Below are 115343 nucleotides of genomic sequence, written 5' to 3' on the forward strand. Positions count from 1 at the left end.
CCGACCTGCACGAATGGTGTAACCATGGCCACGCTGTCTCCACCCGAGACTCAGTGAAATTGAAATCGCAGTGAAGATGCTGTGTACCCGCGGCTAGACGGAAAGACCCCGTGAACCTTTACTACAGCTTGGCACTGAACATTGAACCTACATGTGTAGGATAGGTGGGAGACTAAGAAGCAGAGACGCTAGTTTTTGTGGAGTCGTCCTTGAAATACCACCCTTGTAGTTTTGATGTTCTAACGTTGGCCCCTGAATCGGGGTTACGGACAGTGCCTGGTGGGTAGTTTGACTGGGGCGGTCTCCTCCCAAAGAGTAACGGAGGAGCACGAAGGTTGGCTAAGTACGGTCGGACATCGTACGGTTAGTGTAATGGTAGAAGCCAGCTTAACTGCGAGACAGACACGTCGAGCAGGTACGAAAGTAGGTCATAGTGATCCGGTGGTTCTGAATGGAAGGGCCATCGCTCAACGGATAAAAGGTACTCCGGGGATAACAGGCTGATACCGCCCAAGAGTTCATATCGACGGCGGTGTTTGGCACCTCGATGTCGGCTCATCACATCCTGGGGCTGAAGTCGGTCCCAAGGGTATGGCTGTTCGCCATTTAAAGTGGTACGCGAGCTGGGTTTAGAACGTCGTGAGACAGTTCGGTCCCTATCTGCCGTGGGCGTTTGAGAATTGAGAGGGGTTGCTCCTAGTACGAGAGGACCGGAGTGAACGAACCGCTGGTGTTCGGGTTGTCATGCCAATGGCATTGCCCGGTAGCTACGTTCGGAACTGATAAGCGCTGAAAGCATCTAAGCGCGAAGCAGGCCTCGAGATGAGTTCTCACTAGACTTTTAAAGTCTCTGAAGGGCCGTTGAAGACTACAACGTTGATAGGCAAGATGTGGAAGCATAGTGATATGTTAAGCTAACTTGTACTAATTACCCGTGAGGCTTAACCATACAACGCCAAACGCGTTTTATAATTTACGTCCATGTAAATTACTAAAGCCGCACTACGTGCGTTAAAATCTGTTCCAGACAGATTTTTATGTGACAGTTTAAGCGAAGAAGTTAATATAACTAAAGTAGATTACTGAAGACTTTTTATTATCAGAATTCCAAATTTTAGTAAGCTCGATTGAATCGACCTTACACCAAATTTGCTTGGTGACAATAGCGTTTTGGACCCACCTGACCCCATGCCGAACTCAGTAGTGAAACGAAACAGCGCCGATGATAGTGTAGCATTTGTTATGTGAAAGTAGGACATCGCCAGGCTCCAAATTAAAGAAACCCGTTACAGCGATGTGACGGGTTTTTTGTATTCTATGCCGTCAGCCGTCAGCCGTCAGCCGTCAGCCGTCAGCCGTCAGCTTTCAGTCGTATAGCGTCAACCTAGACACCGTAGCGGGGGTTGAGTATCTGACACCCACGGATAAAAGAACGCCACGAACTCCTCAGAGCGTAATCATACAGCTTGCCCTTTTAATACCAAACATATTTAATTTATGATCTATTTTAATTACCTTCTTTTTATGATCTAATACCCATACATTTGTCATTATCATTGAGTTTAGCTTGTCTACTATTCCTAACTTCCCGTATACCAGAGATGCCCGATTAAAAACGCGTTATGAAGTTATTCGCCTCTTTCTCGAAGTAAAAAATCGTACTGTTGTCGCCAAAACCACACGCGTTAGCCGTAGACTGGTCAATGAGTGGGTTACTGCATACTTATCCGATGGACTTAAAGCGCTTGATATTAAAAAACAATCAGGTCGCCCTTGTGGCTTAACATTAAAACAAAAGTGCCAGCTTAAAGATTATATCTGTGCGCACGCAGTGAAAGAAGAAGGTGGGAGGTTGATAGGTGAAGATATACGCAAATACATTTACGATACATTTGGTGTCCAATACAAACTCAATAATGTCTACCGTTTGATGTGTGAGCTTAATCTTTCATGGATAACGTCTCGTTCTAAACATCCTAAACAGTCAATTGAGGCACAAAAAGACTTTAAAAAATTTCCATTATAATACGATCATCACAATTCCAGGCCACGTGGCGCTTGATAGAGTGGATGTGTGGTTTCAAGATGAAGCGCGATTTGGGCAACAAAATACCACCTCAAAAATTTGGGCTAAAAAAGGCACTAGGCCACGTGTTGTGAAGCAACAGCAATTTCTATCCACTCATATTTTTGGTGCAGTATGCCCCGCAACAGGGCAAACAGAGGCGATTATAGCCCCTTATTTGAGTAAGGATATAATGAAACAACACTTACAACTCATTTCAGATGCTACGCCATGTGTAGTGGTCAACTAATTTAGGACACCTGATAAGAGGTTTTTGTTAAAGTAGCGTTTCTCTTTTTCTAGCGGTGTTAAATAATCATTAAAACGGTGTGGTCTCACTGACTGATAATAGCCCCAAATATAATCAATAATGGCAGTCCGAGCTTCAGCAATATTCTCATAACCGCCCTTTGGCATCCATTCTGTTTTAAAGCTCCTGAAGAACCTTTCAGTTGGCGCGTTGTCCCAACAGTTACCTTTTCGGCTCATGCTCTGCTTCATGCCATTACAACTTGCCACGGATTCAGCAAACTTCTTGCTAGTGTAATGGGTGCCTTGATCAGAGTGAAACAACACCCCACTTGGCTTTAAGCGCGACTGATACGCCATCTGCAGCGCTTTGGTTGTCAGCATACTGTCAGGCGAATCTGATACAGCAAAGCCAACAATACGACGAGCATATAAATCTAAAACGATAGCTAGGTAGCACCAGCCGCCTTTAATGCGAACATAAGTGACATCACCTGTCCAGACATGATTGGGCGATGTGGGGCTAAAGTTACGGTTCAGTATGTTGTCATGAGCTTTGTGTTCTTCATCACAGTGCTTGTATTTATGCGTCTTTAACTGACAGCTTTTAAGCCCCATGCTGCTCATAAGTTTACCTACCATATAACGGGTCAGCTTGATGCCGTGTTCATTCATTAGTATAGCGGCAATGCTGCGAGCGCCTGCTGAGCGCTTTGAGTCGTTAAATATTTGGCGGACTAATGCTTTAGTTTTGACGGCTTCAAGGCTGATGGGCTTGGGCTTTAGTCCATAGTAGTAACTGCTCCTCAATACCCCAAACAACTTGCATAAAAGGCTTTTACTGGCCTGTTTGTCTTGCTCTGCAAGCTTGCTTATCAGCGATAGCCGTTCAGGCTGTCCAAGGCCAGCAGAGCAGAAGCCTTTTTTAATATGTCGCGCTCCATAGTCAGCCGCTTAACCTGCTTACGCAATTCTTGAAGCTCGCGCTGTTCATCCGTTAAAGCGTTGCCGACTTTAGGCGCTTGGCCACTCATTTCTTGACGGTACTGACTTAGCCATTTCTGCAGGGTAGATTTGCCAATACCCAGTGAGCTTGCCACATCAGGTATGGTGCGGTTGTGATCAGTGACTAAGCTAATCGCTTCTAATTTAAATTCTCGGGTATATTGGTTGCGTTTGTTGGTCATACTATTTTCCTTCTTTGGGTTAGTATAGCCTCTTAGCAGTTGTCCAATTTAATTATGCCACTACAATGTGGACGGCACGCAGTGGTTATTGTTGATCGCGCAAGCTGGCATATGGGTAATGTTGGTGAAGGGATTAAAAATGTGTCGGTGATACCGTTGCCTCCTTATTCACCAGAACTTAATCCGGTTGAGCAAGTATGGGCATGGATGCGAAACAGAGAGTTATCTAATCGTACTTTTTCAGATTATGACGACATTGTGGAGCAAGTAAGTAGAGCGTGGAATGTGTTTCGTTCAAATATTACTAACGTTAAGCATATGTGCTTTAGAGCATGGACAAATTTGATCACTTAATAAATAATATTGGTATAACTCTCCTGCATTTTAATCTTGAAAAACCCGAAACCCGCGAACCTATTTCCTCTATCAGCTATTGAAGTTTGATTTTATGACTGTTTCAAATTCATGACAGTGAGTAACTCAGCCATTACAAATTAACCTGGGTTTTACTTAAATACACCGTCAAAAACTGCAATAGTGGGTTAACTTCTATATGCTCTTGCCAAATTATTATACTAATAGGTGAAGTGCATGAACTCTTCCACAGATGCTGCGCAGTTTGGAGCATCGACAACAAGTAAATTGAAATGGAACTTTCATGATACCCAGTGGGTATTAAGTCTTTTTGGGACCGCGGTTGGTGCGGGTATTTTATTTTTACCTATCAATATTGGTATCGGTGGTTTTTGGCCGCTAATCATTTTAGCGTGCATGGCGTTGCCGATGACATTTTTAGCCCACCGTGGCTTAGCGCGTTTTGTATTGTCATCAAAGAATAAAGATGCAGATTTTACCGATGTAGTTGAAGAGCATTTTGGTGCTAATGCTGGTAGATTAATTTCTCTATTGTACTTCTTATCAATCTTTCCAATCTTACTTATCTATGGCGTTGGTTTAACCAATACAGTAGATAGCTTTATCGTTAATCAGCTTGGTATGGAATCCCCTTCTCGGGTGCTACTCTCAGGTGTGTTAGTTGCCGGTATGATTAGCCTTATGCTCGGTGGTGAACGATTGATGCTACGTGCTTTTGCAATTTTAGTGTATCCATTAGTGGGGATTTTATTGTTTCTATCCTTGTATTTGATCCCTAGTTGGCAAGTGCCCGATATGGCCTTTCCTGAGTTTGCAGGCTTTAGTAAAACACTCTGGCTGTCAATTCCTATAATAGTGTTCTCATTTAGCCACGCAGCAGCGATATCAAGCTTTGTGAACGTGCAACGAGGTCATTATGGTAATCAAGCGACAGCTAAGTCTGAGGCGATTCTAAAGCGCACTAGCTTGCTGTTAATTGTATTCGTGCTGTTATTTGTATTTTCGTGTGTACTATCTTTAACGCCAGAGCAAATGCTGCAAGCCAAAGCGCAGAACGTTTCAGTGCTATCTTACCTAGCCAATGTGACAGACAACTCATTTATTGCCACCTTTGGCCCATTGGTGGCATTTATTGCTATTACTTCATCTTTCCTTGGTCATTTTTTAGGTGCGCGAGAGAGTTTTAATGGACTGGTGACGAAGCAAACAAGTTTGTCGCTGAAAAACGCTGACAAAATTGGTGTTGCGATTATGTTCTTGGCAATTTGGTTTTGTGCCGTTAAAAACCCAAGTATCTTAGATATGATGGATCAACTATCGGGGCCAATTATTGCGATGATATTATTTATCATGCCAATGATTGCGGTATATAAAGTCCCTGCACTACAGAAATACCGTGGCCGTTTTAGCACCTTGTTCGTGTTAGCGGTAGGCTTATTAGCGGTAGCTGCATTGATTTATGGTTTTGTTGCTTAGCAAGTAGCTTTAGAGACTTTAGTTAGATTAAATAAAAGCCCTGTAGGTGACAAACTTACAAGGCTTTTTAGTTTACGCGATTGCAGCTAGGGCACGACCTCTAATATCAGTAGCAAAGGCTAGGCCTTTTTTTAAAGCTTGTTTCAGCAGCACTAATCGCATCAGCATCGTCATTCGCTGCAAGTACAGCTTGGCTTAGTGCATTATAGAGATTTTTAATTTGCGCTTGGTAGGCTGAATCAATCGCACTTTCAATAGTCGTCATTAGGTCTTTTTTATAATCAATTAAACTGAGAATGTTAAAACACAATAGCTGATATTGAGGAGCTTTGTTGATGTTACAGGTGTTAATTTAGGTTTATAAGCTAGCGCTCATAGTTTATTGTCCCAGCGGTAGGTCAGGTTTTTGCCTGACAATATGACGGAAAAATCCCGGTTTATAAAAATACCAATACCAAACCTGTAGGAGCGACTTCAGTCGCGAACATATGAGATAATGATTTTTAGTTCATTAATGGCTAAAGCCACTACCTACTCGCAGTAGAGCTTACGAGACGGGATAAATCCCGACCTACAAAAGAACACGAAGAGCAAATCTCTGTACAGCGCAAAACGCCTCGGCGTGCTGTGGTGTGATTATCTTTAATACAATACTGTGGCCTTTTTCGAGCTTAAAGCTCTTTGAGGAGCTTATCCATCAGTTGAAGTATTTTTAAATACAACTTAAAATTGATGGCTTGCAACGGTTAGGTCTTCTATTTAACCAAAGTAATAATAATGGAGATCAAATGGTTGATAAAGTAACCTTATATCTCGAAGATATATTAGAGGATGCATTTTATTTTCTGCAGAATGGTGATGCGAAGCAGGGTAAGTACTTGCTGAAAAAAGCAGCTAAAAAGTACCCACGTCATTACTTGACCTATTATGGGGTCGGTATAATGGCTGTACTCAAAGGTGATTATAACTTAGCTATACAAAACTTGCTGAAATCCATAGCAGTTAATGGTGAATATGCTTTAGCTCACTATAACCTGGCGATTAGTTATCAAAAAACTGGAAAGGTTGATTTATCTATTAAGCACCATGTTGCAGCATTGAAGCATGCGTCACCAGAAGATACAGACGTTATTACTGCGTCTAAAGAAATTATTGAGTTAGTTGAAAAAGGCTTGCCGACAGGTTTTACTATTGAACAGTACCTTGAAGATTCAGAACGTTTCGATAGGGGCTTTGAATTTCTCCAAACAGAGCAGTATGAAAAAGCTATTCCCTTGTTTAAAGTGATTGCATCAAATCAGCCTAAGCATGTGCAGGCTAAAGGGAACTTGGGGATTTGTTATTTAATGTTACAGGATTATATGCAAGCGCGAGATTACTTTGAGCAAGCGTTAGCACTTGATCCAGACTATGGACCTGCAAAGAAAAACCTAGCTGTATTGAACAATATAGAAACCGGACTATTGAGTAAGCCTTTGGATATGCAATCAACTTATTTTTATGCAGAAAAAGTAGCACGAGCTGATAAAATAACTTAGCAATCGAATGGTTCAAGCTTATCGCTTAAAGCTTTACTGCTTTCTTTGGTTCAAATAGGCTGAATGTTGTAATACTCAACTCAGCCTACGATGAGCAATGTAATTATTTGCTCATTTTATCAAGGCTTGGCTACTCGAAGTTTTCCATTGTCTTCATTAAATTAAATGGCTTATTTAATTTTTCTAAGCTAGAAAATTGTTCACGTATATCTTCAGGCAAAATAAAGTAATCAGCTTTAGTTCGCTCAAAAGTTAAAGGTATAGCCATAATTAATTGGTTGTACTTATCAAGCATGGTTTTATCGCTATCTTTTAAGGCCTGCAATTTTGCTGAAAGCAATGTGAAACGCTGTAACTCATCATGTGTGCATAAATCTTGCGTCTTTGCATAATGATAAGATAAAACACTACTAAGAACATTCCAGTCATCTGAAAGATGTTTAACGTCATCTGGAGTTATAACTATTGCTGTTTGCTGACATTTTTCAAGTTTCGTATCATATGCTTTTATTGAGCTATGGTATTCGATAGTTAAGTAATTAGTGATGTTTGGGCTCTGTGATATGGCAGATGCAGGGTAAAAGCAGCATAATAAGGGCAGTATATAGCTAGTTTTCATGAATTCTCACAAGTCCGTTTTAGAGAAGAGCAGAGTAGCAAACTAAAATAACCTTTTGTACCAGTTAATTGTAATTACCTTTGTAGGTCTGGCTTTAGTCTGACAATGTGACGGGATGAATCCCGACTTACAAAAGAACACCAATACCAAGTACTTCGGTGTCAGATATTTCATGCTTAAAGTCACTTATAGACGAAGGCTAAAACTGAAAACGACAAGCCAAAGTAAATGCATGGAACCCCGAGGTTTGGAGGCTCTGCACGCTACACAGAGGGTTAAATTTCTATTTAAGGTATGTAGTGCTAGTTGTTTCTAATTTCAAGTAATTAAGTATAGACTGGGCTAGTTGTTTTAACTTGTTTACTTATAAGGAAATTACATTGTCGCAGTCTCTTCCTATTCCAGCCCAGCGTTGGTTATCACTGTTATTGTGCGCAATTACCGCGGCCGCGATTACAGTATTTTTAAGTAACGTCAGTTTTGTACAACAAGCCTATATGAAGTGGGGCAGTATTTTATACGCCAATCCTGTGCTGCACTATAGTTTTGCTTTTCTTGCCGGCATTGGCATCAAGCTAATGCTGGATAAGTTTTATATCTCCCACGCTAAACGCAGTATTGGGTTTAACTGGAAGTACCCACCAACGACTATTGCTGTGTGGTTCTCGATAATTGCAACACTTGTATATGTGTTCATTAGTGAACGCTACCAAGGCTATTTATTGGACGATGAGCTGCTCTTTGCTAGTTTGAAGTACCTTCATATTGCTCTTTTTGCATGCGTGCTGTGTATTTCGTTTCAAGAGTTGCAGGTAAAAACCAAAAAAGTGAGTATTAAATCATGGGGGTTACTATTTCTATTGTTAGGCATGTTCTTAGTTATGTCTGGTTATTACGACATGCCATGGCCGCTAATTACGACATATATTTTACTTTATAGCATTGCAGTTATTCTGAGAGTGAGGGGGAATGGTAGCTCAGAAGTTGTATCCACGAATAATGACATTGCTTTGAGTGACTCTGATAATGAATTTAGTGATTTAGAAGACTTTAGAGCTTGGTTTAAAGATGGCTCAATAATTACAAGCACAGCTCAATTGGAGCAAGACTTACAGGTTTACGCTAATCGTATTACCGAGCGACTTCGCAATGGTGGTGATAAATATGAACAATATATGGCGCAGCATATTGCCCTATGTGGTCCATTTGGATGTGGTAAAAGTAGCATTGTCGCTGCAATAGCAAATGAGCTCAAAAAATCTAAAAAGGTAGAAGCTGAATTATCAAATGAAGAAAAGCTAAAAGTAGAACAACAAAACAAGATTAATTGGATACACAGCGATATATCAACATGGGGCGCAGCAAGCGGCAGTGTTGCACATGTAATACTGAGTCATATCATTGATGACATTAGCCCGCACTTAGACATGTGCTCCTTTCGTGCGCTACCTAAGCATTATACCGAAGCCCTAAAATCAGGCGGCAGCTTTTTTCAATTTGCATCCACATTACTTGCAGGCCCAATTGATATTGAGCAAAGCTTTCAAAAACTTAATGATGTTCTTGAAGTAACCAACCATAAATTACTGATCACCCTGCAAGATGTCGATCGTGGCACCGGTGATGAAAACGAAAAACGCCTAAATGATATAGCCGCGCTTTTAGATAGACTAAAGAATAGAGATTTAAGTAACATCAACTTTATCATAGCTATGGGTAATGAAAATGAAGTTGCTGCTGAAGTGATCTCAAAAGTGGCTGATTATAGAGAGGATATTGCAAAAAAGGATTTTACAGACCTATTAGTTGATTATATTTATGAGAACTTAACTAGGAGCAAAGTGCTTACTGTTACACCTTATTCATTGGAAAGCTTGGATGATGTTAGAAATAACAAAATAAGTAGGATTGGCTTTTATTTATCTGAAATAGCTGAGTTAAATAAATTGATTTCAAGTTTGCGAGTGCTAAAAAGAATACTTCGCCGAGTTAATGAAATTTGGTGGCATAATAATTTAAAAGGAGAGGTTAATTTTATATCTTTACTTATGGTTTTAGCGCTCAGAGAAGTTAAACCTAGCTTATTCTCTAACTATCTTAACTTTATAGATTCTACAAAACTTAATAGTGAACTTGTAGATGTTGAAAAATTTCTAGAAAAAGACACCCCTAGTGATCTAAAAGAATATTTAAAGGTAATGCTAAATATAAAAATTAATACTGTTGAAATAAAAGATAGCGATCCTCCAAAAGAAAGAGATATTTGGCTTTTAAACCCTAATAAAGAATATCTACAAACGGTGGGCTGTACTAATGATATGTCATATTATATTCAGCGTATTACACGACAAAGCATTTCGAATGGTGAGTGTATAGATCAGGATGTTATTAAAGATATTTTAAAACTAACAAAGTTGCCTTTATCTGAATTCGTGGAAGAGTGGCTAAGTTTTGATGAGTACAAACAAGAAAAGTATTCGCAATTTATTTTCCTTAAGTTTAGCGAAGATCAAACATTAGCTTACCAAGAGGTAGGAAATGATAATTTACCAGATACATTATCATCTACAGAATGTAGGCATGTAATAAAGTTTGTTCATTACTTAGCGAAAAATCTAACCATTGAAAATATATATGAAATTTTTAATAGATTATTATATGTACAAGATGCTAGGGAGCATTCAAATGCACTCATTAATTACCTTGGCTTTAATGAAAAGGACATACCGATTGAAATTGAGACTCTTATTTATAAGTTGAACTTAGATAAAGATAAAGGCAGGTATTTATTAGTTTGTTTGAAGCAAAGTTACAAATTATATCATGCAGAAAAGAGATTAGAGGGTGTTAGTGAAAGCGAAAAATTCCATTGTTTAGGGAAAGTTTTGAGTAATTCTGAACATCTTAAGAAGCCCGTATCCCCCTGTGTCAGGATAGTTGTCGCCTCTAACTTTTAATAGAGGCAGATATAATGAGACGTCGATTTACACAAGAATTTAAAGTTCAAGCGGTTGAAAAAGCATTATCTCAATGTGATGATGTTCGCTTAGAAGATATTGCAGATGATTTAGGTGTCGGTTATTCAACGTTACAGCGTTGGATAGCACTCGCAAAAAAACATCAACTTGAAACACACCAGACGGGTAGCCAAATGACAGCAGAAAAACGACCACAAGACTGGAGTTTAGAAGAAAGACTCAGCGCGATTATTGACTGTGGTCATTTAGATGAAACAGCCATTAATGAATACTGTCGTAATAAAGGGCTTTACCCGCATCATATTAAGCAGTGGAAGCAAGATTTTGCCCAAGGACCTACAACGAAACTAGCTAAATCAGACAGTAAACAGCTTAAGCAAGAGATAAAACAGCTGCAAAAAGAACTGAATCGTAAAGATAAGGCCTTAGCTGAAACAGCCGCTCTGCTTGTTCTCAAAAAAAAAGCGGATGCACTCTGGGGTTTCAACGAGGACGATTAACAACACTGGCTGAGCGACATGAATTAATAAAGCTTATTACAAACGCGCAGGATTCTGGGGCAAGGAAAGAAAAAGCATGTGAGTTACTTGGGCTGACGGTAAGAACCGTTCAACGTTGGATTGAAGCTGACAATATGACTGACAAGCGAACAAGTACGATAAAACGGCCACCAAACCGTCTCACAGAGTTAGAGCGACAGCGTATTATTAATACGGTTAACTCAACTGAGTATGGGCATTTACCGGCCAGTAAAATAGTCCCTAAGCTGCTTGATAACGGCATATGGATAGCGTCTGAAAGTTCATTTTATCGTGTCATGAAGGCACATAACTTATTAACACATAGAGAAAAAGTAAAGCCGGCAAAGCCGATGAAAAAGCCAAGAGCATTGAAGGCAGTGCGTGCAAATGAAGTGTATACCTGGGATATCACCTATTGTGTGCTCGGAGTTCAGCACTAGCAAGGATTGCTTTAATGAACTACAAGTCTATTTGAAATGCGTAAATTAAATAGCAGAAGCTAGCTAATTTGCGTCGCTACTTGGTTGTGCAAGTAGTTGAGTCTGGGCAGCGGTGACTCATTGTATGCTAATGAGGTGACGTAACCTGCTGACAACGGGAAGTGAGGCGAATTCGTTAAGCCAAGATGCTTCTCTAGACTGAGTATTGGACGGATGAAGAACATGAACCGATTAACCCGCATCTGTGGGCTGAAATGTCGCCACTGCCTACACGAATTAATAGGCAGTATGATACTAATAGAGTGTTATAGGTAGGTGCATTCTATTCGATTTAGTAGATGACAAATATGCATCTATTAATGGACAAAAGTTTACGTCACAATTTAAGCGTTTGAGTATCATCACCTTACAGCACGATAAGGTTAAAGACTGCGATCGGCATCCCCCCCAATATGTTTGAGTTCAAATAGGTGAACCGAGGAAGGCTTGCAGTGAATGTTAAGGGAGCAAGACCCCGATGACACGCAAGTTGGCGGAGCGTTCGTAGTAGTCCGAGATGGGGAAAGCCCATTACATGGCGAAGGGGCGCAGTTTAATTGATTTGCGTGAGCAAATTATCTGACCTTAATGGGGTGAAGACCTTTGATAATCAGTGAAATGCAACGTAAATTAGCAACATGGACAGCAACCGATAAAACGCATCGCGTTAATCGATTACTGCGCCTTATCAGTCACCCGCAATGGCTTTGCCAAGCGGCCGAGGTAACGCTTTCTTCAAAGGGGGCCAAAACACCTGGCATTGATGGGATAACGAAAATTCATTTACAGGCTAATCTGAATGACTACCTAGATGAAATCAGAGATGATTTACTCTCAGGTAATTATCAACCTATGCCTGCCAGAAGAATTTATATTCCTAAAGCCAATGGGAAGCAACGCCCTTTAGGTATACCAACCTTAAGAGACAGGATAGTGCAACGTGCCATGCTCATGGCGATGGAACCAATATGGGAAAATGACTTTCATTCATTATCTTATGGTTTTAGACCTGAGCGAAGCGTTCATCATGCCATTCGTACAGTTAAGCTACAGCTAACTGATGCAAATGAGTCGAGGGGACGTTGGGTAATTGAAGGAGATCTATCAAGTTACTTTGATACAGTTCACCATCAATTATTAATGAAATGTGTGCGAAAGCGTATTAGTTGCCAGAGATTCAATAAATTACTTTGGCGATTTATAAAGGCAGGTCACATTGAACGTAATTTATTCTGTGCTACAAGCGAAGGTGTACCACAAGGTGGTGTTATTTCTCCACTGCTATCAAATATCATGCTCAACGAGTTTGATCAGTATTTGGATAAATGTTACTTAGGCAAGAAAGCACGTAAAAATCGTTGGTACTGGAATCGTACTATTCAAGATAAGCGCAGTATTGCACTAAAGGAAAATAGACAATGGAACCCTGCGGTTGCTTATTGTCGTTATGCCGATGATTTTCTCGTGATTGTCAAAGGTAATAAACAACAAGCAGAAGCAATTCGTGATCAGTGTCGAAACTTCCTTGAAGGTAAGCTAAAACTTACGCTTAATATGGAGAAAACCCATATTACCCATGTAAATGATGGGTTTATCTTCCTTGGACATAGGATTATTCGAAAGCGTGGACCAAAAGGTAATATGCGTGTGGTGTCTGGTATTCCACATGGTAAAGCTAAAGCATTTTCTCATTCATTGAGCCAAGCTTTATCAGGAGATCATAGTTGTAGCAAGATAGACAAAGTTGAACAGCTCAATCGTAAACTTAAGGGCTGGTCACAATTTTATCGACACACTGATTATACCGCTAAAGTTTACAGTAAAATTGATCGTATTATTTTCTGGAAACTTGCTAAGTGGTTGGCGAGGAAATATCGCTGCTCTATTAAGTCATTAATGATGAAATGGATCAAACGGCCAACGCCAAATCAGGCAACGACATGGGTGTTGTTTGGTGAAAGTAATCGCGGTAATTTATGTGGTGCATCACTATTTAGGTTAGTGAGTAGTCCTAAATTACAATTTCGATGGCGATTACCCGAATCAAACCCATATCTTAGAGATGAAATTAGAAACACCGTCACGTCTCGCTATAACGATGTTGCAATGGCTGTTAGCCACAATTAAGCGGAGAGCCGTATGCGCTGAAAGGTGCACGTACGGTTCGGAGAGGAGAAGCAGAGAAATAGTTCGACTACGCTCTGCCTCTTACTCTACTACCAACGAGCGTAAAAGGGCAATTTTTATACTTATATTTAGTGATGGACATTTTTAGTCGAAAGGTTGTCGGTTGGCAAATTCACGACACACAATTAAGTGAATTAGCCGCAGATTTAATGAAGGATATTTGCAGTCGAGAGCAAATAAAGCGAGAGCAAGTTACGTTGCACTCAGATAATGGCAGCCCAATGAAAGGCGCGACATTGTTGGCAACATTACAGGAGCTAGGCATTGTGCCATCATTTAGCCGACCGTCAGTAAGTAATGACAACCCGTACTCTGAGTCGTTATTTAAAACGTTAAAGTATCGCCCAGAATACCCAGAAAAGGCATTTGAAGATATAAGCGCAGCAAGAGAATGGGTAAGCGGATTCGTTGATTGGTACAATAATGAGCACCTACACAGTGGTATAAAATTTGTGACGCCAAATCAACGTCATTCAGGTTTAGATAAAGAGATATTAGCCAAGCGTCAGCAGGTAAACGATGCTGCTAAATTGAATAACCCAAGTCGTTGGTCAGGAAAGTCACGAGATTGGTCAATGATAAACGAAGTAAATTTGAATCCTGAGAAAAAAGAAGAAATGCGGGCGGCATAAAATTTAACTTGAGGCGACAACTAACTTGAAAAACTCCGGTATTGAACCCTGACTCAAAATTAAACAATGCACCTAAATTACCTAATATTACAAGCTTATACACACTTTCTTATAAAATAGGCGTTTGTAATGGTCAACAAATTCTGTAGAGATTCTAAGCGGCATTTTTTAATTCATTATATTTCTGATGTGGCGTCATATAATTAAGCGTAGAATGCCTACGTTTGTAATTGTAAAACTGAATATAATTGTCCACCTCACTTATAACTGAATGATGATTTATAAATGACAGGCGATTCAGTCGCTCTGTTTTTAAACTTCTAAAAAATCGCTCCATTACTGCATTATCCCAACAATTACCTCGACGACTCATACTTTGCGTTATAGTTAGTTGTGATAACCGAGCTCTAAACGAGGCCGCAGAATACTGACACCCCTGATCGGAATGAAACATCAGTTGATTAAGAACCGGCTGTTGACGCTTAATAGCATTATTCAATGCTGCTATAGCCAATTCAGCATTTGGGCTTGTTGATAAGGCATACCCTACAACTTCCCTCGTTGATAAGTCTAACACACAGGCCAAGTAGCTCCACCCTTGATGGTTCCTGATATAGGTAATATCACCGACCCAATGCGTGTTATGTGAATCAGGGTTAAACTCTCGTTTTAAGAGGTTCTGTGCGTACTTATGTTCATCACCTGAGTTAGGGTAGTAATGTTTTTTCTTCGGCCTGATGGCTTTTATATTCAACTTTTTCATCAGTGCCGCTGTTTTATATATTCCAATCGTATGATTTAACGCATTCAGTTCAACGTTCACTCTGCGTCTACCATACGTATAACCAGAATCGTCAGCGATAGATTTAATTAACTCCAGCAGTGCCTGCTCTGACTTATTTGGCGCGACGGGCGCATAGTAATAACTACTTGTACTGACTTCTAAAGCACGACACAACTCAGATACCGTATAGCTTGGGGTCGCTTTCTTCAACGCTTTAATTACTTTAAATTTTGATTGTCGCGAATGAAGAAAGCGGTGGCTTTTTTTAATATATCATTATCCCTTAAAGCTCGCTGTAGCTGCTTCTCTAGCAATTGAATACGTTGCTGTTCTGGTGTGAGTGCTTGTACATTTCCCGGGCTCTTACCATCTAGCTCAGATAGATATTGTTGCTTCCAACGTGATACTGCTGACTTTCCTGCGCCAGACATCTCTTCAATTTGCTTATTGGTATAACCTTCTTCTACCATTAATTTGGCATATTCAAGTTTTTGTTGTGCACTGAGTGTTACTTTTGATTTTCTGGTCATAGTGATACCTTTTGGGTTTAGCTCATTTTACGCTATAAACCTGTCCAGTTTCATTAGACCATTACAGTTGGAATTGTTGAGGTCAAATAATCAATCATAATTCTCTGTGCAGCGCGAAGCGCCTCGGTGAGCTCTGTGGTGAAATTGTCTTTAAATTAAAAACCGAGCGAGGTTTTTCGTGGCTGAAGCCATCTCCTACGAGTGAAGTGCTAGGGTTACAACTTATCGCTTAAAACTCTACCGCTTATGGCTAAAATTCTCTGTGTAGCGCGAAGCGCCTCGGTGAGCTCTGTGGTGAAATAGTCTTTAAATTGAACACTGAGCGAGGTTTTTCGTGGCTGAAGCCAACTCCTACGAGTGAAGAGTCGGTCTTACAACTTTTAAAGCTCTACAGCTTGTGGCTTAAACATGCTGGGTTTCGCGTCGCTCTACCCAGCCTACGTCACTATACTCAACCCAGCCAACGGTGATTAATTTAACGCCGATCTGCTCTTAATCTGACGGCTGATAGCTTACAGCTGAAAGCTCTTATTCTTCTATCACACTCACCACAAAATACGGATTCAAATATTCATCTTTGGTGTTGTATAACAGCGGGCTGCCGTCGAGTTTAGTGACTTTTGCACCGGCGATTTCGGCTATCGCGTGGCCAGCGCCGGTGTCCCATTCACAGGTTGGGCCTAGGCGTGGGTAAATATCGGCGCTGCCTTCGGCGACTAAACATAGTTTTAGTGAACTGCCTTTTGAGACCATTTCCACCTCGTCAAAGCGTTTTACAAACTCGGCTAGATCAGGGGATGGATGCGAGCGGCTGCCGACAACACGAATTAACCCTTTGTTAGGCTTGGTGGTGACTTTAAGTTCAATGCGCTCATCACCATGGTCTTTAAATGCGCCGATGGCCTCAGCTGCGAGATAAGACACGCCTAGCGCAGGCGCATCTACTACCGCTAAGATAGGTTTGCCGTTTTCAATCAAGGCGATGTTAACGGTAAACTCACCGTTCTTTTTAATAAATTCTTTCGTGCCGTCGATAGGGTCAACCAGCCAATAGCGGGTCCACGTTTGGCGGATATCCCAGCTGATATCGGCACTTTCTTCACTGAGTACTGGGATGTCTGGGGTTAAGTGGGCTAGGCCATTGGCAATCACTTTATGAGCTGCTAGATCGGCGTCGGTTACTGGGCTTTCATCAGCTTTGTACTCAACGTTAAAATCCTTTTCGTAAATCCCCATAATAGCGCTGCCAGCTTGGCGGGCGAGGATCAGTATTTCTTCGAGCAGTTCCGTTTGGTTCATGACTTAACCTTTAATAATTTGCTGTTGTTTTAGATACGCTATCAGCTCTTGCACCGATTGGTCTAGGGTGTTTTTGCTGGTATCTAAAATTATTTCCGGTGAATTTGGTATTTGGTAGTCTGAATCAATACCTGTGAAGTGTTTTATTTCACCTGCGCGGGCTTTTTTGTATAAGCCTTTTGGATCGCGGCTTTCGCATACGTCCAGTGGTGTGTCTAAAAACACTTCGATAAATTCACCGTCATCGACTAAGTTTCTTACCATATCGCGTTCAGCGCGAAATGGGGAAATAAATGCGGTGAGTACCAATAATCCAGCATCGACCATTAGTTTGGCGGTTTCACCAACGCGGCGGATATTTTCGATGCGATCTTCGTCGCTAAAACCTAAATCTTTACATAAGCCATGGCGTACGTTGTCGCCATCAAGCAGGTAAGTATGAATACCTTGCTGGTTTAGTGCGCTTTCTAATGCGTTGGCTACGGTACTTTTACCTGAGCCGGAAAAACCAGTGAACCATAAGATAGCCGGTTTATGGCTTTTGTGTTCGCTACGTTGTGCTTTAGTAATGGCATAGTTATGCCAAACAATGTTCTCATCCATTGTAAAACTCTCTTATCAAATACTAAGTAGCGCTGGATTAAAACGGAAACACCAGCGGAATAAGGGTTAATACCGTTATTGAATAAATAATAGAAAGCGGTAAGCCCATTAATACATAATCTTTTAAGCGATAGTTGCCAGCGCTGTACACCATCAGGTTGGTTTGATAACCAAACGGTGAAATAAAACTTGCTGATGCACCAAATGCGACTGCCATAATAAACGGCAGTGGCTCAACATTAAAACCAATTGCTAATGCATAGGCGACAGGGAATGATAGCGCTGCGGCTGCATTGTTGGTGATAAGCTCTGTAAATATCACTGTCATCACAAATATGGCGATAAACGCTCCGTATGGGCCAAAGTCGCCCAATACATAAAACATCGCGTCAGATATTTGCCCCGCAAGGCCGGTGCCTATCATTAGTTTAGCAAGCCCTATTGCACTGCCCACGACTGCGAGTAACTCAATCGGAAAGCGGCGTTTTACTTCGCTGAGCTTAATCGTGCCTGTAAGCATTAAGCCAATCAACAAGACCAGCAAACCTTTAACTAAAGGCACAATGCCAAAAATGCTTAACGCTAACACGCCTGCAAAACCTACTAGCACTAAGTTTGATTGTTTCGGTGCTAAATGGGTTTGTAAATCAAGCCCTGAGATATACACAAATTCGCGCTTTAAGTTTGGTAAGTTGTAAAAGTCTTTACCTGGGGCAAGGATCAATGAATCGCCAGCCTGTAATTGTACTTTACCTAAGCCACCTTGTAAGCGGTCGTGGCCGCGACGAATGGCAATAACAGCAGCATGAAACTGTTCACGAAAACGAATTTCTTTGACGGTTTTGCCAATAAATTTTGACGATTGGCTCACTACCACTTCAACGAGGTGTTCAACGTCTTTTGCATGGTTGTCGTGGACAATTTTCAAACCGTCAAAACGGGTCAGTAGCGGCACTGATTTGATATCGCCAACAAACAATAATACGTCACCCGATTTAATAACTTGTTGTGGGGTAACAGCACAAATACGCTTATCGTCACGTAAAATCTCAGCGAGGAATAGGTCTTTTAATTCCCGTAAGCCGTTTTCTTCAACACTCTTACCAATCAGTTTTGAACCAGGCTCGACTTTACCTTCAAGGTAGAAGGGCACCACTTCTTGGTCGTTTTTGCCGTTATCGGGCAAGTATTTCAGCATCACTAAAATAGTGATCAGGCCCACACTTAATGCGCCTAAACCGACTAGGGTAAAGTCGAAAAAACCTAGCGGTGCCATGCCAGCATCAACGGCAAAGCCATTGACGATTAAATTAGTAGATGTACCAATTAAGGTAATTGTGCCGCCTAAAATTGCGGTGTATGAAAGCGGTAATAGTAGCTTAGAGGGGGAATGAGTCGGGCTGTCTTTAATTGCGGTGATTAGGGATGCGACAACCGCGGTATTATTGGTAAATGAAGATAAAAAGGCAGTCGAAAGCCCCAGCTTAGTCACAGAGCTGGTTAAACTTCCTTTTGATAATGATTGGGCAAGCTTTTGTACTAACGTGGTTTTTTCAACCGCGATAGAAACCAACACTAATAACACCACTGTTATAAGCGATGGGTTGGCGTAGTTGATCAGCATATCTTCAAGGTCTATTAAGCCACCAAGATAAGCAATGCCAATTGCGCCAACAAAAAGCCATGCTGGCTTTAGCCGCGTGCCAAAAAGGCACCCGACTAAAGTTAGCATAATGCCTGTTAATACCAGCTGTTGATACATGCTTTATACGTCCTTAACAGGCAATGTTGATTATTTAAGCTTAGTAATATCAAGCGCTTGCCAATGTGGGAAGTGCTTGCGTACTAAGGTATTAAATTCAACTTCAAACTCACTAAAGTTACCAGTTTGTTCTTGCTTAGCAAGTACATTCTCAATCATACCTGCCGCAACGGTTAAGTTAGACAGACGGTCGATTAAGATAAACGCACCGGTTTCGTGATTGTTGTGATAAGCATCGGCCAAAATAGTTTCGGTCAATTCTAGGGTAACAATCGCGATTTCGTTTAACTGCAGGCTATCTGCGCTGCCATGTTCAAGAGTATTCACGTCAATGGTGTGATCAATCTTCTTCACCATAGCCGAAGTATTTTTACTGCCTAGCTTAAAGTTATAGCTTTTACCTAGTACCAGTGGCGCTTCGTGCATCCACACAAGCTTCGCTTGTACTTGGTTAGTAACCGTCGCCGTTGAATCAGCAGGAACAATAACGTCCCCTCGGCTAATATCAATTTCAGTATTAAGGGTTAAGGTAATTGCTTGGCCAGCTTCGGCTGTGTCTAGATTACCGTCGAAGGTGACAATCTCTTTAATGCTTGAGGTTTTACCTGATGGTAATACTTTAATTGCATCGCCTACACGTAACTTACCTGAGGTTAAAGTACCTTGGAAACCACGGAAGTTTAGGTTAGGGCGTACGACATATTGCACAGGAAAACGCGCTTCAAAGCTGGTATCTGTTTCAGCCGCTGGTGAGTCTTCTAATAACTCCAGCAATGGTTTATCTGTGTAATACGGTGTGTGCTCAGAGCGTGTTACTACGTTGTCGCCTTTTAGCGCAGACATAGGTACAAACTTAATGTTAGCTACGTTAAGTTGCTCAGCAAACTTTAAATAATCGGCTTTGATTTTTTCATAAACGGTTTCGTCAAAATCAACGATATCCATTTTATTCACCGCAACAACAAACTGTTTAATGCCTAATGAATCACAAATAAAGCTGTGACGCTTAGTTTGTACTTGCACGCCGTAGCGGGCATCAACAAGAATAATTGCTACATCGCTGGTCGATGCACCGGTTACCATGTTACGTGTGTATTGCTCATGCCCTGGCGTATCAGCGATAATAAATTTACGTTTCGCGGTTGAAAAATAACGGTACGCAACATCAATGGTGATACCTTGCTCACGCTCCGCTTGTAAGCCGTCAACCAATAGGGCTAAATCGAGCTCTTCGCCAGCGTTACCTACTTTTTCGTTATCTTTGTGCAGTGCAGCTAACTGATCTTCATAAATTTGGTGACTGTCGTGCAGTAGGCGGCCAATCAGGGTTGATTTACCGTCATCCACGCTACCACAGGTCAGCATACGTAATAGGCTTTTGTCTTGTTGACGAGCAAGGTAAGCATCGATGCCAATTGCTCTTACTTCGTTCATTGTGTCGCTAGTATTGGTAGACATTAGAAATAGCCCTCACGTTTTTTCTTCTCCATTGAACCTGCTGAATCGTGGTCAATTACCCGACCTTCACGCTCTGATGACGTCGATAGCAGCATTTCTTCGATAATCTCAGTCAGTGTGCTGGCTGTTGATTCCACCGCACCGGTAAGTGGGTAGCAGCCTAAGGTACGAAAACGTACTGACTTCATCATTGGCACTTCGCCCTCAAAAAGCGGCATCCGCTCATCGTCAACCATGATCAAAGTACCGTCACGCTCTACAACAGGGCGCTCTTTAGCTAAGTAAAGCGGAACCATGTCGATGTTTTCTTGATAGATATATTGCCAAATATCAAGTTCAGTCCAGTTAGAAAGCGGGAATACACGAATGCTTTCGCCAGGGTTAACTTGGCTGTTATAGGTATTCCAAAGTTCAGGACGTTGGTTTTTTGGATCCCATCTGTGGTGTTTATCACGGAACGAATAAACACGTTCTTTCGCGCGTGATTTTTCTTCGTCACGACGTGCGCCACCAAAAGCAGCATCAAAACCATATTTATCAAGTGCTTGTTTTAAGCCTTGGGTTTTCATGATATCGGTATGCTTACCCGAGCCATGGGTAAATGGGCTGATATCAATCGCTAAGCCTTCAGGATTTTTGTGGACGAGCAAGTCAAAGCCATACTCTTTGGCTAGGCGATCACGAAATTCGATCATTTCTTTAAACTTCCAGTTGGTATCAACGTGAAGCAATGGAAATGGAATTTTACCTGGGTAAAACGCTTTACGCGCTAAATGTAAAAGTACCGATGAATCTTTACCGATAGAGTAAAGCATAACTGGGTTCTCAAACTCAGCAGCAACTTCGCGCATGATTTTGATACTTTCAGCTTCTAATTGCTGAAGGTGAGTTAAAGCCATTGTTAGTCGTCCTACTAAAATGATTAAAGTTAAAATCTAAAAAATTTAAATCGGTTAATGCTTATGCCACGCCAGTAAGCGGCTGTGCAAAGCTGCTGGTTTGGGCTTTTTCGCCAAACCAATGAAGTTGCTCATGTAATGACGCAACTTCACCAATAATTAATAATGCCGGTGAAATAATGCTGTGGCGCTCAATTAAGTCGGCCAGTTCACCTAATTTACCGGTCACTACGCGTTGATTTTTGCGAGTACCGTTTTCAATAATAGCCACTGGGGTATCTGCATCGCGGCCATGTTTTAACAACTGTGCTTGAATATGCGGTGATTTGATCACCCCCATATAAATAGCTAAAGTTTGGTTTGGTTTAGCTAGCGATTGCCAATCAAGTTCTTGGCCATCTTTTTTACAGTGACCGGTAACAAACTGTATGGCTTGGGCATGATCACGATGAGTAAGCGGAATACCCGCATAGGCACTACAACCGGCTGCGGCGGTAATACCAGGGACTATTTGATAGCTCACTTGGTTTTGCGCTAATACTTGAACTTCTTCACCGCCACGGCCATAAATAAACGGGTCGCCACCTTTAATGCGGCAGACTTTTTTACCTTGCTTGGCAAGGTCAACTAGCATTTGATTAGTGTCTTGTTGGGCGACACTGTGATCGCCTAAGCGTTTACCCACACAAATTAAATCAGCATCGCGGCGCACTAGTTCCATAATTTCATCAGAGACTAAATAGTCGTATACCACCACATCAGCTTGTTGCATTAATTGCAGTGCTTTTAGCGTTAACAACTCAGGATCACCAGGACCTGCACCAATCACATACACTTCGCCTTCAGGTTCAGGTTTAGCATCGAGTAATTGTTCAAGTTGCTCAGCAGCTGCGCTGGTATCGCCAGTTTGTACTTTACTAACGACCGATGAATCAAACACGGTTTCCCAAAATTGACGGCGATCAGCAAAACTCGTGAGACGCTGTTTTACTTTATCGCGAAAGCTGCCAACTAAACTAGCAAGCGGGCCGATGTGTTGTGGAATAAGCGTTTCTAACTTCTCGCGTAAGCGCCTTGCTAATACTGGTGCAGTGCCAGCACTAGAAATCGCAATGGTGATCGGATCACGGTCAACAATTGAAGGAAAAATAAAGCTGCATTTAGGCTGGTCATCCACCACGTTTACAAAAATGTTACGCGCATTAGCCTGTTCATATACCTGTGCGTTGACGTCTTCAAGATCCGTAGCGGCAATAACCAGCATCATGCCGTCAAGATGATGTTCATTAAAGTATGCTTCAACGAGTGTCACTTCATTATTATTGCCAAGCTCAACAAGTTCATCACAAAAATCAGGAGCAACTAAAGTAACAGCAGCGCGGGCTTTTAAAAATGCACGGCACTTTCTTAATGCCACATCTCCACCGCCAACAACCAATACTGGTTTGTTGTCGAGCTTGGTAAAGATAGGTAAATATTGCATTTGGTAAACCCCTTGAGATGAATCGCAGCATAAATGCTTTCAGAAACGCAGAATATAGCGCCGCAAGCGAAGTAAAAAATAATTAAAACCCAGTTGATATAACCAAAAGTTATATATGGTTGCTCGGTTTGGCTTAAGCCTTAGTTAACAGGTGATTGCGACGAGTTGCAAGTAGTATGGTGAGTCTATTTTTAGCTTAGAGTGTTTGGTTATTAGCTATAGCGAGATTTACTATTTTTGTTACTATAAGCAAACAATAAGGACGAATACAGGTGGGTTTATGACAACGCAATTAGGCGATGCGGCATTGGCCGTGCAATTAATGGATTTAACCAGTTTAAATACAGATGACACAGCTGCAACCACTCAAGAATTAGTCGCTAGTATTAAAGCTAATTTAGGTACTCCAGCAGCAGTGTGTATTTACAGTGAGTTTGTTGATGACGCCAAGCTTGCTTTAGCTGCGCGTGAGTTGAGTCATGTAAAAGTGGCGACGGTAACTAACTTTCCCTCAGGCAATAGTGAGCTAAGCGAGGTAATTAATGAAACATTAATTGCCATAGAACGCGGCGCAGATGAAATTGATTTGGTGTTACCGTATCAGGCATTAATCGCGGGGGATCAAGCCACGGCGCTGGAATATGTGCGTGCCAGTAAAGAGTGTTGTCCTGAACACGTACAATTAAAAGTAATAATAGAATCTGGCGAGTTAAAAACAGCGCAGTTGATAACCTTGGCGACAGAAATAGCAATTGCCGGTGGTGCTGACTTTGTTAAAACCAGCACCGGCAAAGTTGCTATCAATGCCACCCTTGAAGCAACCGAAGTAATGTTAAGTACGATTAAAAAATCGCAACGTGTAGTGGGTTTTAAAGCTGCCGGTGGCGTAAAAACGGTTGTAGATGCAAGTAATTACTTACAGCTAGCGACTGATATTATGGGAGAAAGCTATTTAAATCCGTCAACATTTAGATTTGGTGCATCAAGCCTGTTAGCTGATGTATATGCGGTACTGAATGACGCGTCATAGTGAACAAGAAAAATTACAACTTGAGCATGATGCCGGCAAGTTGTTCTTGCGTTGCTACGAACAGCGCTTTGGTATTCCAATGCGCCATATTTGGCATAATCAGCCGAGTAAACCGGATATTAGTTGTTATCGTAATGAGCAGAAGCTCGATATTGAAATAGCGCATTTATATGCCAGCGAAACAGAAGCGATGGCGGTGCTCGGCAGGCCATTATCTATCGGTATGCAACGAGATCTTGCTGATATGGCAATGCAACCAAGTGAGCAGCGGCTGCACTGTGCACTGCAGCGATTATTAGCACAAAAAGGAAAAAAGCATTATCAATCAGAGCAAACATGGCTGCTTATTCGTAACGCCAGTACTATTTGGCATAAAGCGGATTTTGAGGCTGAGTTACAGAATATAACGATACCGCTTAGCCATCCTTTTCAACAGATTTGGCTGCTTTGTGATTTTTATCAGGGTGAGCTGTTACGGCTGTTCTAAGTATTTGGATGGGATAGCAGCCAGCAATTAACTGGCTGCTAATTAACCTGAGCTAGTTAATTTTAAATATATTACCTAAGCTCTCAAGCCCTGACTTATTGGTTTTAGCAATGCATTGGCTTGCATCGAGTGACTTTTTGGTTGCTTCGTCGGCAAGTCCTGTCACTTTTAATTGTTTCTCTTGTTGGTACTCGCGCAGTGCGATAACTGTTTGACGATCGTACTTAACATCTTCAGTTTCAAATTCTTCATAATCGGGTTGGTTTTTTAAATAACCTAAACAAACTAGATTCATGCGCGACATGGCTAAATCCATCTTTTCATAATGCGGCATTCTATGCGAAGGAACATCGATTTTTGCTACTGGGGCAACGGCTTTTGACTTGGCAGCCGTGGTAGTAAGCGGCGGTGGTGCTTTGTATCCAGGTGCTAAGGTATTATTACTGTTATAGCGATAGTAAGTGGTAGGGACTTTAGTTTGTAAAAACTCAACGGCTTTGATTATCACTTCGCGCAGCGCTTTTTCTTTCGGGGTGTTTGACCAGCCACTTAAATTACCACCGACCAATGCACCACCAAAATTGGTTGCCGCACTGGTAAAATCAAAATCTTTGCTGCCTCCTTCGATGCTGGTGGCTGCTAAAATACGTGAGGTGCGAGTATCGATAAGGCGTAAATCAATCGCCATATGCGAGCCGGAAAAACCTGCCGATACTGAGCTAAACACATCACCGATAAAACCGCCAGTACCAACACTGGCACCTGAGCTGTCGTCATCAAATTCAGTTACCGCTGCTACCACCACGATTTCGGCGCCTTCAATTTCACCGTAAGCTGCCCCTGATGCAGCACTAACACGACCTGAAGCCGCAAGATCTTGCTCAGATAACACCGCATCTAGCGCTTGGCGTTCAAGTACAATAAAACGATTGGTACCTACCAAGGCGGTGGTGAGTTGGTCGGCCATGCCTTCACCTATTTCTTTTCGCCACCAATGAGAGTCATTCGATTTATCGGTAAAGCGTGCCACGGCAATACGCGCTTTTGGACCATTGTATTGTTGTTGAGCAACTTCATTAATGTTTGGTGAATCTTGGTTTGAGGTGACCTTGGTCGAGGTACTTTGGCAAGCGCTAAGACTGCTAGCAACGAGGGTTGCCAACAGTATTTTTTTAGTTGTTGTGAGCATATGATTTTCCTTAATTAATGTGCCAAATAGAAACAGTGAAGGTTTTTATTCTACAAATTGTTTTAAAGTTAATTTAAAGAAATCATAAGGTTAAAAATAGTACTGAGGCGAACACTTTGGTCACACAGACGAAGTTTTTGCATTCAGGTTGGTATTTTCCCGAAACTGCTTAGGCGAAACGTTATGCTTTGCCTTAAAGCAGCGAGCAAAGTAACTTTGTGAGCTAAAGCCGACTTTTTCAGCAATTAAACCTATGCTCAGATCGCTGTCGCTAAGTAACTTTTCAGCATACTCTAAACGAGTATTACGAATATAATCACTGGGAGTTAAATTGTAGAGTGCTTTCATTTTCAGTTGTAAGGCACGTGGGCTTAAATATAACCCAGCGGCGAATTCTTCAATACTAAACGCTTCGTTGTGGTAGTTATCATGGATGATGTTTTTCAGGCGCTCGGTAAATTGGTAATCTTTACTTTGTGTAAGCTGCGGATCGAGTACCAGCGGCGGTGTATTAGCTGCCAGCTGCTTTGCTAAGTGCCGATTAAGGACGGCACGAATACTCAGTAACCCTTGTACTCTACTGAGCAGTAATTGTGGCTCAAATGGTTTACTTAAAAAATCGTCTGCTAGTAAATCAAGGCCTTTTAGCCTGCTTTGTGTATCGGCTTTTGCTGACAATAATAACACCGGTATATGGCTGGTAACGTTATTTGTGCGTAGCGCATTAAGTAATTGGTAACCATCCATGCACGGCATCATCACATCGCTGATCACTAGATCTGGCATTTCTGTTTGGCAGATGGCTAAGCCTTGTTCGCCGTTAATGGCACTTAAGCAGTGGTACTCAGTGGCAAACAAATTCAGCAGTAGTTCGCGCATTTCGTGGTTATCTTCAACAATTAGTAGTTTTTGCGAATTGCTGGGGGGGGTTGCTTCATTTACTGGTGCTGTGAGCGAGGTTGCGCCATGCTCTGCTTCAGTCAAAGGCAGAGATACAGTAAAACAACTGCCTTTACCTACTTCACTTGTTAGTGAAATCTGCCCGCGGTATTGCTCTAGCAATTGTTTAACTAAAGCAAGGCCAATTCCACTGCCGTTTTGATTTTGTGCTGCAACACGCGTAAAGCGTTCAAAAATAATGCCTTGTTGGTGTTTTTCGATGCCAATGCCAGTGTCAGCTACCGCGATATGAGCCATGTCATTATGCACTGATACGCTGATATCAACTTGACCGCCTGAGTGGGTATATTTGAGGGCATTGCTCACTAAGTTGGTAATAATTGACGTGGCATGCTCTGGCTCAAGGGCTATGCAGCAGGAGCCTTGGCTGAGATCTGTCATTGTTACGCGAATACCTTTTTGTTCAAACAGCACCGTGAAGTCAGCAATCAGCTGCTCTATAAATGGGACTAAAGGATAGGGCGAAACGTAATGTATAGCGCAGCTAGGGCGTTGGCTTAGTTGTAATAGTTGATTTATTAAGGTCAGCAAACGTAGGCTATTGCGTTTGATCATCGATAATTGTTTTTGACTTGCCTGATCTTTATGGTTTAGCTGCAAGCTTTCAAGTGGCGCGAGTATTAAACTCAGGGGCGTTTTTAATTCATGGCTAATATTATCTAAAAACTGACTCTTTAAGCGATTCAGTTCACGGGCTTGATGGCTTGTTTGTTCGGCCAGCTTGGCGCGGTATAGTGAGGCCGCAATAAGCCAAATAATAACGCCAGTGAGAAGAGCATAACCGGCATAGGCAAGGCGACTTTGCCACCACGGCGGCACCACAGTAAAATCGAGCATAGCTTTAGCATTACTCCATTGGCCATACTGATCTTTTACTTTTAATTGCAGCTGATAGTCGCCTGCGGGCAGTTGCGGGTAGTTTATTTGTCGTTGTTGTGCGTTGGTATATAGAAATTGCTTATCGAAACCAGCGAGCTTGTATGCATATTGATATTGTTGAGGAGCCGACGGGCTATGTAAGGCTGAGAACTTAAAGCCGATCACGCCAACACCTTGGTTAAAGGTGAGTGTTTGTACATAGCTAATAAATTTCGCGGCTTGAGCCCCGTGCTCAGTGTATGGGGCGGTGGCTATCGCTTGATTATTAATTAGTAATTCGGTTAGCACGGGCTCAGGAGTTGCAGTTGCCAGCTGTAGCTTAAGCGGATCAAATTGATTAAAGCCGTTGATCCCGCCAAAAAATAGTTCACCGTTTTGCGCTTGATAAGCCGCGCCGAGAATAAATGAATTATGTTGCACACCATCACGGGGTAAAAAATGCTGCATATTTTGAGAGCTGGGCTGATAACGTGTTAAACCTTGGTTGCTTGCCAGCCACAGGTAACCTTTGGCGTCCTGTTTAATGGCAAAAATATTATCGTTTAGCAGGCCATCGTGCTCGGTGATCCGAGTTATCTCTGCCGTTGTTTTATTCAGTTTATTTAAGCCTCCAAAAGTCCCCACCCACAGTGTATTGTCATCTTGCAGGTGTAGGGCGGTAACCATGTTATGAGTTAAGCTATTGGGGTCTGTTTGATCGGCTTGATAATGGCTAAATTCATTGTTCTCGAGGGTGAGTTTATTTAAGCCAACTCGAGTGCCAGCCCAAATTGCATCAGCGAGGTTATCGTAAACGAGGCTAAATACGGTGTTGTTCGATATACTATTGTGTTGTTGCGAGTGCTTAAAATGCTTAACGGTCAAGCTATCTGGGTTAAACAGGCTTAAACCTTGATTGCTGCCCAACCATAAGTTGCCGTTTTGATCGCTGCTGATCGCATAAATGTTATTACTGCTGAGCTGGTGGCTTTGCACTGTGAATGATGTAAAGTCATCGCTTTCGCGGTTATAACGCAATAAACCGCCACCATAAGTGCCAATCCAAATACGCTGCTGGCTATCTTCATGAAGGCTGAATATATTGTTGTTGGTGAGGTTGCTGGTATCGACGTGATAGCGCACAAAGCCGTCTGTAGTTTGTCTATTTAGCCCGTTGCGAGTACCGACCCATAATTGCCCTTGCGAATCTTTAAGTAAGGCTCGGATAAAATCATGGCTAATACTGTTAGGGTCATCGCTGTGTTGTTGATGATTAAATTGATTTTGGCGCATATCGTAGCGTTGTAATCCATAACCATCGGTGCCTATCCACAGAATGCCTTGCTGGTCTTGATATAAAGACAGTAAGTAATCATTAACAAGTCCATGGCGTTGCTGTGGAAGGTGTTTAAATTGCCTAAAGCTTGTCAACGTTGTTTGATAGTTGGGATTATAATATAAGCCTTGGCCGTAGCTGCTAAGCCAAAGATGCTCGTTATTATCGATTAAAATATCGCTTATCCATATACCATCTAATTGTTTTATATCATTAAACTGCTCAGTTTCTAAATCAAAAACACTAAGCCCTGTTTTGCTGGCAATCAGTAGCTGTCCTTGTGGCGTGAGTTTTAGGCGCCATAGTTGCTTTTTGCTTGCTGAAAAATGGCTAAATTTAGCTGTTTTTGTATCAAATTTTATTAATCCATCATTACTGGCCAGCCATAAGTTTTGCTTAGCATCAATCACCATATCCTGAAAAATAATACTACCTTGGGTGTTTGGTGAGTAGGTAAAATAGGCAGCTTCATGCTTCGCTACATTGAGGCGAGTTAAGTGACCATCTTCATGGCCTAACCATAAATTATTATGTTGATCAGCAAGCATTGACCAAATGCGATTATCTTTAATCGCTAATGGGCTGTTACGATTAAAATGAGTGAATGTGCCGTTTTCTGTATTTAGGGCGTTTAGCCCTTGTGTCGCGGTAGAAAACCACAGCAGATTATTGTCAGTGGTAACACAGTCGGTGAGCCAATTACTCGATAGGCTTGGCTGGCTTGACTGTGACTTAAAGCGCTTAAATTCATAGCCATCAAAACGGTTGAGCCCACCTTGAGTAGCGAACCAATGAAAACCTTGGCGATCGGTGATACTACACGTGACAGAATTTTGTGTTAAACCCTGTTCATTAGAGAAGGTATCTAAATGTAAAGACAGTGCCAGTGTGCTGTTATGAAATAGCCATAAAAAACCAATAATGGTGGTATAGATAGTTGTTTTTATTGTTCGCACGGGCTTCCTAGCGCAGAGTAAAATCCCTTGAATTGAAACAATCATAAACTGCTTTTTAATCAATGTTAAGGTGGATTTTTCAATCTAGTGATGAGATTTTGACACGGCAAGATCATTATAAATTGAACTTATAGAATATGTAGTGATCAGATCAAGGCATAATAATCACCTTGGTCACGTAAAATATGAGCGCTACTTTTCTGAAACACTTTAATTCAATTACCGATCCTCGCATTGAACGCTGTAAAAAGCATGAGCTTATCGATATTCTCCTTTTAGCCATTAGTGCAGTAATCTCCGGTGCACAAGGATGGGAGGATATTGAAGACTTTGGGCATCTAAAACTTGATTGGTTAAAAAGATATGGCGCTTTCAACGCGGGTATTCCAAGACACGACACCATAGCCCGTGTCATTTGTCGGTTAAAATCAGATGAAATAGAGCATGCATTTCAATCTTGGATATCTTCACTTATTGAAACCACGGGTGCTGATATTATTGCTATGGATGGAAAAACTGCACGTCGTTCATTTACAACCAAAGATAGAAAAAGTGCTTTACATACCGTCAGTGCATGGAGCTGCCAACACCAGTTAGTTTTAGGGCAAACAGCCGTTGATAGCAAAACAAATGAAATCACAGCCATACCTGAGTTACTCACCATGCTAGATATTGAAAATAGCATCATTACACTTGATGCTATGGGCTGCCAGCAAGAAATAGCGAAACAAATAATTAAACAAAAAGCTGATTATATCCTAGCGCTCAAAGGTAACCATTCAGGTATGCAGAGTGAATTAGAAGCTTGGTGGCACAAGAGTGAGCGCGAAGGATTGACCAATAGCAACTATGATAAACATACCGAAATAAGCTCAGGGCATGGGCGCATTGAAACAAGGGTTTGTCAGCAATTGCTTATTGATAAAAGCTGGTTAGATAAAATCTACCAATGGTCTGGCTTAAAGAGTGTTATTCAAGTAACCGCTGAGGTTCACGATAAATCATCAGGTACAGACACGATAGAAACGCGTTGGTATATTAGTTCGTTAGCGTTAGGTGCGGAGCAAGCACTTAATGCGGTACGAAGCCACTGGCAGGTTGAAAGTATGCATTGGATGTTGGATATGAACTTTAGGGAAGATGAATCAAGAATCCGTAAGAAGCAAGGACCCCTTGTTTTTAACGTAATGAGAAAAATAGCCATGGCGTTATTTAAACAAGATACAACTAAAACAGCCAGTATGGCGAGAAAAAAGAAAATGGCAGGGCTAGACGATGATTATCGCTCAACCCTGTTAGAATCTGGGATTAAAATGCGCTAGCCGTGGAGATTTTGACTTATGGGTATCTTTTACACTTGTGTTAATGAATTGCGTAAGTATAATAGGCATCCACTTTGCAGGGGCGTAGTTCCAATTGGTAGAACAGCGGTCTCCAAAACCGATGGTTGGGAGTTCGAGTCTCTCCGCCCCTGCCAATTTTCCTGTTAGTGGGTAAAGTCTAGGGTTAAAAATCGGTTTAAATAAGTCTGTTTTTAAGTTTGGATTTTAATGGATTAACCCTGCCATAGTGTAGGGTTGTTGTGTCTGTAGTTAAGGTAATAATATTATGAGCACGAATGTAGAAACGCCATCAAGTGCGATGGATTCAGTAAAGTGGCTTGTGGCAATTGCGCTACTTGCAGGCGCAGTAGTTGGTAACTATATGTACGCAGACCAGTCTGTGTTATTACGTGCTATTGGTGTTGTTGTTGCGGTTGCTGCTGGTTTAGGCATTGCGGCTACAACAGAAAAAGGGCGTACCTTTCTTGCTTTTGCAAAAGAAGCACGCATAGAAGTACGTAAAGTAGTGTGGCCTACGCGCCAAGAAACTACCCATACGACATTTATTGTAATGGTTGCAACTGCGATTATGGCACTTATCCTTTGGGGATTAGATGGCATATTATTCCGCGCAGTAGGCTTTTTAACTGGATTGGAGATCTGATCCCATGTCGGATGAGAACAACGAAAAGAAACTACGTTGGTACGTAGTACAGGCTTTCTCAGGTTATGAGAAGCGTGTTGCACAAACTATTCTTGAGCATATCAAGATCGAAGGTTTGGAAGATAGTTTTGGTGAAGTATTAGTACCTACTGAAGAAGTGGTTGAGATGCGCGCAGGTCAAAAGCGTAAATCTGAGCGTAAGTTCTTTCCAGGTTATGTATTAATCCAAATGGATATGAACGATGCTAGCTGGCACTTAGTGAATAGCACGGCACGTGTTATGGGCTTTATCGGTGGTACATCTGACCGCCCAGCACCAATCAGTTCTAAAGAAGCAGACCGTATTCTTAACCGTTTACAAGAAAACGCTGAAGCACCTAAACCTGCTACATTATTTGAGCCAGGCGAAGTGGTACGTGTTGTTGATGGCCCATTTGCTGACTTTAGTGGTGTGGTTGAAGCAGTTGACTATGAGAAGAGCCGCGTAAAAGTGTCGGTACTTATCTTTGGTCGTTCAACACCAGTTGACCTTGAATTCGGTCAAGTTGAGCAAGATCGCTAATTAAATTAAATGGTTTATGCCAAATGTTTTAATGTTTGGTATAAAGCTTGAAAAAGGCCGCTGATTAACTTATAATCAGCGGCCTTTTTGTATTCAGAACAAGAGTTTCTTGATTTGCTTACAAAAAGTGAGAAACCAATTTTTAAACTGGGAAGCCGTTAGAGTACGCGTCCTCGCGCGCACAAGGCTAAGACCCACCTAATGAGGTATTTATAATGGCTAAGAAAGTTGAAGCTCTAATCAAGCTACAAGTTGCTGCTGGTATGGCTAACCCTAGTCCTCCAGTAGGTCCAGCACTAGGTCAACACGGTGTAAACATCATGGAATTCTGTAAAGCGTTCAACGCACGTACAGAATCTATCGAAAAAGGCGCTCCAGTTCCTGTAGTGATCTCTGTTTACGGCGACCGTTCATTTACGTTCGACATGAAAACGCCACCGGCTGCTTACTTACTAAAGAAAGCTGCAGGTATCAAATCTGGTTCAGGCCGTCCTAACACTGAAAAAGTAGGCACAGTAACACGTGCTCAACTTGAAGAAATCGTTGAGACTAAAAAACCTGACCTTACAGCTTCTGATTTAGAAGCTGCGGTTCGCACTATCGCAGGTTCTGCGCGTGCGATGGGCTTGAACGTAGAGGACTAAGATAATGGCTAAATTAACTAAACGTATGCGTACTATCCGCGAAAAAGTGGAAGCGACTAAAGATTACGAAATCAATGAAGCAGTTGCTCTTTTAAAAGAGTTAGCGACAGCTAAATTCGTAGAAAGTGTTGACGTTGCTGTTAACCTTGGTATCGATGCTCGTAAATCTGACCAAAACGTTCGTGGTGCAACTGTATTACCAAACGGTACTGGTCGTGACGTTCGCGTTGCTGTATTCACACAAGGCGCTAACGCAGAAGCTGCGAAAGAAGCCGGTGCTGAATTAGTAGGTATGGAAGATCTTGCTGAACTAGTTAAGAAAGGCGAGATGAACTTTGACGTTGTTGTTGCATCACCAGACGCTATGCGTGTTGTTGGTCAACTAGGTCAAATCTTAGGCCCACGTGGTCTAATGCCAAACCCTAAAACTGGTACTGTAACACCTAACGTTGCAGAAGCAGTTAAAAATGCTAAAGCTGGTCAAGTGCGCTACCGCAATGACAAAAATGGTATCATCCATACTACTATTGGTAAGGTTGATTTCACAGCTGAGCAACTTCAACAAAACCTTGAGTCGCTAATTGTTGCGCTTAAGAAGGCTAAGCCTTCACAAGCAAAAGGTGTTTACGTTAAGAAAGTAACCATCTCTACAACAATGGGCGCAGGTGTTTCTGTTGACCAAAGCACTTTAACAACTGCTGTTGTTTAATTGAGTGTTTACATGGCGTGAAATTTGTACTATAATTTTGCGCCATTTTGCTGATTAATTTAATTAATCGCAAAGTAAAGAATTCGGGTTGAAGTCCATAATTTCGAAGCGCCTTAGGGCAACGCGATAAATTGGGCTTCCGTCCAAGACCGTAGGTGGCTTCGGCCTTAATATTCACCTACGTAGACGGTGTGAATCCCCAGATAGATTTTTCCTAATCTTCTGGCTCTCGCCGTAAAAAGCATCTCTATCTTGTTTGATAGGGAAGAGTAGAACAGGGAAACCGATAAACGGTAACCCATTAAACCAGGAGTAACACCCATGGCTTTAAATCTTCAAGGCAAAAAAGCAATTGTTGCTGAAGTCAACGAAGCAGCCAATGGTGCTCTATCTGCAGTTGTTGCAGATTCTCGTGGTGTAACAGTTGGTGCAATTACTGCCCTTCGTAAAGAAGCTCGCGAAGCGGGTGTTTGGATGAAAGTTGTCCGTAACACTTTAGCAAAACGTGCTCTTGAAGGAACACAGTTTGAGTGCCTTTCTGATTCATTTGTTGGTCCAAGCTTAATCGCTTTCTCATCAGAGCACCCAGGTGCTGCTGCGCGTATCTTTTCTGCTTTTGCAAAAAAGAACGAGAAATTTGAGCTTAAAACGGCCGCTTTTGAAGGCAATGTAGTAGACGCAGGCATGCTTGCAACTCTACCTACATACGACGAAGCTGTTGCACGCTTAATGAGCGCTATGAAAGAAGCGTCTGCTGGCAAATTGTGTAAAACAATTGAAGCAGTACGTGTACAGAAAGCTGAGCAAGCTGCTTAATTTTAAGCTGTTTAATCAATCTTTCGGTGTAAAATTTTTTTGGACCTAGAGTCCGTTAATTATTAGGAAATTTGTAATGTCTGTAACTAAAGACCAAATCCTTGACGCAATTGCTGAAATGTCAGTAATGGACGTTGTTGCTCTTGTTGAAGCAATGGAAGAAAAATTCGGCGTAACTGCTGCAGCTGCTATGGTAGCAGGTCCTGCTGCTGAAGCTGCTGAAGAGAAAACAGAATTTGACGTAATTCTTACTGGCGCTGGCGCTAATAAAGTTGCGGCAATCAAAGCTGTTCGTAGCGCAACTGGCCTAGGCCTTAAAGAAGCGAAAGCTCTTGTTGAAGCTGCTCCTACACCTGTTAAAGAAGGTGTATCTAAAGAAGAAGCTGAAGCGCTTGCTAAAGACCTTACTGAAGCTGGTGCTGAAGTTGAGGTTAAGTAATTTAGCTTTTGCTAAGTTCGCTGTCTGAGAAATCAGGCAAGGGCTGGTGATTATATAATCACCGGCCTTTTTGCGCTATAGAGCGATGTATTCCTATCGCGCAAATAAAATCTGATTTTCTCTTTACTTTCAACGCTTTATAGTTTGCTAGTGTTAAAGTGAGAGTCTATTAGAACAACAATTAAATGTTGTACAATCTTGGCTTAGATGCCAGTTAAGTCTGTTCTTACAAGAACAGGTCGGGTCAAAGATCAGCAAGCTGAGGAACCCCATGGCTTACTCTTATTCTGAAAAGAAACGTATCCGTAAGGATTTTGGTAAACGTCCACAAGTTTTGGATATACCTTTCTTACTGTCAACGCAGTTAGAATCGTTTAAAAAATTCTTAGTGCCGGACGCTGATGGCGATCATGGTTTGGAAGCTGCCTTCCGTTCTGTGTTTCCAATCAAAAGCTACTCGGGAAATTCTGAGCTTCAATACGTAAGTTATCGTATTGGTGAGCCAGTTTTCGATGTAAAAGAATGTCAAATTCGCGGTGTGACTTATTCTGCTCCACTTCGCGTAAAACTACGCCTTGTTGTGATGGACAAAGAAGCGCCAGGCACAGTTAAAGACATTAAAGAGCAAGAAGTTTACATGGGCGAAATTCCGCTCATGACCGATACCGGTACTTTTGTAATCAATGGTACAGAGCGTGTTATCGTTTCTCAGCTACACCGTAGCCCTGGTGTATTCTTTGATAACGACCGCGGTAAAACTCACTCATCAGGTAAAGTGCTGTATAACGCACGTGTTATCCCATACCGTGGTTCATGGTTAGATTTTGAGTTTGATGCAAAAGATAACTTATATGTACGTATTGACCGTCGTCGTAAATTACCGGCGTCTATCATGTTGCGTGCACTTGAGTACACGACAGAAGAGATCTTAAATATCTTCTTCGAAACTACTGCGTTTGAAGTAACTGACGGTAAAGTTCTTATGGAACTTGTGCCATCACGTTTACGTGGTGAAACCGCTGCCTTTGATATTAAAAGTGAAGACGGTGAAGTGTTCGTTGAATCTGGCCGTCGTGTAACTGCGCGTCATATCAAGAGCATTGAGAAAAAAGGCATTAGCCATTTAGAAGTACCACATGAGTACATCATTGGTCGTGTAATTGCACAAAACTACGTTGATGAGTCAACGGGTGAAGTGATTGCAAACGCGAATGATGAATTAACTCTAGAGTTAATGGCTGAATTGGTTAAAGCAGGTCACACTAAAATTGATACTCTATATATCAATGAAGTGGACAGCGGTGCATATATTTCTGATACCTTACGTATCGATTCAAGCACTAACCGCCTAGAAGCACTAGTAGAAATTTATCGCATGATGCGCCCAGGCGAGCCACCGACGAAAGACGCGGCTGAAGCCTTATTTGAGAACTTGTTCTTCTCTGAAGAACGTTATGACTTATCTACTGTAGGTCGTATGAAGTTCAATAGCCGTGTTGGTTATGATACTGACACAGGCCCAGGCACATTAAGCAAAGAAGACATCGTGTCTGTTATGAAAGTATTAATTTCTATTCGTAACGGTCAAGGCGATGTTGATGATATCGACCACTTAGGCAACCGTCGTATTCGTAGTGTTGGCGAAATGGCTGAGAACCAATTCCGTGTAGGTTTAGTGCGTGTAGAACGTGCTGTACGTGAGCGTTTAAGCTTAGGTGACCTAGATGCGATCATGCCACAAGATCTTATTAACGCTAAGCCGATTTCGGCAGCGGTTAAAGAGTTCTTCGGCTCGTCTCAGTTATCACAGTTTATGGACCAAAATAACCCGCTATCAGAAGTAACGCATAAGCGTCGTATTTCTGCATTAGGTCCGGGCGGTCTAACTCGTGAGCGCGCTGGCTTTGAAGTACGTGACGTTCACGTAACTCACTATGGTCGCGTATGTCCAATCGAGACTCCTGAGGGTCCAAACATCGGTCTAATTAACTCATTGTCTACGTACGCACGTACCAATGACTACGGTTTCTTAGAAACACCTTACCGTAAAGTGGTAGACGGTGTTGTAACTGATGAAGTTGATTACTTATCAGCCATTGAAGAAGGTCAGTTTGTTATCGCACAGGCGAACTCAAACTTAACTGAAAACAATGAATTTGTTGATGAATTAATTCCATGTCGTCACAAAGGTGAATCAACCTTTATGGGTCGCATGGACCAGCAATATATGGATGTATCACCACAACAGGTGATCTCTGTAGCGGCCGCACTTATCCCGTTCCTAGAACACGATGATGCTAACCGTGCATTGATGGGTTCAAACATGCAACGTCAAGCAGTACCAACATTGAAAGCGGATAAGCCGTTAGTAGGTACTGGTATTGAGTTAACACTAGCGAAAGATTCTGGTGTAACGATTGTTGCAAAACGTGGTGGTGAAGTAATGTATGCTGACGCAAGTCGCATCGTTGTTAATGTACATGAAGAAGAGCGCATCCCTGGTGAAGCGGGCATCGACATCTACAACTTAACCAAATACACACGTTCTAACCAAAATACATGTATTAACCAAAAACCAACTTGTATGGTTGGCGAACCGGTTACTCGTGGTGACGTGTTAGCAGATGGTCCTTCGACTGACTTAGGTGACTTAGCCCTTGGTCAAAACCTGCGCGTGGCATTCATGCCATGGAACGGTTATAACTTCGAGGATTCAATCCTACTATCAGAGCGCGTAGTTGAAGAAGATCGTCTAACGACTATCCACATTCAAGAACTACAGTGTGTTGCCCGTGATACTAAGTTAGGTCCAGAAGAGATCACAGCAGATATCCCGAATGTGGGTGAATCTGCACTAGGCAAGCTTGATGAATCAGGCGTTGTTTATATTGGTGCTGAAGTTAAAGGCGGCGATATCCTAGTAGGTAAAGTGACTCCAAAAGGCGAAACGCAATTAACTCCTGAAGAGAAGCTACTACGAGCGATTTTTGGTGAGAAAGCGTCTGACGTTAAAGACAGCTCATTACGTGTACCAAACTCTGTAACAGGTACTGTAATTGACGTGCAAGTTTTCACCCGTGATGGTGTTGAAAAAGACAAGCGCGCGCTAGAAGTTGAAGAAATGCAACTTCGTGATGCGAAAAAAGACTTTAACGAAGAATTCCGTATTCTTGAAGCAGGCGTGTTAGATCGTGCTCGCAAGTTACTTATTGCAGCTGGTCAAGACGAAGACAGATTAGCATCACTAAATGCTGAGAAACTACTTACTCAAAGCCTTGCTGAAGAAGACAAGCAAGCTGAACTTGAGCAACTAGCAGCCCAGTATGATGAGCTTAAAGCTGAATACGATAAGAAGTTTGAAAACAAACGTCGTAAAATTACTCAAGGTGATGACTTAGCACCAGGCGTACTTAAGATTGTTAAAGTATACCTTGCTGTTAAACGTCGTATCCAACCGGGTGATAAGATGGCGGGTCGTCACGGTAACAAAGGTGTTATCTCGACTATCGTACCAGTAGAAGATATGCCATACGACGACAAAGGTCGTACCGTTGATATCGTACTTAACCCATTGGGTGTACCATCACGGATGAACATCGGTCAGATCCTAGAAACACATATGGGTCTAGCTGCACGTGGTATTGGTGAGCGTATTGAAGAAATGATGAAAGAACAACGTGAGCTTCATGAGCTACGTGACTTCATCAAGCAAGCTTATGAGATCGGTGAATCTCGTCAGGTTGTCGATATTGCTAGCTTCTCTGATGACGAAATCCGTCGTTTAGCTGAAAACTTAAAAGGTGGTTTACCAATCGCTACTCCTGCATTTGATGGCGCGAAAGAAAGCGAAATCAAAGACATGCTTGAGCTAGGTGGCTACCCTCGTAGTGGTCAGGTTACACTTTATGATGGCCGTACTGGCGATCAGTTTGAACGTCAAGTAACTGTAGGTTACATGTACATGCTGAAACTGAATCACTTAGTTGATGACAAGATGCATGCGCGTTCAACTGGTTCTTACAGCCTTGTTACTCAGCAGCCGCTGGGTGGTAAAGCACAGTTCGGTGGCCAGCGTTTCGGTGAGATGGAAGTATGGGCACTTGAAGCTTACGGTGCTGCTTACACTCTACAAGAAATGCTAACAGTGAAATCGGATGACGTGAACGGTCGTACTAAGATGTATAAAAACATCGTTGATGGTAACCATAAAATGGAACCAGGTATGCCAGAATCGTTCAACGTATTGTTGAAAGAAATCCGCTCACTGGGTATCAACATCGAGTTGGAAGAAAATTAAGCCAATTAGGTGCTACAGCTAGCCTGTAGCACCTGTTACGGCCGAATAGAATGTAGGGACGAGAATACCCGTCCTCAAGATTAACTCCGACAGGAGAGCTAAGGTGAAAGACTTACTTAAGTTTCTGAAGCAACAAAATAAGACCGAAGAATTCGATGCAATTCGCATTGGTCTTGCTTCACCAGACATGGTTCGTTCATGGTCATACGGTGAAGTAAAGAAACCTGAGACTATTAACTACCGTACTTTCAAGCCTGAGCGCGATGGCTTATTCTGTGCCCGTATTTTCGGACCAGTGAAAGATTATGAATGCTTATGTGGTAAATATAAGCGTCTTAAACACCGTGGTGTGATCTGTGAAAAGTGTGGCGTTGAAGTAACACTCACTAAAGTGCGTCGTGATCGTATGGGTCACATCGACCTTGCGAGCCCAGTTGCACATATATGGTTTTTAAAATCACTACCGTCACGTATCGGCTTAATGCTTGATATGACGCTTCGTGATATTGAACGTGTTCTTTACTTCGAATCATTCGTAGTAACTGAGCCTGGTATGACAACGCTTGAGCGTAGTCAGCTATTAGGTGAAGAAGAATACCTAGATGCACTTGAAGAGCACGGTGATGAGTTTGAAGCGAAGATGGGTGCTGAAGCAGTATTAGACTTGCTTCGTGAACTCGATCTTGCACAATTAATTGCTGAAATGCGTGAAGAGTTACCAACAATTAACTCTGAAACTAAGCGCAAGAAGATCACTAAACGTCTTAAATTAATGGAATCGTTCCACCAATCGGGTAATAACCCTGAGTGGATGATCATGACAGTGCTACCAGTATTGCCACCTGATCTACGTCCATTAGTACCACTAGATGGTGGCCGTTTTGCGACTTCTGATCTAAATGACCTTTACCGTCGTGTTATTAACCGTAATAACCGTCTTAAGCGTCTATTAGACTTAGCAGCACCGGATATTATCGTACGCAACGAAAAACGTATGTTACAAGAAGCGGTTGATGCGCTACTTGACAACGGTCGTCGTGGTCGTGCAATTACAGGTTCTAACAAGCGTCCGCTTAAATCTCTTGCTGATATGATCAAGGGTAAGCAAGGTCGTTTCCGTCAGAACTTACTTGGTAAGCGTGTAGATTATTCAGGCCGTTCTGTAATCACAGTGGGTCCTACACTTAAGCTTCACCAATGTGGTCTTCCTAAGAAGATGGCACTTGAGCTATTCAAACCATTTATCTATGGCAAACTAGAGCGTCGCGGCATGGCTACGACAATCAAAGCTGCTAAGAAAATGGTAGAGCGTGAAGTTCCGGAAGTATGGGATGTATTAGACGAAGTAATTCGTGAACATCCAGTATTACTTAACCGTGCACCAACACTTCACCGTTTGGGTATCCAAGCGTTTGAACCTGTGCTTATCGAAGGTAAAGCGATTCATTTGCATCCATTAGTATGTGCGGCCTACAACGCCGACTTCGATGGTGACCAAATGGCGGTACACGTACCGTTAACGATTGAAGCACAGCTTGAAGCACGTGCGCTAATGATGTCAACAAACAACATCTTATCGCCTGCTAATGGTGAGCCAATCATCGTTCCTTCACAGGACGTTGTATTAGGTCTTTACTACATGACCCGTGATCGCATTAATGCGAAAGGCGAAGGCATTGTATTTAAAGATCCAAAAGAAGCAGAAAAAGCATACCGTACTGGCAATGCTGAACTTCACGCTCGCGTAAAAGTTCGTATCAGCCAGTCAGTGAAGAACGAAAATGATGTAGTAGAAGATACTATCACGGTTATCGATACCACTGTTGGTCGTGCAATTCTGTCGCTTATTTTACCTAAAGGTATGCCGTTTGAGTCAATCAACCAAGCATTAGGTAAAAAGCAGATTTCTAGCTTATTGAATGAGTGTTACCGTCGTCTAGGTCTTAAAGATACCGTTATCTTTGCTGACCAAGTTATGTACACCGGTTTCCACTACGCAATGAAGTCAGGTGTTTCTATCGGTATTGATGACTTAGTTATCCCACCGGTTAAAGCACAGATCATTGAAGCAGCTGAAGCTGAAGTAACTGAAATCAACCAACAATTCCAATCAGGTCTTGTAACGGCTGGTGAAAAGTATAATAAAGTTATCGATATCTGGTCACGTGTAAATGAAAACTTATCACGTGAAATGATGGCCAACTTGTCAAAAGACACGGTTATCAATGCCCAAGGTGAAGAAGAAGAGCAACCGTCATTTAACTCAGTGTTTATGATGGCCGACTCAGGTGCTCGTGGTAGTGCCGCTCAGATCCGTCAGCTAGCAGGTATGCGTGGTCTAATGGCACGTCCAGATGGTTCAATCATCGAGACGCCAATCACGGCTAACTTCCGTGAAGGTCTAAACGTACTTCAGTACTTCATCTCAACGCATGGTGCGCGTAAAGGTCTTGCCGATACAGCACTTAAAACAGCGAACTCGGGTTACCTAACGCGTCGTCTAGTAGACGTTGCACAAGATTTGGTGATCAACGAAGACGATTGTGGCACAGAAGATGGCTTAACAATGAAACCGCTTATCGAAGGTGGTGACGTTGTAGAAGCACTTCGCGAACGTGTACTTGGTCGTGTTGTTGCTGAAGATGTTGTAATTCCTGGTACTAATACTGTACTAGTTGAACGTAACATCATGCTTGACGAAAAACTGTGTGACCTTTTAGAAGAGCATTCAGTTGATGAAGTTCGTGTACGCTCAGTTATCACGTGTGATAACGACTTTGGTGTATGTGCTAAGTGTTATGGTCGTGACCTTGCACGTGGTCATATCATCAACGCGGGTGAATCAGTGGGTGTTATCGCGGCACAATCAATCGGTGAGCCGGGTACACAGCTTACGATGCGTACATTCCACATCGGTGGTGCGGCATCAAGAGCATCTGCTGAGAACAATGTACAAGTTAAAACTAACGGTACATTGAAGCTTCATAACGCAAAATATGTATTAAACACAGACGGTAAGATTGTTATTACCTCGCGTTCTACGGAAATCACTATCATCGATAGTTATGGCCGTGAGAAAGAGCGTTATAAAGTACCTTACGGTGCGGTATTAACAGTTCAAGATAATGCTGAAGTTCAAGGTAACGACATTGTTGCTACTTGGGACCCGCATAGTCACCCAATCGTTCTTGAGCATAAGTCAAAAGTATCGTTCAGCGATATCGATGACTCAAATACTGAAGCACAGACAGATGAACTAACCGGTTTAACCCGTGTAGTTGTTAAAGATCTTGCTAAGATCAATGCGAAAGAGCCTAAGCTTATCATCGAAAGTGAAGAGCGCGGTCTGCAAGAAACTCGTCTTCCTTCATTCACTACGATTGAAGTAACTCACGGCGTTACAGCAAACCCAGGTGACGTGCTAGCACGTATTCCGCAAGAAGGTTCGAAAACTCGTGATATCACGGGTGGTCTACCACGCGTAGCCGACTTATTTGAAGCGCGTAAACCGAAAGAGCCAGCTATCTTAGCTGAGATCACCGGTACGATTAGCTTCGGTAAAGAGACTAAAGGTAAGAAGCGTTTAGTTATTACGCCAGCTGAAGGCGATCATTACGAAGAAATGATCCCTAAATGGCGTCAACTTAACGTGTTTGAGGGTGAGCAAGTGTCTAAAGGTGAAGTTATCGCCGATGGTCCAGAATCACCGCATGACATCTTACGCTTACGTGGTGTGACTCATGTTGCTAACTATATCGTTAACGAAGTGCAAGAGGTTTACCGTTTGCAAGGCGTTAAGATCAATGACAAGCACATTGAAACAATTATCCGTCAAATGATCCGTAAGTGTACGATCCTTGACGGCGGTCATAGTGAATTCTTAGCCGGTGAGCAAATTGAAGTGGCGCGCGTTAATATCGCAAACCGCGACTTAGAAGCTCAAGGCAAGTTACCTGCTAAATATGAAATCCAATTAATGGGTATCACAAAAGCATCACTAGCCACAGAATCTTTCATCTCGGCAGCATCCTTCCAGGAGACAACTCGTGTCCTAACCGAAGCCGCTGTAAATGGTAAGAGCGATGAACTTCGCGGTCTGAAAGAAAACGTAATTGTGGGTCGATTGATCCCAGCCGGTACCGGTTTTGCGTATCATCAGGATCGTATGGCTCGTCGTAAGCAGAGCAAAGTTGTTGTTGAAGAGCAAACAGTAAGTGCAGAAGAGGCAACTCAAGCACTGACTGACGCTTTAAACGCTGATTTATCTGGAAACCAATAAACTGAACTTAATCAATAGATTATGTTTTTGCAAGGCAGTTATCTACTGCCTTGCTGACGGTTTAGGTTGACAGCTCAATCTTTGCTCATTAAAATTCCGCCACCCATTTACCAGTGCGTTTAATACGGGCTTGTAAATAAAGGGCGGATTTTTTTATTTTTTCAGTAGTAATTTTAATTTCAGGAGCTATTTAAATGGCAACTATTAACCAGCTAGTGCGTAAGCCACGTCGTAGCAAGGTTACGAAAAGTAACTCAGCTGCGCTTAAAGCGTGTCCGCAAAAGCGTGGTGTATGTACTCGCGTATATACAACTACACCTAAGAAACCAAACTCGGCGTTACGTAAAGTAGCTCGTGTACGTTTAACTAACGGTTTCGAAGTAACATCATACATTGGTGGTGAAGGTCATAACCTTCAAGAGCATAGTGTAATCCTAATCCGTGGTGGTCGTGTTAAAGATTTACCAGGTGTGCGTTTTCACACTGTTCGTGGTGCACTTGACTGTGCAGGCGTTAGCGACCGTCGTCAAGCTCGTTCTAAATACGGTGCAAAACGCCCTAAAGGCTAATTGTTTTCCGTTAGTAAGGCCAAGCACTAAATATTTTTAATTATTGTTTTGGGTGATTGTTCCAAAAGGACAAACCTGAATAAACCGGAGATACAAAATGCCTAGAAGACGCGTAATAGGTCAACGTAAAATTCTTCCAGATCCTAAGTTCGGATCGGAACTTCTTGCAAAATTCGTTAACATCGTAATGTTAGACGGCAAGAAATCTACTGCTGAAAAAATCGTTTACGGTGCGCTAGATGTGGCTGCTGAGAAATCAGGCAAATCGCACCTTGAAATCTTTGAAACTGCACTTGAAAACATCCGTCCACAGGTAGAGGTTAAATCTCGCCGTGTTGGTGGTTCAACGTATCAAGTACCAGTAGAAGTACGTCCAGTACGTCGCAACGCATTAGGTATGCGTTGGTTAGTAGACGCTGCACGTAAGCGTGGCGAGAAATCTATGGGCTTACGTTTAGCTCAAGAACTTGTAGACGCTGCTGATAACAAAGGCACTGCGGTTAAGAAACGTGAAGACGTTCACCGTATGGCTGAAGCGAATAAAGCATTCGCACATTACCGTTGGTAATCTGTCCTTAACCTTTAAGAGGATTTTATGGCACGTACAACTCCACTTGAGCGCTACCGTAATATAGGTATTGTTGCTCACGTAGATGCAGGCAAAACCACTACAACAGAACGTATTTTGTTCTACACTGGTCTTTCTCATAAGATCGGTGAGGTACATGATGGCGCCGCAACTATGGATTGGATGGAGCAGGAACAAGAGCGTGGTATCACAATCACTTCTGCTGCAACAACGTGTTTCTGGAAAGGGATGGACGCGCAATTTGACGACCATCGTATCAATATTATTGATACTCCAGGACACGTAGATTTCACTATCGAAGTAGAGCGTTCTTTACGTGTACTTGATGGTGCGGTAGTTGTTCTTTGTGCTTCATCAGGTGTACAGCCGCAAACTGAGACAGTTTGGCGTCAAGCGAACAAATACGAAGTTCCAAGAATGATCTTCGTAAATAAAATGGATCGCACGGGCGCTGACTTCTTAACGGTTGTTAGCCAGGTGAAATCTCGTCTTGGAGCAACGCCTGTTCCAATTCAGCTGCCGGTTGGCGCTGAAGACGATTTTAAAGGTGTTATTGACCTCATAAAAATGAAAATGATTAACTGGAATGATGAAGACCAGGGCATGACTTTCACTTATGAGGCAATACCGGCAGAACTTCAAGATTTAGCTGATGAGTGGCGCTCAAACTTAGTTGAAAGCGCAGCTGAAGCATCTGAAGAACTAATGGATAAGTATTTGGAAGGTGAAGACCTGACGGAAGCAGAAATAAAAAATGCTTTACGTCAGCGTACATTAGCGAACGAAATCGTTCCAGTAACTTGTGGTAGTGCATTTAAAAACAAAGGTGTTCAAGCTGTGCTTGATGGCGTTGTTGAATATATGCCTGCACCAACACAAGTGAAACAAATTCAAGGTATCCTTGAAGATGGTACTGAGGAAGAACGTCCTGCTGATGACAACGCACCGTTTGCTGCACTTGCTTTTAAGATTGCAACAGACCCGTTCGTTGGTACTTTAACTTTCTTCCGTGTCTACTCTGGTACTGTTAAACAGGGTGATGCGGTTTACAACCCAGTAAAAAGTAAGCGTGAGCGTCTTGGCCGTATCGTTCAGATGCATTCAAACTCACGTGAAGAGATCAAAGTAGTCCACGCAGGCGACATCGCGGCGGCTATTGGTCTTAAAGACGTAACAACAGGTGAAACACTGTGTGATCCGAATTCTATTATTACGCTTGAGCGTATGGAATTCCCTGAACCAGTGATCTCTGTTGCGGTTGAGCCTCGCACAATCGCTGACCAAGACAAGATGGGGATCGCGCTGGGTAAACTAGCGGCTGAAGATCCATCTTTTCGTGTACAAACTGACGAAGAATCAGGCCAGACTATTATTTCTGGTATGGGTGAACTTCACCTTGATATCATTGTCGACCGTATGAAACGTGAATTCAGTGTTGAATGTAACGTTGGTAAGCCGCAGGTTTCTTACCGTGAAGCAATTCGTTCAACTGTTAAAGTTGAAGGTAAATTCATACGTCAATCAGGTGGACGTGGTCAATATGGTCATGTCTGGCTTAAACTTGAACCGATGGATATTTCGGATGATGATGCACCAATTTACGAGTTCGTTAACGAAACCGTAGGTGGTTCAGTACCGAAAGAATACATCCCTGCGGTAGATAAAGGCATCCAAGAGCAAATGTCTCAAGGTGTGCTGGCAGGCTACCCATTACTTGGCGTGAAAGCGACTTTATATGATGGTTCATTCCATGATGTAGATTCGAACGAAATGGCATTTAAAATTGCAGGTTCAATGGCAATGAAAAAGGGTGCGCTCGAAGCAGACCCGGTACTTTTAGAGCCAATGATGAAGGTTGAAGTACTCACTCCTGAAGCAAACATGGGTGATGTAGTTGGTGACTTAAACCGTCGCCGCGGTATGATCGAAGGCATGGAAGAGGCGCTAGGCGGACTTAAATTAGTCAACGCTCAGGTTCCGCTTTCTGAAATGTTTGGTTATGCTACTGATCTACGATCTGCGACACAAGGTCGTGCCTCATACTCTATGGAGTTTTTGAAGTACGCTGAAGCCTCGAAACATGTTGCAGATACAATAATTACAGCTCGCGCTGTTAAGTAATTTTTTAGCTCGGTTTGGTCCGCAGTGGACTGAACCTTTAATTTCTTTATAGGAATTTTTTAAGATGGCAAAAGCAAAGTTTGAACGCGTAAAACCGCACGTAAACGTAGGTACAATCGGCCACGTTGACCACGGTAAAACAACCCTAACTGCAGCAATCACTAACGTACTTGCAAAAGTATACGGCGGTGTTGCTAAAGATTTCGCATCAATCGATAACGCTCCAGAAGAGCGCGAGCGTGGTATCACAATCTCAACTTCACACGTTGAGTACGATACACCAACTCGTCACTACGCACACGTAGATTGTCCTGGACACGCCGATTATGTTAAAAACATGATCACTGGTGCTGCTCAAATGGACGGCGCTATCCTAGTTGTTGCTGCGACTGACGGCCCTATGCCACAAACGCGTGAGCACATCCTTCTTTCTCGTCAAGTTGGCGTTCCTTACATCGTTGTGTTCATGAACAAATGTGACATGGTTGATGACGAAGAGCTACTTGAACTAGTAGAAATGGAAGTTCGTGAACTTCTTTCTGAGTACGACTTCCCAGGTGATGACTTACCACTAATCGCTGGTTCTGCGCTTAAAGCGTTAGAAGGCGAGAAAGAGTGGGAAGACAAGATCATTGAACTTGCAGACGCACTTGATTCATACATCCCAGAGCCAGAGCGTGACATCGATAAGCCATTCATCATGCCTATCGAAGACGTTTTCTCAATCCAAGGTCGTGGTACAGTTGTAACTGGTCGTGTTGAAGCTGGTATCATCAACGTGAATGACGAAGTAGAAATCGTTGGTATCCGTGATACAACTAAATCTACTTGTACTGGTGTTGAAATGTTCCGTAAGCTACTAGACGAAGGTCGTGCTGGTGAGAACATTGGTGCACTTTTACGTGGTACTAAGCGTGAAGACGTTGAACGTGGTCAAGTACTAGCTAAGCCTGGTTCAATCAAGCCACACACTACATTCACTTCAGAAGTATACGTACTTTCGAAAGATGAAGGTGGTCGTCACACTCCATTCTTCAAAGGTTACCGTCCACAGTTCTACTTCCGTACAACTGACGTAACTGGTGACGTACAGTTACCAGAAGGCGTAGAAATGGTAATGCCTGGTGATAACGTTAAGATGACAGTAACTCTAATCGCGCCAATCGCGATGGACGAAGGTCTTCGTTTCGCTATCCGTGAAGGTGGCCGTACTGTAGGTGCTGGTGTAGTAGCAACTATCGTAGAGTAATAATTAACTTTTAAGTTAATTGTTAGAAAAAGGTCACTTCGGTGGCCTTTTTTAATGCCTACGATTTACGTCATGTGAAGGTGGCGCTGTTACCCATAGGCGTAGGTGCTTTGTAGCAACGTTCAATGAGTAATAATTAACTTATAAAGTTAATTATTAGAAAAAAGGTCACTTAGGTGGCCTTTTTAATGCCTGCGATTTGAGCTTTAAGTCATAAGCGGTAAGTTTTAAGTTGCCCGAGTACTTTTTAAGTGTTTGACATAATAATTTGCAACACTCAAACTTTTTGGCTTACCGCTTACCGCTTACCGCTTACCGCTTACCGCTTACCGCTTACCGCTTACCGCTTACCGCTTACCGCTTACCGCTTACCGCTTACCGCTTACCGCTTACTCCCGAATTACTGTAACGTTATGATATAACAAATTAAATTGATTATACCTTTCATTGTTATGTAACACAAAGTCACTTTTTCAGTAACAAATCCCGCCTAGTATAAATATTCTGATTATTACTAACTTTCTTGACCATAACGTATCAACGGAATTTAAAATGAAAATTAATAAAATTGCGACTGCAATTGGTTTAACACTGGCATTGTCTACAGCGGCAAATGCAGGTGTACTACCAGATAATCAAATGAAAAGTGATTGGTATAGCGCTGCACAAAGCAAAATAACCTCTAAACAGGCAATGGCTAATACCGTACCAGCAACAAAAGCAAAGAACGTGATCCTATTTGTGGGCGATGGTATGGGTGTATCTACACTAACAGCCGCACGCATCCTTGCAGGTCAAAAACAAGGGGCTTTAGGGGAGGAAGGCTTTTTGAGTTTTGAGGAGTTTCCATACTCTGCGCAAATAAAAACCTATAACGTGGATGCACAAACACCGGATTCAGCGGGCACTATGACAGCCATCATTTCTGGTGTTAAAACGGATGTTGGCGTTATTGGTGTTAATGAAGATATTGAACGTGGTAATTGTGCAACAGTCGCAGGTAATGAATTAATTACAGCCACTGAACTTGCTGAAATTAAAGGCCTAGCTACGGGTATTATTTCTACCGCACGCATCACTCATGCAACACCTGCTGCAACTTATGCAAAATCGGCAGATCGTAATTGGGAAGATGTTTCAGATATGCCAGAAGCTGCGGTTAGTGCAGGATGTGAAGATATCGCCTCACAGTTAGTAAATTTTGAAAAGAATTTAGAAGCGCGTTTTGCTGGCGTTGATGTTGATGGCCTTGAAGTAGTAATGGGCGGTGGTCGCCGTCATTTCTTACCAAAAGACCCTGCATTCAACTCTGCTGATGCAATGAGTGAGGTCGAAGGTGACCGTACTGATGAGCGCGACCTTACAGCACTGTGGCAGCAACAATACCCTGAAGGCAAGTATGTAGTCGACAAAGCTGGATTTGACAGCTTAACAACCGATACAACGCGTGCATTTGCGTTATTTAATGAATCGCACATGCAATATGAAGCCGACCGCAGCAATGATATTGCAGGCGAACCTTCATTGACCGAAATGACCACTAAAGCCATCGATATTCTTAAGAATAATGAGAAAGGGTTTTTCTTAACGGTTGAATCGGGTCGTATCGACCACGCCCACCATGCGGGTAATGCTTATAACGCATTAAATGACACCATTGAATTTGCCAATGCGGTTAAAGCAGCAGTAGAAAATACCGATCCAAATGAGACGCTGATTCTAGTAACAGCTGATCACAGCCATGTATTTACCATTGCTGGTTATCCAAAACGCGGTAATCCAATTTTAGGCCAAGTTGTAGCTGTTGGCAGCGATACAGCAACACTTGCGGCTGATGGCATGCCTTACACCACGGTGGGTTACGCTAATGGCTTAGGCTTTAGAGATTTAGGTGATGAAACCGATGCCGAAGCGTCATATTTAGAGGCTGCGGTTGCAGGGCGTGTTGATTTGTCTGCAATTGATACTTTAACACCAGGTTTTCATCAAGAAGCAACAGTCCCTATGGGCTCTGAAACCCATGCCGGTGAAGATATTTCATTGCACGCAACGGGTCCTGGTGCACAGTTAGCGCAAGGTGTAGTGGAACAAAATGTTATTTTCCACATTATCAATCAAGCGCTCGAACTAATAGAAGAATAATGGTGATCACAATGAAAAAACTTAACTTAATTTCTCTTGCGGTAGTTGTTGCCTTGGCTGGTTGCTCTGATGATGACGATAAAATTGACTCACTCACTGTTGAAAACACCCTTGCGGTTGGCTCTGAGCAATGTATCAATGGCGGTATTGAAACGCTAACCGGTGAAGACACTAATAAAAATGGTGAGCTTGATGACGATGAAGTAACTGCAACCTCTGTAGCGTGTAACGACCCTGCAACGTCATTAAATGCTCAGCAGCTAGCGCCGCTTACAACAAATACATGGTTTAAAGAAGCACAAACTAAGCTTGCTACTAGCGAAGATAATATTGCTAATATTGTTAAAGAATCGGGCAAAGCGAAAAATGTCATTCTTTTTGTAGGTGATGGCATGGGGATTTCAACAGTTACAGCAGCACGTATTTTAGCGGGTCAGTTACAAGGTAAAATGGGTGAAGAGCACCAATTAAGTTTTGAAACACTGCCGTTCTCAGGTTTTGCTAAGACCTACAACGTTGACGCGCAAACACCTGATTCAGCCGGTACGATGACTGCTATGGCCTCGGGTGTAAAAACCGATGTTGGCGTGATTGGTATTGATGAAGCCGTAGTTAATGGCAACTGTTTATCAGGCAAAGGTCATGAGCTAATTACGTCATTAGAACTTGCTGAAATTGCGGGTAAATCGACTGGGATTATCTCAACGGCACGGATCACCCATGCAACGCCTGCGGCCACTTATGCAAAAGCTGCTAATCGTAACTGGGAAGATATTTCAGATATGCCAGAATCTGAGGCGGCAAATTGTGAAGATATTGCCTCGCAACTGGTTAATTTCGAAGAGAACTTAACAGCACGTTTCCCTAGCGTTGATATTGATGGCATTGAAGTCGTAATGGGTGGCGGTCGCCGTCATTTCTTACCGAAAGATGCGGCATTTAATTCAGCAGATGCGGTAAGTTCAGTAGAAGGTGATCGTACCGATGGTCGTGATCTCACTGCAGAATGGCAAGCTAAATATCCAAATGGTCAATATGTGATGGACCAAGCGAGCTTTGATGCGATTGATGTGGTTAATACTAAACAAGTGTTTGGCTTGTTTAATGAATCACACATGCAGTATGAAGCAGATCGTAGTAACGATATTGCGGGCGAACCATCTTTATCACAGATGACAGCAACAGCATTAGATATACTAGATAATAACGATAAAGGCTTTTTCTTAACGGTTGAAGCTGGGCGTATTGACCATGCTCATCACGCCGGTAATGCCTATAACGCGTTAAACGATACCATAGAATTGTCAAAAGCGGTGCAAGTGGCGCTTGATAAAACCAGTATCGAAGATACATTAATTATTGTCACTGCCGATCATAGCCATGTATTTACCATTGCTGGTTACCCTAAACGCGGTAATCCAATTTTAGGTAAAGTGGTGGCTGTTGGTGAAACTGAGCCAAGTCTTGCTGCCGATAACATGCCGTATACCACCGTTGGTTATACCAATGGTGGTGGTTTTAGAGACCTAGGTGAGGAAACAGATGCAGAGGCAGGTTATAACTTTGCTCCTGTAACGGGCCGTGTTGATTTAACGGATGTAGACACGCAAAGCCCTGGTTTTCACCAAGAAGCACTAGTGCCTCTTTCATCTGAAACCCATGCTGGTGAAGATGTTGGTGTGTATGCCCGTGGTCCAGGTGCGCATTTAGTTACCGGTACTAACGAGCAGAGCTTTATTTTCCATGTAATGGATTATGCAGCTGATTTAGTAAAACAAGCCGACGAAAAAGTCGCTAACTAAACAGTTTTAGTGAAATAGGCTGAACTAAAAGAGCAACTCACATTTGAGTTGCTCTTTGTCATTAATTTGCCAAACAAACACTTTACAGTGATCTAAAGTATTACATCAAAAAGAGAATTCAGTGAAAAAACTAATCGCATCTTTACTGCTAATTAGCCCATTGGCCAGTGCCTCGCAGTGCGCACTTGAAAGCCAGTATGTACAAGCTAACTATCAAGTTAACAGTGAGCAAACAACAAATAATACACTCGCGCAGGCGCAGCAATTTACTTTGTGGCGAACGCCGCATCAGGTCGCGGAACAAGGCAGTGAGTTAGTCGAAGTATGGCAGCAACTGAGTAACCAGCAAATTCGGCCAATTCGTTATTTTCAAGCGCACCAGCGTGGTATTGAATACCAGCCAAGCGAAGTGCAAGGCGAGCAAGATTGGAGTACTAAATATCAGTTAGTAAGTGATGATTTTATTGCAAAAATGACTCTCAAGAGTGAGCAGGGCGAAGGGTGTGAACAACTGCAAAATTATCAATTAGTGCAAGGTGATACCAAGATAGAGCTTGCATGGTTGGTCAATAAAAAGCTGGTAAGCTCAATGCGTATTAGCAAACCACAGCTAACGCAAACACTAACGCTGGATAAGGTGAAATTTGATAAAGCGGCTGTGATGCAACAATTTGCCAACTGGGATAGCTTTCAAACCACCGATTACGCAGATATTGGTGATAACGAGGGCGACCCATTCTTAGCTAAAATGATTAACTTGGGCTTTATTGAGCACGGCGCCTCGGGTTTTTATGACGCCAGCGGCAAAGCACTAGGCGGTGGTCATAGTCATTAAAAGAGCGCTTGCGCGCTCTTTTAAATATTGCCTAGAAGCCAAAGCTCCAATTCACACTGGCTACGCGGCCAGTGCCCGCAAAGTAACGAGTCGCGGCAGGGTTAGTTTGGCCATAATAAGTGATATAAAACTTATCGGTTAAATTATCAATACCTAGGCTAAATGCGCCGTATTGTTGGGTTTGGTAATTAACTGATAAATCAACGGTTGTATAACCTGCAAATTCACCGCCGGTATTATAGTCACGATCAAATAGCTTATTAACTTGTAAGCGGCTGTCGATGTTATTGAACCACTGTTGTTGCCAAAATAAGTTAAGGCGTGTTGGTGAAATATTACTGCCGCCTAAATCACTTTCTACAATGTTATCGCCATCCCCATCGTATTGACCCTGAGTGTCTGCGTAGTTGGCACCAAATGTAGTCTCATCGTTTAAGTAATACTGAGCATTTGCTTCAAAACCATGAATTTCAGTGCGCTCACGTTGCACGCTATAAATACCATCGGCATCGGCTTGTAAACGTGAGCCTAAATCTGAGTCTGACTCAAAGTAGCTGGCTTTAAAACTAATTAAATCATTGTTGTATTCAAGGCCTACTTCACGGTTGTCTGAAATCACTGGTTCAAGGTTTAAAAAGCTTTCAACCGATAAACCTGGTTGGTTAATGCCACGCAATACTCGCCCTACATCAGCCATGCTAAAGCCTTCACTGTAGCTGGCATAAAAACGTAAATCTTTAGTGACTTGATAAACAACACCTACATTGCCCAGTAACTCGTTAAAGCTTGGCTCGCCACCTTCAACAAAGGTGCTGCCGTAAGAGGCGAGGGTAGTGAAGTCATCAACCTTTAACTTGCCGTATTCATACCGTGCGCCGACGTTGAAGGTCCAATCTTCAAGACCATCAAAGCGCAGCTGTGCAAATGGTGCAGCATTATTAAATTTTGTTTCTGGAACCCAGTTACGACCTGTTTGTGCTAGCTCTTGATAGGTTTCATCGCTTAATAAATCAAGCCCAGTCACTAAATCAAAATCACTGCCAGCAAGGTTATTTTTGGCATAGGTTAAGCGGCCACCGAACTTTTGTGATTTATTTTGAGACTGGTCGAAAATATCATCGCCATAAGCAGGATCTTGGAATGTCGCAAAGTTACCACCGCCGTACATGGCAGCAAAATCCTGCATAAATACTTGCAGTGATAAACTACCGCCAGCGATATTGTTATGTACATAGTCAACAGTGGCAGTAGTAACACGGTTACGCGGCGCTTCTCCTTCAATATTACCTTTTTCAGCACCAGTCGGGATCCCGTTTGTTACATCACCATTGGTTGCTAAATAGTCGCCATTCCCTTCAATGTTGTAATGGTTAAGCATCACTTGTAGGCTTTGTTCACTGTCTAATTGGTACTTGGCCTTGAAGAATAAATCTAGGCTGGTTGAGTCTTGGGTATCACCTTGAGCGCCATCGAGACCGACTAAATCGCCATTGCCATCACGGTACATACCCGTGCTGCGTGCAGATACACCCGCGACAATGCTTAAATCGTCTTTTTCTTGGCTAAATAAATAGCTGGCTTTATAGCTTTGGCTATCGCTACCACCGGTTGTTGGTGCACTAAATCCAGCAGTAACTTGATGATTATCATCGCCAGGGGTTTTGGTAATAATATTAATAATACCGCCACTGGCGCCCATGCCTTGAATTGCATTAGCACCGCTGATCACTTCAATGCGCTCGATCATCGCAGGGTCAATGGTATTGCCATCACGTGAGCCGTTGCGCAGCGGGTTTGATTGTGGCACACCATCAATCATATAAAGTGGTTCACGGCCGCGTAGTGTTTCACCTGCGCTGGTCATTTTTTGTCTGCTTGGTGAAAAGCTTGGTAATAAGTTACCAAGAATTTGCGAGAGATCTTGAGTGTGGGCTAATTGCTTGGCAATGTCAGCTGCGCTGATCACGCTAATTGTTGCAGGTACTGTACTTACAGGGGCAGTGCTACGAGTAGTGGATACTGTGATCTGTTCAATATCAGCTTGAGTATTAGCCAGTGCTGCTAAAGGTGTAAGTAAAAACGGTAAATAATATTTCATGGTCACAATATAATCACTATTTAAGATGGTAGTAAAAATTGTTCGTATTTATACATTTATTTAATACCATTATCAATATTTTCAACTCGAATCGTGCCTCACTGTTGTGATTAATTAAATGAAGCCTTGTGTTACCAGGATCAGTAACGGCTGATGCTACAAATAAAATTGGCTAAAATGGCTTTCCTCCTTTAACTTTAATAAATGTATTTTTTAAGGAGAATGAACCATGAGCGAAACAAAAACAAATCATCCCCATGGGGTTTTCTGTTGGTCAGAATTATGCACATCAGATTGGAAAAATGGTAAAGCTTTTTATACTGAACTCTTTGCTTGGGGGGCGGATGATCAACCGATTGGTGATGATCTTTATTACACTATGTTGCAAAAGCAAGATGATGATATTGCTGCCATGTATCAAATGCCGAACGAACAAAAAAATGCAGCGACGCCGAGTCATTGGTTAGCTTATATTGCGGTAGATAATATTGATGAAGTGGCTGCAAAAGCCAAACAATTAGGTGCTGAGATTATCGCAGGGCCGCATGATGTAATGGACGCGGGTCGCATGCTGTTACTCAATGAACCAGGTGGTGCGTTATTTGCTTTATGGCAAGGTAATAAGCATAAAGGATGCAAACGCTTAGGTGAGCTAAATACCCCGTATTGGCATGAGCTGGCAACGCGCAATAGTGCAAAAAGCCGTGAGTTTTATTGCCAGTTATTAGGGTGGCAATGTGTTGAAAAACCAATGGAAGGCATGAACTACACGTTATTCATAGTCGCTGATCAGCCGGTTGCAGGGATGCTTGAAATGACGGACGAATGGCCTGCGGATATTCCAGCTCACTGGATGATTTATTTTGCTGTCGATGATTGTGACAATTATGCCGCAAGGGCTCAGCAACTTGGTGGTGAAGTTTGTGTTCCTCCTACTGACATCCCTGAAGTGGGTCGTTTTAGTGTGATCACCGATCCACAAGGCGCTGTGTTTTCAATTATGACCTCGGCTATGGATGATGTGAAATGCAGCTAGTTACGGTTAATGGAATTGACTAAAAAAGCATTGTGGGGCTTTTTTTATTTTTCTTTGCCCCAAGTTCTCAATTAATAGTTGTATATAAAATGGGAGCAAAAATATGACAAAACACGTGGTAATTACAGGCGCAAACCGTGGCATTGGCCTTAATTTATGTCAGCAATATTTAGCAAAGGGCTATCAGGTTACGGCCGTGGTGCGTAATCCAAGCGATGAACTTAAAGAATTAGATGTTACGGTGATCAGTAATATCGATGTTGCCAATGCAGCAGACATTGCAACGCTTGAAAGCCAGTTGCATGGCCATAAAATAGATCTGCTGATCAATAATGCCGGTATTTTTTACCATGAGACGATGGCTGAAATGGATTTTGACACCCTCAATCAGCAAATTGCCGTAAATGCAGTAGCGCCGATCCGAGTGACTCATGCTTTGATCCACAGCCTAGGTGTTGATGCTAAAGTTGCTATGATCACCAGCCGCATGGGTTCAATTGCCGATAATAGCTCGGGTGGTTATATCGGCTATCGTATGTCAAAAGCTGCACTTAACGCGGCATCGGTCAGCCTAGCCCATGAATTAAAGAGTAAAAAAATTGCTGTTGGATTATTTCACCCTGGCTTTGTGCAAACGCAAATGGTTAATTTTGCAGGTGATATTTCAGCAGAGGAGTCTGCACAGTGCTTAACAAAGCGTATTGATGAACTCAATCTCAGTAATAGCGGTGGTTTTTGGCATGCAAATGGCGAAACTCTACCTTGGTAGATTTACCAAAATGCACAGTGAGTGCCGTTACATTTCAACAGTTGGTGGGTAAAAAGCCACTAACTGCTGAAATCTTTAGCTAATTTTTGATGCTATTATTTGCTATAATCTTTCTATTAAAAGCCTGAACAGCCGTATTTAGAGAACAGCACATGGAATTAGAGCAAGATAGCAGTTTAACCCTTCCGTTATTTCTTTTTGATGAGACTTTAAGTGAGCGAGATTTATCGACCCCAGATCTTTCGCTAAGCGTACTTTTAGATGACGACTTACTTACCCAGCTTTGTCAAAATCCAGCACAGGATAGCAGTATTGCTATTACTATTGCAGATTATATTATCGAAGCTCATAACCCGGCGTTTGCCGACTTAACAAGCGAAGCACATCACGCACAGCTAACGTTAACCCACGGGCCATTGTTAAGTGCTGTGCTCGATACGCAGTCAGAGCAAACATTTGTGTCACCGCAAATGGATATGATGCCGACCTTTGATCTGGGTGATGAGGACGAATAAAACGATGAAAAAGTCTTTTTTGCTGAGTGTATTTATTATTGTGCTCAGCGGCTGCGCTTACTTAGGCGCAGCCCATTACAATCAACTTTTTGGGCCAGAACAAACACAACAACGCATCGTTGAGCATACTACTGGTAGCGGTGCCGAGTTTTTACAGCACGTACAACCTGTGCTAGAAAGCCGCTGTGTTGTGTGTCATGGTTGTTACGATGCACCATGCCAACTTAAATTGTCATCGCCAGAAGGGATCGACCGTGGTTTAAGTAAAGAGCTAGTGTATGACGGCACCCGTTTGTTAGCCTCAACACCGAGTCGGTTATTGTTTGATGCCACGCAAACCGAGCAATGGCGCGAAAAAGGTTTTAAACCAGTGCTAAATGAGCGAGAGCAGTCGGAGCAAGCTAATCTGGCTGGTAGTGTACTGTATAACAGCTTAGTACTGAAATTGAGCTCGCCTTTACCAGAAGATGACATTCTTGATGATGAATTTGATTTTTCACTGGATCGCGAACAAAGCTGTACCAGCATGGGCGAGTTTGACCGCTTTGCAGATAGTCAACCGCATGCAGGTATGCCTTACGGATTACCCGGTATTTCACGGACTGAATTTAAGCACCTAGAAAAATGGCTTAAAAACGGTGGCAAAATGGCGCATATTAAACCGCCAAGTAAAGCCGTGATTGCACAAGCCCAGCGTTGGGAAAGCTTTTTAAATCAAGATGGTTTAAAACATCAATTAGCTGCACGCTACATATTTGAACATTGGTATTTAGCGCATATTTACTTTGTCCAAGATGGTGAAAAAAGTTTCTTTAAGCTCGTGCGCTCAAGTACGCCACCAGGGCAAGATATTCAGTTAGTCAATACGCGTCGTCCTTATGATGACCCGAAAGTTGAGCGTGTGTATTATCGTTTGATGCACGATAGATCAACCATCTTGGCAAAAACACACCTACCACTGGCGCTAGACGATACTAAACTGGCTCGTTTATACCAGCAGTTTATTGCCGCGGATTACACGGTTGAAAAAATGCCGAGCTATACCGTTGATGTTGCATCTAACCCGTTTAAATCTTTTGCGGCAATTCCAACGAAATCTAAATATCAATTTATGCTTGATGAAGCAGAATTAATTATCATGGGCTTTATCAAAGGGCCTGTATGCCGTGGTCAAATTGCCTTAAATGTTATTAATGATCATTTTTGGGTGGCGTTCGCTGCTCCTGATAAAGCCGCAACACCAGAAGTAGGGCAAATGCTAATGCAGCATGAAGATGCACTTGCATTGCCCGCAGCGGAAGAAAGCAATGCATTACCAATTTCTAGTTGGGTAAAATATTCTAAACGCCAAAGCACTTACCTAAAAGCGAAAGTAGAGTTGGCGAATCGTATGTTTGAAAACGGTGAGAACTTGACCACTGACGTGTTATGGCGTGGTGAAGGGGATAACGATAACGCAGCACTGACGATATTTCGCCATTTTGATAGCGCAACAGTCGTTAAAGGGTTTATAGGCCAAGAGCCAAAAACCATGTGGGTATTAGACTACGCACTGTTTGAGCGTATACATTACCTGTTGGTGGCGGGCTTTGATGTGTATGGCAATATTGGTCATCAGCTAATTACGCGCTTATATATGGACTTTTTACGCCTCGAAGGTGAGCAAAACTTTTTAGCTTTATTGCCAAAACAACAGCGCCAAGAATTAAAAGCAAATTGGTATCGCAAATCACCAACCAGTCTTACTGAATTCTTTAAAAGTGGCGAAAGCTTTAGCCAACCAACTGGCGTGGAATACCAAACTCAAGATCATCAACATGAGCTATATGGTTTAATTAAACAAACACTAAAGCCTGTGCTTAGCCCACGCTATGATTATACGCAGGTGCCAGAGCCGCTACAGCAGTTAAATAACATGCCTGCCAAGGCCGTTAACTTATTGCCGCAAATATCTTATGTGTTAGTCAAAGATGGTGACAAAGAGCACCAAGCCTATACCTTGATCCACCATAATGCGCACTATAATATTTCCAGCCTATTAAACGAAGAAGGGCAGCGGGCTTATGCAGAAGATACCGTCACTATCGTGCCGGGCTTTATTGGTGATTACCCGGAAGCTATTTGGTATTTGCACAACCCGCAACAGCTTGCATCATTTGCAGAGCAATTGCCTATGATGCAGATTGAAGCCGACTACAGCGCATTGAAAAGTCAATTTGCTATTCGTCGTACGCATCCACAGTTTTGGCAATACAGTGATATTTTGCATCGCGTTGCCAAGCAATATCGTGGCGTAGAATACGGCTTATTTGATTATAATCGTTTAGAGAATAGGTAACGCTGCAAGCTGCGAGTCATGCGCTTTTTCAAGCTCGTTGCTCGCAGCCCCAAGGCTAAATGGTTAACGTCATCATACTTGTGTATAACATTTATGGTTTGCACTCTAATCGCTAAAAATTTAGTGGCGGACTTTAATATCGCCTACACCAACTTCAACATTAATACTGTATTGGCCATCACCGCGGTAGTTACTGGTTGAGCTCACCATTTTACGGCTATGCTTAGCATCATTTTTCATTCCCGAGATCTTGGTATCACCTACACCACTATCAAGCGTGATCGATTGATAGTCGGCTAATGCACTGCTGATGCGAACCGTGCCTACACCAACGTCAATTGCCGCAGAGTTAGCAAACTTATTTACTTCAATATCACCAACACCCAGTGCTAAATCTATCGCCATAGCCTCCGGCATACTTACTAACCAAGTTTGTTGAACATCATCCTCAGCAATCGACAGGCTCAACTTATCGCTGCTTTGTTGATGTTTTAAGGTGATCTCTTCTAGTGCGACATCATCACTAAAGAAACTATTATTTTTAGCTTTTAGTTCAATAGATACAGTGACCTGATTGCTTTTGTTAGTGCTCAGTTCTAGGCTGCCAACGGGCACGTCAATGGTTAGTTTTTGCTGCCCGCTGATGTCAAAGGTATGCTCAATTTTATGCTCTGCTTGGGCAAATGCGCTACAGGTTAATAAAACGCTGGCTAAGGTAGTTATGCTTGCTGTGTTCATTTTTTTACTCGTTGTTGATGGTTTTATAGGTTAGACGTTGGCAGATTAAAAAAGGTTTAAACCCCGTGAATTTTATTCTATAGCCATACTAATTAAAGTCATGTACTTTCAAATTAAATTAAACTCGTCAGGCTAAAGGAAGCGCTGTGAAGTCAATCGAATTAAATAATGTTACTGCCAGCCTTGGCACCGATGAGCAAGCAAATTTTGTTGTAAGCAATCTAACGTGGCAAGTGACAAGCGATCAGCATTGGCTACTACTTGGTGGTAACGGCGCAGGTAAATCAGCTATAACAGCAGTATTACTTGATCAAGCTAATATTGTCAGTGGTACGCGAAGCTGTGATTTTGAGCGTACCGAAATAGTCTCTTCAGATCTGCAAAAGCAATTAATTGCTGCCGAGTTATTAGCGGATCAAGACGACATCAGCGATGGTAAAACCAGCCCTAAATTGGTATCTGAATTAATTTATCAGCAATCAAGCCCATATTTTGACGAGCAACTATGCCAACAGTTAATTACAGGGTTTGCTTTTGCGCCATTGCTTAAGCAGCGTTTGCGCGCACTCTCAACCGGGGAAACACGTAAATTGATGTTAATTAAAGCATTAAGTAATCGCCCCGAACTGATTGTGCTTGATGAACCGTTTGATGGTTTAGATGTTGAAAGTACTGAACTATTAAACACCATATTGGCAGATCTAAGCACCAGTATGACCATGGTCTTTGTACTTAATCGTTTAGACGAAATCCCAGCCTTTGTCAGCCATTATGGCTATGTGAGTGCCGGAGAGTTGCAGCATCAGCTCGCCACCCCTGATGACAAACAGCGTGATGATTTATTCAAACTATTACACTTAGAGCATACGGATTTAACCATCCCTAACAAAGACGTGGCACACAGTGCCCCAGAGTTTAATGAGCCTGAGTTAGTAAGATTGCGAAATGCTATGGTCAGTTACAGTGGCAAGGTTATTTTTAGCCACTTAAATTGGACAATCAAAGCACGACAGCATTGGCAGCTCAGTGGTAAAAATGGTTCTGGCAAAACCTGCCTACTTAATTTAATAACTGGCGATAATCCCCAGTGCTATAACAATGATATTAAGGTGTTTGGTTTTCAGCGTGGCAGTGGCGAGAGTATTTGGCAAATAAAACAGTACATCGGCTATATTTCCAATGCCTTGCATATGGAGTATAGAGTCAGTATTTCAGCACTCAACACCATAGTATCGGGCTTTTACGACAGCATTGGCTTGTATCAAAAGCCAACTCAAATTCAGCTTGATATCGCCATGCAATGGTTAGCGTTATTAGGTTTGAGTGAATTAAAAAACACCCCATTTACGCAACTGTCTTATGGCGATCAACGCATGCTATTGATTGCCCGCGCCATGGTAAAACACCCAACATTATTAATTCTAGACGAGCCATGTTTAGGGCTTGATGAAGCCAATCGACAGCGTGTTTTATTGTTGATTGAAAAGATTTGCGCCGCAGGCAGTAGCACAGTGATTTATGTAAACCACCATGCGAAAGATAAAATCACCGGTATTGAGCACTATTTAGATATGGCTGATTTTAGATAAGGAAAAGGTTCTAGGTTTTAGGTGCTAGGCGCTAGGAAAAACCAGAGCAGCTCGGCGTTAAATTTACCGCCGTAGGTTGTGGTTGATAGTCATTAGTTCTTTTTGGCCGTTTGCATCCAGTGGTGGTCAAATTTAAATCAATCAATAAACTCGTTACTTCATTTTTCGATACGGCTGTTAAGTAAGTAACTTACGGCAAATATATATTAGCGCAGTAGTCACCAATATATTCCTCTAAAGCGCTGCGTCTCTTAACCTCTTTGCGAATAAATTTTAATTGCGCGGGTAGCAGAGTTTACCTCGCGACAATGGGATGGCATTCACGCTTGCAAGTCACTCGCCTACAAGTGCTATCCGCCGCGCTCATGTAGGTCGTCATTTATGGCGACAGCTTTAGTTATTGGAATTGACGCGCTAAAGCACGACCTACGCCCATCTCAGGATCTAGTTACCTAATCTCTTTGTGACTAATTTTTCTGTAAATAAGTATTGTTGAAAAGTATATTGTGTAAACTCGTCAGCTTTTTGGTCATAATCTTAAATGAAAAAATCAAGTGGATGTCATTTCATTTTAGAGCCTAGAGAGGTTAATTAACTATGGAATCTATAAGGATAGCCGTCGCGACGTTGGGATTTATCGCTGGCACGTTTTTGATAGTGGGGATGCTAATTGTCCATTTTGACTGGGCATACTTGTTTGCAGGTTTTGTCTTTTATCTTTTTACTTACCTTGTTTGGCCAAGCAAAAAGCGCGGTAAGCGTGTTTCAGAAAGCTCTATAATTGACAAGCTTGAACTTATAGTTGAGTTTCCTATTGAGCTTATAATCTGGTTGCTTAGGATACTAGGGGGGGGATTTAGAGGCTTATTAGGCGGTAAAGGTGATGGAGTTGATATTGACTTCTAAAGGAAACAGGCGCCCATTTTTATAATTTCAGTGTCCTTACGCTATTGGCGCAGCAGTGGCTCATACTTCTTTTGTATATTTCTCTAAAGCCAGTGTCTCTTAACCTCTTTGTGAATAATTTACTTAAATTTTTTTGCACAAAGAGAAGGGAATGAGAAGTAAATGAGGGGAGGTTAACGCTTAGTATTAGCATGCTTAAATAATCGATAATCCAACACGAGTACCATCAAACGATTTAAGCAAAATAGCAACTCGGCTATGGTTGAACCATCAATAAAAATAAATTAAAAACGAGTGATGCTACAGGTTCGTTATATTTTTCAGAGCGCGCGGTTAACATCCATACTTTTATGTAATATTCTCACGATTAAAATTTGCTGTACTTTATGTTTTTTATAATAAATTACGTGGCTTCCTTGAGGCTGTTTTCGATAACACTCTCTTATGTAATCGCAATTAATTCCCAGCATAGGTTCGTTGGCTAATTGATGAAAAGTACTATCTAACAGTTTTAAGTAGTCATTTCTTTGCGCTGTACCCCAATTTAACTGAGTATATTTGGCTATTTTTATTAAATCGCTTTTGGCTTTTCCTGATAATTCGAATTTCGACATTAGTGGTTATCTTTGTCCAGCTCTGAAATCAAAGAATCATACGAGTAATTCGCAACGCCACTGTTTTCACCGTCAATTAGCATATTGCGTAAATTCATCATCTTTATTTCCTGATCTTCTAGGGCTCTTAAACCAGCACGCACTACTTCACTTGCTGAGCCATAACGACCTGAGTTAAGTTGCTGATTTATAAAGTTATCGAAATGTTCGCCTAATGTTACACTTGTATTCTTAGCCATAATGTAAAACCTTTTAAATACCAATATATATTGGATTATGGTATGAAAAATATATCAAGGCAATTAAACGGGCAAAAAACAGTTGGTTTTTTCTCGTACCTCACCAGTTTTAGCCAGCTATTATCTTGCCACTTAGCCAAGCGCTGGTTTTGTGGGAGCGTGTGAATAATTCACTAAATTTTTTGCACAAAGAGAAGGGAATGAGCAGTAAATGAGGGAAGAACAACAGATTCATTGAGCTGAATCCATGGGACACAAAGCCTGATTATTCATCCTGTAGGTCGTCATTTATGGCGAGAATCTATTAGCTATTGGAAGTGACGCGCTAAAGCACGACCTACGCCAACCTCAGCCTCTTTGTGAATAATTCACTAATTTTTTTGCACAAAGAGAAGGTAATGAGAAGTAAATGAGGGAAGAGCAGAAAACCGTGACGCTTGGCTATTACTAACCAAGCGGGTGAATTGTTTATTGGCGAGTGATCACAGGCGAGTTACTGTAAAACCTTGCTCGTTAAATTGTTTTAATAAACCGTGTTGCTCTGGTAAGTGCAGGGCGCCTACGGCGATAAATAGCTTTTCTTTACCGATGCGTGGCGTGAGTTCTTTTACCCAGTTATTGTTACGTTCAATAAGCATTACTTGTTCGCTGATCTCGCCATAGTTGCTGTCGTCAAAGCTTTCATTGTAGTACTTCGTTAGCGTAGCCATATCGCCATTTTTCCACGCATCCACTAAGGTAATAAAGTAGGTTTCTACGTCGGCAAGCTGTTCAAACGTTTCTTCAATCATCTCGTTGCTTAATAACGAGAGGTGATTAAACATTTCCATTTGATACTCAAGGGTTTCTAATTCACCAACCGCTATTTTTTTCTCTTTAGCGTAGGCGAGTACTTGTTTATCAATGCCGGTTTGATCAGAAAACCCCACGTTTTGAAATTCCATTTGCATCATGGTTACCATCACCGCCCACGGGGCGAGATTATTAAACATTGCGATATCTATCGACTTTTTGCTGAAGTATTCTTTTAATTTGGCGTAGTTCTGCTCTGATAATTCGCTTTGTAGGGTTTTACCGTTTTTTAGCATCATAAATGGCAGAGAGCGGCGCTGTATTTCCATCGGGCTAATTGCACTGATATCTACTTCAACAATCACTTTATCACTGGCATCAATGGCTTTGGTGACTTTCCCTGGCAGGCCTTTCATACTGGCATCGCCCACATGTACGGTGCCAAATAAATAGCTGTTAACGCCATTTTTTTCGATTTTCCAAAGTCCCGGTTCGCTATGACTGGCAAAACTAATACACAGTAAAAGCGATAAAATAAAGTAACTGCTAATACGCTGAGTGAGATTCATAATTGTCCTTATTGTTTGGGTATATATCCATACTAAACCAATTATCTTAATTGGGTAATGTTAAAATTAATGCTAAACGAGAATCTGCTTTATTCTCAGCTCTGATAGTAAAGTTATTTAGGTTACATAAACTCTTTACTATCGCCAATCCTAAGCCGTGGCGTTGGTTATTGGTTCGAGAACTATCTAATTGATAGAGCGGATCAAAAATCGCTTCAAGTTGTTGCCCACTTAATGGTGTTGCGAGGGTATTACAAAGTGTAATTATTGTTTTGTCACTGGCTTGTGTTACCTGCAAATTAACGCTGTGTTGGCGTTCACCATAAAATAATGCGTTATCGAGTAAGTTAGATAAGATAGTGTGCAAGCAAAACTTATCAACGTTAACAAGCAAATCTTCGGCAATGTCGAGTTGTAATCGTTGTTCAATATCTGGGTGCTTAAACTGTAATTCATTACTGATATTGTTAATAAAAGCACTTAAATTGAGTTTCTCAATAGTCAGCTCAATGGCACTGCTACCCGCGCGTTGTAATAAAAGCAGGTTATTAACTATGGTTTTCATGCGCTGTGAAATAGCCAGTATATCACTGGTATAAGTGGCGCTAATTCGCTCGTCATTGGGGTAACGTAGCGCCACTTCTGAAAGGCTAATTAGTTCCGCAATCGGTGTTTTTAATTCATGGGCTATATCACTGGTGAGGCGTTTTTCGTTTTGGTAAAGCTGTTGATTAGTAGTAATAAATTTATTGAGTTCATTACGGATTGGCTCAATTTCTTCTACTTTAAAATCACTGTTAATGATCTGTGCTGTTTCGGTGATATCCAGCTGTTTAATTTGTTCGTTTAGGTTATTCAGTGGATACAGGTCGCGATTGACTATGCGGATGACTAAATAGCGCACGCCAAACACTGCAATAATACAGGTAAGAACAAACACTACATCAATAATGATCAACACTTTATTCAGTGCTGCGGTTGGGGCGGCAATGGTTAATACCATGGTATTAAAATGGCCACTGTCAGCTGTATTGTCGTCTGCTTGTTGGGCAATAAAATGGCTGATCATTGCACGCCCAGCTTCGCCATTTGGCAAGCTGTAATCAATAATTCTAAATTCATTAACGGCAATATCTATATTAGGCAAATCAACACCGGGGTAGAGCTGTAGCGAATCTGACTTTTCAAAAGTGTGTTGTTCATGCCAAAGCTGATAAAACTCGCTGGGATTGGCTTGCTCGTATTCAGACATAAATTCGCCAGCAAAATCAAATTCAAGCTTGCCAGCATGATCTTTTACTAGGGTTTTTAAATAATTAGCTTTGTTAGTTAATGATTTATTAAATTGGTTTTCTACCCAAGAGTCGACGCTTAGATCGACCGTTAAAAAAATAGTAACTAAGATCAGTGAAATAACAGCTGTAATATTATTTACCAGCTTACGTTTGATTGAATGGAGCTTAGTCTTGTGAGGCAACATAACCGAATCCACGTTTGTTTTTGATAGGTAGCTCGCCACCGAGTTGACGCACTTTTTTCCGGACTGCGGAAATGTGTGCTTCGAGAGCGTTCTTTGAGAGCATATCAAATTGGCCAACAACGGCTTCACTGATCATTTCAAGCCCCATTACTCGCCCTTTGGCGCTGAACAAGCACTCAATAATTTTATATTCATTACGGGTCAGGTTGACTGGTTGCTGTTGATAATGCAGCGTTTTTAAGCTCAAATCTAATACGCAATCAGCAACTGATAAGGTATTTTGTTGGCTGTGCAGCTGACCACGGCGAGAAAGTGCTAATACGCGAGCGTGTAATTCTTCAAATGAAAACGGTTTTGTTAGGTAATCATCAGCGCCTGTCATTAAGCCTGAAATTTTATCTTGTGCTTTTGAGCGTGCTGACAAAATAAGCACCCGAGTTTGACTTGAAGTGCTGCGTAGTGCTTTGAGTATGCTCATGCCATCGACACTTGGCAGCATTAAATCAAGAATAATTAGATCATAATCACCGCTGAGTGCCATGCTTAAACCATGCGAGCCATCACCGCTACTATCGACAGTAAAACCGAGATTATTGAGGCCTACATCTAAGCTGCGTCTAAGTGGTTCAGAATCTTCAATGATCAGTATCTTCATGATGTTTACTTTATAACAAACCATAAGCCTTGCTACTTTAGCAAGGCTTAGCAATTAATGATACCAACCGTTTTGGTAGGCTATATTACCAAAATTAGCATGGCCAAGGGCTGTTTGCACAAGCGCTTCGTCGTTTGCTGATGGGATCAGTTGATGTTGATTATAGATATAAGTTGTAGCAGCTTTATGTGGCTGTAAAATTACTACCTTATTGCCTTGTTCACCATTTGCCTGAATGTACGCAAAGTTTTTATCGTATTGCATCATGGCACGTTGTTGCTGTGGAGCGATGGGCTTTGATAGATCGCGACCAATCATTGGATGCTCGCCACTGGCACCGATCAATGATAACAGGGTGGCAGGAATATCAAGTTGACTGGCAAGCTGGTGGTCGCGTTTTGCTGGAATGTCTTTACCAAAGATCACCGCAGGAATCCGAAAGTGGTCAATAGGCACTAAACTCGCACCGGAGACTCGTGAGTCATGATCGGCAATAACAATAAATACGGTGTCGTCCCAGTAAGTTGATTTTTTTGCCTTTTCGATAAAGCTACCGAGTGCATAATCTGCGTATTTTGCTGCATTATTACGAGTTTGTTTGTCATTGTCGTAAAGGGCAATTTTATTATCAGGGAATTCATATGGGCTATGGTTAGAGCTTGAAAACACTAAACTGAAAAACGGTTTACCTTGTTGTTGTAGTTTAGTGAGCTCGATATCCGCTTGGGTGTATAAATCTTCATCTGACGCGCCCCAAGAGCCGTTAAAATCAATATTCGCAAAGTCATCACTATCAACAATTTCTTGAAAACCATTACCTAAAAAGAAGCTTTGCATATTATCAAAATGACTTTCACCACCGTAGATAAATTGGGTGTGATAGTTTTGCTTGGCAAGAAAATCGGCAATCGTAAAGAAATCCCGTTGTGATTTATCGAGCTTTACCACTGCGCGTGAAGGGGTTGGTGTGAACCCAGTAATAACCGCTTCAATACCGCGCACTGAACGCGTGCCCGTCGCGTATAAGTTATCAAACCCCCAACCTTGTTGATAAAGTTTATCTATATTAGGCGTTAATGGCAGGCCACCCAATGCTCCAACATAACGGGCACCTAAGCTCTCTTGCAAAATAATGACGAGGTTTTTGGTTTTTCCTTGGTGCGTTGCTTGGCGAAAGGTTTTAGTAGGCGCGCTGCTATCATTAAACACTGCGTTTTGCAGCTGCATACTTTTGCGTACTGTACTTAGCAATTGTTCTTCTGGCATAGCGCCATAAAAGTCCTGACTAGATTTTTCATTACTGAGCTGCTTAATCGCAAAAGCAACGCTATAGAAAGAGTTGAGGCTAAGATCATTAAGTAGGTGATCCGTAGAAAATGCCACCATCGCTGGGTTTAAAGGGCGATGGCCAAAAGAGTTGCGCGCTCCTAAAACCGTTAAACATAATAACGAAATAACCAATACACTATGCTTGAGGGGTGATAGTTGAGTACGGCTGTGCCATTGAGAGGCAAACACCATTGCTGCGGCTTTGATACCTAACCCCAGTAGGATGAAGGTACAGATGATTTCAGTTTTATAGCCTGAAAAAATCATCTTTGACACTTCCTTAGGATAAATTAAATACTCAATAAACAATCGATTAGGACGTAGATCGTATTCGCTGATAAAAGTAGGGGTGATCACCTCAAAAAAGATCAGCAATGCGGTCATTATCAGCAGGTAGTATTTTATTACTGTGCGAGTCATATTTTGTTTACCCAACACGGAAGCTACAATCAGCAACAATAATGCGGGCATAAGAATATAACTTAATGTTGATATATCAACACGTAAGCCACCGACAAAGATATTAAGCCAGGCATGAGAGCTAAATACTCGCTCACCTTGCCACACACTTAAGCCAAAACGAGCCAGTGTAAGCATCATAAGAGATAGGCTAAAAAAGGCCAGTAACAGCCAATATGGACCAAGTTTAGTTTTTAATTGGTGTAGGCTGAGTTGTTGCGTTATGCCCATAAGATAGCCCACCAAATCAGAGCACTAATCAGCATTGCGATAAATACGCTAGCAGAGGCAATGTCTTTAGCTAAGCCAGATAACTCATGGTGCTCTGTGCTAATACGATCAACTACCACTTCAACAGCGGTATTTACCAACTCGGCAAATAATACAAATAGCAAACTGGCAATTAAAATGAGCTTATTGCTAGTAGTAATATCCTGAAGCCAGGCAAACACGCCGAGCACTAGAAATACTGCAAGTTCTTGCTGAAATGCCGCTTCAAAGCGGGTCATCCATTTTAAGCCATTGAATGTATGGCGTAAGGTGAATATAAGACGCATCAGCCCTTGGCGTTTGAGTACTGTTTTTGAGTTATTCATGGTGAGTATTCGCTTTGTTATTGTTTGCTTTACAAGTGCTTAGTAAATCTAAAGAGGCTTCATAGCGGCTGCTTTTGAGGCCGATCAGATTGGCTAAAGTGTGAAAAATATTGTCGTGCGAGCTGGCTTGTTGCAGATCGAGTGTGCGTAAGCAGCTTTCATTGATGCGTTGATTGTTTTTTGCAGCCCACATATACAAGGGCACATGAGTTTGCTCTGAAGGGGCAAAACTGTATGGAAAACCATGTAAATAAGCGCCATTTTCACCCAGAGATTCGCCGTGATCTGACACATAAATAAAGTTTTTGTCTATGCTGTCAGGTAACTCTGCAAGTTGCTGAAGGACTTGGCTGTTGACGTAGTCGCTGTAGGCAATAGTGTTGTCGTAGGTGTTAACTAGTTGCTCAGAACTACAGTTTTGAATATCGCTGCGATCACAGGTGGGAGTGAATTGTTTAAACTGCTCGGGATAACGCTGAAAATAAGTAGGCCCATGGGATCCCATCATATGCAATACAATTACCGTATTTGCTTGGCTCAAATTAGCGAGCTTACGTTTCAGCGGCGCGAGTAAAGCTTCGTCATAACAAGGCTCTTTTGTGCACAGCGCTGAATTATCAGGGGTAATAGTAATAGTTTCGATACGGTTGCAGGCATTCTTACAACCACTGTTATTGTCTATCCACAGCACATCAGCGCCAGCTTGTTGGGCGATATCGAGGATATTTTGTTGATTGTCAGCTTCACTACGTGAAAAGTTTTCGTGCTGTTGCAATGAAAACATACAAGGCACAGATACTGCTGTTGCAGTGCCACAAGAGGCAACATTACTGAGGTAGGTCACATTAAAAGGGCGCGTGTAACGATTGGTGTCGCGCTTATAACTTTGGTATGCAAAATTAGCGGCACGGGCTGTTTCACCAACAACAATTACTGTGACTTGTGTTTGTGTGGGGGCAATTAGGGTTGGTGTGGGATCGAGTATTTGAAATGGCTCAGCAGTCACTAACCATTGATCGCGAATATACTTATAGCCACTACTTAAATATTGAAACGGAATTAACTCTTTTTTTAACAGCTGATTGTTACGTCCCGTTGCTGCGTAGTCGGCATAAAAATTCAGGATAATAACCGCGATTAAAGCAAAGCAGCCAAGTAATAATTTACTACGGCTCAATATCTCTTGGGAAACAGGGCCAAACCGTACCTTGGTTTTAACTAAAATCAGTAATGGCAGCAGGGTGAATAAGGTGAAAAATAGTAGAAATTGTGGATTGAGATAGCTGATAGCTTCTTGGCTGTCGGTCTCAAAGGTGTTTTGGATCATTGAGTAATCAAACACCACTCCGTAATTTAAAGTGCCGTATAAAACTAAGCAAGAGCACAGCAATAAGATGTAATTTACGGGTTTGAGTAACCATCGGCTCGACAACAAAGAGAAAAAAATGATCAACAAGCACAGTAGTAGTAACGGCACCGAGAGTAAAAATAACCAAGAAAAAGCCGGCAAGGTGGTGATGGCCGTAAAGGCACCTTGCATAAATGGAATATTAATAATTAAGCAGTAGTAACTTGCAAGGGCGATAATAAATACGTTAGCACTACAGGTAATATAAAAACGCTTTTTCAAACCCGCTCGGAGAAATTCAGTGACGACCATAAATTAACAACTCATATCTAACTTAGTGGCCAGATGATATGAGCCGAAACTTAAGAAATACTGAAGAGTAACTAGGCATTTCCTGAGTGGTGGCATTTAAATAGAATAATTTATCGCGAGTTCGTCAAAAATTAATCAAACCGCTAATTGGTTATAACGAGGTATGAAATATCAATTGTTTCGCATATGAGAAAAATTAATCTATTTGTGTGGTTATGTTGGATTTTTATGCCTTTAAAGGCTGGTGTTTATATGAAAATTGGATTGATTTTAAGGTTGACTTAACCCCCTCATCGCGGTACTAATAGAAAAAGACAGCGAGGGAAGTAAATAACCCTCACGCGAACAAACAAATTTTTGGTATTGATTACATGCTTACAAATGCACTAAACCTAGTCCTAATTAACGTCGTGGTGATTATTATTACCGCGGGGGCTTGTTAGTGCTTTAAAAAAGAGAAGCATTGAAAAAGCCCCCCGCACTTAACAGTCCGGGGGGCTTTTTAGTTTCAGGGTTTAGAATGAGTTATTAAGTTTAGATATGTCACTGAGGAATGAGGATTTATTAATGACAGGCGCAGAGTTAACGATTGATTTATTAGCCAAACACGGCGTAAATGAAGTTTTTGGTTACCCAGGTGGGGCCATCATGCCAATTTACGATGCGCTGTATGGTGCGCCAGTTAAGCACTACCTCACTCGTCATGAGCAAGGTGCAGGATTTGCGGCGGTTGGCTTTGCGCGTAGCACCGGTAAATTAGGAGTCTGTTTTGCAACATCAGGGCCTGGTGCGACTAACTTAATCACCGCACTTGCTGATGCGATGATGGACTCAGTACCATTACTGGCGATCACCGGGCAAGTACCTACTGCAGCAATCGGCTCTGACGCGTTTCAAGAAATCGATGTACTAGGCATGTCATTGTCGTGTACTAAACACAGTTATATGGTTGAACGTCCTGAAGATTTAGCCGAAATCCTACAAGAAGCCATGCACTTGGCGCAAAGTGGCCGTCCGGGTCCTGTTTTAGTTGATATCCCAAAAGACATTCAAATGGCGCAAGTGCCTTTTCATCCTTGGCTTGCAGCTGACGATTACTTACCTCAGTTAGATTTAAATCAAGTCGCCATTGCTAATCAGTTATTAAGTGAAGCGAAACGCCCAGTGGCTTATGTTGGTGGCGGTGTACAAGCGGCCGATGCCCAACAGCAGTTAATGCAGTTTTTAGATAAAACGCAAATGCCAGCAGTATCAACATTAAAAGCGTTAGGCAGTGTATTACCTGATTACGAATACAATTTAGGCATGCTGGGCATGCATGGCGGCCAAGCTGCAAATTTAGCGGTACAAGAGTGTGATGTACTAGTATGTATAGGTGCCCGCTTTGACGACCGGGTAACGGGTAACTTAAGTAAGTTTGCAGCCAAAGCAAAAGTAATTCATTTAGATATCGATGCAGCAGAGGTAGGTAAACGTAAACCGGCTAAAGCTTCGTTGATTGCAGACTTAAAAAGTTCATTACCTCAGCTTGAGTGTTTTGTTACTGAGCAAGCTTGGTTAGCGCATACCAAAGCGATGATGACTGAACATGCATGGCGTTATGATTACCCTGGTGAAAAAGTATTTGCACCGTATTTATTAAATCAGCTTAGCCAACGTATGCCGAAAAATGGCGTGGTTTGTTGTGATGTAGGCCAACACCAAATGTGGGTAGCGCAGCATATGAAGTTTAGCCACCCAAGCAATCATTTAAGTAGCGGTGGTGCGGGCACTATGGGCTTTGGTTTGCCTGCGGCGATAGGTGCACAAGTTGCGCGACCAAATGATTTTGTGATCACGGTTTCAGGTGATGGCTCAATCATGATGAATATTCAAGAATTAGCGACGATTCGTCGTAACAATTTACCGGTAAAAATATTAATTTTAGATAACCAGCGTTTGGGCATGGTTCGCCAATGGCAAGAATTGTTTTTTGAAGGGCGTTATTCTGAAACTGATTTATCGGATAACCCAGACTTTGTGCAATTAGCCGCGGTGTTTGGAATACCTGGGCAAACAATTACTCATGCAAACCAAGTTGATGATGCTATCACTGCATTGGTTAACAGTACCGGTCCTTATATAGTACATGCATGTATAGATGATAAAGAAAACGTATGGCCATTAGTACCACCGGGTGCTGCCAATGATGAAATGATGACGGAGAGTGCAAAATGAAACACAGCTTAACAGTTGCTTTAAAAAATCAAAGTGTTGCCGTGGAGCGCTTTTTACGCGTAGTTCGTCATCGCGGTTTTGATTTAACCCATTTTCAACTGAATATGGATGATGGCCAGTACCAAGTAGCTATGACAGTCGATAGTGATAAACCGATTCACTTATTAACTACACAGCTTAATAAGTTGGTGGATGTTAGGCATGTCACATTAGAGAATTTACACCAGCAAGCAATGTAGTTTGCTGTAGAAAATAAATCAACAGGGCTATTGGGATTTCCCTTTAGCGATAAAAATTTAAGAATGAGGATGTCAGCGGTTTATTAATCGCTGCAAAATACTGAGGTAACTATGGCTAAATTAAGAAGTGCAACTACAACTGAAGGTCGAAAGCGCGCAGGTGCTCGTGCATTATGGCGTGCAACAGGGATGACAGATACTGATTTTGGTAAACCAATTATTGCGGTTGTAAACTCGTTCACACAATTTGTACCGGGGCATGTGCATCTTAATCAACTTAGTGAGCTCATGGCTGAAACCATCACTGAAGCCGGTGGTGTGCCAAAAGAATTTAATACCATCGCCATTGATGATGGCATCGCCATGGGCCACGGCGGTATGTTGTATTCATTACCATCGCGCGACTTAATCGCCGACTCGGTTGAATACATGGTTAATGGTCACTGCGCCGATGCGATGATCTGTATTTCTAACTGCGATAAAATCACCCCTGGGATGATGCTTGCGGCACTACGTTTAGATATTCCAGTGATCTTTGTGTCAGGCGGCCCGATGGAAGCAGGTAAAACTAAGCTTGCCAATATCGATATCAAACTTGATTTAGTCGATGCAATGGTAAAAGGTGCAGATGAGTCGGTAAGTGATGCTGATTCAGAGCAAGTTGAACGCTCAGCATGCCCAACCTGTGGTTCATGTTCTGGTATGTTTACCGCCAATTCAATGAACTGTTTATTAGAGGCAATTGGCCTAGCACTACCGGGTAACGGTACTACGCTTGCGACTCATAAAGACCGCAAACAGTTGTATGTTGAAGCCGGTGCACGCATTGTTGATTTATGTCGTGAGTATTACCAAAAAGATAATAAAGACGTACTACCACGCGCCATTGCCAATAAAACAGCCTTTATGAATGCCATGGTCGTTGATATTGCTATGGGTGGCTCGTCAAATACCGTATTGCATTTACTTGCAGCTGCGCAAGAAGCCGGTGTTGATTTTGATATGTCGCACATTGATGCGTTATCTCGTAAAACACCATTCCTGTGTAAAGTAGCGCCTGCAACTGCGCAATACCATATTGAAGATGTACACCGTGCTGGTGGCATGATGGCGATTATACGCGAACTGGGTAAAGCGGGCTTAGTTGATATGTCGGTAAACCATGTTGCCGGTATGACGATGGCTGAGCTGGTTAAAAAATGGGATGCTACTGATCCAAACAACGAAGCTGCACAAACGTTTTATCGTGCAGGCCCTGCAGGCATTCGTACCACCAAAGCAATGAGTCAATCGTGCCGTTGGGATGAAGGCGACAATGACCGTGAAAATGGCTGTATCCGAAGCGTTGAACATGCATTTCGCCAAGATGGTGGCTTAGCGGTATTATCGGGCAACTTAGCGGTTGATGGCTGTATTGTAAAAAGTGCGGGTGTAGTTGATGAAATGCTACACTTTGAAGGCACCGCCGTGGTGTATGAATCGCAAGATGATTCAGTTGAAGGTATCTTAAATGATGAAGTAAAAGCCGGTGACATCGTGGTTATTCGCTACGAAGGCCCTAAAGGCGGCCCGGGTATGCAAGAAATGCTTTACCCAACCAGTTACTTAAAATCAAAAGGCTTGGCTGAAAAATGTGCCTTGATCACCGATGGTCGCTTCTCGGGTGGTACGTCAGGTTTATCAATTGGTCACGTCTCACCTGAAGCTGCCAGCGGCGGCGCCATTGCCTATGTTGAAAACGGCGATAAAATTATTATCGACATTGCCACTCGTGAAATTACGTTAGCACTAACAGATGATGAGCTTGAAGCACGTAAGCAAAAGCAGCTAGCCCGCGGTAAGCAAGCGTATAAACCGCTTAACCGTGAGCGTTATGTGTCATCTGCGCTAAAAGCGTATGCGCTACTTGCAACTAGTGCCGATAAAGGCGCGGTTCGTGATCTAGCCAAACTGGAGGAGCTTAGCTAATTATGGTTTCTCAAGAGCTCGATTATTTTCGCGCTATTATCCAAGCCAATATGGAACCACTGGCAAAAGTGACTGAGGTTAGCGAAATGGCTGAACTCAGTGCACGCCTTGGTAATCAAGTGTGGTTAAAGCGTGAAGATCAGCAGCCCGTTTATTCATTTAAGTTACGGGGTGCTTATAACAAACTGGCTAAGTTACCAAAAGGTTCTGTGGTGATAACCGCATCTGCTGGTAATCATGCCCAAGGCGTGGCGCTAAGCGCCTCACATTTAGGTCATCAAGCGACTATCGTCATGCCGGTCACTACACCTGAAATAAAAGTCAGTGCAGTACGTGCACTCGGTGGTGAAGTGGTATTACATGGCCATCATTTTGATGCCGCTAAAGCGCATGCACTAGAACTGACTGAACAGCGCAATGGCGTATTTGTACCACCCTTTGATGACCCAGATGTGATTGTAGGTCAAGGCACTGTTGCTCGTGAACTAATGCAGCAACTTAACCAGCTCGATGCGGTATTTATTCCGGTTGGCGGCGGCGGTTTACTCGCTGGTATGGCGGTGTATATCAAGTCATTACGCCCCGATATTAAAGTGATTGGCGTAGAAGCAGACGAAAGCGCCTGCTTACAAGCAGCCCTTGAAGCGGGTAAACCGGTTGAGCTGGAGCGGGTTGGCAGCTTTGCGGATGGTGTTGCGGTAAAGATTATCGGTAAAGAAACCTTTCGCTTAGCGCAAAAATTTTGTGACGAAGTGGTCACGGTCACAGGCGATGAAATTTGTGCTGCGATGCAAGATATCTTTGTTTCAACCCGTGCTATAGCTGAGCCTTCTGGTGCGCTTGCAACCGCAGGACTGAAAAAATGGAGCCAACAAAGTGGCCTGAAAGGGCTGCATTTAGCGGCAGTTTTATCAGGTGCTAATTTAAACTTTGACCGTTTACGTTATGTGGCAGAGCGTACTGCGCTGGGTGAGAAAAACGAAGCCCTGTTTGCGGTCACTATTAACGAAGAAAAAGGTAGCTTTAAGCAGTTTTGTGCTTCGTTAGGTGGCCGTGCAATCACAGAGTTTAATTATCGCTATGCAGGCCCTGGTGAAGCACAGATTTTTGTTGGTATTGCGCTGCGCCAAGGTCAGCAAGAGTTAGATGAGCTCAAAGCCGATTTAACCACTAATGGTTATCAATTTTGTGATTTGTCTGATAACGAACTGGCTAAGCTACACGTGCGATATATGGTCGGTGGCAAAGCGCCAGAGCAGCTTCATGAACGGTTATTACGCTTTGAGTTTCCTGAATACCCAGGCGCACTCGCGCGCTTTTTAGATACCTTAGGCAGCAATTGGAATATTACGTTATTCCATTATCGCAACCATGGTGGTTCGATGGGCAATGTATTAGCTGGGTTTGCGATTGAGGCAAATCAGTATGAGGTATTTAACGAGCACTTAAATCGTTTGGGCTATAGCGTACAAGATGAAACACATAATCCGTGTTTTACCCAATTTTTAACGACCCAAAGCCCTATTGATAGGGCTAAAGCGGCTAATAATTAAATATATCCAAAGCACCTCAATTGAGGTGCTTTTTTCATTGCTTTAGTAAATTCAATATATTATCTATAGTTATAGCAAACTTATAAACTAGTCAGAGTGTACATTGAGATTTAAAGGACTAAAACTAGGGTTATGCCTTGTATTTGCAGTGCTTTGTAAACAAAGTATGGCAACTACCGACGTCACCTTACAATTAAAGTGGACGCATCAATTTCAATTTGCTGGTTATTATATGGCTCAGCAACAAGGCTTTTATCAAGACGCCGGATTAAACGTTACTATTTTACCCGCAGATCCTGACAATCCAGATACCTTTTCTAAAGTGCTGGCGGGGCAAGCTCAGTTTGGAGTGGGGCATTCTGGTATTTTACAGCAGCGTATTGCCGGTAAACCACTGGTGGCAATGGCGGCTATTTTACAGTTTTCACCTTATTGTTGGATGGTCAAAAAAAGTTCTGATATTTTTCATCCTCGAGATTTTGCTAATAAGCGCATCAGCAGCATTAGCCGTAAAGAAAATGCCGAGTTACTAGTGATGCTAGAGCGAAGTGGTGTTCACACGGATAATTTGACTGCCTATGGCAGTGATACTAGCAGCGCTGATTGGTTAACAGGAACTATTGATGCGATGCAAGTATATGTTACTAACGAACCGTATATGATGCGCGAGCAAGGTATTGATCATCGGCTTATTTGCCCACAGAAATACGGCATCAATGTTTATAGTGATATTCTTTATACCACTGAAAATATGCTCGCTCAGCAGCCACAAACCGTGGAGGCTTTCTATCAGGCCAGTTTAAAAGGTTGGCGTTACGCTATGATGCACATGGACGAAGCCATTGCTTTGACTCAGCATGATTACGCACCGCAAAAAAGTTTTGCTCAGCTTGGCTATGAAGCCGAGGTACTAAGTGATTATATTCTACCGGCCGGAACCAATTTAGGCGCCATGTCGATAGCTAAATGGCGATTGATTGCAGATTTATACGCAATTGAACAAAGTGCATTTAATCAAGCGCAAGCTGGTTTTATTTATCATTATGCTGAACCAGAAGAGATTAAAATATCATGGATGCTCATTAGTGCAATTATTATTAGTTTATTATCCATTCCACTTTATTTGCGCTTGATGCTAAGAAAAAGCGTATAATGGCGAAACGCATTTGACCATCGCTAACATCCTATGAGCCTTGCTGAGCAGTTTACAGCCCTAGATAACTTATTACACCGCACTCGCCAATATTGGCAGTGCACCGCATTCGATTTTGATCAACTACCTTGGCCTGAATTAGAGCAAGCCTTAGCGGCTTTAAGCGACCAACAGGTTGCTGAGCTCGATAGTGAACAGCATCTGCTGTATCAATTTTTTAGCCCGTATATTGCTGACGTAAATAATTTAGCCGCTTTATGTGAGTTACCTCAAACCATTGCGACGCGTATTGAATATCCATTTTGGATCAGCAACGGCATTAAGGGTCGCAAGTTCACCCAACTACAAGACTTTGTCGGTGCGCTGGGTGAAGAATCAAACTTACCAGTATTAGAATGGTGTGCAGGGAAAGGCCACTTGGGGCGCATGTTGGTATTTAATCGTGCACCTAGCGTTCACAGTATCGAGTTACAACAACATCTCTGTGAGCAGGGTCAGCAAAGTGCTCAGCAACAAGGACTGGCCATGCGCTTTAGCCAAGCCGATGTGCTAAAAGATGATGTTGCTAAGTACTTTCAACAAACACAACATGCGGTCGCACTGCATGCTTGTGGTGCACTGCATCAAGCCTTTATGAGTAATGCTGTTAGTGCACAAACAGAAAAGATTAGTTTATCGCCATGTTGTTATCACTTGTTTACTGACAATGACTATCAAGCGATGAGTGCAGTTGCGCAGCACAGTAAGCTCAAGTTAACACACCGTGATTTAAAATTGGCATTGCAAGAGACCGTAACGGCCCCCTCTCGGGTTGATAAAGTACGTAAAACCGAAGTGCAATGGCGGCTGGGTTTTGATGCACTGCGCAAAACCCTCACTGGCGAATCACACTATGTCAGCGTGCCCTCTGTTAACAAAGCAATCTTTTCAGATTCATTTAAAGCTTTTTGTGCATGGGCTGCAGATAAAAAGGCCTTGGAAATACCACAAGATATTGATTATGATTACTTTTTGACTAAAGGGGAAATGCGCAAAAAAGTAACTGAGCGTATTGAACTGGTCCGTCATGTGTTTAGAAGGGCAATAGAAGTTTGGCTTGTGCTCGATCGTGCTTTATATTTGCAACAACAAGGTTATCAAGTCAATGTGCAGACGTTTTGTGAAAAGCAATTAACACCGCGCAATATTTTGATCCAAGCTACCGTCAAAGATAGAAAAGAGATGTAATGAGAAAATTAAAAAATTTATTCGAAAATAATAAACGTTGGGCTGAGCGCACGTGTAAAGATGATCCAGAATTTTTTAAAATTCTGTCAATGCAACAAAACCCAGAATATCTATGGATTGGTTGTTCAGATTCTCGCGTACCGGCCAATGAAATCGTTGATTTAATGCCAGGTGAGCTGTTTGTTCACCGTAACGTGGCAAATGTAGTAGTACATACCGACCACAACTGTTTATCAGTGATGCAGTACGCTGTTGAAGTGTTAAAAGTAAAGCATATTATGGTTGTGGGTCACTATGGCTGTGGTGGTGTGCAAGCGGTCTTAAATGATGCTAAATTTGGCCTGATCGATAACTGGTTGCGCCATGTTGGTGATGTAAAAGAAAAATACATTGCAAAAATAGATGCCCTAGCAGAGAAAGATCGCCTTAATAGCTTGATTGAGCTTAATGTCATTGAGCAAGTGCGCAATGTGTGTCGTACCAATATTGTGCAAGAAGCATGGCAACGTGGCCAAGAGTTGACTATTCATGGCTGGGTATACGGTTTAGCTAACGGTCACTTAAATGATCTAGAATCAGTGGTGACGTGTGCCGATGAAGTAACTGATACTTACAAGAGTGCAGCCCTAAAAGTATTTGATCGCTACGTTGGAGAAAAGTAGTCGATTATTTTGTTAGTGAACTAGCATGAGCACAAAAGGCGATGCTAGTTTGCTAGGCATTCAGAGCTGATTTGCTGCTTTTCGGTTACGATACTGCTGCGGTGTTTCGAAGGTAAAACGATGAAATGCGTGACAAAAGTGAGCGTGATCATAATATCCACATTGTAATGCAATAGCGGTCACTGGTATTTGGCTCTCAGCGAGCAGACTACGTGCGGTTTTCAGTCGATAAAACTGCTGTAGTCGAGCAGGACTCACCCCCGCTTCTTTTTTTAAGCGACGCTCAAGCGTTCGCCGTGTTAGCCCAAGCTTTTTACTGACAACGGTTGTAGAGTTATTAAGCTGAATAAGTTGCTTGATGACTTTTAGTGTACTGTTTTTGGCTAATTGCTGACCCATCGCTTGATTAAGTAACCATTGTTCAAGTAAGTACAGTTGGCTCATTAATGGACTATTTTGCATCTTTTCAACACATGCCAGTAAACTGCTATACCAACGTGGAGTGAAATCGTGGCCGAGTAGATAATTTGCTTCAGTTAATTCGTGTAAGGTTAGGCCTAATAAGTGATAAGCCCCTGAAGGTGCGAAGCGAACACTCAGCAAAGTATCTAAGGTACTAAAAGTGTGTGCCTGAGTATGACGATTAAAGGCAAATGTAATTACCGGCGTTGTTTGGCTGAAATCAATGGTGAGGCTTGCACCGGCATCTGGGTAAAGTTTTTCCTTAAATAGCTGTGCGGTTTGCGTATTTTGCGAACCAATTTTCCAATAGCATTGCACCCAATCAGCTAAGCGCTGATCAGGTGAAAACTTTTGAAACTGCAAATGAGGTAATGGATCATTTAACAATAAAATGGCCATACATTTAACCTTGTTTAGGTTGTGAGCATCGCGCTTTCTTCGGCGCGTAAAGTGAGCACTTCAAAGCCATCAGCAGTCACTGCTATCGTATGTTCCCACTGAGCAGAGAGCTTTTTATCTCGGGTAACCACAGTCCAACCATCGGGTTTGGTTTTTATTTTTGCAGCACCTTGGTTGATCATAGGTTCAATGGTAAAGGTCATGCCTGTTTTGAGTTCAACCCCAGTATTGCGCTTACCATAGTGCAAAACTTGTGGCTCTTCATGCATTTGCTCGCCAATACCATGGCCACAATATTCACGCACCACGCTGTAACCATTGCTATGAGCAAAGTTTGCGATGGCATTGCCAATATCACCGAGTCTCACCCCTGGTTTAACCATCTTGATACCTTGCCACATCGCTTCATAGGTTTTATCAACCAAGCGCTTTGCTAGTGGAGACACTTCACCAAGCATATACATTTTGCTGGAATCGGCGATGTAACCATTTTTCTCAAGGGTAATATCGATATTAACAATATCGCCTGATTTTAATATTCGCTTAGGATCTGGAAACCCATGGCAGACTACTTCATTAACTGAACTGTTTAATACATAAGGATAATCGTATTGGCCTTTACTAGCTGGGCGTGAGGCGAGTTCATCAACAATATAGCGCTCCACTAAATCATTAATTTCCATAGTGGTGATACCGATTTTTACTTGCTCGTCTAAATAGGCAAACACTTGTGCAAGTAATCGGCCTGACTCACGCATTAAAGCGATTTGTGCAGGTGTTTTGATAATGATTTCACTCATGAATAGGCTCTCCAACTTGCACATCTGCTTGTGAGAGTTGTTGTTTAATGATTTCGGCGTAAGTCATGGTTGGGTTAAGCTCGGCTAACATGCCAATTTTTATCCAGTATTCAGATTGCGAATTGATTGAACGCACCATAGTGGTACTGGCTTTGCGTATTTCTTCGTGGAGTTGGTCGCTAATTTTTACGATACCCATAACACTGCCTATATATAAAACGTATATGAATCGTATGCTCATCTGGCTATGAATGCAAGTTAGCGTTGTCGCAGGCAATAAAAAAGGCAGCTAATTTAGCTGCCTTCTAATGATATATGTGTAATCACTTATTGTGCATCATCGCCATTGTTAGCAACCAGCTGTTGCTCAAGTAGCGCGACTTTAGCTTCAAGCTCAGTGAGCTTTTCACGGGTACGTATAAGCACTTGGCTTTGTACATCAAACTCTTCGCGGCTGACAAAGTCCATCTCAGCAAGCTTGTTTTGAATCGCCTGTTTGGTTTTTGCTTCAAACGTATCTGCAAGGTTTTTAACGCCTTGTGGCATATTACTTGAAATCTGTTTGGCTATTTCTTCAATCTTTGCTGGGTTGATCATGTTCGTCCCTTACTGTCGCTAAAATGATAATAGCTAATATTACCTTATTGGCTAGGCGTATTGTAGTGATTACGTTAAAATTGCCCGTCTTTATGCAATCTCTTTGGTCGATATGAAACTCAATCCTAAACAAGATGAAGCGGTAAAATATATTAGTGGCCCATGCCTAGTATTAGCAGGGGCGGGCTCAGGTAAAACCCGTGTAATTACTAATAAAATCGCTTACTTAGTACAGAAATGTGAGTATCAAGCTCGTAATATCGCTGCTGTTACCTTTACCAATAAAGCCGCAAAAGAGATGCGTGAACGGGTAATGCAAACCTTAGGTAAGCAAGAATCAAAAGGTCTGTGGGTTTCTACGTTTCATACCCTAGGGCTGGAGATCATTAAAAAAGAGCTTAAAACACTGGGCTTTAAAGCTGGTTTTTCACTGTTTGATGATCAAGACACCAACCAATTATTGGCTGATCTAACAGAAGACGAGCTTAAAAAAGACAAAGATCTGCTTAACCTGTTAAAAATGCAAATCGGCAGTTGGAAGAATGAGCTGATTTTGCCTGAGCAAGCGATCCGCGAAGCCCGTGAGCCACAGAAAGCGTTATTTGCACAGTTATATGCCCGTTATCAAACCCAGCTACGTGCTTATAATGCTCTGGATTTTGATGATCTGATCATGATCCCAACAATATTACTCACCACTAATGCCACCTCTCGTGAGCGTTGGCAGCAACGGTTTCGCTATTTGCTGGTGGATGAATATCAAGATACCAATACCAGCCAATATCAATTAGTTAAGTTGCTTGTGGGTGAGCGAGCTCGCTTTACTGTGGTAGGTGATGACGACCAATCAATTTATTCATGGCGCGGCGCACGACCACAAAACTTAGTGTTGTTGAGTAAAGATTTTCCGGGCCTGCGACTAATTAAGCTGGAGCAAAACTACCGCAGCGCTGGGCGCATTCTAAAAGCTGCTAATATTTTGATTGCTAATAATCCTCATGAATTCGAGAAAAAGCTATTCAGTGAACTGGGTTATGGTGAGCCAATCAAAGTGATTGGCTGTCGTGATGAAGAACACGAGTCTGAGCGGGTTGTAGCTGAGATCATCTCGCATAAGTTTATGAAGCGCACAAGCTATAAAGATTACGCTATTTTGTACCGCGGTAATCATCAAGCGCGTGGTTTTGAAAAATCATTGATGAGCAACCGTATTCCTTACAAAATTAGTGGTGGCACCTCGTTTTTTTCACGCTCTGAAATTAAAGATATCATGGCGTATTTACGCCTATTAGTGAATCAAGATGATGATAACGCGTTCTTACGTATTGTTAATACACCGCGCCGTGAGATTGGCACCGTGACCCTTGAAAAGCTGGGGACTTTAGCGAATGAAAAACATGCCAGTTTATTTGCCACTTGCTTTGATAATGACTTAGGTTATCGCTTAAAAGGGCGTGGCTTAAATTCGTTGGCAGGCTTTGCCCGTTGGGTGGTTGAGCTGTCAGATAATGCGGTACGTGGCGACACCCTTGAAGCGGTAAAAGACTTAGTAAGGCAAATCAATTATGAAGCTTATTTATATGAATCATCGCCCAGCGCTAAAGCCGCAGAAATGCGCATGAAGAATGTGTCTGAGTTATATCGCTGGATCACCGATATGCTTACTGGGGATGCTGATAATCCACCACTCACGCTCGCCGAAGTGGTCAGCAAACTTACCCTGCGTGACATGCTTGAGCGCAACGAGGAAGAAGATGAAGCCGATGCCGTGCAATTACTCACGTTACACGCATCGAAAGGCTTGGAATACCCTTATGTGTTTATGGTTGGTATGGAAGAGGGCCTATTGCCGCATCAAGTGAGTATTGATGAAGAAAACGTTGATGAAGAGCGTCGCTTGGCTTATGTAGGTATTACCCGCGCGCAGCAAGAGTTGACCATGACCTATGCGAAAATTCGTCGCCAATTTGGTGAAACCTCACAAACCGAGTTAAGCCGATTTGTACAAGAGCTACCGCAAGATGATTTGGCTTTTGAAAATAAAAAAGCGCCAAACACCCAAGCTGAACGGATGGAAAAAGGCCAAGCGAGGGTTGCTAATCTTCGTGCGATGTTGAAAAAGCCAGAGTAACTGGCTTGTGGCTTAATTTAATAGTTGCTCGACTGTGGAGTCTACTGACCTGGCAGAGGTGTTATTTAGCGCATGCTGCTTGCCAATAAATAACAATAAACCATGAGTGTCGAGCAAGGATCTAAAGTTGAGAATTGATGGGCCTTTTGCGATTACTTTAACCTGTTTTATTTTAGTAATTGCAAGTACACCTTGCAGTTGTAAATCAAAGCTTTTTTGTTGTAATACCCGTTTGCTAAACGTAGAGCTAAGTAGTAAATAATCAAAGTTAAGCTCGCAAAGTAAATTAAGTTCACAACGATCTTTGGCAAAATCATTTAAACCAATCGAGTAACCTCGCTCATTGAGCATTTTTAAATTACTAATTTGTACCGCTGAAGCGTAGCGGATCTCTTGCTCATTAAATAATAAACAAATTTGTTTTTTTATATTGTGGCTTTGCATTGTTTGGCATAACGCTTGAAACTCTATTTTTTCGAGTAACAAACCAGAGCAAGGAAACAACACCTTGTCCAATTGTGCGGTGTGGATCTGTTGGCAGGCCTTCGTTAGTAACTGCAATTCAACTTCGAGCTGTTGTGCTTTATCAGCGGCAAATTTCTTTAATACTTCAAAACTGGTGCTACCAAGTACCGGGTGTTCACCAAACGCTTCCAGTAATGATTCTGGTTGATGTTGCTCGTCAAGAGTGATGATCTCAGAGCAGCGAAAGTGCATTGGTAACGAGTCTAAATGATGGCTGGTCTCTAATTCATAAGGGCTGGTACCGGCGCTGAGTAATGGGTGATAAAACTCAAAGCGGCTACGGCCTGCATTTTTTGCATAATACATAGCAGCATCAGCGTCACGGATAATTTCATCGGTATGTTTATAGCTTGTTTTAGAGTAGGTGATACCTACGCTGGCACCGCTTTGTACACAAATTCCTTTCATACAAAATGGCTTTTTCATTAATTCAATTAAGCGTTTAGCCACATCTTCAGCTTGCTGACGATAGGTTAAGTGGGTTAATAGAATAACAAATTCATCGCCCCCTAAGCGCGCCAGTAAATCATGCTCACGGATACACTGCGAAAATGACTCACTAACACCAATTAAAAATTGATCACCTGCTTGGTGCCCTAGTTGATCGTTAATATCCTTAAACTTATCTAAATCGATAAACAGTACCGCAAACTGTTGTTCCGGGTAGCGTTGATAATGTTGTAAGGTTTTTTCTAGCTGCGTTAAAAATAAACTACGATTAGGCAACCCCGTTAGCGGATCATGATGAGCATCGTGATATAGCTGTTGCTCGATTTTTTTCCGCTCTTCAATTTGCATTTGTAAATGCATATTGGTTTGACGAATTTCTTTGGTTTTTTCAGCAACCCGGTGTTCTAACTGTTGGTGACTTTGTTTTAAGGCTTGTGCGGCTAAATGAGCTTGTAAAACGGTGGCAATCTGATGCGAAACAAAGGTGATCAGTTCAAAATCGTCTTGATCAAAAACATGGTTATTATTATATGCTTGGCAGGTAATTAGGCCAATAACACCTTGCGCTGTTTTCAGTGGTGCACCTAACCAACTGGTAGCTGAGTGTAAGTCAGCGCAGTTATCTGGGCGTTCTACTTCGCCAGACTTACGTAGTTTATCTGCCCGGGCTGAGTCTATTAATTGGGTTTGCTCGGTACGTAATACCAGCTCACTGTAGCCTTTAGCGAAAGGGCGTGGCTTGGTATTTTCGTTAAATTCATCCACACAATAAGGGAAGTTTAACCAACCGGTTTCTTTATCGTACAGGGCTATATAGAGGTTTTTAGCATAAGTTATTGATTTTATTATTTCGTGTACTTGTTGGTAAACTTCATCAATGTGCTTTGTTTGCGTTGCTAACTCTGAGATTTTAAACAGAATATGCTGCCGTGCTAAGGTTTTTTTATGTTGCTCTACTTCAAGATTAAGTGCTTCATTACTTTGTGTTAAGGCACGGGTCCTAATTTTTACTTCTGACTCTAGTAGTTCGCGTTTTTTTACCCGCTCAATCGCTGTCGATAAATATAACGACATTACTTCTAGAAGCTCAATTTGTTGCTCAGAATAACACTGCTCTTTATCGTAACTTTGGGCAGCTAATACACCAATAATACTTTGCTCTCGGTATACCGGTACACCCACCCAATGTTCCGCTGGTGTGCCAAGTAGCTTAAATAATCCTTTATCTGCGGCGGCTTGCATCTCTTCACCCTGGAAATAGGTGGTTTTGCCTTGTTTAAACACATAGCCAGTAACGCCTTGGATAAAGTTGTGATCTTGATTAAGGGGTACTGAAATACCATCTTTTTCATCAGCAAAGTAAGATAGTTCGAGCGTGTTACTAAATTGATTCAATAGCACCACGTAAAAGCTTTTACTGGGTACGTAATCTTGCAAAATATCGTGAATAGCGGGGTAAAGTAGCGTTAATTCGGCAACAGAGCTGGCCTGCTCTGATAATTGTATCAGGGCATTTTGTAAGTGGTGTGATTGCTTATACTTTTGGACTAAAGCTTTTAAACGATTATTTTTATGCTCTAGCTTATGTAATAAGGCCGCTATATCTTCCAATGACAGTAACCGATTTTTATTATTGTATATTTATTGGACTTATATTTTCACTTTTTCGGCTAATCGTCAAGCGGACAATAGTATTAGAAAAGCATAATAATAAATAATGATAAAGGTAGGGGCTTGCTTATTTCAATAATAAAAAAGGCTGATTAAAATCAGCCTTTATAAAAATGTAGTACAGTATTAAGTATTACTTTTTGCTCATGAAATCAATGGCTGCTTGTAGCTCATCATCTGAACAATCCATACATGTACCTTTAGGAGGCATCGCATTAAAACCGTTAATTGCATGATTTAAAAGAGTATCTGCGCCTTTAGCCAAGCGAGGAGCCCAGTCATCAGCTGACTTTGGTGCACCGAGTGCGCCAGTACCATGACAAGCAAAACATGCAGCTTGGTAAACTTGTTCACCAGTGCGAGGACCTGTTGGCACGTCAGCAACGGCTGCTTTATCGCCTTCAAAGTAAACGGCACCAATCGGTGCGATACGTTTTTTGATTGCATCTTCAGTCATAGAGTTATCATATGGCTGTGCGTATGCGGTGGTTGCTAGCAATAATAATGCAGCTGATAGTTTTTTCATTTTGCCTTGCTCACTTCGATTTGAACGTGATCAATCACGATAGATGACGGAATTTAGAACGATTATATACCCAAACTACCCCAAGATGCGAGTTTCAGTTGGAATTAAAAGCGATTTAGAGAAGGCATTGATTGCAAATAATGGTTGTTCCCTTGTTAAAATCAATAACGCAGTATAAATCGCTTTTAAACCAACCCGATGGGCGTTTCACAGGCACTTATTCTCAGCGTTGTTACTTCTTAAAAGGGACTGCCATTGTTGCAAAGTAACGCCTTGATATTAAGCACCTGTGAAACGCTGAATTCTGTATCTTGGGGTGGTTTGGGTATAACGGCTTAGCCGCAATTTATAAAACGCCGTGAGCTGTTTTTATTTTGAAAAAACGACATTTTTTGCGTTAGCGCAAAAAATGTCGTTATAAAACCCAGTAATTGTTCACTCATGGTTTAACACATTTTAATGACAGCTTTGACGAGTTTCTCTATGCCTGCATCGGCCTCTAAAATAGATTGTGCCAGCATATAAGCAGGTGTGCTAACGAGTTTATGTTGCTCATCAATTACAATCTCATCGACGGCACATTCAACATGGTGCGCGCCAAGACTCTTTAGTGCATCGGCAGTATCTGCATCGTTACCTATGGTGGCTTTAACTCCATTGCCGTAGATCAAAGGGATCATTGCCGGTGCTATACACATATAACCTGCCGCTTTGTTGGCATCAGCAAATGCTTTACCGACACGAAGCATGTCAACGTGTAATTGTGCTTGTGTGCCTTTAACAGCAAAATCGCAGAGGTTTTTCGCGGCGCCAAAGCCACCAGGGACAATTAACCCATCAAAATCATTAACGTCTAATTGAGATAGCGCTTTAATCTCACCTCTTGCAATGCGGGCAGCTTCTACTAGTACGTTACGATTTGGCTGCATTTCCTCGCCAGTGAGATGATTGATGGTATGCAACTGCTCGATGTCAGGAGCAAAGCATTGGTAGCTTGCGCCAGCTTTAGCAATATGTAATAAGGTTAATACAGCTTCGTTGATCTCCGCACCGTCATAAACTCCACAACCCGCTAAAATTACAGCTATTTTTTTCATATATTTGACTCTTATTTATGTTTCATAAAATTAGTTTAGCACGGCTTTTTAGTGGCCGTCGTGACCTTTGTAAGATCATTTTATGATCTTACTTTCGTTCATTTAAAGATTATTTTTATTTGATAATTCTCTTGAGGGTAAGTAAAAGCGCGCTATATGCTTTTTTAAAAGATCGCTAAGAGGAAAAAATTATAAAGGATCACTATGATCTTTGATCCATTGTGATAGAATGCTCGTCCGGTTATTTATAAGGGATTAATTAACCGTTATTCGTTGTACCAAAAAAGCAGAATGAAGGGAAGCGTTGAAATACTTTTCCACATTGCTATAAAAAATAATAAAAAAAGAACCTCGCATTATCTTTTTAAACAAAACATACACTTAACATTTTTCTAAGTAATTTTAATTTACTTTGGAGGAATAGCTTGTGGCTGTTATCTACATAGTTATCCACAGCTTGCTCTCATTTGGCTGGTTAAACAAAGCTTAATTGGCAGTCGTTTTATGTGTGTCCTTATGGCATGCTTACAATTATTTCGTTTTCTCTCATTTAGGATCCAATTACACCATGGCTCAGATCCCTGAAAATCCACTTATTTTAGTTGATGGCTCTTCCTACTTATTCCGTGCATACCATTCACCACCACATTTAACTAACTCTAAAGGTGAAGCTACCGGCGCTATTTATGGCGTGGTAAATATGATGAAAAGCCTGATCAAACAATATAATCCAAGCCATATGGTGGTAGTGTTTGATGCTAAAGGTAAAACATTTCGTAATGATATGTACAGTGAGTACAAGGCGAATCGTCCACCGATGCCAGATGACTTACGTACACAAATAGCACCGCTGCATAACATTATTAAAGCGATGGGTTTTCCGCTTATTAGTATTGAAGGTGTTGAAGCTGATGACGTAATTGGTACGTTTGCGCGGATCGCTTCAGAGCAACAGCGCCATGTATTGATCTCAACCGGCGATAAAGACATGGCTCAGTTAGTGAATGAGCATGTCACCTTGATCAACACTATGACCGACAGCATCTCAGATCCTGAGACTGTTGTAGAGAAGTTCGGTGTTGGCCCAGAGCTGATTATCGATTACTTAGCATTAATGGGCGATAAAGTAGATAATATTCCAGGTGTAGATGGCTGTGGTCCTAAAACGGCGGTTAAGTGGTTACAAAAATACGGATCATTACAAGGTGTGCTAGATCATGCTAATGAGATCAAAGGTAAGATCGGCGAGAAATTGGCAGCCGCTGCGGCTCATTTACCGCTAAGTTATGAACTGGCGACGATTAAATGTGATGTTGAGGTTGAATCGGATCTAGATACTTTCAAACTTCAAGAACCTAATCGAGACGAATTAATCGCTTTATACGGTGAATGTGAATTCCGTCGTTGGTTGGCTGAACTACTTGATAACCCCAAAGATGCTGATACTCACTTAGCAGTACCAAGTGAAGCGAATGAGCTGCCAAAAGTGGCAGACGCCCATTATGAGACCATCCTCAGCGAAGCACAATTAGATACGCTAGTTGAACAGCTAAATAATGCCGAGTTATTTGCGTTTGATACCGAAACAACCAGCCTTGATTATATGCAAGCGCAACTTGTGGGTATGAGCTTTGCTGTAAAAGCGGGCGAAGCTGTGTATTTGCCGATTGCCCATGATTATCCTGGCGCTCCAGAGCAATTAAGCTTAGAAACAGTGATGACTAAGCTTGGGCCAATTTTAGCGGATGAAAACAAAGCGAAAGTAGGTCAAAACCTTAAATACGATAAAAGCGTATTAGCCAATGCCGGTTTTGAACTCAAAGGGATTAAGTTTGATACTATGCTTGAATCTTACGTGTTCAACAGTGTTGGCACGCGCCATGATATGGATTCGTTAGCACTAAAATACTTAGGCCATAAAAATATCAGTTTTGAAGATATTGCTGGTAAAGGTAAAAAACAGTTAACGTTTAATCAAATTGAACTTGAAAAAGCCGCACCGTATGCCGCTGAAGATGCTGATATTACGTTGCGTTTGCATGAAGTGTTATGGCCTAAAATAGCGGCTGATGACAAACTTAAATCGGTATTTGAAGAAATAGAATTACCGTTGCTTAGTGTTATTTCAGATATTGAGCGTACCGGTGTCGCAATCGATAGTAAAATGCTAGCGGCACACAGCCAGCGTTTAGGCGAGCGGCTCATTGAATTAGAAAAAGAAGCTCATGAAATTGCGGGTGAACCATTTAACTTAAGCTCACCAAAGCAATTACAAGTATTACTGTTTGAAAAGCTTGAACTGCCCGTTATTAAAAAAACGCCAAAAGGCGCACCATCAACCGCAGAAGAAGTGCTGCAAGAGTTAGCTCACGATTATCCATTGCCAAAAGTGATCATCGAACACCGTGGTTTATCTAAGCTTAAATCGACTTACACAGATAAGCTGCCATTAATGGTGAATGAGCAAACTAACCGTGTGCATACCTCTTATCATCAAGCGGTAACGGCGACAGGGCGTTTAAGTTCGACCGATCCTAATTTACAGAATATTCCCATTCGCTCAGAAGAAGGGCGTCGTATTCGTGAAGCGTTTATCGCTGCTGATGGTTATAAAATTGTCGCTGCCGATTATAGCCAAATTGAACTACGTATTATGGCGCATTTATCGCAAGATAAAGGCCTACTCAGTGCTTTTGCTAATGGCCTTGATGTACACAGTGCAACTGCCGCAGAAGTATTTGGTGTGACGTTAGAAGAGGTAACGAGTGATATGCGTCGTAAAGCCAAAGCAGTTAACTTTGGTTTAATTTATGGTATGTCGGCATTTGGTTTAGCGCGTCAGCTTGATGTGCCACGCCATGAAGCACAGCACTATATTGATAAATATTTTGAACGCTTCCCTGGGGTGCTTGAGTATATGGAATCAACTCGAGAGAAAGCGGCTGAAAACGGTTATGTTGAAACTATTTTTGGTCGTCGCCTACATTTACCGGAGATCAATGCCCGTAATGGCGCTCGTCGTAAAGGGGCGGAGCGTGCAGCGATCAATGCGCCAATGCAAGGCACTGCGGCAGACATCATCAAAAAAGCCATGCTAACAGTAAATAAGTGGGTGTATGAGCAAGCACCGAATACCGTTAAGTTGCTAATGCAAGTGCACGATGAATTGGTATTTGAAATCAAAACTGAGTGTGTTGAGCAATACACAGCAGAGATTTGTCAATTAATGTCTGATGCTGCGAAATTAGATGTGCCTTTAGTTGTTGAAGCCGATAGTGGTGATAACTGGGAGCAAGCTCACTAATCGCTACATCTTTGCATCAATAAATATCAGCGTGGCTGCACTGTGTGCAGCCACGTTTTTTTAGGTCTGAGGAAGCAGTGCTAAAAATCGTCTTTGTTGATTTTCGGTGAGATGTTGATCGAGTAATTGCGCTTTTAAGCTGCTTAACACAGTTAAAAAGCAGTGGATTTTTTATTCTAATAAGTTAATAGAACAAATTTCAAACACATAATGGGTGTTAAAATTAAGTTAATTTAAAATGCAATTTGTAGATTTCGTTATATGTTTATCAATTCTGCTAGTTAGTACCTGTATTTAGTTTATTTCTCATTATTAGTTTGCTAAAGTCCGCGCGTCCTCATCCTGTAGGACATCCTGTTGATGATGCACTCGCAAGGGTGCAACGTATTGATAGCTTCTCCCCAGTTTGCTATACCAACCCAGTATTGATTTACTGGGTTGTTTTTTATTTCCCCCATTGCACTTCATTCTATCAGTGCTAACATCAATATAATTCTCATTATCGAAGGAATGCGTTATGTTTAAAACTATGGCTGTGGCCACTTTGTCTCTTTCTAGCTTGCTTTTGGCACCTACTGCGAATGCTGCATGGCATGTTAATAATGATCAAAGTAAAGTGAGCTTTATATCGATTAAATCAAATAGCATCGCAGAGGCACATTACTTTAAAACGGTTTCAGGTGGTTTATCTGATGAAGGGCAATTCAAGGTAGAAATTGACTTGACATCCGTTGAAACGATGATCCCAATCCGTAATGAACGCATGACAAACTTGTTATTTGAAACCGCTCAATTTCCTAAAGCAATAATCACCGCTGATTTAACTAAGCGCTTACAAGCTATTGCACCGGGTCAGCATTTATTAAAAGGGATTAGTGCTGAGCTTGATTTTCATGGCAATAAAAAAACCATTAAATTTGATGTGTTAGCAAATATGTCGCCAATGGGTGATATCACTATATCATCACTTAGCCCGATCATTATTAATGCCAGTGACTTTGCTGTAACAGAGGGCATTGCTCAGTTACAAAAGCTAGCAGGTTTGCCATCAATCGCAACAGCTGTTCCAGTAGACTTTTCTTTAACGTTAAATAAAGATAGATAATGCAAAGCTTACCTGAACTTGCCAAACTGCTTGAGCAACCAGGTAAGCCCTTTGCTGATTGGCAACCACAACATTGCGGTGAGCTGCCAATTCAAATCAATGAACAAGGCGAGTGGTTTTACGCAGGAAGTAAAATTAATCGCCTTGCTATGGTTAAGCTATTTGCCTCGGTGCTTTGTAAAGAGCAGGGAGCGTATTATTTAAAAACACCGGTTGAAAAAATAGCTATCACAGTATGTGACGCGCCTTTTATTGTTGTTGATTGGTGCTTTGAAATGACCGAGCAAGGCCAAGTGTTGTGCTGCATTGATAATTTAGCGCGAACTTGGTTAATTACGCCAGCACAGCCTATTGTAGTGCAAGATTACCAAGGGCAAGCTGTGCCATATATTCAATTACCGCATGGCTGTAGTGCGCGAGTTTCTAGAAGTGTGTTTTATCAGTGGGCTGAAATAGCACAAGCTGATAAGCAAGGCTATTTCATTCAATCTGCGGGTCAGCGTTTTTACTTAAACGTGTGATTAAGCATCTGGTTCAGGCGTTTGTTCAACATCTGTAGGTGGTATTGCAACAATTGGTCCAAGGAACCATTCATCTAATTTCTTAGCGACTTCAGGTAATCCTGTGCCTTTTAAAGATGAAAACGCATGAACGGTAATATCACCTTCTAAAGTGCTTAACTCACGGCGAACTTGTAAAACTTGTGCTTTACGAGCGCCTTGCTTGAGTTTGTCTGCTTTGGTTAACAATGCCAATACTGGAATTTCACTGCCAATTGCCCAGTTAATTAAATCGCGGTCTAAATCTTTAAGAGGGTGACGAATATCCATCAGTACAACGATACCCTTTAAACTTTGACGTTTTTGTAGGTATTCGCCTAATGATTTCTGCCATTTCTTTTTCATCTCGATTGGCACCTTAGCAAAACCATAGCCAGGTAAATCAATGAGACGCATATTATCAACGTCGGCTAATTCAAATGTATTGATCAGCTGGGTACGACCAGGAGTTTTACTGGTACGAGCCAGTTTTTGGTCTGTTAAAGCATTTAGGGCACTCGATTTACCGGCGTTGGAGCGGCCAGCAAAGGCTACTTCAATTCCCGTATCAGTAGGCAATTTAGTGATATCAGGTGCGCTGGTTACGAACGACGCAGTGTTATATTTGATACGAGATTTGAGCACAGGCTCTCCTAGAAACTTAATTAAGTATTACAGCGAGTAAACTTTACTTAATTAAAGTTCACTTAAGGGGCGCATTTTATACTATTACTACACTATTAAAAAGCGGATTTGGATTAAGATATCAGCCTAAAATGAACTAAAACGGCAGCTCTAAAGCTTAATCTAGGTCAAAACCCTATAATTTATAAGTTTAATATGAGTAGAAAACGTGCCAGAGAATTTATTATCGTGTAGAATATATAAATCACAACATCCATATTGTAGATGATACAGGGTCGGAAACAGAGAATTCACCATGAAAAAAATAGCACTATCTTTAACTATATTGCTTGGTGCGTTGTCAGCAAGCAACGCAACAGCATTTGATGGCGATGTAAACGCAGGTAAAGAAAAATCAGCAACGTGTGCGGCTTGTCACGGCCCAGACGGTAATGCGCCGGTTAATATCTACCCAAAAATTGCAGGTCAACACGCAGATTATATTTATAAGCAACTTGTCGATTTGAAATCAGGTATGACTTCAGGTGGTAAAGAGGGCCGTATGGATCCTGTAATGAGCGCAATGGCAATGCCACTTAGCGATCAAGACATGAAAGATGTCGCTGCTTACTTTTCGTCACTAAACATGTCTGAAGGTGCAACACCTAAAGATGTAGTTGAAGTTGGCGCAATGCTTTATAAAGCAGGTGATGCAGAGCGTGGCATTCCAGCATGTGCTGCATGTCATGGTCCACGCGGTAATGGCTCATCATTAGCTAAGTTTCCAAAAATCTCTTTTCAACATCCAGGATACATCAAGTCACAACTTGAAAAATTCCGTGATGGCACACGCCACAACGATTTAAATGGCATGATGCAAGATATTGCGAAGAAACTAACAGATAAAGATATCGAAGTACTTTCTCAGTACCTAGGTGGGCTACACTAAAGTAGTATAGATTAATTAAATTATTAATACTAGACTCCATAGTTAGTTACAAAAAGCAGCGTAGGCTGCTTTTTTTGTATTTGTAATTTGTCGATATTGCCCTTCTATTTGTGAGATATTGACCATATCTAACTGTAAGCCAAATCTTATTTTTATTTTTGTTTTTATCATAACCTACTGTAATTTAATGTTTTCACAATGTTGCAATTTATGTTGTGTAAGAAAACTTATATAAATTAGTTGTAACAAAATTATTAATGCGTAAATTAACCCCTGTCGCTGAAACAATAAGAACAAAATGGATTAAACTACACGGAAAGTAGTGTGACGTGATTATCGGGGATAAGGCATCGGTTGATGCCACCGAGGGAATATTAAAAAAGAGTCAATGAAGACCGAGAATAATAAAATCTCATGGAAGTTTAAAATAAAAACAAAATGGAATGTTACACGGAAGGTAAAAATAATAACAACATGGAACAACAAAAATAATAACAATAATAAAGACTAAAAAGTCGAAGGGAGAAGTGTCCAGTTAAATGGCGCTCAGATTAGCAGGCGGTAGAGATGTTTTCTCTACCGCCTTTTTATTTGTCCTGTTACAATAGCCATCGTTTATACTTAAATGTATAAAAGTGCGCTAGTAGTCGAGTTACCCAACCTCAATCCGCACAAACCGAATTCTTCTGGCAAGGCCAGCATCGCAACGCCACAGTGCGCGTTGTTCAAAACCTCTTAAGTGAGATGATCAAGATATGAGTAGAAAGAAAAAGTCACGTAAAATCCCGTCTAACGGTCCCGTTCGTTTAAGCCAAGATAAGCTTAAAGAAATGCGTGCGTTAAAAGAGCAGCGTGTTAAAAAAACCAAAGGTGCTAAGCCAGGTTCACGTAATTCGGTTGATGCTTTACAGCCAGAGAGTAAAGGTAACCAGCAACACAAAGACAAGCGTGTTGGCAGCAAGAAACCGGTTCCTTTAATTGCAGTTGCAGCAGAGCCAGTTATTGAGCTTAAACGTAACTTAAAGCCACAAGTTGAGCTGAAAAAAGTGGTTCAACCTGAAATTTCACCAGAGCAAGAGCTAGAAGCGCTAGAAAATGACGAGCGTCTATTAAAACTAGTTGAGCTGCACGAAAGTGGCCAAATGTTAACTGGTAAAGATGCTAAGTATTTCAATAGCCGCATTGCACGTCACCAAGAGTTATGCGAATTACTGGGTATTGAAGATGAAGACGCTACTGATGACTTTGATGATGAAGAATTTAGCGAACAAGGTAATAGTGATTTTGATCATTACTTGTCGAACGATTTAGCCAATGAATGGTTAGATGACGAGGACGATAAATAATGAATATGCTGATCTTAGCTCTGTGTGTTGGCGCTGCGATCATTGCGGGGCTGGCATTTTATGCTGGCCAATTGCTGTATAAACTCAGTGCGCAAAAAAAACAGATTGCCAAAGAGCAAGCAAAGCAACAGGCGAAGCTCGCGAAGTCTCGTTTAGAGCGCAATGCTAAGCTCGCTGATAGTATTCATTTAATAGCTCGTGCAATGGAGCAGGAGCAGTGTGAGTTCTCAGAAGGGAGCTTACGTATCTGGGTGCTAATGTCGCAATATAGTTTTGCTGACGACGGTGATATCTCGCTGCGCTACCCAGGTATATTTGCTATGTATGAAGTAGTAAAAGAAATGCCAACTCATGATGCTCGTAAAAAATACTCGAAAAAAGAAATCTTTCAGCAAGACAGTGCCCGTTGGCGTGCAGAGGAAACTCACGCAGAGCAAATTAAAGCTGACTGTAAGAAAATTATCGAGGAGTTCAAAGCAGCGCCTGGTAGCGAGAATGTAGTGTTTAATTAAATTTGTGATAGCAAGATAAGTGAAAAGCAGACCTAGGTCTGCTTTTTTTATGCTTGTGTGTTCAGGTTAAATTATCCGTGAGAACCGAGTTGCGTTAATCTGGTTTTGTAAATGAGCATCAAAACACATGCAGATGATGCGAATAAATAAGTTTCCCCGTTCAGTCACCGTAATTATGTTATTTTTAATATTGATCATGCCATCTGCTAAGAGTGGGTCGAGTGCTTTGAGTGCATCAACAAAGTAGCTGGCAAAATTGATCTGGAACTTATCTGCGATAGCGCGAGTATCAAGTTGAAAATGGCAAATCAATTGCTTGATCACTTCTGCGCGAATGACATCATCTTGGCTCAATTGCATTCCTTTACAGATAGCGCTACCTAATTGGTGTTCAATGTCATGATAATAGGCTTTTAACTGTTTTTGATTTTGCAAAATTGAGCTGCCAATTTGTGAGATTGATGACACCCCTAAGCCTAATAAATCACAGTTGCCATGAGTAGTATAACCTTGAAAGTTACGATGTAATTGCCCGCTATTTTGTGCAATTGCTAACTCATTACTGGTTTTTGCGAAGTGATCCATACCGATAAACTGATAACCGGCGTCACTCATTTGCTCAAGGGTGTTTTTAAACATAGTGAGCTTGTCGTGAGCGTTGGGTAAATCGGCATCTTTTATTTTTCGCTGTGCGGCAAAGCGCTCCGGCAAGTGCGCATAATTAAATACCGACACTCGATCAGGACTCAGGGCGATGAGTTGCTCAATAGTGGTTTTAAAGCTTTCGGGTGTTTGCAGTGGTAGGCCGTAAATCATATCCGCATTGATAGATTTAAAACCCAACTGGCGGGCTTCAGTGAGCAAGCTTTTTACCGCACTGGCACTTTGTGGACGATTTACAGCCAGCTGCACTGCGTCATTAAAGTCTTGAATACCAAAAGAGACACGATTAAAGCCTAAGAAACGCAAATGCTCGAGCATGCCATCGGCAAGTGAACGAGGGTCAATTTCAATACCGCGTTCAGCATCCACAGCAAAGTTAAACTGTTGTTCGAGTATGCCAATTAAACGTGCCATTTGTGCTGCGGTTAAAAAGGTGGGTGTTCCGCCGCCTAAATGCAATTGCTCTACTTGGTAGCCTGAAAAATGAGGGGCTTGTGCAATGATCTCTTGCTCTAAATAATCAAGATAAAGGTCTGCTTTTGACTGATGACGAGTGATCACTTTATTACAGCCGCAGTAGTAACAAAGCTGGCTACAAAATGGGATATGGATGTATAAAGAGAGGCTATTAGTTGATGATGAATTAATCGCGTTGATCAAATCATGCTGTTGGTAGCCCTCATTAAACGACAATGCGGTTGGGTAAGAGGTGTATCTTGGCCCTGAAATATTGTACTTATTTATTAAACTTTGATCCCACTTTGGTAAATTAATCATCACGCGCGCCTTTAATAAAGTTTGCATAATTATAAAAAAACCAACTTGACGGGGTATTGATCTATAACAAAAAAGAGTGCCATCACAGCACTCTTTTTATAGTTGTTGTAGGCCTAGAGTTTAAACTGATTGACGGTTTTATTGAGTGATGCTGCCAAATCATTGAGTTCACGCGCTTCGTCAGCAAGCTCTAAAGCATGATCCGCGGTATTATTTACTAAGTTATTAATTACCGCGAGACTGCTGTTGATATCCTCAGCAACCACCGTTTGCTGCTCGGTTGAGGTGGCAATGTGATGACTTTGATCTTGTACTTTAGTCACAGCATCGGCAATGTTTTGTAGTGCATCAAGCACTTCTTGCGTTTGTGTCACTGAGCTCTGTGCACGCTGTTGTCCTTGCTGCATCATAGTAGAAGCCTGCTGAGCAATTTGTTGCAAACGCGAGATCATATTGCGAATGTCATCGGTTGACTCTTGAGTGCGGCTCGCTAAGGAGCGAACTTCATCGGCAACCACCGCAAAGCCACGCCCTTGCTCACCAGCACGCGCAGCCTCTATTGCCGCATTAAGGGCCAGTAAGTTAGTTTGTTCTGCAATTGAGTTGATCACATCCACCACGGCGCCAATATTGCCACTTTCTTGCTCTAACCCAGCGACTACTTTGGACGCTTCGCCGATGTGATCGGCTAATGCGGTCATTACACTTTGCGCATTTTGCGAACGTTTCGCACCATCAACAGAGATGTGTTGTACTTCTTCTGCGGCATTGTTGGTGCGTTGTGCGTTACGAGAAATCTCCATCACGGTGGTGGCCATTTCTGTTACCGCGGCGCTAACGCTGTCGACTTGCTGTTTTTCTTGTTGAATTTCAGCATTGGTTTTTTGCGAGACTAAATTCAGTTGAGCTGCGGCATTGGTTAATTGCTTTGCTTGTTTTGCGGTATCTAGCATCATCACGCGCAGTTTATCGATAAAGGTATTCATATGGTGGGCGAGCTGGCCCACTTCATCTTTGCTATCAATAGTAATTTTTTGGGTTAAATCGCCCTCGCCAGAAGCTATATCGCGCATGATATGGGTGAGGGTAATAATCGGTTTTGAGATCATGTGGGTGGCCCATAAAATCATCGCGATTATGATTAATAAAATAATCAATACTGAAGTGGTCGTTGTTGTTACGGCTTGATTAACAGGTTCATCAATCATACTGCGTGGCACTAAAATACCCACATACCAATTTAAGTAAGGGTGTTCTAATTGCAGGCGGTTATACACAACAAAATATTCTTGGCCCTTAAAGGTAACGCTGGCATCGCCCTCGATGTTGTTTTTCATCAGTTGATTAAGTTCAGTAAAGCCTTGGGTATCGCTAAATTGTTTTTCTAGTTGCTCCAGACCTTCTTTGCCATTAGGTCCTTCATCAGTGATCGACAGCTTATGCTTGGTACGATTGGATAAGTGCACGACTTTTTGGTTGTCATCCAGTAAAAATCCGTAACCTTGGCCGTTAAAGCGAATATCTTCGACCATTTTGTTAATTTTATTGAGTTGTAAGTCAACACCGCCAAAACCAACTAATTCATTATCTTGGTTGTATACGGGTTGTTGCACTACTGCTGAGGCGTTGCGTGTTGTTAAATCAACGGAAATTGGCCCAACATATAAACGGTTAATCTTTAAGGCATCTATCCACCAACCGCGTTTATACGCATAATATGGCTCATTATTGTAGTGAGTGGTTCGTTCATTTTCTTTGAAGTATTCCCCGGTTTTTGCCGAGGCAAAAAAGGCCGATAAAATATTTTCGTCTTTGCTACTAATACGCACAAAGTCTTGGTTTATTTCATCATAGCCTGGCGCACCTTGTAGGGTTTGGTCACGTTTATCCCAATTATCAAACCAATTTACTAAATGCGGGTTATTGACAAATGTTGCGACCAGTTTGCCGTACTGAGCAAAATAACTTTTCATGGAAAGTTGTTCACTTTGTAGGTAGCTATGTGCTTCGCGCTCGATACTTTGCCGCGACAACGCGGCAATATGGTTAACAAAGTAGGCTGAGGCAATCAGTAATAAGACACTTATAGTGCCGCCGATCAGCAATAGTATTTTTTTTCTTAGGGATAGATTTTTAAGCATAAGTGCACACATTCTTATTATTTAGTAGAGTAAGCACTCTTATCTAATCATATCTTGGTACTTAGTGCTATGGTATGCGATAAGACAAGTTGACGGTATTTTATAAAATTGTAAGGGTGATGCTACGTAATGGGAACAAATAACGACCAGCTAGTTGTGCTAGGTGCGGGGTGGCTGGGTCAGCCATTGTGCTTACAACAGCAAGAAAAAGGCTGGGGTGTGCAAGGCACGCATCGCAGTAGTGAGCACCAACATGCTTTTCAACGCCAGTTGGTATTTGCAGATAATAAGCTGACTCATCAAGTTGATTTGCACAATGCCTGGTGGGTATGCTCAATACCCCCGCGAAGTCGACATGCTGATAGTCACTATTTAGAAACGTTGACACTCGCGATTGAACTTGCCAACGCCATGCAGGCAAAAGGCTTTTTATTATGCTCATCAACTGCTGTGTACGACCAAGATAATGCAATTTATACTGAACAAAGTGTAGTAAAGGCAACCACAGCTAGGCAGCAGCCGTTAATCGCAGCGGAGCAACTTATACTTGATGCGGGTGGCAAAGTACTTAGATTAGGCGGTTTAATTGGCCCTAACCGCGAACCGGGGCGATTTGTGGCTGGCAAAGAATTACGAGGCTCTAGTAGACAAACAGTTAATATGGTGCAGCAACAAGATGTGATTAATGCGATTATCACTGTGTTGGATAATTGGCAGCTTGCTGCGCCAATTTACAATGTGGTTAATCCGGCTCATCCAAGCAAAGCAGATTATTACCAGCAGAAGTGTCAGCAGTATGGCACGCAAGCGCCTACCTTTATGAGTGACAAAATAGCCGAACGCATCATCGATGGTTCGGCTATTGAACAGTTAGGTTTTAATTATCAATTTGATATTTAAAACGAAGGTAAAATACCCGCAGGCAACAAGCTACATAGTTTTCCTTGTTGCAATAACGTATTAGCAGCTTCGATATCAGGGCCAAAATAACGGTCCTTATCGTAGTAGCTGACCTTTTCACGCAAGATAGCTTTCGCTAGCTCTACTTTTTCAGAAGCTGTTAATGGCTTTCTAAACTCCAGCCCTTGCGCTGAGGCAAGCCATTCAATAGCTAATACACCTTGGGTGTTATTAGCCATTTCACCAAGACGACGCGCCGCAAAGGTAGCCATAGAAACATGGTCTTCTTGGTTTGCTGAGGTTGGTAGGCTATCTACAGAAGCAGGGTGTGCCAGTGATTTATTTTCAGATGCCAGTGCTGCTGCGGTTACTTGTGCAATCATAAAGCCTGAATTTACACCGCCATTTTCAACTAAAAACGGTGGTAGTTTTGATAGGTTTGAATCAATCAATAAGGCAATTCGACGCTCCGCAAGTGCACCGATTTCAGCAATCGCTAACGCTAAGTTATCGGCAGCCATTGCAACGGGCTCGGCATGAAAGTTACCGCCAGAAATAATATCGCCCACATCTGCAAACACTAATGGGTTATCGGTTACGCCATTTGACTCGCATAATAAAACTTCAGCAGCTTGGCGAATTTGCGTTAAACATGCGCCAAGTACTTGTGGCTGACAGCGTAAGCAGTAAGGGTCTTGTACTTTTTCACAATCGACATGGGCTTCACTGATCTGTGACTGTTCACTGAGTATATCGCGGAAGATTGCGGCGGTATCAATTTGTCCGCGTTGACCACGAATTTCATGAATACGTGCATCAAATGGTGAACGACTGCCCATTGCAGCTTCAATGCTGATTGAGCCAATCGCACAGCTTTGTGCATACAAATCTTCGGCGCGGAATAAGCCTTGTAATGCAAAAGCCGTGGAAGCTTGGGTGCCGTTCAGTAGGGCTAGGCCTTCTTTGGCAGCTAAAGTGAGTGGCTCAAGCTTGGCAATTTTTAGGCCTTCGGCGGCGCTTATTAATTTACCTTGATGGCGCATTTCGCCTTCACCCAGTAACGGTAAGCACATGTGTGACAGTGGTGCTAAATCACCTGATGCCCCAACAGAGCCTTTTTTAGGCACGCAAGGGTAAACTTCGGCCTCTAGCAGTTGCATAAAAAACTCAATCACTTTCAATCGAATACCTGAAAAACCACGTGATAAAGAGTTAATTTTTAGCACCATCATTAAGCGTACTGTGCTGTCGTCCATGTATTCGCCGATACCCGCCGCATGAGAAAGCACAATAGAGCTCTGTAATAACTCAAGTTCATGCTCGGCAATTTTTGTGTTAGCCAGTAAGCCAAAGCCGGTGTTAATACCGTAAACAGTGCGCTGTTGATCAATCACATCTTGCACGGTTTGTGCACTTGCTGCGATGTTGATGTCGCTATCTTTAGCAAGACTTAATGTTACCGGTGAAAGATTAATTTTACGCAGTGTCGCCAAGTCGAGCTGGCCGGGTGTGAGAGTATATTCAAACATGGTTATTCCTTATTCAACATAGGTAAGTCGAGGCCTTGCTCGTTCGCGCAATTAATTGCAATATCGTAGCCTGCGTCAGCATGGCGCATAACACCAGTGGCAGGATCATTCCATAACACACGGCCCACTCTAGCGGCGGCTTCATCTGTACCATCGGCAACAATCACCACGCCTGAGTGTTGGCTAAAGCCCATACCTACACCACCACCATGATGTAGCGATACCCAAGTCGCACCGCCGGCAGTATTAAGTAGTGCGTTTAATAATGGCCAATCAGATACCGCATCTGAACCGTCTTTCATCGCTTCAGTTTCACGGTTAGGACTGGCTACTGAGCCAGAATCTAAGTGATCACGGCCAATCACGACTGGCGCTTTTAATTCACCATTTTTAACCATTTCATTAAACGCCAGTGCTAAACGGGCACGGTCTTTTAAGCCAACCCAGCAAATACGCGCAGGTAAACCTTGGAACTGAATGCGCTCGCGGGCCATATCAAGCCAGTTGTGCAAATGCTTATCATCTGGAATGAGCTCTTTAACTTTAGCATCGGTTTTATAAATATCCTCTGGATCGCCAGATAATGCTACCCAACGGAATGGACCAATGCCTTCACAAAATAACGGGCGGATATAAGCTGGTACAAAACCTGGGAAATCAAAGGCATTAGTAACACCTTCTTCAAACGCCATTTGGCGAATGTTGTTACCATAGTCAGTAGTTGCTGCGCCTGCTTGTTGCAGAGCTAGCATTGCCGTAACTTGTACAGCCATTGATTGTTTGGCGGCTTTAACCACAGCTTGTGGATCTTGCTCACGCATTTTAGCCGCGTGCGCCATGCTCCAATCTTGTGGTAAATATCCGTTGAGTGGATCGTGGGCTGACGTTTGATCGGTGACAACATCAGGCGTAATTTTGCGTTTTACTAACTCGCTAAATACGTCGGCAGCATTACCGAGTAAACCGACTGACAACGCTTCGCCTTTTGCGCATGCGCCGTTGATAAGCTCTAGGGCATGGTCTAAATCGGTTGCTTTAACGTCGACATAGCGGGTTTTAATACGAAAATCGATACGTGTCTCATCACATTCAACCACTAAGGCGCTAAAGCCTGCCATGGTTGCTGCAAGTGGTTGCGCACCACCCATGCCACCTAAACCACCGGTTAATACCCATTTACCTTTGGCATCACCGTTAAAGTGTTGTTTTGCCATAGCGACAAAGGTTTCGTAGGTACCTTGTACTATGCCTTGCGAGCCAATATAAATCCAAGAGCCCGCAGTCATTTGCCCGTACATCATCAAACCTAGCTTATCGAGCTCATTAAAATGTTCCCAATTAGCCCAGTGTGGCACTAAGTTTGAGTTGGCAATTAATACTCGCGGTGCATTGCTATGGGTTTTAAATACCCCAACTGGCTTACCTGATTGAACCAAAAGCGTTTCGTCGTCTTCAAGTCTATCTAAAGTTTCGATGATTTTATCAAAACAAGGCCAATCACGGGCTGCACGACCAATGCCGCCATATACAACAAGTGCATGTGGGTGCTCTGCCACCTCTGGATCGAGGTTATTCATTAACATACGCTTAGCCGCTTCGGTGAGCCAGCTTTTAGCGCTGATCTTATCGCCATGTGGCGCGCGGATCACACGCGATTCGTCAAGTCTATTGTTCATGGAGTACTCCTGTTGTATATACAAGCTTGTTAGTTACAAAAAATACGCAACTAAGCGCATCTTTTTGATGTTAATAATCTTTTTAGTGTTGCTTTTTAAAAGTTAAGTGGCCACCTAGGCGGTATTTACTACCAGGGGACACTAACCGAGCAAAGCTAACAATACCTGCGGATGACCAAGTTCGGCGGATCACCTGCAAGCATGGTTCTTCATGGTATAAGTTCAGCCACTGACACATTTCATTATTTGGCATAATGGCTTCAACAGTGTGGCGCGCTTCAGTCAGCGGTGCCACACTCGATAAATATTCATGCGGTGTTAAAGTGGTAAAATCTTGTTGTAAGTAACTTTGTGCCAGTGCTGGATTAACAAAACGTTCCTCCACTTGAAGTGGTTGCTCATTCTCGTTATGCACTAGCACACTGCGAAATACCACACTGTCTACTTCAACACCTAATGCAATGGCAATCGGTGCCACAGCGCTGATTGATTCAAGCACTAAAACGGTACAACTGTAATTACCATTACGTGCTTTAACTTCATCCGCTATATTTTTAATTTCAAGTAACGATGACTGCGATTTAAAACTGGCAACAAATGTGCCTAAACCTTGGCTGCGAGTAAGAATACCAGCTTCGGTTAATTCGCTTAAGGCACGGCGAGCAGTCATGCGGCTAACACTAAATTGTTCGGCTAATTCGTTTTCAGAAGGCACCCGTTGGTTTTCAAGCCAAGCGGATGATCGAATATTATCAACAATAAATTGCTTTATTTGCGCGAACTTAGGTGTCGTCATGTGCTGATCTACAGTTTTCATTTAATTAAATACTGGCTATAAGATGGCACATTTATCTTGTATATACAAGATAGCTTGTTAGACTGATTAAAACATTTTTTAAGGGCTGCTATGACTAACGTAACTGCAAACAACCACTGCAACGAATGGGATTTACTGATCACCGATGCCAATATTGCCACTATGGATAGCAATATTGATGCACCTTATGGGGCAATTGAACATGCTGCACTGGCGATTAAAGATGGCCATATAGCATGGCTTGGCAAGCAAACTGAATTACCCTCGTTTGATGCACTCGCAACGCCGATCATTTCAGCAAAGGGGCAATGGCTCACCCCAGGATTAATTGATTGTCATACCCACTTAGTGTTTGCAGGATCGCGAGCAGAAGAGTTTGAGCAGCGCTTACAAGGTGTGAGTTATGAGCAAATAGCAGCGCAGGGCGGTGGTATCGCAAGTACTGTAACAGCCACCCGTGCGGCTGATCATGAAACCTTATTTGTTTTAGCGAAAGATCGCTTAAATGCGCTGTATAGCGAAGGCGTGACAACGGTTGAAATTAAATCGGGTTACGGTTTAGATTGCGAAAATGAAGTTAAAATTCTCGAAGTAGCCCGGTTACTTGGTGAAAATCACCCCGTTGATGTAAAAACGACCTTTTTAGGGGCACATGCTTTGCCACCTGAATACCAAGGCCGCAGTGATGAATACATTGAGTTGGTGTGTAATGACATGCTAACGCAAGTGGTTGCGGGTAATTTGGCCGATGCTGTGGATGTATTTTGTGAAAATGTGGGATTTAGTCATGCGCAAACTCGCCGTGTATTTGCAGCGGCCACTAAACATGGTTTGCCGGTGAAATGCCACGCCGAACAATTATCAAATCAACATGGCGCCGAGCTTGTTGCCGAGTTTAAGGGCTTGTCGGCGGATCATATCGAGCATTTAGATGAGCAGGGCGTAAAAGCGATGGCTGCTGCTGGAACCGTGGCGGTGTTATTACCCGGTGCATTTTACTTTTTACGTGAAACTAAACAGCCGCCAATAGCGTTATTAAAGCAATATAAAGTGCCTATGGCTATCTCCACAGACTTTAACCCAGGTACATCACCCTTGTGTTCTTTGCAATTAATGATGAATATGGGCTGCACCTTATTTAGGTTAACACCAGAAGAAACCTTGGCTGGCGTCACCAAAAACGCAGCTAAAGCCCTTGGTTTAAGTGATCGTGGCGTACTAAAAGTGGGTATGCGCGCCGATATAGCACATTGGCAGATATCCCATCCCGCGCAATTAAGTTACCAGTTAGGCGTAAATAAACTGTTAAATTTGTGGGTTTTGGGTAGACTAAACTAATCTGGTTTAACGTTGTACTGAAAAGATGTTTTTAATTGCGCTATTAACAAACACAGGACTTGAATATACCGCAGGGAGCGCATTACTAAATCACCCACAATTACCTGTTTTTTTAGCCGGTGCGGTTTTAATGGCGATGATCTGCGCGTTATGCGTGGTGCAAAAGCCATTATTACGCCTTAGTTATTTAATCAATAGCGTGCTAGCGCTGGCCATATTAAGCAACGAGCTAAACTTTTTAGAGCTATTATTTGCAGTCAGTATTGGCCTGCACTTATGGTTAGCCTTCTCGCAAAATAAATGGACTATGCTTACCCTGAGTTGCTGCTCTGCATTAGTATTTACAGTGCTGTTATCCGCTCATTTATTATTGGATTTACCGCTGTATTTAATTGCTCTGGCGAGCATTGTATTGGCGATGTCAGGCTATTTTACTGATGAAGAATTAGCAATTGCTACAGATGATGTGACGCAGCTTAATAATGCCAATTATATGGAACCTGCGCCGTTATTAAACTTACCTAACATTAAATTGCTGCGCCAAGGTTATTACGATTGGCGTAAAGATAACCAACAGCGGGCAGCCTTAGTGGTGTTTCGTTTAGAAGGATTTGCGCAAGTTAACCAGCATATTGGTCGTGATTTTGGTGACTTATTACTCGCACAGTCGGCAAATCGCATTAAACAGCTGCTACTTATTGAAGAAGTTATTAGTTTAGATGGGGAGCAAAAGTTAGCACACTTAGGTGGCCTTAACTTTGCTTTTATCTGCAACTTAGCACAGCAAAAACATTTACATGAACAGTTAATCAATCAAATATTAGGAGCAACTGTAAAACCTTTCAATGTGGCTAATTGCACTATCAAAGTAAGCGCGCGGGCGAGTTTTGTTGACTGTGATGAGCAAGAAAATAGTTTTAATAATTTAGTTTCATTTGCTTTCCTCGCATTAGATAGCCACCCTAAACAGCAAGTGGTGGCCTACCATCAGCAAATGAAAATAGAGCAACTAGAGCAACAAGCCCGCTTGCACGAATTAGCCAATATAGATTTTTCCAGCGAACTTGAATTGTATTTCCAGCCGATTATTTGCAATCAACACGATAACATTGAGTTTTTAGAGTTATTGTTACGTTGGCAGCATCCACGACAAGGAATTTTATCCGCCAACCGTTTTATAGATGACATACGTGTCGCAGGGCTTGCCTATCCATTAGCAACCTTTGTGATCGAGCGTGCAGCGGAGCTGGCAATGGCACTGCGCATGGAAGGTATCAGCATGCCTTTAAGTATTAATTTATTCGGCTCTGAAATGCTAAATGAAGAGTTTATCGAGTTTGTTGACCGTATCTTTGTGGAACATCAGCTACAAGCTGGAGATCTCATTGTAGAGTGCCCACTTAATCTATTTATGAGTTTAGATGATCAAGGCAAAGCCATGGTGGCGCGCATTAATAGTATAGGTATTAAAATCTGTGTTGATGGTCTTGGCGACAGCCCAATCTGGTTAGCTAAATTGCCGAATCTAGCCGTTGAATATGTAAAAATAGCCCCTGCATTAACCGCTGACTTTAGCCAGCAAAGCCATGTTCGTAGTTTGATCAGCGGTATGGTCGATATGCACAATCAGCAAAATGCTAAAGTTATCTGCGAAGGTGTTGAAACCCGTGAACAGCTAAACTTTGTAAAAAGCCTAAATACTTATGCTGCACAAGGGTATTACTTTAGTCATCCATTAAGTAGCGTGGGTATGATTTCATGGCTTAGGCAATGGCAAATAGAGCACCAATAGCCGCTATGCATGCTCTCTAGCTTGTAGGTATGCATTCACAAGCGCGGTGATTATTTGCCCTGCATCACTGATTCCTGCTTGCATCCCACTGGGGTGTTGGTTTGGGGCCGCTTCACATAAATGTAGGTAATGGCTGTTAATTTGACTGGCAGCCAAATGCACAAAATGTTCGGCGTCACTAACACTAAAACCACAGTTTGTGTAAGCACTGACAGGCATTAATGAAATACTATCTAAATCAACTTCCACACCAAGAGGGGCATGAGTTAGGGTTGCAAGAGCTTGTTGGCATGCTTCAGTAAGGGTTTTCTCGCGTCTTACTTGCAGCGCTTGGTAGCTGTCGTAATTAAATTGCGCAGTAGCTAAGGCATCTATAATCGCTTGGTTATTCTTTAGCTCATGCATACCAATCACATGGTAATGACCAAGGTGTTGCTCGTTGTAAGCATAGCGAAAGCCATTACCACTGTGGCGACCTTCACAATCACGAAAATCAGCATGAGGATCAAAGTTAATTGCATTGATAGCTGTTTGTTTGTGTTTGCTAAGTGCGCGAATAATACCTAAGCAATTATTATGGCCACCGCCAATCACGATAGGCTCAAGGCCAGCGGCAAAAATCAAGCTCAGCACTTGCTCAACACGTTGATCAAGTTGGGCGCATAACTCGCGTAATTGCGCTAATTGTTGAGGGTTTTGGTTTGATAAATCGCGCGCTGCTTGGGTTAAATCGTTAATTGCGACTTCGCCTAATAACAACACTTTTTCGTTCGCTAAAAATTGGTTATCAGGTTGATTTAAAAAGCGTTTGAGGAATGCTTGCCAACCATCTTCGGCACCACCATTACCTAAGTTAGCTCGTGGGCCAATATCTTCACAAATACCCAATAGAACATACTTAATACCAAATTGTGCGGCATCTTGCATGGCTTGCAGTGGCTCAACATGGGTGTCGAGTAGGGCGATAGATTGCCACGCTTTCTTTTCGTTGGCGCGACTGTTACACCATGGTTTAACAGTCGCTTCGTCATAAATATGGAGATGGTTTGCCACTGCTTATTCTTCTACAATTTCCAGTTCAAGTTCTTCTGCTGATAACACAATACCTGTACTGTCGGCGTAGATAAAATCATCATCAAAAAATGATACTCCGGCAAAGTTTACACCAATGCCATCTTCACCGGCACCTGTGCTGTCTGCTGCAACTGGAATAGACGCAATGGCTTGAATGCCTAAATCAAGTTCTTCAAGCTCATCAACATGGCGTACTGCGCCATAAACCACAATACCTTGCCAATTGTTTTCAATGGCTAGTTCTGCAAGCTCAATGTCAATGAGCGCACGACGCGTCGAGCCACCACCATCGATTAGTAATACGCACTCTTCGCCATCTTGAGAGAGTATATCGCGGATCAGTTCATTATTTTCAAAACATTTAACGGTTTTAATACGGCCACTAAAGTTGTGACGACCGCCAAAATTAATGAACATAGGTTCGAGCACATCGACCACATCGGCAAAGTGATCGCATAAATCTGAAGTGCTGTAATCCATTTTTCTATCCTTATCTAAAGATACGTGAGCTGAACTTTAGTATACCTTGCTTAATTGCAATAACAACGATTTAATCGTAGTAAATTGCGCTCTTTTTAAACAATTATTGCGCTAAAACAGCAAAAGCAACATTAGTGTCTTAAAAGCGTCACTCAATTGTTATTTTCACCGCCTAAGCTGAAATTGTGTACAGAGTTTACACAGTAAAGGAGCAAGTGATGAATGAGAACAACATGCTAAAAAAAGTGGCTCAGCTGGATCAAAGTTTATTTTTGATGGTGTTTAATGGCAATGCCCCAACATGGGTAAAAAATTCTGCATTAGGTTTCTCTAAAACAGGCAATGGAGGGCTTTATGTGTTAATCGCCGTCGGCTTTGGCTGGCTTAGTAATGAACCAGAATTACAATTAATGGCGATGACGCTATTACTAGGCTTTTTAATTGAACGTCCCATATATTTTGTCGCAAAAAACAGTTTTGCCAGAATCAGGCCGTGTGATGGCTTAATTAAAGGCGCTTATATTGTTCCTAGTGATAAATTTAGCTTACCGTCTGGGCATAGTGCTGGGGCATTTTTAGTCGCAGTTGTATTAGCTCAGTACTTTCCAGAGTTTGTTAGCCTGTGGTTTTTATGGGCTGTATGTGTTGCGGCATCTCGGGTGTTACTTGGCGTACATTTTCCTGTTGATGTAGTACTTGGTGCATTAATGGGCAGCAGTTGTGGTTTATTAGCAATCTTAATCGTGGCGACTTTATGAGAATACTGTATGGCATCCAAGGGACTGGCAATGGTCATGTCACCCGTGCGCGAGTGATGGCAAATGCATTCAAGCAAATGGGGGTTGAGGTTGATTATGTGTTTTCAGGTCGCACTCAGCAAAATTACTTTGATATGGACGAGTTTGCAAATTACCGTAGTTTTCGAGGTTTATCCTTCAGTACTAAAAATGGCCAAGTAAATAGTTATCAGACAGTAAAAAATACCCGGCTATGTAAATTACTTCGAGATATAAAATTGCTTGATGTATCAGGCTATGATTTTGTCTTTAACGACTTTGAACCTATCACTGCATGGGCAGCAAAACGTCAAGGTGTGCCTGTTATTGGCATGAGCCATCAAGCTGCGTTTTTGTCGCCTAAAGTACCGATGTTTGGCCACAGTTTGTTGCGCCGCTCATTTATTAAATATTATGCCCCCGCGGATATTTATTTGGGGGTGCATTGGCAACCTTTCGCACAAAATATCATTCCGCCATTTATTGCTCACCATCAACACAATAATCCAGTTAATGTTGATAATAAAGTGTTGGTGTATCTTCCGTTTGAAGATCTCAACAGTGTGGTTGATTACTTGCGAGATTTTCCTGAAAAAGAATTTTACTGCTATCACCCGCAAGCAGACAATACTTCAACTGGGCACATTCATTTGCGAAGCCCCGCCCGTAATGGTTTTTTAAATGACTTAGCAAACGCCTCAGGTGTGATCGCCAATGCCGGGTTTGAGCTTTCGAGTGAGGCATTAAAGCTAGGTAAAAAACTGTTATTAAAACCGTTGGCTGGGCAGTTTGAACAAGCTGCCAATGCCCAAACATTACTGGCAATGAAAGCGGCTCACATCATGAATTACTTAAACCCTAATGCTTTGGATGATTGGATCAATAGTAAAAGCCACAAACAAATTAATTTTCCTAGCGATCCGCAGCCATTAGTTGATTGGCTAGCGGCAAAACAATGGAGTAACACCGAGGAATTACATCAAAACTTATGGTCTGCGGTAAGTTAACCCCTAATTTAGCTAAGTTTTTTTAGAGCATCATAGTAAATAGAGCAATAATGTAAGCTAACTATTCGTTATTTAACTATACTATTTACAGTGAATTATTTTTAAAGGCTGTTGTTAATGGGTTTACTCCAAAATTTGACTATTAAGCGTCGCTTACAAGTCAATGCACTCGTAGTTGGTCTTGCGATGGTAGTTATGTTGTGCGTTATTATTTATGAAGCACGCATAAGCTAAAACTAAACGAAACGATTCAATACGCGGAAGAGCTTGATATACATGAACTCTCTATGCGTAAGTACGAAAAAGATTTTTTGTTTTACAAACAAGAAAGTAGTTTAGAGTTGTTCGCACAAGAATATGAGCAACTAAAATATAAAATTAGTATGTTAACTGAGCTCTCACGTGAGCTTGATATCGCCACTGCGCAAGTGGAGCAATTTGCCATCCTTGCTAAGCAGTATAATGATGATTTTCAAAAGGTTGTAAAATTACAAAAGAAAATAGGTTTACACCCCAAAGATGCCTTGTATGGTGAACTACGAGATGCGGTTCATAAAATTGAGACTTTGCTGGATGAGCAAGATAACTACCATTTACTGAGCTTAATGTTACAGCTAAGGCGCTCTGAAAAAGATTTTATGCTGCGCTTTGATCTGAAATACTTAGCCAGTTTTGAAGGCGGTGTAGTGCAGTTAGAGCGTCAAATTCGCAATGAAAACTTGGCTTCAAGTGACCAGTCAGAGCTATTACGTTTACTTGCAGTTTATAACAGTAAGTTTAAATCGTTAGTTGATGCGCAAGTTGCATTAGGTCTGGATTTGAATTCTGGTGCGCTCGGTAGAATGAGAGACAGCGTCAAACAAAGTGATGATTTAGTCACTTTAATTACGACCGCAACGAAGCAACAAGTTGAATCTACCGCAGCACAAGCGCAAATGATCGCCATCATCATTTTTATTGTGGCCAGTTTGCTGGTGATGATTTTAGTCTACTTGACGAGTCGTTCGATCATTGTTCCTATTGAGCGGGTTTACCATACGATTAATGAAATTCGCCGCAACAATGATTTACGCCTTACTATAGAGCACAGCGGTAAAGACGAAGTCACCATCATGACGATTGATTTTAATAGTCTTATAAATGATTTCAAAAAACTGATCTACGAAGTGAATACCGCTTTAACCACGCTAAATATAGCGACCGATCACTTATCGGAAACCACCGCCGCCACCAGTTCAGGTATGCAAGAGCAGTTACATGAAGCGGATATGGTAGCAACGGCTGCCACTGAAATGCAGGCGACTATTCAGGATATTTCTCATAATACTGAGGCCGCAGCTAAAAAAGCTGAATCAACTAACCAAAGTGCGCAACAAGGACGTAAAGAAGTAGAGGCCACGGTTAAGCAAATTAAGCAGTTGTCTGATTCATTAGGTAACGCATCAACGGTCGTATCACAACTTGAAAAAGACGGCGAAACCATTGGTTCAGTATTAGATGTAATTCGGGGTATCGCGGAACAAACGAATTTACTCGCACTTAATGCAGCCATTGAAGCGGCGCGTGCTGGTGAACAAGGTCGCGGCTTCGCAGTGGTCGCCGATGAAGTTCGCTCACTTGCTCAGAAAACAAAGAAGACACCCATCCTAAAGTTTGTATTTCCCCTATTTTTTACTAGCTTTAAATTAGAAAACAAAGAAGACACCCATCCTAAAGTTTGTATTTCCCCTATTTTTTACTAGCTTTAAATTAGTATGAAAAACAAACAGGGTGTTCCATGGCAATTGCAAGAAAGCGTCAAGTAAGTTTGGTTGATACAAAATACTATCATTGTATTTCTCGGTGTGTACGCCGTGCTTTTTTATGCGGTGAAGACCGTTTTACAGGTCAGTCCTATGAGCACCGCAGGGGCTGGGTAGAAGATAAACTACTCGCCTTGGCTAAGGTATTTTGCATTGATGTGTGTGCCTATGCAGTGATGAGCAACCACACGCATTTAGTACTGTACGTTGATGATAAAAAAGCAAATAGGCTTAATGACAAAGCCATTATTCTACGCTGGCATAAGCTGTGTAAAGGCACGTTATTGACGAAAAAGTATTTGCAAGGTGAAAAATTGAGTAAATCAGAGTTCATCTTTTTTAATCAAACGGTTGAGCAATATCGAGAGCGGTTATCCAGTATTAGCTGGTTTATGCGGTTGTTAAATGAAGATATTGCCCGCAGAGCCAATAAAGAAGATAACTGCACAGGCCGATTCTGGGAAGGTCGCTTTAAATCACAAGCTCTACTAGATGAAGCTGCACTTGCAGCGTGTATGGCGTATGTCGATTTAAACCCAATCCGCGCCAAAATAGCGAACACCCCAGAGAAATCAATCTACACCAGCGTACAAAAACGTATTGAAAGCGCATCAACAGGCAAGCAACCTAAAAAGTTATTACGTTTTGCTGGCATGCCGTGTCAGATAATGCCGAAAGGCCTGCCTTTTGAGCTTAAATCGTATCTTGAACTTATTGAATTAACTGGGCGCTGCGTTAGGGAAGGGAAACGGGGTTATATCGAAAGTAGTCATTTACCATTATTAGAGCGTGTAAATATTTCGCCCGAAAACTGGTTAAAACTGACCACGCAATTTACCCGCGTATTTCATGGTGCAGTGGGTAGGGCGGCAGCACAAGAAAGCTATTGTGAAAATCTGAAGAGAAAACGACGTAGCAACGTTAGCAACAGCGAAAAACTACTGGCCTAGTACTTATACCCAGCTAAAACGTCAAATATTGTCCCAAGGCAAGGGATTGCATGTCAGTAAGTTAGGACTTGTCGAATAAAAGCTTCCCGAGATAATTATAAGTGTAATTTTGAATGAGTTTTAGGCGGTAAATTGATTTGATGTGAACTTATTTGGTGCTATTTTTAGGCGATTTTAAAGTGGGTGTCACTTTTAGTTCTTTTG

The 115343-nt window shown here is 42.1% G+C and carries 91 protein-coding genes, 1 tRNA gene, 2 rRNA genes and 3 pseudogenes (1 of these 97 running past the window's edge); 59 read left to right on the forward strand and 38 right to left on the reverse strand.

The genetic code is table 11. The features are described from left to right. The 4 genes from NDQ71_RS13690 to NDQ71_RS13705 all read left to right on the forward strand — a co-directional run. Nucleotides 1-949 (forward strand): 23S ribosomal RNA (locus NDQ71_RS13690); it begins 1938 nt to the left of the window's first position. A gap of 203 nt (nucleotides 950-1152) precedes the next feature. Next, nucleotides 1153-1267: ribosomal RNA gene (gene rrf / locus NDQ71_RS13695) — 5S ribosomal RNA — on the forward strand. Nucleotides 1268-1567: 300 nt separating this feature from the next. Then, entirely contained in the window at nucleotides 1568-2026 is a 459-nt protein-coding gene (locus NDQ71_RS13700; RefSeq protein ID WP_301561660.1) for a winged helix-turn-helix domain-containing protein, read from the forward strand. A 25-nt stretch (nucleotides 2027-2051) separates the two neighbouring features. Next, on the forward strand, nucleotides 2052-2315 hold the full coding sequence (locus NDQ71_RS13705; RefSeq protein WP_301561743.1) for a transposase: 264 nt from the start codon (nucleotides 2052-2054) through the stop codon (nucleotides 2313-2315). Here NDQ71_RS13705 and NDQ71_RS13710 read toward each other — a convergent pair. Then, the gene (locus NDQ71_RS13710) at nucleotides 2312-3244 is read right to left on the reverse strand and encodes an IS3 family transposase (RefSeq protein ID WP_201608432.1); all 933 of its coding nucleotides are present in this window, start codon (nucleotides 3242-3244) and stop codon (nucleotides 2312-2314) included. The genes NDQ71_RS13705 and NDQ71_RS13710 overlap by 4 nt on opposite strands. After that, nucleotides 3190-3501, reverse strand: a complete 312-nt coding sequence (locus NDQ71_RS13715) for a transposase (protein ID WP_201608430.1) — start codon at nucleotides 3499-3501, stop codon at nucleotides 3190-3192. The genes NDQ71_RS13710 and NDQ71_RS13715 overlap by 55 nt, the downstream gene beginning before the upstream one ends. A 63-nt stretch (nucleotides 3502-3564) precedes the next feature. Here NDQ71_RS13715 and NDQ71_RS13720 point away from each other — a divergent pair. Beyond that, nucleotides 3565-3855 (forward strand): annotated as a pseudogene (locus tag NDQ71_RS13720) (transposase); the annotation flags it as partial. Nucleotides 3856-4092: 237 nt separating this feature from the next. Next, entirely contained in the window at nucleotides 4093-5352 is a 1260-nt protein-coding gene (locus NDQ71_RS13725; protein ID WP_301561745.1) for an aromatic amino acid transport family protein, read from the forward strand. 106 nt (nucleotides 5353-5458) lie between these two features. On the opposite strand, the gene NDQ71_RS13730 is transcribed toward NDQ71_RS13725, so the two are convergent. Continuing rightward, nucleotides 5459-5617, reverse strand: coding sequence for a hypothetical protein (locus NDQ71_RS13730; protein WP_192543146.1), 159 nt, complete (start codon nucleotides 5615-5617; stop codon nucleotides 5459-5461). Between the two features lie 523 nt (nucleotides 5618-6140). On the opposite strand from NDQ71_RS13730, the gene NDQ71_RS13735 reads away from it, so the two are divergent. Further along, nucleotides 6141-6890: a tetratricopeptide repeat protein gene (locus NDQ71_RS13735; RefSeq protein WP_192543147.1), complete on the forward strand. Its 750-nt coding sequence runs from the start codon at nucleotides 6141-6143 to the stop codon at nucleotides 6888-6890. Between the two features lie 130 nt (nucleotides 6891-7020). Here NDQ71_RS13735 and NDQ71_RS13740 read toward each other — a convergent pair whose 3' ends face one another. Beyond that, nucleotides 7021-7509 (reverse strand): hypothetical protein, encoded by a 489-nt coding sequence (locus NDQ71_RS13740; RefSeq protein ID WP_225736773.1) that lies wholly within the window; start codon nucleotides 7507-7509, stop codon nucleotides 7021-7023. Between the two features lie 380 nt (nucleotides 7510-7889). Here NDQ71_RS13740 and NDQ71_RS13745 point away from each other — a divergent pair, with 380 nt between their 5' ends. The 5 genes and pseudogenes from NDQ71_RS13745 to NDQ71_RS13765 all read left to right on the forward strand — a co-directional run. Continuing rightward, nucleotides 7890-10466 carry a P-loop NTPase fold protein gene (locus NDQ71_RS13745; protein WP_192543148.1) on the forward strand — a complete coding sequence of 859 codons (2577 nt, stop codon included), beginning with the start codon at nucleotides 7890-7892 and terminating at the stop codon, nucleotides 10464-10466. Nucleotides 10467-10480: 14 nt separating this feature from the next. Beyond that, entirely contained in the window at nucleotides 10481-10987 is a 507-nt protein-coding gene (locus NDQ71_RS13750) for a transposase (RefSeq protein ID WP_301561746.1), read from the forward strand. 134 nt (nucleotides 10988-11121) lie between these two features. Beyond that, entirely contained in the window at nucleotides 11122-11448 is a 327-nt protein-coding gene (locus NDQ71_RS13755) for a hypothetical protein (RefSeq protein WP_301561747.1), read from the forward strand. 642 nt (nucleotides 11449-12090) lie between these two features. Beyond that, nucleotides 12091-13614: a group II intron reverse transcriptase/maturase gene (ltrA, locus tag NDQ71_RS13760; protein ID WP_192543234.1), complete on the forward strand. Its 1524-nt coding sequence runs from the start codon at nucleotides 12091-12093 to the stop codon at nucleotides 13612-13614. A gap of 80 nt (nucleotides 13615-13694) precedes the next feature. Then, nucleotides 13695-14306: pseudogene (locus NDQ71_RS13765) on the forward strand (transposase); the annotation flags it as partial. A 154-nt stretch (nucleotides 14307-14460) separates the two neighbouring features. On the opposite strand, the gene NDQ71_RS13770 reads toward NDQ71_RS13765, so the two are convergent. The 7 genes from NDQ71_RS13770 to cysG form a co-directional block, all read right to left on the reverse strand. After that, nucleotides 14461-15620 (reverse strand): IS3 family transposase gene (locus NDQ71_RS13770; protein WP_086962489.1). Its coding sequence is split into 2 segments (ribosomal slippage): nucleotides 14461-15347 and nucleotides 15347-15620, totalling 1161 coding nucleotides; the frame shifts between segments, so codons are not numbered across the junction. Nucleotides 15621-16148: 528 nt separating this feature from the next. Then, on the reverse strand, nucleotides 16149-16919 hold the full coding sequence (cysQ, locus tag NDQ71_RS13775; RefSeq protein ID WP_301561748.1) for a 3'(2'),5'-bisphosphate nucleotidase CysQ: 771 nt from the start codon (nucleotides 16917-16919) through the stop codon (nucleotides 16149-16151). A 3-nt stretch (nucleotides 16920-16922) separates the two neighbouring features. Continuing rightward, nucleotides 16923-17522: an adenylyl-sulfate kinase gene (gene cysC / locus NDQ71_RS13780; protein ID WP_192542928.1), complete on the reverse strand. Its 600-nt coding sequence runs from the start codon at nucleotides 17520-17522 to the stop codon at nucleotides 16923-16925. A 37-nt stretch (nucleotides 17523-17559) separates the two neighbouring features. Further along, a complete protein-coding gene (locus NDQ71_RS13785) occupies nucleotides 17560-19284 on the reverse strand; it encodes an SLC13 family permease (RefSeq protein ID WP_192542927.1) in 1725 nt (574 codons plus the stop codon). Between the two features lie 30 nt (nucleotides 19285-19314). Next, entirely contained in the window at nucleotides 19315-20742 is a 1428-nt protein-coding gene (gene cysN / locus NDQ71_RS13790) for a sulfate adenylyltransferase subunit CysN (protein ID WP_192542926.1), read from the reverse strand. Then, a complete protein-coding gene (gene cysD, locus NDQ71_RS13795; RefSeq protein WP_192542925.1) occupies nucleotides 20742-21641 on the reverse strand; it encodes a sulfate adenylyltransferase subunit CysD in 900 nt (299 codons plus the stop codon). Before cysD ends, cysN begins: the two co-directional genes overlap by 1 nt. A gap of 61 nt (nucleotides 21642-21702) precedes the next feature. Beyond that, nucleotides 21703-23124, reverse strand: coding sequence for a siroheme synthase CysG (gene cysG, locus NDQ71_RS13800; RefSeq protein WP_192542924.1), 1422 nt, complete (start codon nucleotides 23122-23124; stop codon nucleotides 21703-21705). A gap of 280 nt (nucleotides 23125-23404) precedes the next feature. On the opposite strand from cysG, the gene deoC reads away from it, so the two are divergent. After that, nucleotides 23405-24154 (forward strand): deoxyribose-phosphate aldolase, encoded by a 750-nt coding sequence (deoC, locus tag NDQ71_RS13805; protein WP_192542923.1) that lies wholly within the window; start codon nucleotides 23405-23407, stop codon nucleotides 24152-24154. Further along, entirely contained in the window at nucleotides 24141-24641 is a 501-nt protein-coding gene (locus tag NDQ71_RS13810) for a hypothetical protein (RefSeq protein WP_192542922.1), read from the forward strand. The genes deoC and NDQ71_RS13810 overlap by 14 nt, the downstream gene beginning before the upstream one ends. Nucleotides 24642-24693: 52 nt before the next feature. Here NDQ71_RS13810 and NDQ71_RS13815 read toward each other — a convergent pair whose 3' ends face one another. Beyond that, nucleotides 24694-25830, reverse strand: a complete 1137-nt coding sequence (locus NDQ71_RS13815) for a CsgG/HfaB family protein (RefSeq protein ID WP_192542921.1) — start codon at nucleotides 25828-25830, stop codon at nucleotides 24694-24696. A gap of 120 nt (nucleotides 25831-25950) precedes the next feature. Continuing rightward, nucleotides 25951-29940, reverse strand: a complete 3990-nt coding sequence (locus tag NDQ71_RS13820; RefSeq protein ID WP_301561749.1) for a two-component regulator propeller domain-containing protein — start codon at nucleotides 29938-29940, stop codon at nucleotides 25951-25953. A 185-nt stretch (nucleotides 29941-30125) separates the two neighbouring features. On the opposite strand from NDQ71_RS13820, the gene NDQ71_RS13825 reads away from it, so the two are divergent. From NDQ71_RS13825 to NDQ71_RS13910, 18 genes are all read left to right on the forward strand, one after another. Then, complete coding sequence (locus tag NDQ71_RS13825) at nucleotides 30126-31262, forward strand: ISAs1 family transposase (protein WP_024602346.1); 1137 nt, start codon at nucleotides 30126-30128, stop codon at nucleotides 31260-31262. Nucleotides 31263-31340: 78 nt separating this feature from the next. Beyond that, nucleotides 31341-31417: transfer RNA gene (locus tag NDQ71_RS13830), tRNA-Trp, on the forward strand. Between the two features lie 131 nt (nucleotides 31418-31548). After that, nucleotides 31549-31926: a preprotein translocase subunit SecE gene (secE, locus tag NDQ71_RS13835; RefSeq protein WP_064668698.1), complete on the forward strand. Its 378-nt coding sequence runs from the start codon at nucleotides 31549-31551 to the stop codon at nucleotides 31924-31926. A gap of 4 nt (nucleotides 31927-31930) precedes the next feature. Continuing rightward, nucleotides 31931-32488: a transcription termination/antitermination protein NusG gene (nusG, locus tag NDQ71_RS13840; protein WP_064668697.1), complete on the forward strand. Its 558-nt coding sequence runs from the start codon at nucleotides 31931-31933 to the stop codon at nucleotides 32486-32488. A gap of 215 nt (nucleotides 32489-32703) precedes the next feature. After that, complete coding sequence (gene rplK / locus NDQ71_RS13845; protein ID WP_008108462.1) at nucleotides 32704-33132, forward strand: 50S ribosomal protein L11; 429 nt, start codon at nucleotides 32704-32706, stop codon at nucleotides 33130-33132. Nucleotides 33133-33136: 4 nt separating this feature from the next. Further along, nucleotides 33137-33841 carry a 50S ribosomal protein L1 gene (gene rplA, locus NDQ71_RS13850; RefSeq protein ID WP_064668696.1) on the forward strand — a complete coding sequence of 235 codons (705 nt, stop codon included), beginning with the start codon at nucleotides 33137-33139 and terminating at the stop codon, nucleotides 33839-33841. A 321-nt stretch (nucleotides 33842-34162) separates the two neighbouring features. Continuing rightward, a complete protein-coding gene (gene rplJ, locus NDQ71_RS13855) occupies nucleotides 34163-34657 on the forward strand; it encodes a 50S ribosomal protein L10 (protein ID WP_064668695.1) in 495 nt (164 codons plus the stop codon). Between the two features lie 76 nt (nucleotides 34658-34733). Continuing rightward, on the forward strand, nucleotides 34734-35096 hold the full coding sequence (gene rplL, locus NDQ71_RS13860) for a 50S ribosomal protein L7/L12 (protein ID WP_064668694.1): 363 nt from the start codon (nucleotides 34734-34736) through the stop codon (nucleotides 35094-35096). 271 nt (nucleotides 35097-35367) lie between these two features. After that, nucleotides 35368-39393 carry a DNA-directed RNA polymerase subunit beta gene (gene rpoB, locus NDQ71_RS13865; protein WP_192542869.1) on the forward strand — a complete coding sequence of 1342 codons (4026 nt, stop codon included), beginning with the start codon at nucleotides 35368-35370 and terminating at the stop codon, nucleotides 39391-39393. Between the two features lie 103 nt (nucleotides 39394-39496). Further along, entirely contained in the window at nucleotides 39497-43672 is a 4176-nt protein-coding gene (gene rpoC, locus NDQ71_RS13870) for a DNA-directed RNA polymerase subunit beta' (protein WP_192542868.1), read from the forward strand. 194 nt (nucleotides 43673-43866) lie between these two features. Further along, entirely contained in the window at nucleotides 43867-44241 is a 375-nt protein-coding gene (gene rpsL / locus NDQ71_RS13875; protein WP_002958885.1) for a 30S ribosomal protein S12, read from the forward strand. A gap of 97 nt (nucleotides 44242-44338) precedes the next feature. Beyond that, nucleotides 44339-44809, forward strand: a complete 471-nt coding sequence (rpsG, locus tag NDQ71_RS13880) for a 30S ribosomal protein S7 (protein ID WP_016710546.1) — start codon at nucleotides 44339-44341, stop codon at nucleotides 44807-44809. Between the two features lie 27 nt (nucleotides 44810-44836). After that, nucleotides 44837-46951: an elongation factor G gene (gene fusA, locus NDQ71_RS13885; protein ID WP_192542867.1), complete on the forward strand. Its 2115-nt coding sequence runs from the start codon at nucleotides 44837-44839 to the stop codon at nucleotides 46949-46951. 64 nt (nucleotides 46952-47015) lie between these two features. Then, on the forward strand, nucleotides 47016-48200 hold the full coding sequence (gene tuf / locus NDQ71_RS13890; RefSeq protein ID WP_064668786.1) for an elongation factor Tu: 1185 nt from the start codon (nucleotides 47016-47018) through the stop codon (nucleotides 48198-48200). 268 nt (nucleotides 48201-48468) lie between these two features. After that, the gene (locus NDQ71_RS13895; RefSeq protein WP_301561750.1) at nucleotides 48469-48609 is read left to right on the forward strand and encodes a hypothetical protein; all 141 of its coding nucleotides are present in this window, start codon (nucleotides 48469-48471) and stop codon (nucleotides 48607-48609) included. A gap of 143 nt (nucleotides 48610-48752) precedes the next feature. After that, complete coding sequence (locus NDQ71_RS13900; RefSeq protein WP_192541330.1) at nucleotides 48753-50342, forward strand: alkaline phosphatase; 1590 nt, start codon at nucleotides 48753-48755, stop codon at nucleotides 50340-50342. Nucleotides 50343-50353: 11 nt separating this feature from the next. Further along, entirely contained in the window at nucleotides 50354-52144 is a 1791-nt protein-coding gene (locus NDQ71_RS13905) for an alkaline phosphatase (protein WP_192541329.1), read from the forward strand. A gap of 121 nt (nucleotides 52145-52265) precedes the next feature. Next, entirely contained in the window at nucleotides 52266-52979 is a 714-nt protein-coding gene (locus NDQ71_RS13910) for a hypothetical protein (RefSeq protein ID WP_192541328.1), read from the forward strand. Nucleotides 52980-53010: 31 nt separating this feature from the next. On the opposite strand, the gene NDQ71_RS13915 is transcribed toward NDQ71_RS13910, so the two are convergent. After that, a complete protein-coding gene (locus NDQ71_RS13915; RefSeq protein WP_192541327.1) occupies nucleotides 53011-55077 on the reverse strand; it encodes a TonB-dependent receptor in 2067 nt (688 codons plus the stop codon). Between the two features lie 229 nt (nucleotides 55078-55306). Between NDQ71_RS13915 and NDQ71_RS13920 the strand changes: the two genes are divergently transcribed. The 4 genes from NDQ71_RS13920 to NDQ71_RS13935 all read left to right on the forward strand — a co-directional run bounded on the left by NDQ71_RS13920 (nucleotide 55307) and on the right by NDQ71_RS13935 (nucleotide 59735). Next, a complete protein-coding gene (locus NDQ71_RS13920) occupies nucleotides 55307-56113 on the forward strand; it encodes a VOC family protein (RefSeq protein ID WP_192541326.1) in 807 nt (268 codons plus the stop codon). Between the two features lie 103 nt (nucleotides 56114-56216). Beyond that, on the forward strand, nucleotides 56217-56882 hold the full coding sequence (locus NDQ71_RS13925; protein WP_192541325.1) for an SDR family oxidoreductase: 666 nt from the start codon (nucleotides 56217-56219) through the stop codon (nucleotides 56880-56882). A gap of 152 nt (nucleotides 56883-57034) precedes the next feature. Next, the gene (locus NDQ71_RS13930; protein WP_192541324.1) at nucleotides 57035-57397 is read left to right on the forward strand and encodes a hypothetical protein; all 363 of its coding nucleotides are present in this window, start codon (nucleotides 57035-57037) and stop codon (nucleotides 57395-57397) included. A gap of 4 nt (nucleotides 57398-57401) precedes the next feature. After that, a complete protein-coding gene (locus tag NDQ71_RS13935; protein WP_192541323.1) occupies nucleotides 57402-59735 on the forward strand; it encodes a fatty acid cis/trans isomerase in 2334 nt (777 codons plus the stop codon). Between the two features lie 120 nt (nucleotides 59736-59855). Here NDQ71_RS13935 and NDQ71_RS13940 read toward each other — a convergent pair whose 3' ends face one another. Further along, nucleotides 59856-60473: a hypothetical protein gene (locus NDQ71_RS13940; RefSeq protein WP_192541322.1), complete on the reverse strand. Its 618-nt coding sequence runs from the start codon at nucleotides 60471-60473 to the stop codon at nucleotides 59856-59858. Nucleotides 60474-60619: 146 nt separating this feature from the next. Between NDQ71_RS13940 and NDQ71_RS13945 the strand changes: the two genes are divergently transcribed. Next, nucleotides 60620-62062 carry an ATP-binding cassette domain-containing protein gene (locus NDQ71_RS13945; protein WP_192541321.1) on the forward strand — a complete coding sequence of 481 codons (1443 nt, stop codon included), beginning with the start codon at nucleotides 60620-60622 and terminating at the stop codon, nucleotides 62060-62062. A 597-nt stretch (nucleotides 62063-62659) separates the two neighbouring features. Further along, complete coding sequence (locus NDQ71_RS13950) at nucleotides 62660-62968, forward strand: hypothetical protein (protein WP_192541320.1); 309 nt, start codon at nucleotides 62660-62662, stop codon at nucleotides 62966-62968. A 320-nt stretch (nucleotides 62969-63288) separates the two neighbouring features. Here NDQ71_RS13950 and NDQ71_RS13955 read toward each other — a convergent pair whose 3' ends face one another. The 8 genes from NDQ71_RS13955 to NDQ71_RS13990 form a co-directional block, all read right to left on the reverse strand. Continuing rightward, nucleotides 63289-63582, reverse strand: coding sequence for a type II toxin-antitoxin system RelE/ParE family toxin (locus NDQ71_RS13955; RefSeq protein ID WP_192541319.1), 294 nt, complete (start codon nucleotides 63580-63582; stop codon nucleotides 63289-63291). Further along, nucleotides 63582-63821 carry a type II toxin-antitoxin system ParD family antitoxin gene (locus tag NDQ71_RS13960; RefSeq protein WP_192541318.1) on the reverse strand — a complete coding sequence of 80 codons (240 nt, stop codon included), beginning with the start codon at nucleotides 63819-63821 and terminating at the stop codon, nucleotides 63582-63584. The genes NDQ71_RS13955 and NDQ71_RS13960 overlap by 1 nt, the downstream gene beginning before the upstream one ends. A 482-nt stretch (nucleotides 63822-64303) precedes the next feature. Next, nucleotides 64304-65182, reverse strand: a complete 879-nt coding sequence (locus NDQ71_RS13965; RefSeq protein WP_192541317.1) for a TraB/GumN family protein — start codon at nucleotides 65180-65182, stop codon at nucleotides 64304-64306. Nucleotides 65183-65228: 46 nt separating this feature from the next. Continuing rightward, complete coding sequence (locus NDQ71_RS13970) at nucleotides 65229-66662, reverse strand: sensor histidine kinase KdpD (RefSeq protein WP_192541316.1); 1434 nt, start codon at nucleotides 66660-66662, stop codon at nucleotides 65229-65231. Further along, the gene (locus NDQ71_RS13975) at nucleotides 66643-67317 is read right to left on the reverse strand and encodes a response regulator transcription factor (RefSeq protein ID WP_192541315.1); all 675 of its coding nucleotides are present in this window, start codon (nucleotides 67315-67317) and stop codon (nucleotides 66643-66645) included. Before NDQ71_RS13975 ends, NDQ71_RS13970 begins: the two co-directional genes overlap by 20 nt. A 54-nt stretch (nucleotides 67318-67371) precedes the next feature. Then, nucleotides 67372-69336: an LTA synthase family protein gene (locus tag NDQ71_RS13980; RefSeq protein ID WP_192541314.1), complete on the reverse strand. Its 1965-nt coding sequence runs from the start codon at nucleotides 69334-69336 to the stop codon at nucleotides 67372-67374. Beyond that, complete coding sequence (locus tag NDQ71_RS13985; RefSeq protein WP_192541313.1) at nucleotides 69327-69701, reverse strand: diacylglycerol kinase; 375 nt, start codon at nucleotides 69699-69701, stop codon at nucleotides 69327-69329. Before NDQ71_RS13985 ends, NDQ71_RS13980 begins: the two co-directional genes overlap by 10 nt. Next, nucleotides 69694-71361, reverse strand: coding sequence for a phosphoethanolamine transferase (locus NDQ71_RS13990; protein ID WP_192541312.1), 1668 nt, complete (start codon nucleotides 71359-71361; stop codon nucleotides 69694-69696). The genes NDQ71_RS13985 and NDQ71_RS13990 overlap by 8 nt, the downstream gene beginning before the upstream one ends. A 567-nt stretch (nucleotides 71362-71928) precedes the next feature. On the opposite strand from NDQ71_RS13990, the gene ilvG reads away from it, so the two are divergent. The 7 genes from ilvG to can all read left to right on the forward strand — a co-directional run bounded on the left by ilvG (nucleotide 71929) and on the right by can (nucleotide 80380). Further along, entirely contained in the window at nucleotides 71929-73578 is a 1650-nt protein-coding gene (gene ilvG / locus NDQ71_RS13995) for an acetolactate synthase 2 catalytic subunit (protein ID WP_192541311.1), read from the forward strand. After that, the gene (gene ilvM, locus NDQ71_RS14000; protein WP_192541310.1) at nucleotides 73575-73817 is read left to right on the forward strand and encodes an acetolactate synthase 2 small subunit; all 243 of its coding nucleotides are present in this window, start codon (nucleotides 73575-73577) and stop codon (nucleotides 73815-73817) included. Before ilvG ends, ilvM begins: the two co-directional genes overlap by 4 nt. A gap of 111 nt (nucleotides 73818-73928) precedes the next feature. After that, complete coding sequence (gene ilvD / locus NDQ71_RS14005; protein ID WP_064667332.1) at nucleotides 73929-75785, forward strand: dihydroxy-acid dehydratase; 1857 nt, start codon at nucleotides 73929-73931, stop codon at nucleotides 75783-75785. Nucleotides 75786-75787: 2 nt separating this feature from the next. After that, nucleotides 75788-77338, forward strand: a complete 1551-nt coding sequence (gene ilvA, locus NDQ71_RS14010) for a threonine ammonia-lyase, biosynthetic (protein ID WP_064667333.1) — start codon at nucleotides 75788-75790, stop codon at nucleotides 77336-77338. Nucleotides 77339-77504: 166 nt separating this feature from the next. Further along, entirely contained in the window at nucleotides 77505-78491 is a 987-nt protein-coding gene (locus NDQ71_RS14015; RefSeq protein WP_192541309.1) for an ABC transporter substrate-binding protein, read from the forward strand. A 33-nt stretch (nucleotides 78492-78524) separates the two neighbouring features. Further along, on the forward strand, nucleotides 78525-79718 hold the full coding sequence (locus tag NDQ71_RS14020) for a methyltransferase (RefSeq protein ID WP_192541308.1): 1194 nt from the start codon (nucleotides 78525-78527) through the stop codon (nucleotides 79716-79718). Then, a complete protein-coding gene (gene can, locus NDQ71_RS14025; RefSeq protein WP_064667336.1) occupies nucleotides 79718-80380 on the forward strand; it encodes a carbonate dehydratase in 663 nt (220 codons plus the stop codon). The genes NDQ71_RS14020 and can overlap by 1 nt, the downstream gene beginning before the upstream one ends. A 60-nt stretch (nucleotides 80381-80440) precedes the next feature. Here can and NDQ71_RS14030 read toward each other — a convergent pair whose 3' ends face one another. The 4 genes from NDQ71_RS14030 to NDQ71_RS14045 form a co-directional block, all read right to left on the reverse strand. After that, the gene (locus NDQ71_RS14030; protein ID WP_192541307.1) at nucleotides 80441-81241 is read right to left on the reverse strand and encodes a response regulator transcription factor; all 801 of its coding nucleotides are present in this window, start codon (nucleotides 81239-81241) and stop codon (nucleotides 80441-80443) included. A gap of 14 nt (nucleotides 81242-81255) precedes the next feature. Further along, a complete protein-coding gene (map, locus tag NDQ71_RS14035; RefSeq protein ID WP_192541306.1) occupies nucleotides 81256-82041 on the reverse strand; it encodes a type I methionyl aminopeptidase in 786 nt (261 codons plus the stop codon). Further along, a complete protein-coding gene (locus NDQ71_RS14040; protein ID WP_064667339.1) occupies nucleotides 82034-82240 on the reverse strand; it encodes a ParD-like family protein in 207 nt (68 codons plus the stop codon). The genes map and NDQ71_RS14040 overlap by 8 nt, the downstream gene beginning before the upstream one ends. 128 nt (nucleotides 82241-82368) lie before the next feature. Then, on the reverse strand, nucleotides 82369-82638 hold the full coding sequence (locus NDQ71_RS14045) for an accessory factor UbiK family protein (RefSeq protein WP_192541305.1): 270 nt from the start codon (nucleotides 82636-82638) through the stop codon (nucleotides 82369-82371). 112 nt (nucleotides 82639-82750) lie between these two features. On the opposite strand from NDQ71_RS14045, the gene rep reads away from it, so the two are divergent. Next, nucleotides 82751-84769 (forward strand): DNA helicase Rep, encoded by a 2019-nt coding sequence (rep, locus tag NDQ71_RS14050; RefSeq protein WP_064667341.1) that lies wholly within the window; start codon nucleotides 82751-82753, stop codon nucleotides 84767-84769. A gap of 12 nt (nucleotides 84770-84781) precedes the next feature. Here the strand turns inward: rep and NDQ71_RS14055 are convergent, their stop codons facing one another. The 3 genes from NDQ71_RS14055 to elbB form a co-directional block, all read right to left on the reverse strand. Continuing rightward, on the reverse strand, nucleotides 84782-87355 hold the full coding sequence (locus NDQ71_RS14055) for a diguanylate cyclase (RefSeq protein ID WP_192541304.1): 2574 nt from the start codon (nucleotides 87353-87355) through the stop codon (nucleotides 84782-84784). A gap of 193 nt (nucleotides 87356-87548) precedes the next feature. Further along, on the reverse strand, nucleotides 87549-87941 hold the full coding sequence (locus NDQ71_RS14060; RefSeq protein ID WP_064667343.1) for a cytochrome c5 family protein: 393 nt from the start codon (nucleotides 87939-87941) through the stop codon (nucleotides 87549-87551). A gap of 446 nt (nucleotides 87942-88387) precedes the next feature. Beyond that, nucleotides 88388-89038 carry an isoprenoid biosynthesis glyoxalase ElbB gene (gene elbB, locus NDQ71_RS14065; protein ID WP_192541303.1) on the reverse strand — a complete coding sequence of 217 codons (651 nt, stop codon included), beginning with the start codon at nucleotides 89036-89038 and terminating at the stop codon, nucleotides 88388-88390. A 568-nt stretch (nucleotides 89039-89606) separates the two neighbouring features. Between elbB and polA the strand changes: the two genes are divergently transcribed. The 3 genes from polA (at nucleotide 89607) to NDQ71_RS14080 (ending at nucleotide 93968) form a co-directional block, all read left to right on the forward strand. Next, the gene (gene polA / locus NDQ71_RS14070) at nucleotides 89607-92342 is read left to right on the forward strand and encodes a DNA polymerase I (protein ID WP_064667345.1); all 2736 of its coding nucleotides are present in this window, start codon (nucleotides 89607-89609) and stop codon (nucleotides 92340-92342) included. Between the two features lie 517 nt (nucleotides 92343-92859). After that, nucleotides 92860-93447, forward strand: coding sequence for a YceI family protein (locus tag NDQ71_RS14075; RefSeq protein ID WP_283709561.1), 588 nt, complete (start codon nucleotides 92860-92862; stop codon nucleotides 93445-93447). Continuing rightward, entirely contained in the window at nucleotides 93447-93968 is a 522-nt protein-coding gene (locus tag NDQ71_RS14080) for a DUF1285 domain-containing protein (protein ID WP_283709560.1), read from the forward strand. The genes NDQ71_RS14075 and NDQ71_RS14080 overlap by 1 nt, the downstream gene beginning before the upstream one ends. On the opposite strand, the gene yihA is transcribed toward NDQ71_RS14080, so the two are convergent. Next, complete coding sequence (gene yihA, locus NDQ71_RS14085; protein ID WP_064667350.1) at nucleotides 93969-94631, reverse strand: ribosome biogenesis GTP-binding protein YihA/YsxC; 663 nt, start codon at nucleotides 94629-94631, stop codon at nucleotides 93969-93971. It lies immediately after the preceding gene. Nucleotides 94632-94926: 295 nt separating this feature from the next. Between yihA and NDQ71_RS14090 the strand changes: the two genes are divergently transcribed. The 3 genes from NDQ71_RS14090 (at nucleotide 94927) to NDQ71_RS14100 (ending at nucleotide 97417) form a co-directional block, all read left to right on the forward strand. Next, nucleotides 94927-95559 (forward strand): cytochrome c, encoded by a 633-nt coding sequence (locus NDQ71_RS14090; protein WP_064667351.1) that lies wholly within the window; start codon nucleotides 94927-94929, stop codon nucleotides 95557-95559. 755 nt (nucleotides 95560-96314) lie between these two features. Then, on the forward strand, nucleotides 96315-96905 hold the full coding sequence (gene yihI, locus NDQ71_RS14095; RefSeq protein ID WP_192541301.1) for a Der GTPase-activating protein YihI: 591 nt from the start codon (nucleotides 96315-96317) through the stop codon (nucleotides 96903-96905). Continuing rightward, nucleotides 96902-97417, forward strand: coding sequence for a DUF2489 domain-containing protein (locus tag NDQ71_RS14100; protein ID WP_301562672.1), 516 nt, complete (start codon nucleotides 96902-96904; stop codon nucleotides 97415-97417). Before yihI ends, NDQ71_RS14100 begins: the two co-directional genes overlap by 4 nt. Before the next feature lie 66 nt (nucleotides 97418-97483). Here the strand turns inward: NDQ71_RS14100 and hemN are convergent, their stop codons facing one another. Beyond that, nucleotides 97484-98857: an oxygen-independent coproporphyrinogen III oxidase gene (gene hemN, locus NDQ71_RS14105; protein WP_283709559.1), complete on the reverse strand. Its 1374-nt coding sequence runs from the start codon at nucleotides 98855-98857 to the stop codon at nucleotides 97484-97486. A 113-nt stretch (nucleotides 98858-98970) separates the two neighbouring features. Next, nucleotides 98971-100998, reverse strand: a complete 2028-nt coding sequence (locus NDQ71_RS14110; RefSeq protein ID WP_301561751.1) for a methyl-accepting chemotaxis protein — start codon at nucleotides 100996-100998, stop codon at nucleotides 98971-98973. Nucleotides 100999-101127: 129 nt separating this feature from the next. Here NDQ71_RS14110 and NDQ71_RS14115 point away from each other — a divergent pair, with 129 nt between their 5' ends. Then, on the forward strand, nucleotides 101128-101898 hold the full coding sequence (locus NDQ71_RS14115; RefSeq protein ID WP_301561752.1) for an NADP-binding protein: 771 nt from the start codon (nucleotides 101128-101130) through the stop codon (nucleotides 101896-101898). Here the strand turns inward: NDQ71_RS14115 and hutH are convergent. The 3 genes from hutH to hutC form a co-directional block, all read right to left on the reverse strand. After that, nucleotides 101895-103427 carry a histidine ammonia-lyase gene (gene hutH, locus NDQ71_RS14120; protein ID WP_301561753.1) on the reverse strand — a complete coding sequence of 511 codons (1533 nt, stop codon included), beginning with the start codon at nucleotides 103425-103427 and terminating at the stop codon, nucleotides 101895-101897. The genes NDQ71_RS14115 and hutH overlap by 4 nt on opposite strands. A gap of 2 nt (nucleotides 103428-103429) precedes the next feature. Continuing rightward, nucleotides 103430-105103: a urocanate hydratase gene (gene hutU / locus NDQ71_RS14125; protein ID WP_301561754.1), complete on the reverse strand. Its 1674-nt coding sequence runs from the start codon at nucleotides 105101-105103 to the stop codon at nucleotides 103430-103432. Nucleotides 105104-105185: 82 nt separating this feature from the next. Continuing rightward, a complete protein-coding gene (hutC, locus tag NDQ71_RS14130) occupies nucleotides 105186-105899 on the reverse strand; it encodes a histidine utilization repressor (protein WP_064667433.1) in 714 nt (237 codons plus the stop codon). Between the two features lie 111 nt (nucleotides 105900-106010). Between hutC and hutI the strand changes: the two genes are divergently transcribed. Both hutI and NDQ71_RS14140 read left to right on the forward strand, forming a co-directional pair. Then, nucleotides 106011-107258: an imidazolonepropionase gene (gene hutI / locus NDQ71_RS14135; RefSeq protein ID WP_192541298.1), complete on the forward strand. Its 1248-nt coding sequence runs from the start codon at nucleotides 106011-106013 to the stop codon at nucleotides 107256-107258. A 130-nt stretch (nucleotides 107259-107388) separates the two neighbouring features. Then, nucleotides 107389-109050 carry a GGDEF domain-containing phosphodiesterase gene (locus NDQ71_RS14140; RefSeq protein WP_283711158.1) on the forward strand — a complete coding sequence of 554 codons (1662 nt, stop codon included), beginning with the start codon at nucleotides 107389-107391 and terminating at the stop codon, nucleotides 109048-109050. Between the two features lie 3 nt (nucleotides 109051-109053). Here NDQ71_RS14140 and NDQ71_RS14145 read toward each other — a convergent pair whose 3' ends face one another. Continuing rightward, complete coding sequence (locus tag NDQ71_RS14145; RefSeq protein ID WP_283709555.1) at nucleotides 109054-110103, reverse strand: formimidoylglutamase; 1050 nt, start codon at nucleotides 110101-110103, stop codon at nucleotides 109054-109056. A gap of 3 nt (nucleotides 110104-110106) precedes the next feature. After that, complete coding sequence (gene rraA, locus NDQ71_RS14150) at nucleotides 110107-110604, reverse strand: ribonuclease E activity regulator RraA (protein ID WP_064667360.1); 498 nt, start codon at nucleotides 110602-110604, stop codon at nucleotides 110107-110109. Between the two features lie 218 nt (nucleotides 110605-110822). On the opposite strand from rraA, the gene NDQ71_RS14155 reads away from it, so the two are divergent. From NDQ71_RS14155 to NDQ71_RS14170, 4 genes and pseudogenes are all read left to right on the forward strand, one after another. Further along, nucleotides 110823-111362 carry a phosphatase PAP2 family protein gene (locus NDQ71_RS14155; protein WP_301561755.1) on the forward strand — a complete coding sequence of 180 codons (540 nt, stop codon included), beginning with the start codon at nucleotides 110823-110825 and terminating at the stop codon, nucleotides 111360-111362. After that, complete coding sequence (locus NDQ71_RS14160) at nucleotides 111359-112387, forward strand: MJ1255/VC2487 family glycosyltransferase (protein WP_064667361.1); 1029 nt, start codon at nucleotides 111359-111361, stop codon at nucleotides 112385-112387. The genes NDQ71_RS14155 and NDQ71_RS14160 overlap by 4 nt, the downstream gene beginning before the upstream one ends. Nucleotides 112388-112504: 117 nt before the next feature. After that, nucleotides 112505-114024: pseudogene (locus NDQ71_RS14165) on the forward strand (methyl-accepting chemotaxis protein); the annotation flags it as partial. Nucleotides 114025-114164: 140 nt separating this feature from the next. Further along, nucleotides 114165-115139 (forward strand): transposase, encoded by a 975-nt coding sequence (locus NDQ71_RS14170; protein WP_064667367.1) that lies wholly within the window; start codon nucleotides 114165-114167, stop codon nucleotides 115137-115139. The last annotated feature ends 204 nt before the right edge of the window (nucleotides 115140-115343 follow it).

Origin of the sequence: Pseudoalteromonas sp. KG3 (genome assembly GCF_030436385.1) — a bacterium.
Classification (GTDB): Bacteria; Pseudomonadota; Gammaproteobacteria; order Enterobacterales; family Alteromonadaceae; genus Pseudoalteromonas; species Pseudoalteromonas prydzensis.

Excerpts from the sequence above, each read along its gene's own strand:
- NDQ71_RS13750 (WP_301561746.1), top strand. The coding sequence starts at position 10,481 with ATGAGACGTCGATTTACACAAGAATTTAAAGTTCAAGCGGTTGAAAAA.
- cysQ (WP_301561748.1), bottom strand. The coding sequence starts at position 16,919 with ATGAACCAAACGGAACTGCTCGAAGAAATACTGATCCTCGCCCGCCAA.
- polA (WP_064667345.1), top strand. The coding sequence starts at position 89,607 with ATGGCTCAGATCCCTGAAAATCCACTTATTTTAGTTGATGGCTCTTCC.
- NDQ71_RS14140 (WP_283711158.1), top strand. The coding sequence starts at position 107,389 with ATGGCGATGATCTGCGCGTTATGCGTGGTGCAAAAGCCATTATTACGC.
- NDQ71_RS13955 (WP_192541319.1), bottom strand. The coding sequence starts at position 63,582 with ATGTCGAAATTCGAATTATCAGGAAAAGCCAAAAGCGATTTAATAAAA.
- cysC (WP_192542928.1), bottom strand. The coding sequence starts at position 17,522 with ATGGATGAGAACATTGTTTGGCATAACTATGCCATTACTAAAGCACAA.
- NDQ71_RS13950 (WP_192541320.1), top strand. The coding sequence starts at position 62,660 with ATGGAATCTATAAGGATAGCCGTCGCGACGTTGGGATTTATCGCTGGC.
- NDQ71_RS14075 (WP_283709561.1), top strand. The coding sequence starts at position 92,860 with ATGTTTAAAACTATGGCTGTGGCCACTTTGTCTCTTTCTAGCTTGCTT.
- NDQ71_RS14020 (WP_192541308.1), top strand. The coding sequence starts at position 78,525 with ATGAGCCTTGCTGAGCAGTTTACAGCCCTAGATAACTTATTACACCGC.
- NDQ71_RS14040 (WP_064667339.1), bottom strand. The coding sequence starts at position 82,240 with ATGGGTATCGTAAAAATTAGCGACCAACTCCACGAAGAAATACGCAAA.
- NDQ71_RS13960 (WP_192541318.1), bottom strand. The coding sequence starts at position 63,821 with ATGGCTAAGAATACAAGTGTAACATTAGGCGAACATTTCGATAACTTT.
- NDQ71_RS14160 (WP_064667361.1), top strand. The coding sequence starts at position 111,359 with ATGAGAATACTGTATGGCATCCAAGGGACTGGCAATGGTCATGTCACC.
- secE (WP_064668698.1), top strand. The coding sequence starts at position 31,549 with ATGAGCACGAATGTAGAAACGCCATCAAGTGCGATGGATTCAGTAAAG.
- NDQ71_RS14045 (WP_192541305.1), bottom strand. The coding sequence starts at position 82,638 with ATGATCAACCCAGCAAAGATTGAAGAAATAGCCAAACAGATTTCAAGT.
- map (WP_192541306.1), bottom strand. The coding sequence starts at position 82,041 with ATGAGTGAAATCATTATCAAAACACCTGCACAAATCGCTTTAATGCGT.
- NDQ71_RS13825 (WP_024602346.1), top strand. The coding sequence starts at position 30,126 with ATGAGCGCTACTTTTCTGAAACACTTTAATTCAATTACCGATCCTCGC.
- cysD (WP_192542925.1), bottom strand. The coding sequence starts at position 21,641 with ATGGCTTTAACTCACCTTCAGCAATTAGAAGCTGAAAGTATCAAAATC.
- NDQ71_RS14155 (WP_301561755.1), top strand. The coding sequence starts at position 110,823 with ATGAATGAGAACAACATGCTAAAAAAAGTGGCTCAGCTGGATCAAAGT.
- NDQ71_RS14115 (WP_301561752.1), top strand. The coding sequence starts at position 101,128 with ATGGGAACAAATAACGACCAGCTAGTTGTGCTAGGTGCGGGGTGGCTG.
- tuf (WP_064668786.1), top strand. The coding sequence starts at position 47,016 with ATGGCAAAAGCAAAGTTTGAACGCGTAAAACCGCACGTAAACGTAGGT.
- NDQ71_RS13815 (WP_192542921.1), bottom strand. The coding sequence starts at position 25,830 with ATGCTCACAACAACTAAAAAAATACTGTTGGCAACCCTCGTTGCTAGC.
- NDQ71_RS13980 (WP_192541314.1), bottom strand. The coding sequence starts at position 69,336 with ATGGGCATAACGCAACAACTCAGCCTACACCAATTAAAAACTAAACTT.
- can (WP_064667336.1), top strand. The coding sequence starts at position 79,718 with ATGAGAAAATTAAAAAATTTATTCGAAAATAATAAACGTTGGGCTGAG.
- hutH (WP_301561753.1), bottom strand. The coding sequence starts at position 103,427 with ATGTTTGAATATACTCTCACACCCGGCCAGCTCGACTTGGCGACACTG.
- cysN (WP_192542926.1), bottom strand. The coding sequence starts at position 20,742 with ATGTCTACCAATACTAGCGACACAATGAACGAAGTAAGAGCAATTGGC.
- ilvD (WP_064667332.1), top strand. The coding sequence starts at position 73,929 with ATGGCTAAATTAAGAAGTGCAACTACAACTGAAGGTCGAAAGCGCGCA.
- NDQ71_RS13985 (WP_192541313.1), bottom strand. The coding sequence starts at position 69,701 with ATGAATAACTCAAAAACAGTACTCAAACGCCAAGGGCTGATGCGTCTT.
- NDQ71_RS13785 (WP_192542927.1), bottom strand. The coding sequence starts at position 19,284 with ATGTATCAACAGCTGGTATTAACAGGCATTATGCTAACTTTAGTCGGG.
- NDQ71_RS13975 (WP_192541315.1), bottom strand. The coding sequence starts at position 67,317 with ATGAAGATACTGATCATTGAAGATTCTGAACCACTTAGACGCAGCTTA.
- rpoB (WP_192542869.1), top strand. The coding sequence starts at position 35,368 with ATGGCTTACTCTTATTCTGAAAAGAAACGTATCCGTAAGGATTTTGGT.
- rplJ (WP_064668695.1), top strand. The coding sequence starts at position 34,163 with ATGGCTTTAAATCTTCAAGGCAAAAAAGCAATTGTTGCTGAAGTCAAC.
- NDQ71_RS13970 (WP_192541316.1), bottom strand. The coding sequence starts at position 66,662 with ATGTTGCCTCACAAGACTAAGCTCCATTCAATCAAACGTAAGCTGGTA.
- rplA (WP_064668696.1), top strand. The coding sequence starts at position 33,137 with ATGGCTAAATTAACTAAACGTATGCGTACTATCCGCGAAAAAGTGGAA.
- nusG (WP_064668697.1), top strand. The coding sequence starts at position 31,931 with ATGTCGGATGAGAACAACGAAAAGAAACTACGTTGGTACGTAGTACAG.
- NDQ71_RS13810 (WP_192542922.1), top strand. The coding sequence starts at position 24,141 with ATGACGCGTCATAGTGAACAAGAAAAATTACAACTTGAGCATGATGCC.
- ilvA (WP_064667333.1), top strand. The coding sequence starts at position 75,788 with ATGGTTTCTCAAGAGCTCGATTATTTTCGCGCTATTATCCAAGCCAAT.
- rplL (WP_064668694.1), top strand. The coding sequence starts at position 34,734 with ATGTCTGTAACTAAAGACCAAATCCTTGACGCAATTGCTGAAATGTCA.
- NDQ71_RS13915 (WP_192541327.1), bottom strand. The coding sequence starts at position 55,077 with ATGAAATATTATTTACCGTTTTTACTTACACCTTTAGCAGCACTGGCT.
- NDQ71_RS14080 (WP_283709560.1), top strand. The coding sequence starts at position 93,447 with ATGCAAAGCTTACCTGAACTTGCCAAACTGCTTGAGCAACCAGGTAAG.
- ilvG (WP_192541311.1), top strand. The coding sequence starts at position 71,929 with ATGACAGGCGCAGAGTTAACGATTGATTTATTAGCCAAACACGGCGTA.
- NDQ71_RS13725 (WP_301561745.1), top strand. The coding sequence starts at position 4,093 with ATGAACTCTTCCACAGATGCTGCGCAGTTTGGAGCATCGACAACAAGT.
- elbB (WP_192541303.1), bottom strand. The coding sequence starts at position 89,038 with ATGAAAAAAATAGCTGTAATTTTAGCGGGTTGTGGAGTTTATGACGGT.
- rep (WP_064667341.1), top strand. The coding sequence starts at position 82,751 with ATGAAACTCAATCCTAAACAAGATGAAGCGGTAAAATATATTAGTGGC.
- hutI (WP_192541298.1), top strand. The coding sequence starts at position 106,011 with ATGACTAACGTAACTGCAAACAACCACTGCAACGAATGGGATTTACTG.
- NDQ71_RS14060 (WP_064667343.1), bottom strand. The coding sequence starts at position 87,941 with ATGAAAAAACTATCAGCTGCATTATTATTGCTAGCAACCACCGCATAC.
- hutC (WP_064667433.1), bottom strand. The coding sequence starts at position 105,899 with ATGACGACACCTAAGTTCGCGCAAATAAAGCAATTTATTGTTGATAAT.
- NDQ71_RS13735 (WP_192543147.1), top strand. The coding sequence starts at position 6,141 with ATGGTTGATAAAGTAACCTTATATCTCGAAGATATATTAGAGGATGCA.
- NDQ71_RS13905 (WP_192541329.1), top strand. The coding sequence starts at position 50,354 with ATGAAAAAACTTAACTTAATTTCTCTTGCGGTAGTTGTTGCCTTGGCT.
- NDQ71_RS13935 (WP_192541323.1), top strand. The coding sequence starts at position 57,402 with ATGAAAAAGTCTTTTTTGCTGAGTGTATTTATTATTGTGCTCAGCGGC.
- NDQ71_RS13940 (WP_192541322.1), bottom strand. The coding sequence starts at position 60,473 with ATGAACACAGCAAGCATAACTACCTTAGCCAGCGTTTTATTAACCTGT.
- NDQ71_RS14110 (WP_301561751.1), bottom strand. The coding sequence starts at position 100,998 with ATGCTTAAAAATCTATCCCTAAGAAAAAAAATACTATTGCTGATCGGC.
- NDQ71_RS14015 (WP_192541309.1), top strand. The coding sequence starts at position 77,505 with ATGGCAACTACCGACGTCACCTTACAATTAAAGTGGACGCATCAATTT.
- rpsL (WP_002958885.1), top strand. The coding sequence starts at position 43,867 with ATGGCAACTATTAACCAGCTAGTGCGTAAGCCACGTCGTAGCAAGGTT.
- ilvM (WP_192541310.1), top strand. The coding sequence starts at position 73,575 with ATGAAACACAGCTTAACAGTTGCTTTAAAAAATCAAAGTGTTGCCGTG.
- cysG (WP_192542924.1), bottom strand. The coding sequence starts at position 23,124 with ATGCAATATTTACCTATCTTTACCAAGCTCGACAACAAACCAGTATTG.
- NDQ71_RS13755 (WP_301561747.1), top strand. The coding sequence starts at position 11,122 with ATGACTGACAAGCGAACAAGTACGATAAAACGGCCACCAAACCGTCTC.
- NDQ71_RS13965 (WP_192541317.1), bottom strand. The coding sequence starts at position 65,182 with ATGAATCTCACTCAGCGTATTAGCAGTTACTTTATTTTATCGCTTTTA.
- rpsG (WP_016710546.1), top strand. The coding sequence starts at position 44,339 with ATGCCTAGAAGACGCGTAATAGGTCAACGTAAAATTCTTCCAGATCCT.
- fusA (WP_192542867.1), top strand. The coding sequence starts at position 44,837 with ATGGCACGTACAACTCCACTTGAGCGCTACCGTAATATAGGTATTGTT.
- NDQ71_RS13740 (WP_225736773.1), bottom strand. The coding sequence starts at position 7,509 with ATGAAAACTAGCTATATACTGCCCTTATTATGCTGCTTTTACCCTGCA.
- rplK (WP_008108462.1), top strand. The coding sequence starts at position 32,704 with ATGGCTAAGAAAGTTGAAGCTCTAATCAAGCTACAAGTTGCTGCTGGT.
- NDQ71_RS14090 (WP_064667351.1), top strand. The coding sequence starts at position 94,927 with ATGAAAAAAATAGCACTATCTTTAACTATATTGCTTGGTGCGTTGTCA.
- NDQ71_RS13715 (WP_201608430.1), bottom strand. The coding sequence starts at position 3,501 with ATGACCAACAAACGCAACCAATATACCCGAGAATTTAAATTAGAAGCG.
- NDQ71_RS14030 (WP_192541307.1), bottom strand. The coding sequence starts at position 81,241 with ATGGCCATTTTATTGTTAAATGATCCATTACCTCATTTGCAGTTTCAA.
- NDQ71_RS13900 (WP_192541330.1), top strand. The coding sequence starts at position 48,753 with ATGAAAATTAATAAAATTGCGACTGCAATTGGTTTAACACTGGCATTG.
- NDQ71_RS13925 (WP_192541325.1), top strand. The coding sequence starts at position 56,217 with ATGACAAAACACGTGGTAATTACAGGCGCAAACCGTGGCATTGGCCTT.
- deoC (WP_192542923.1), top strand. The coding sequence starts at position 23,405 with ATGACAACGCAATTAGGCGATGCGGCATTGGCCGTGCAATTAATGGAT.
- rraA (WP_064667360.1), bottom strand. The coding sequence starts at position 110,604 with ATGGATTACAGCACTTCAGATTTATGCGATCACTTTGCCGATGTGGTC.
- NDQ71_RS13990 (WP_192541312.1), bottom strand. The coding sequence starts at position 71,361 with ATGGTCGTCACTGAATTTCTCCGAGCGGGTTTGAAAAAGCGTTTTTAT.
- NDQ71_RS13920 (WP_192541326.1), top strand. The coding sequence starts at position 55,307 with ATGAGCGAAACAAAAACAAATCATCCCCATGGGGTTTTCTGTTGGTCA.
- hutU (WP_301561754.1), bottom strand. The coding sequence starts at position 105,103 with ATGAACAATAGACTTGACGAATCGCGTGTGATCCGCGCGCCACATGGC.
- hemN (WP_283709559.1), bottom strand. The coding sequence starts at position 98,857 with ATGATTAATTTACCAAAGTGGGATCAAAGTTTAATAAATAAGTACAAT.
- NDQ71_RS13730 (WP_192543146.1), bottom strand. The coding sequence starts at position 5,617 with ATGACGACTATTGAAAGTGCGATTGATTCAGCCTACCAAGCGCAAATT.
- NDQ71_RS13930 (WP_192541324.1), top strand. The coding sequence starts at position 57,035 with ATGGAATTAGAGCAAGATAGCAGTTTAACCCTTCCGTTATTTCTTTTT.
- yihI (WP_192541301.1), top strand. The coding sequence starts at position 96,315 with ATGAGTAGAAAGAAAAAGTCACGTAAAATCCCGTCTAACGGTCCCGTT.
- NDQ71_RS14170 (WP_064667367.1), top strand. The coding sequence starts at position 114,165 with ATGGCAATTGCAAGAAAGCGTCAAGTAAGTTTGGTTGATACAAAATAC.